General features: G+C 68.3%; 105 protein-coding genes, 1 tRNA gene and 2 pseudogenes (2 of these 108 running past the window's edge). 55 read left to right on the top strand and 53 right to left on the bottom strand.

Annotated features, from left to right (window positions below):
• Positions 1-95, top strand: the 3' end of a protein-coding gene (gene fbaA, locus H0B43_RS08880) for a class II fructose-bisphosphate aldolase (RefSeq protein ID WP_185728255.1). 940 nt of this gene lie to the left of the window's left edge; the window shows 95 of its 1,035 coding nt (coding positions 941-1,035); its start codon lies beyond the left edge, outside the window; it ends in the stop codon at positions 93-95.
• Positions 96-156: 61 nt separating this feature from the next.
• Here fbaA and H0B43_RS08875 read toward each other — a convergent pair whose 3' ends face one another.
• The gene (locus H0B43_RS08875) at positions 157-1,212 is read right to left on the bottom strand and encodes a transcriptional regulator (RefSeq protein ID WP_185728256.1); all 1,056 of its coding nucleotides are present in this window, start codon (positions 1,210-1,212) and stop codon (positions 157-159) included.
• Between the two features lie 138 nt (positions 1,213-1,350).
• Here H0B43_RS08875 and H0B43_RS08870 point away from each other — a divergent pair, with 138 nt between their 5' ends.
• From H0B43_RS08870 to H0B43_RS08860, 3 genes are all read left to right on the top strand, one after another.
• Positions 1,351-1,767: a DUF3151 domain-containing protein gene (locus H0B43_RS08870; RefSeq protein WP_185728257.1), complete on the top strand. Its 417-nt coding sequence runs from the start codon at positions 1,351-1,353 to the stop codon at positions 1,765-1,767.
• Positions 1,768-1,831: 64 nt separating this feature from the next.
• Positions 1,832-2,899, top strand: coding sequence for an aromatic acid exporter family protein (locus H0B43_RS08865; protein WP_185730054.1), 1,068 nt, complete (start codon positions 1,832-1,834; stop codon positions 2,897-2,899).
• Between the two features lie 82 nt (positions 2,900-2,981).
• Entirely contained in the window at positions 2,982-3,908 is a 927-nt protein-coding gene (locus H0B43_RS08860) for a cation diffusion facilitator family transporter (RefSeq protein ID WP_185728258.1), read from the top strand.
• Positions 3,909-3,982: 74 nt separating this feature from the next.
• On the opposite strand, the gene H0B43_RS08855 is transcribed toward H0B43_RS08860, so the two are convergent.
• The gene (locus H0B43_RS08855; protein ID WP_185728259.1) at positions 3,983-4,444 is read right to left on the bottom strand and encodes a pyridoxamine 5'-phosphate oxidase family protein; all 462 of its coding nucleotides are present in this window, start codon (positions 4,442-4,444) and stop codon (positions 3,983-3,985) included.
• A gap of 63 nt (positions 4,445-4,507) precedes the next feature.
• Here H0B43_RS08855 and H0B43_RS08850 point away from each other — a divergent pair, with 63 nt between their 5' ends.
• Complete coding sequence (locus H0B43_RS08850) at positions 4,508-5,464, top strand: YafY family protein (protein WP_185728260.1); 957 nt, start codon at positions 4,508-4,510, stop codon at positions 5,462-5,464.
• A gap of 20 nt (positions 5,465-5,484) precedes the next feature.
• On the opposite strand, the gene H0B43_RS08845 is transcribed toward H0B43_RS08850, so the two are convergent.
• Complete coding sequence (locus tag H0B43_RS08845) at positions 5,485-6,654, bottom strand: thiolase family protein (RefSeq protein ID WP_185728261.1); 1,170 nt, start codon at positions 6,652-6,654, stop codon at positions 5,485-5,487.
• Positions 6,655-6,789: 135 nt separating this feature from the next.
• On the opposite strand from H0B43_RS08845, the gene H0B43_RS08840 reads away from it, so the two are divergent.
• The gene (locus H0B43_RS08840; RefSeq protein ID WP_185728262.1) at positions 6,790-7,293 is read left to right on the top strand and encodes a helix-turn-helix domain-containing protein; all 504 of its coding nucleotides are present in this window, start codon (positions 6,790-6,792) and stop codon (positions 7,291-7,293) included.
• A gap of 39 nt (positions 7,294-7,332) precedes the next feature.
• On the opposite strand, the gene H0B43_RS08835 is transcribed toward H0B43_RS08840, so the two are convergent.
• A complete protein-coding gene (locus H0B43_RS08835) occupies positions 7,333-8,106 on the bottom strand; it encodes a site-2 protease family protein (RefSeq protein ID WP_185728263.1) in 774 nt (257 codons plus the stop codon).
• Positions 8,103-8,756 (bottom strand): hypothetical protein, encoded by a 654-nt coding sequence (locus tag H0B43_RS08830; RefSeq protein WP_312034030.1) that lies wholly within the window; start codon positions 8,754-8,756, stop codon positions 8,103-8,105. Before H0B43_RS08830 ends, H0B43_RS08835 begins: the two co-directional genes overlap by 4 nt.
• 218 nt (positions 8,757-8,974) lie before the next feature.
• On the opposite strand from H0B43_RS08830, the gene H0B43_RS08825 reads away from it, so the two are divergent.
• Positions 8,975-10,264, top strand: coding sequence for an adenylosuccinate synthase (locus tag H0B43_RS08825; RefSeq protein WP_185728265.1), 1,290 nt, complete (start codon positions 8,975-8,977; stop codon positions 10,262-10,264).
• A gap of 86 nt (positions 10,265-10,350) precedes the next feature.
• On the top strand, positions 10,351-10,767 hold the full coding sequence (locus H0B43_RS08820) for a racemase (RefSeq protein ID WP_252189843.1): 417 nt from the start codon (positions 10,351-10,353) through the stop codon (positions 10,765-10,767).
• A 108-nt stretch (positions 10,768-10,875) separates the two neighbouring features.
• Here H0B43_RS08820 and H0B43_RS08815 read toward each other — a convergent pair whose 3' ends face one another.
• A complete protein-coding gene (locus tag H0B43_RS08815; RefSeq protein ID WP_252189844.1) occupies positions 10,876-11,469 on the bottom strand; it encodes a methylated-DNA--[protein]-cysteine S-methyltransferase in 594 nt (197 codons plus the stop codon).
• 31 nt (positions 11,470-11,500) lie between these two features.
• Between H0B43_RS08815 and H0B43_RS08810 the strand changes: the two genes are divergently transcribed.
• Complete coding sequence (locus tag H0B43_RS08810) at positions 11,501-13,036, top strand: alkaline phosphatase (RefSeq protein ID WP_185728268.1); 1,536 nt, start codon at positions 11,501-11,503, stop codon at positions 13,034-13,036.
• 42 nt (positions 13,037-13,078) lie between these two features.
• On the opposite strand, the gene H0B43_RS08805 is transcribed toward H0B43_RS08810, so the two are convergent.
• Complete coding sequence (locus H0B43_RS08805; RefSeq protein WP_185728269.1) at positions 13,079-13,264, bottom strand: hypothetical protein; 186 nt, start codon at positions 13,262-13,264, stop codon at positions 13,079-13,081.
• Between the two features lie 62 nt (positions 13,265-13,326).
• On the opposite strand from H0B43_RS08805, the gene H0B43_RS08800 reads away from it, so the two are divergent.
• Complete coding sequence (locus tag H0B43_RS08800; protein ID WP_185728270.1) at positions 13,327-14,811, top strand: PLP-dependent aminotransferase family protein; 1,485 nt, start codon at positions 13,327-13,329, stop codon at positions 14,809-14,811.
• Between the two features lie 47 nt (positions 14,812-14,858).
• Here the strand turns inward: H0B43_RS08800 and H0B43_RS08795 are convergent, their stop codons facing one another.
• Positions 14,859-15,956: a CaiB/BaiF CoA-transferase family protein gene (locus H0B43_RS08795; protein WP_312033859.1), complete on the bottom strand. Its 1,098-nt coding sequence runs from the start codon at positions 15,954-15,956 to the stop codon at positions 14,859-14,861.
• 145 nt (positions 15,957-16,101) lie between these two features.
• Here H0B43_RS08795 and H0B43_RS08790 point away from each other — a divergent pair, with 145 nt between their 5' ends.
• Positions 16,102-16,479, top strand: coding sequence for a VOC family protein (locus H0B43_RS08790; RefSeq protein WP_185728271.1), 378 nt, complete (start codon positions 16,102-16,104; stop codon positions 16,477-16,479).
• 6 nt (positions 16,480-16,485) lie between these two features.
• Here H0B43_RS08790 and H0B43_RS08785 read toward each other — a convergent pair whose 3' ends face one another.
• From H0B43_RS08785 to H0B43_RS08770, 4 genes are all read right to left on the bottom strand, one after another.
• A complete protein-coding gene (locus tag H0B43_RS08785) occupies positions 16,486-17,379 on the bottom strand; it encodes an SDR family NAD(P)-dependent oxidoreductase (protein WP_185728272.1) in 894 nt (297 codons plus the stop codon).
• Positions 17,380-17,500: 121 nt separating this feature from the next.
• Entirely contained in the window at positions 17,501-18,970 is a 1,470-nt protein-coding gene (locus H0B43_RS08780) for a carboxylesterase/lipase family protein (RefSeq protein ID WP_185728273.1), read from the bottom strand.
• Positions 18,967-20,496: a carboxylesterase/lipase family protein gene (locus H0B43_RS08775; protein ID WP_185728274.1), complete on the bottom strand. Its 1,530-nt coding sequence runs from the start codon at positions 20,494-20,496 to the stop codon at positions 18,967-18,969. Before H0B43_RS08775 ends, H0B43_RS08780 begins: the two co-directional genes overlap by 4 nt.
• Before the next feature lie 48 nt (positions 20,497-20,544).
• Positions 20,545-21,978, bottom strand: a complete 1,434-nt coding sequence (locus H0B43_RS08770; protein WP_185728275.1) for an NAD(P)/FAD-dependent oxidoreductase — start codon at positions 21,976-21,978, stop codon at positions 20,545-20,547.
• Positions 21,979-22,067: 89 nt separating this feature from the next.
• Here H0B43_RS08770 and H0B43_RS08765 point away from each other — a divergent pair, with 89 nt between their 5' ends.
• Positions 22,068-22,820, top strand: a complete 753-nt coding sequence (locus tag H0B43_RS08765; protein ID WP_185728276.1) for an SDR family oxidoreductase — start codon at positions 22,068-22,070, stop codon at positions 22,818-22,820.
• 9 nt (positions 22,821-22,829) lie between these two features.
• A complete protein-coding gene (locus H0B43_RS08760; RefSeq protein WP_185728277.1) occupies positions 22,830-24,194 on the top strand; it encodes an NAD(P)/FAD-dependent oxidoreductase in 1,365 nt (454 codons plus the stop codon).
• Between the two features lie 3 nt (positions 24,195-24,197).
• Here H0B43_RS08760 and H0B43_RS08755 read toward each other — a convergent pair whose 3' ends face one another.
• Positions 24,198-25,457 (bottom strand): hypothetical protein, encoded by a 1,260-nt coding sequence (locus H0B43_RS08755; RefSeq protein ID WP_185728278.1) that lies wholly within the window; start codon positions 25,455-25,457, stop codon positions 24,198-24,200.
• Positions 25,458-25,561: 104 nt separating this feature from the next.
• Here H0B43_RS08755 and H0B43_RS08750 point away from each other — a divergent pair, with 104 nt between their 5' ends.
• Entirely contained in the window at positions 25,562-26,341 is a 780-nt protein-coding gene (locus tag H0B43_RS08750; protein ID WP_185728279.1) for an FAD:protein FMN transferase, read from the top strand.
• Position 26,342: 1 nt separating this feature from the next.
• Here H0B43_RS08750 and pgi read toward each other — a convergent pair whose 3' ends face one another.
• A complete protein-coding gene (gene pgi, locus H0B43_RS08745) occupies positions 26,343-27,995 on the bottom strand; it encodes a glucose-6-phosphate isomerase (RefSeq protein WP_185728280.1) in 1,653 nt (550 codons plus the stop codon).
• 69 nt (positions 27,996-28,064) lie between these two features.
• Here pgi and H0B43_RS08740 point away from each other — a divergent pair, with 69 nt between their 5' ends.
• A complete protein-coding gene (locus H0B43_RS08740; RefSeq protein WP_185728281.1) occupies positions 28,065-29,519 on the top strand; it encodes an NAD-dependent succinate-semialdehyde dehydrogenase in 1,455 nt (484 codons plus the stop codon).
• 58 nt (positions 29,520-29,577) lie between these two features.
• Here the strand turns inward: H0B43_RS08740 and H0B43_RS08735 are convergent, their stop codons facing one another.
• Entirely contained in the window at positions 29,578-29,874 is a 297-nt protein-coding gene (locus H0B43_RS08735) for a chorismate mutase (protein ID WP_185728282.1), read from the bottom strand.
• 273 nt (positions 29,875-30,147) lie between these two features.
• Between H0B43_RS08735 and pcrA the strand changes: the two genes are divergently transcribed.
• On the top strand, positions 30,148-32,634 hold the full coding sequence (gene pcrA / locus H0B43_RS08730; protein WP_185728283.1) for a DNA helicase PcrA: 2,487 nt from the start codon (positions 30,148-30,150) through the stop codon (positions 32,632-32,634).
• Positions 32,635-32,712: 78 nt separating this feature from the next.
• On the opposite strand, the gene H0B43_RS08725 is transcribed toward pcrA, so the two are convergent.
• Positions 32,713-33,774 carry a M23 family metallopeptidase gene (locus H0B43_RS08725; protein WP_185728284.1) on the bottom strand — a complete coding sequence of 354 codons (1,062 nt, stop codon included), beginning with the start codon at positions 33,772-33,774 and terminating at the stop codon, positions 32,713-32,715.
• A gap of 231 nt (positions 33,775-34,005) precedes the next feature.
• Between H0B43_RS08725 and H0B43_RS08720 the strand changes: the two genes are divergently transcribed.
• The 3 genes from H0B43_RS08720 (at position 34,006) to sucD (ending at position 38,263) form a co-directional block, all read left to right on the top strand.
• On the top strand, positions 34,006-35,958 hold the full coding sequence (locus H0B43_RS08720; RefSeq protein ID WP_185728285.1) for a hypothetical protein: 1,953 nt from the start codon (positions 34,006-34,008) through the stop codon (positions 35,956-35,958).
• 217 nt (positions 35,959-36,175) lie between these two features.
• Entirely contained in the window at positions 36,176-37,345 is a 1,170-nt protein-coding gene (gene sucC, locus H0B43_RS08715; RefSeq protein WP_005238541.1) for an ADP-forming succinate--CoA ligase subunit beta, read from the top strand.
• A gap of 15 nt (positions 37,346-37,360) precedes the next feature.
• On the top strand, positions 37,361-38,263 hold the full coding sequence (sucD, locus tag H0B43_RS08710; protein WP_185728286.1) for a succinate--CoA ligase subunit alpha: 903 nt from the start codon (positions 37,361-37,363) through the stop codon (positions 38,261-38,263).
• A 60-nt stretch (positions 38,264-38,323) separates the two neighbouring features.
• Here the strand turns inward: sucD and H0B43_RS08705 are convergent, their stop codons facing one another.
• Positions 38,324-38,950 carry a YigZ family protein gene (locus H0B43_RS08705; protein WP_185730056.1) on the bottom strand — a complete coding sequence of 209 codons (627 nt, stop codon included), beginning with the start codon at positions 38,948-38,950 and terminating at the stop codon, positions 38,324-38,326.
• Between the two features lie 525 nt (positions 38,951-39,475).
• Between H0B43_RS08705 and H0B43_RS08700 the strand changes: the two are divergent.
• From H0B43_RS08700 to purH, 5 genes and pseudogenes are all read left to right on the top strand, one after another.
• Positions 39,476-40,659 (top strand): annotated as a pseudogene (locus H0B43_RS08700) (hypothetical protein).
• A gap of 54 nt (positions 40,660-40,713) precedes the next feature.
• The gene (locus H0B43_RS08695; RefSeq protein WP_185728287.1) at positions 40,714-41,808 is read left to right on the top strand and encodes a DUF5336 domain-containing protein; all 1,095 of its coding nucleotides are present in this window, start codon (positions 40,714-40,716) and stop codon (positions 41,806-41,808) included.
• Between the two features lie 111 nt (positions 41,809-41,919).
• Positions 41,920-43,494 (top strand): DUF6350 family protein, encoded by a 1,575-nt coding sequence (locus H0B43_RS08690; RefSeq protein ID WP_185730057.1) that lies wholly within the window; start codon positions 41,920-41,922, stop codon positions 43,492-43,494.
• Between the two features lie 70 nt (positions 43,495-43,564).
• Positions 43,565-44,245: a phosphoribosylglycinamide formyltransferase gene (purN, locus tag H0B43_RS08685; protein ID WP_185728288.1), complete on the top strand. Its 681-nt coding sequence runs from the start codon at positions 43,565-43,567 to the stop codon at positions 44,243-44,245.
• Positions 44,238-45,794, top strand: coding sequence for a bifunctional phosphoribosylaminoimidazolecarboxamide formyltransferase/IMP cyclohydrolase (gene purH, locus H0B43_RS08680; RefSeq protein ID WP_185728289.1), 1,557 nt, complete (start codon positions 44,238-44,240; stop codon positions 45,792-45,794). The genes purN and purH overlap by 8 nt, the downstream gene beginning before the upstream one ends.
• Positions 45,795-45,849: 55 nt before the next feature.
• On the opposite strand, the gene H0B43_RS08675 is transcribed toward purH, so the two are convergent.
• Positions 45,850-46,083, bottom strand: a complete 234-nt coding sequence (locus tag H0B43_RS08675; protein WP_185728290.1) for a hypothetical protein — start codon at positions 46,081-46,083, stop codon at positions 45,850-45,852.
• A gap of 545 nt (positions 46,084-46,628) precedes the next feature.
• On the opposite strand from H0B43_RS08675, the gene H0B43_RS08670 reads away from it, so the two are divergent.
• Positions 46,629-47,735 carry an N-acetylmuramoyl-L-alanine amidase gene (locus H0B43_RS08670; protein WP_185728291.1) on the top strand — a complete coding sequence of 369 codons (1,107 nt, stop codon included), beginning with the start codon at positions 46,629-46,631 and terminating at the stop codon, positions 47,733-47,735.
• Here the strand turns inward: H0B43_RS08670 and H0B43_RS08665 are convergent, their stop codons facing one another.
• Positions 47,736-48,701 carry an alpha/beta hydrolase gene (locus H0B43_RS08665; RefSeq protein ID WP_185728292.1) on the bottom strand — a complete coding sequence of 322 codons (966 nt, stop codon included), beginning with the start codon at positions 48,699-48,701 and terminating at the stop codon, positions 47,736-47,738. It abuts the gene before it with no gap.
• Positions 48,702-48,880: 179 nt separating this feature from the next.
• Between H0B43_RS08665 and H0B43_RS08660 the strand changes: the two genes are divergently transcribed.
• Positions 48,881-49,192, top strand: a complete 312-nt coding sequence (locus H0B43_RS08660) for a hypothetical protein (protein WP_185728293.1) — start codon at positions 48,881-48,883, stop codon at positions 49,190-49,192.
• Positions 49,193-49,200: 8 nt separating this feature from the next.
• On the opposite strand, the gene H0B43_RS08655 is transcribed toward H0B43_RS08660, so the two are convergent.
• Entirely contained in the window at positions 49,201-49,845 is a 645-nt protein-coding gene (locus H0B43_RS08655) for a winged helix-turn-helix transcriptional regulator (RefSeq protein ID WP_185728294.1), read from the bottom strand.
• A 136-nt stretch (positions 49,846-49,981) separates the two neighbouring features.
• Here H0B43_RS08655 and H0B43_RS08650 point away from each other — a divergent pair, with 136 nt between their 5' ends.
• The 4 genes from H0B43_RS08650 (at position 49,982) to H0B43_RS08635 (ending at position 54,231) form a co-directional block, all read left to right on the top strand.
• A complete protein-coding gene (locus tag H0B43_RS08650; protein ID WP_185728295.1) occupies positions 49,982-50,395 on the top strand; it encodes a VOC family protein in 414 nt (137 codons plus the stop codon).
• Positions 50,392-50,808 carry a DoxX family protein gene (locus H0B43_RS08645; RefSeq protein WP_185728296.1) on the top strand — a complete coding sequence of 139 codons (417 nt, stop codon included), beginning with the start codon at positions 50,392-50,394 and terminating at the stop codon, positions 50,806-50,808. Before H0B43_RS08650 ends, H0B43_RS08645 begins: the two co-directional genes overlap by 4 nt.
• Before the next feature lie 64 nt (positions 50,809-50,872).
• Positions 50,873-52,258, top strand: coding sequence for an ATP-binding protein (locus H0B43_RS08640; protein WP_185728297.1), 1,386 nt, complete (start codon positions 50,873-50,875; stop codon positions 52,256-52,258).
• Positions 52,258-54,231, top strand: coding sequence for a VWA domain-containing protein (locus H0B43_RS08635; protein WP_185728298.1), 1,974 nt, complete (start codon positions 52,258-52,260; stop codon positions 54,229-54,231). The genes H0B43_RS08640 and H0B43_RS08635 overlap by 1 nt, the downstream gene beginning before the upstream one ends.
• A gap of 5 nt (positions 54,232-54,236) precedes the next feature.
• On the opposite strand, the gene H0B43_RS08630 is transcribed toward H0B43_RS08635, so the two are convergent.
• Together H0B43_RS08630 and H0B43_RS08625 are read right to left on the bottom strand one after the other, a co-directional pair.
• Positions 54,237-55,259, bottom strand: coding sequence for an agmatine/peptidylarginine deiminase (locus H0B43_RS08630; protein WP_185728299.1), 1,023 nt, complete (start codon positions 55,257-55,259; stop codon positions 54,237-54,239).
• Positions 55,259-56,239, bottom strand: coding sequence for a nitrilase-related carbon-nitrogen hydrolase (locus H0B43_RS08625; RefSeq protein ID WP_185728300.1), 981 nt, complete (start codon positions 56,237-56,239; stop codon positions 55,259-55,261). The genes H0B43_RS08630 and H0B43_RS08625 overlap by 1 nt, the downstream gene beginning before the upstream one ends.
• Before the next feature lie 161 nt (positions 56,240-56,400).
• Between H0B43_RS08625 and H0B43_RS08620 the strand changes: the two genes are divergently transcribed.
• Positions 56,401-57,012, top strand: a complete 612-nt coding sequence (locus H0B43_RS08620; RefSeq protein WP_185728301.1) for a TetR/AcrR family transcriptional regulator — start codon at positions 56,401-56,403, stop codon at positions 57,010-57,012.
• On the opposite strand, the gene H0B43_RS08615 is transcribed toward H0B43_RS08620, so the two are convergent.
• From H0B43_RS08615 to H0B43_RS08575, 9 genes are all read right to left on the bottom strand, one after another.
• Positions 56,972-58,552, bottom strand: coding sequence for an APC family permease (locus tag H0B43_RS08615; protein WP_185728302.1), 1,581 nt, complete (start codon positions 58,550-58,552; stop codon positions 56,972-56,974). The two genes, H0B43_RS08620 and H0B43_RS08615, sit on opposite strands and share 41 nt — an antisense overlap.
• A 55-nt stretch (positions 58,553-58,607) precedes the next feature.
• Entirely contained in the window at positions 58,608-59,498 is an 891-nt protein-coding gene (locus tag H0B43_RS08610) for a universal stress protein (protein ID WP_185728303.1), read from the bottom strand.
• Between the two features lie 34 nt (positions 59,499-59,532).
• Entirely contained in the window at positions 59,533-60,987 is a 1,455-nt protein-coding gene (locus H0B43_RS08605) for an NAD-dependent succinate-semialdehyde dehydrogenase (RefSeq protein WP_185728304.1), read from the bottom strand.
• Positions 60,980-62,941, bottom strand: a complete 1,962-nt coding sequence (locus H0B43_RS08600; protein ID WP_185728305.1) for a primary-amine oxidase — start codon at positions 62,939-62,941, stop codon at positions 60,980-60,982. Before H0B43_RS08600 ends, H0B43_RS08605 begins: the two co-directional genes overlap by 8 nt.
• Positions 62,942-63,028: 87 nt before the next feature.
• Positions 63,029-64,369: a 4-aminobutyrate--2-oxoglutarate transaminase gene (gene gabT / locus H0B43_RS08595; RefSeq protein WP_185728306.1), complete on the bottom strand. Its 1,341-nt coding sequence runs from the start codon at positions 64,367-64,369 to the stop codon at positions 63,029-63,031.
• Positions 64,370-64,421: 52 nt separating this feature from the next.
• Positions 64,422-65,852 (bottom strand): gamma-aminobutyraldehyde dehydrogenase, encoded by a 1,431-nt coding sequence (locus H0B43_RS08590; RefSeq protein WP_185728307.1) that lies wholly within the window; start codon positions 65,850-65,852, stop codon positions 64,422-64,424.
• A gap of 473 nt (positions 65,853-66,325) precedes the next feature.
• Complete coding sequence (locus H0B43_RS08585) at positions 66,326-66,508, bottom strand: hypothetical protein (protein ID WP_185728308.1); 183 nt, start codon at positions 66,506-66,508, stop codon at positions 66,326-66,328.
• Positions 66,509-66,610: 102 nt separating this feature from the next.
• Complete coding sequence (locus H0B43_RS08580; protein WP_185728309.1) at positions 66,611-68,257, bottom strand: amidohydrolase; 1,647 nt, start codon at positions 68,255-68,257, stop codon at positions 66,611-66,613.
• Positions 68,258-68,273: 16 nt separating this feature from the next.
• Positions 68,274-69,512, bottom strand: coding sequence for an MFS transporter (locus H0B43_RS08575; protein WP_185728310.1), 1,239 nt, complete (start codon positions 69,510-69,512; stop codon positions 68,274-68,276).
• A 287-nt stretch (positions 69,513-69,799) separates the two neighbouring features.
• Here H0B43_RS08575 and H0B43_RS08570 point away from each other — a divergent pair, with 287 nt between their 5' ends.
• A complete protein-coding gene (locus H0B43_RS08570) occupies positions 69,800-71,326 on the top strand; it encodes a PucR family transcriptional regulator (protein ID WP_185728311.1) in 1,527 nt (508 codons plus the stop codon).
• A gap of 24 nt (positions 71,327-71,350) precedes the next feature.
• On the opposite strand, the gene H0B43_RS08565 is transcribed toward H0B43_RS08570, so the two are convergent.
• The 5 genes and pseudogenes from H0B43_RS08565 to H0B43_RS08545 all read right to left on the bottom strand — a co-directional run bounded on the left by H0B43_RS08565 (position 71,351) and on the right by H0B43_RS08545 (position 77,833).
• Positions 71,351-72,712 (bottom strand): NAD(P)/FAD-dependent oxidoreductase, encoded by a 1,362-nt coding sequence (locus tag H0B43_RS08565; RefSeq protein WP_185728312.1) that lies wholly within the window; start codon positions 72,710-72,712, stop codon positions 71,351-71,353.
• A 52-nt stretch (positions 72,713-72,764) separates the two neighbouring features.
• Positions 72,765-75,947 (bottom strand): NAD-glutamate dehydrogenase domain-containing protein, encoded by a 3,183-nt coding sequence (locus H0B43_RS08560; RefSeq protein ID WP_185728313.1) that lies wholly within the window; start codon positions 75,945-75,947, stop codon positions 72,765-72,767.
• 147 nt (positions 75,948-76,094) lie between these two features.
• Positions 76,095-76,423, bottom strand: a pseudogene (locus H0B43_RS08555) (MFS transporter); the annotation flags it as partial.
• Between the two features lies 1 nt (position 76,424).
• On the bottom strand, positions 76,425-76,889 hold the full coding sequence (locus tag H0B43_RS08550; RefSeq protein ID WP_185728314.1) for a hypothetical protein: 465 nt from the start codon (positions 76,887-76,889) through the stop codon (positions 76,425-76,427).
• A 14-nt stretch (positions 76,890-76,903) separates the two neighbouring features.
• On the bottom strand, positions 76,904-77,833 hold the full coding sequence (locus H0B43_RS08545; RefSeq protein ID WP_185728315.1) for an AEC family transporter: 930 nt from the start codon (positions 77,831-77,833) through the stop codon (positions 76,904-76,906).
• A 141-nt stretch (positions 77,834-77,974) separates the two neighbouring features.
• Here H0B43_RS08545 and H0B43_RS08540 point away from each other — a divergent pair, with 141 nt between their 5' ends.
• The 3 genes from H0B43_RS08540 (at position 77,975) to H0B43_RS08530 (ending at position 80,159) form a co-directional block, all read left to right on the top strand.
• The gene (locus H0B43_RS08540; RefSeq protein ID WP_185728316.1) at positions 77,975-79,027 is read left to right on the top strand and encodes a serine hydrolase; all 1,053 of its coding nucleotides are present in this window, start codon (positions 77,975-77,977) and stop codon (positions 79,025-79,027) included.
• 81 nt (positions 79,028-79,108) lie between these two features.
• Positions 79,109-79,492: a DUF6153 family protein gene (locus H0B43_RS08535; RefSeq protein ID WP_312033862.1), complete on the top strand. Its 384-nt coding sequence runs from the start codon at positions 79,109-79,111 to the stop codon at positions 79,490-79,492.
• A 73-nt stretch (positions 79,493-79,565) separates the two neighbouring features.
• Positions 79,566-80,159: a DUF305 domain-containing protein gene (locus tag H0B43_RS08530; RefSeq protein ID WP_185728317.1), complete on the top strand. Its 594-nt coding sequence runs from the start codon at positions 79,566-79,568 to the stop codon at positions 80,157-80,159.
• A 61-nt stretch (positions 80,160-80,220) separates the two neighbouring features.
• Here H0B43_RS08530 and rpsR read toward each other — a convergent pair whose 3' ends face one another.
• Genes rpsR through rpmB form a run of 4 tightly spaced genes read right to left on the bottom strand, consistent with a single transcriptional unit; the run spans position 80,221 to position 81,206 of the window.
• A complete protein-coding gene (rpsR, locus tag H0B43_RS08525; RefSeq protein ID WP_005238639.1) occupies positions 80,221-80,475 on the bottom strand; it encodes a 30S ribosomal protein S18 in 255 nt (84 codons plus the stop codon).
• A 9-nt stretch (positions 80,476-80,484) separates the two neighbouring features.
• A complete protein-coding gene (gene rpsN, locus H0B43_RS08520) occupies positions 80,485-80,790 on the bottom strand; it encodes a 30S ribosomal protein S14 (RefSeq protein ID WP_185728318.1) in 306 nt (101 codons plus the stop codon).
• Positions 80,791-80,802: 12 nt separating this feature from the next.
• Positions 80,803-80,970: a 50S ribosomal protein L33 gene (gene rpmG / locus H0B43_RS08515; protein ID WP_185728319.1), complete on the bottom strand. Its 168-nt coding sequence runs from the start codon at positions 80,968-80,970 to the stop codon at positions 80,803-80,805.
• Positions 80,970-81,206, bottom strand: a complete 237-nt coding sequence (rpmB, locus tag H0B43_RS08510) for a 50S ribosomal protein L28 (RefSeq protein WP_185728320.1) — start codon at positions 81,204-81,206, stop codon at positions 80,970-80,972. Before rpmB ends, rpmG begins: the two co-directional genes overlap by 1 nt.
• Before the next feature lie 120 nt (positions 81,207-81,326).
• Between rpmB and mrf the strand changes: the two genes are divergently transcribed.
• The 10 genes from mrf (at position 81,327) to H0B43_RS08460 (ending at position 91,455) form a co-directional block, all read left to right on the top strand.
• Positions 81,327-82,571, top strand: coding sequence for a ribosome hibernation factor-recruiting GTPase MRF (gene mrf, locus H0B43_RS08505; RefSeq protein WP_397517481.1), 1,245 nt, complete (start codon positions 81,327-81,329; stop codon positions 82,569-82,571).
• Positions 82,572-82,630: 59 nt separating this feature from the next.
• Complete coding sequence (locus tag H0B43_RS08500; protein ID WP_185728322.1) at positions 82,631-83,239, top strand: trimeric intracellular cation channel family protein; 609 nt, start codon at positions 82,631-82,633, stop codon at positions 83,237-83,239.
• A 69-nt stretch (positions 83,240-83,308) separates the two neighbouring features.
• Positions 83,309-83,995, top strand: a complete 687-nt coding sequence (locus H0B43_RS08495) for a response regulator transcription factor (RefSeq protein WP_141466814.1) — start codon at positions 83,309-83,311, stop codon at positions 83,993-83,995.
• Positions 83,995-85,473 carry a HAMP domain-containing sensor histidine kinase gene (locus tag H0B43_RS08490; protein WP_185728323.1) on the top strand — a complete coding sequence of 493 codons (1,479 nt, stop codon included), beginning with the start codon at positions 83,995-83,997 and terminating at the stop codon, positions 85,471-85,473. Before H0B43_RS08495 ends, H0B43_RS08490 begins: the two co-directional genes overlap by 1 nt.
• Before the next feature lie 122 nt (positions 85,474-85,595).
• The gene (locus H0B43_RS08485) at positions 85,596-87,080 is read left to right on the top strand and encodes a S1C family serine protease (RefSeq protein WP_185728324.1); all 1,485 of its coding nucleotides are present in this window, start codon (positions 85,596-85,598) and stop codon (positions 87,078-87,080) included.
• The gene (locus tag H0B43_RS08480) at positions 87,080-87,640 is read left to right on the top strand and encodes a molybdenum cofactor biosynthesis protein B (protein ID WP_185728325.1); all 561 of its coding nucleotides are present in this window, start codon (positions 87,080-87,082) and stop codon (positions 87,638-87,640) included. The genes H0B43_RS08485 and H0B43_RS08480 overlap by 1 nt, the downstream gene beginning before the upstream one ends.
• 665 nt (positions 87,641-88,305) lie before the next feature.
• A complete protein-coding gene (locus H0B43_RS08475) occupies positions 88,306-88,989 on the top strand; it encodes an MspA family porin (protein WP_185728326.1) in 684 nt (227 codons plus the stop codon).
• A 71-nt stretch (positions 88,990-89,060) separates the two neighbouring features.
• The gene (locus H0B43_RS08470; protein ID WP_185728327.1) at positions 89,061-89,768 is read left to right on the top strand and encodes an MspA family porin; all 708 of its coding nucleotides are present in this window, start codon (positions 89,061-89,063) and stop codon (positions 89,766-89,768) included.
• Between the two features lie 242 nt (positions 89,769-90,010).
• A complete protein-coding gene (locus H0B43_RS08465) occupies positions 90,011-90,694 on the top strand; it encodes an MspA family porin (protein WP_185728328.1) in 684 nt (227 codons plus the stop codon).
• A gap of 71 nt (positions 90,695-90,765) precedes the next feature.
• Positions 90,766-91,455: an MspA family porin gene (locus H0B43_RS08460; RefSeq protein ID WP_185728329.1), complete on the top strand. Its 690-nt coding sequence runs from the start codon at positions 90,766-90,768 to the stop codon at positions 91,453-91,455.
• A gap of 69 nt (positions 91,456-91,524) precedes the next feature.
• On the opposite strand, the gene mscL is transcribed toward H0B43_RS08460, so the two are convergent.
• The 4 genes from mscL to H0B43_RS08440 all read right to left on the bottom strand — a co-directional run bounded on the left by mscL (position 91,525) and on the right by H0B43_RS08440 (position 93,880).
• On the bottom strand, positions 91,525-91,992 hold the full coding sequence (mscL, locus tag H0B43_RS08455) for a large conductance mechanosensitive channel protein MscL (protein WP_185728330.1): 468 nt from the start codon (positions 91,990-91,992) through the stop codon (positions 91,525-91,527).
• 83 nt (positions 91,993-92,075) lie between these two features.
• On the bottom strand, positions 92,076-92,789 hold the full coding sequence (locus H0B43_RS08450; protein ID WP_185728331.1) for an SAF domain-containing protein: 714 nt from the start codon (positions 92,787-92,789) through the stop codon (positions 92,076-92,078).
• A 97-nt stretch (positions 92,790-92,886) separates the two neighbouring features.
• Positions 92,887-93,198 (bottom strand): FmdB family zinc ribbon protein, encoded by a 312-nt coding sequence (locus H0B43_RS08445; RefSeq protein WP_185728332.1) that lies wholly within the window; start codon positions 93,196-93,198, stop codon positions 92,887-92,889.
• Between the two features lie 103 nt (positions 93,199-93,301).
• Positions 93,302-93,880, bottom strand: a complete 579-nt coding sequence (locus tag H0B43_RS08440) for a 5-formyltetrahydrofolate cyclo-ligase (RefSeq protein WP_185728333.1) — start codon at positions 93,878-93,880, stop codon at positions 93,302-93,304.
• A 105-nt stretch (positions 93,881-93,985) separates the two neighbouring features.
• Here H0B43_RS08440 and H0B43_RS08435 point away from each other — a divergent pair, with 105 nt between their 5' ends.
• The 8 genes from H0B43_RS08435 to H0B43_RS08400 all read left to right on the top strand — a co-directional run bounded on the left by H0B43_RS08435 (position 93,986) and on the right by H0B43_RS08400 (position 101,014).
• Positions 93,986-94,906: a UTP--glucose-1-phosphate uridylyltransferase gene (locus H0B43_RS08435; protein ID WP_185728334.1), complete on the top strand. Its 921-nt coding sequence runs from the start codon at positions 93,986-93,988 to the stop codon at positions 94,904-94,906.
• Positions 94,907-94,925: 19 nt separating this feature from the next.
• A complete protein-coding gene (gene glp, locus H0B43_RS08430; protein ID WP_073360046.1) occupies positions 94,926-96,185 on the top strand; it encodes a gephyrin-like molybdotransferase Glp in 1,260 nt (419 codons plus the stop codon).
• A 49-nt stretch (positions 96,186-96,234) separates the two neighbouring features.
• Positions 96,235-96,870, top strand: a complete 636-nt coding sequence (locus H0B43_RS08425) for a GNAT family N-acetyltransferase (RefSeq protein WP_185728335.1) — start codon at positions 96,235-96,237, stop codon at positions 96,868-96,870.
• Between the two features lie 285 nt (positions 96,871-97,155).
• Complete coding sequence (gene glpR, locus H0B43_RS08420) at positions 97,156-97,896, top strand: gephyrin-like molybdotransferase receptor GlpR (protein WP_185728336.1); 741 nt, start codon at positions 97,156-97,158, stop codon at positions 97,894-97,896.
• A gap of 99 nt (positions 97,897-97,995) precedes the next feature.
• A tRNA-Ala gene (locus H0B43_RS08415) sits at positions 97,996-98,071 on the top strand.
• Between the two features lie 509 nt (positions 98,072-98,580).
• Entirely contained in the window at positions 98,581-99,465 is an 885-nt protein-coding gene (locus tag H0B43_RS08410) for a cell surface protein (protein WP_312033864.1), read from the top strand.
• 2 nt (positions 99,466-99,467) lie between these two features.
• Positions 99,468-99,968, top strand: a complete 501-nt coding sequence (locus H0B43_RS08405; RefSeq protein ID WP_185728337.1) for an ImmA/IrrE family metallo-endopeptidase — start codon at positions 99,468-99,470, stop codon at positions 99,966-99,968.
• Positions 99,968-101,014: a hypothetical protein gene (locus H0B43_RS08400; protein WP_185728338.1), complete on the top strand. Its 1,047-nt coding sequence runs from the start codon at positions 99,968-99,970 to the stop codon at positions 101,012-101,014. The genes H0B43_RS08405 and H0B43_RS08400 overlap by 1 nt, the downstream gene beginning before the upstream one ends.
• Here the strand turns inward: H0B43_RS08400 and H0B43_RS08395 are convergent.
• Together H0B43_RS08395 and H0B43_RS08390 are read right to left on the bottom strand one after the other, a co-directional pair.
• A complete protein-coding gene (locus tag H0B43_RS08395) occupies positions 100,995-102,413 on the bottom strand; it encodes a glucose-6-phosphate dehydrogenase (NADP(+)) (RefSeq protein ID WP_185728339.1) in 1,419 nt (472 codons plus the stop codon). The two genes, H0B43_RS08400 and H0B43_RS08395, sit on opposite strands and share 20 nt — an antisense overlap.
• Before the next feature lie 134 nt (positions 102,414-102,547).
• Complete coding sequence (locus H0B43_RS08390; RefSeq protein WP_073360053.1) at positions 102,548-102,964, bottom strand: helix-turn-helix domain-containing protein; 417 nt, start codon at positions 102,962-102,964, stop codon at positions 102,548-102,550.
• A gap of 642 nt (positions 102,965-103,606) precedes the next feature.
• On the opposite strand from H0B43_RS08390, the gene H0B43_RS08385 reads away from it, so the two are divergent.
• Together H0B43_RS08385 and H0B43_RS08380 are read left to right on the top strand one after the other, a co-directional pair.
• The gene (locus H0B43_RS08385; RefSeq protein ID WP_162850290.1) at positions 103,607-103,750 is read left to right on the top strand and encodes a hypothetical protein; all 144 of its coding nucleotides are present in this window, start codon (positions 103,607-103,609) and stop codon (positions 103,748-103,750) included.
• Between the two features lie 144 nt (positions 103,751-103,894).
• Positions 103,895-104,734, top strand: a complete 840-nt coding sequence (locus tag H0B43_RS08380; protein ID WP_185728340.1) for an SDR family oxidoreductase — start codon at positions 103,895-103,897, stop codon at positions 104,732-104,734.
• Positions 104,735-104,737: 3 nt separating this feature from the next.
• Here H0B43_RS08380 and H0B43_RS08375 read toward each other — a convergent pair whose 3' ends face one another.
• The 7 genes from H0B43_RS08375 to H0B43_RS08345 all read right to left on the bottom strand — a co-directional run.
• Positions 104,738-106,783, bottom strand: a complete 2,046-nt coding sequence (locus H0B43_RS08375) for an ABC transporter ATP-binding protein (RefSeq protein WP_185728341.1) — start codon at positions 106,781-106,783, stop codon at positions 104,738-104,740.
• A 72-nt stretch (positions 106,784-106,855) separates the two neighbouring features.
• Positions 106,856-107,479 (bottom strand): hypothetical protein, encoded by a 624-nt coding sequence (locus H0B43_RS08370; protein ID WP_185728342.1) that lies wholly within the window; start codon positions 107,477-107,479, stop codon positions 106,856-106,858.
• Between the two features lie 307 nt (positions 107,480-107,786).
• Positions 107,787-109,004, bottom strand: coding sequence for an RNA polymerase sigma factor (locus H0B43_RS08365; RefSeq protein ID WP_185728343.1), 1,218 nt, complete (start codon positions 109,002-109,004; stop codon positions 107,787-107,789).
• Entirely contained in the window at positions 109,001-109,405 is a 405-nt protein-coding gene (locus tag H0B43_RS08360) for a YciI family protein (RefSeq protein WP_185728344.1), read from the bottom strand. Before H0B43_RS08360 ends, H0B43_RS08365 begins: the two co-directional genes overlap by 4 nt.
• Positions 109,406-109,511: 106 nt before the next feature.
• Complete coding sequence (locus tag H0B43_RS08355; RefSeq protein WP_185728345.1) at positions 109,512-110,951, bottom strand: HAD-IB family hydrolase; 1,440 nt, start codon at positions 110,949-110,951, stop codon at positions 109,512-109,514.
• Between the two features lie 4 nt (positions 110,952-110,955).
• Positions 110,956-113,214, bottom strand: a complete 2,259-nt coding sequence (locus H0B43_RS08350; protein WP_185728346.1) for a glycerol-3-phosphate 1-O-acyltransferase — start codon at positions 113,212-113,214, stop codon at positions 110,956-110,958.
• 16 nt (positions 113,215-113,230) lie between these two features.
• A protein-coding gene (locus tag H0B43_RS08345) for a wax ester/triacylglycerol synthase domain-containing protein (protein WP_185728347.1) crosses the window boundary here: on the bottom strand, positions 113,231-114,096 show its 3' portion. It continues 589 nt past the right edge of the window; 866 of the gene's 1,455 nt are visible here — the last part of the coding sequence; the start codon falls outside the window, past its right edge; it ends in the stop codon at positions 113,231-113,233.

Raw genomic sequence — 114,096 nt, 5'->3', positions numbered from 1 at the left:
GCAGTTACCTAAAGAAGGCCGAGGCCGGCATGACGGCCCGCGTCATCGAGGCCTGCAACGACCTCAAGTCCGCGGGACGCTCCGTCTCCGGATAGGCGCTTCGCGCTCGTGCGCCTTTCTGGTAGTTCCCGCTACCGGAAAGGCGCACAGTGCTTTCTACCGTGGATCGCAGATCTTCCAGGTGCCGTCGACCTTTTCGAGATTGAACGTGCGCCACGACTGCTCTCCGGGGTTGGCGGCTGTGTGGGCCTTCACCTGGGCGATGGCGGTGTCGCCGGTGATCTGCACGGCGTCGACGCCGCCGACCACCGGAATGTTCTGCTGCGTGACGGCGACCTGGTGGACCTCGGCGAAGTCCTGATCGGAAATTCCCTGGTAGTACTCGGCGAGGCTGCCGCACGTGCTGGTGCGCAGCGTCGCCAGATCGCCCTGGGTGAGTGCCGCGACGAACGTGTCGATCGTGCCCTGCACCTGGGCCTCGGGGGAGTTCTCGGCCCGGTTGTTGCTGTAGACGACCACACCGGCGACGGCGATGGCGGCGACGACGATCACGCCGGCGGCGATCGCGGCGAACAGCCACGCCTTCCCGTGCTTCTTCTGCGGCTTCCCGGCCGCGACGACACGCTGCGGTGCGCTCTGCTGAGGTGGCAGCACCCGCTGCGGTGCGGCCTTCGGGGGCGCGGGCGGCGGAGGTACGGGCCGCGCGCTCTGCGGCTGCTGGGGCTGAGGCCGGCTCGCTTGCGTGGCGGCGGGCCGGGGCGGCGGAGGCGTCGCCGGGACCGCCGGCTTCGTCACGGGGATCGCGACCGTCTCCCCGTCGGACGCCGGCTTCGACTGCCCCTGAGCCTGCGGGTTCTGCGGGTTCTGCGCGGTCGGTGTGCGGTGCATCTTCATGGTCGCCGCATCGGCCGACGCGGGCGCGCCCTTCTGCATCGGGATCGCCGTCGTGGCGGCCTCGGACGTCTTCTCGTCCGGTTTCGCCGCCTGCGGGCGCGGTGCCGGAGGCTTGGGCAGCGGCGCCGGCGGTTCCTCGGGTTTCGGTCCGGCCGCTTTCTCGGGAACCTTCTTCTGCGGGGGCTTGGGCTCCGGCGACTTCGTCGCGGCTGCGGCGGGTTCGGTGCCCCCCGCCGACTTCGCGGGTGTCTCCTCCGCGGCGGACGGTGTGTCCGACGCCGGCTTCTGAGTCGATTCGTCTTTCTTCGGGTCCTGCACGCGCTGCCCCTCGGTCTGCAGAGAAATGAACGTTGGGGGCAGCCTATCGACTGCGTGCGTCGTCGGAGACCACGAGAGGGCGCGTCGCGGACGCGGGCCGACGCAGTGACGGCGCCGCGTCGGGGGCACAATGGGCGCATGACGTCTTTCGGTGACCTTCTCGGACCACAGCCCACGCTGCTTCCCGGGGACGACGAGGCCGAGTCGGCCCTGTTGAACCACGAGGATCCTGCTTCTGTGGCAGCCGCCCACCCCACCGCATCGATCGCGTGGGCATACCTGGCCGAGGCGGCCTTCGATGCGGACGAGACCATCGCCGCCTACGCCTACGCACGCACCGGGTACCACCGTGGTCTCGACCAGCTGCGTCGCAACGGCTGGAAGGGTTTCGGCCCGGTGCCCTACGGCCACGAACCCAACCGGGGATTCCTCCGCTGCGTCGCCGTCCTGGCGAAGGCGGCGAAGGCGATCGGCGAGACGGACGAGTACGCGCGCTGCCTCGACCTCCTCGAGGACTGCGATCCCCGAGCTGCCGAAGCGCTTGGCGTCGGGTAACGCCCTCAGCTCGGCGAAACTCCGCAGCACCGACGGGCTGAGGACCTCGGTCCAGCGGCTGCGGGTGTCGGCATTGCCCATCCTGCAGTGTGCGGTGGCGGCCGGCGCCGCGTGGTGGGTGGCGACTGTGGTGATCGGCCACCCGACGCCGTTCTTCGCGCCGATCGCGGCGGTGGTGTCGCTGGGGTTGTCCCTCGGTGCCCGCCTGCGGCGTTCCGTCGAGCTGGTGGCCGGGGTCACGATCGGGATCGGGGTCGGTGACCTCATCGTCTCCGTCATCGGGAGCGGCGCCTGGCAGATCACGCTCGTCGTGGTGCTGGCGATGTCGGCGGCGGTGCTGCTGAACAGCGGCCCGATCTTCTCGATGCAGGCGGGTAACTCCGCGGTGCTCGTGGCGACGCTCCTGCCGCCCGGGGGCACCGCGGGCATCAACCGGATGGTGGACGCCCTGACCGGTGGTCTGGTGGGCATCGCCGTGGTCGCGCTGATTCCCACGCATCCCGTGGGTCGGGCCCGCAAGTATGCCGCCAACATCCTCGGAACCTCGTCCGAGGTGATGCAGTTGGTGGCCGACGGGCTGGTGGCCAACGACGACAAACCCATCGAGGAGGCGCTGAGGAAGGCGCGGGCCACCCAGGCGTCCATCGACACCCTGCGGACCCACCTCGCCGGCGGCCGGGAGATCAGCCGCATCTCGCCGTTGTACTGGAATACCCGCGGCCGACTCGAACGGTTGACCGCCGCTGCGGACCCACTCGACAACGCACTGCGCAACATCCGGGTGCTGGCGCGGCGTTCGCTCTCGCTGGTGCGCGACGACGAGATCCTGAACCCGCGGCTCGTCGACCAGGTGGAGAAACTCTCCCACGCCCTGGAGACGCTGCGGCTGATGGCGCTCGCCGATCCGGGGCAGCAACCCGATCAGGCCGAGGCGGCGCGGGTGCTGCGTTCGGTCGCGTCCGGGTTGAAACCGGAACTGGTCGAGAATGCGGGATTGTCGGCCACCGTCGTGTTCGCGCAGATCCGGTCGCTGACCGTCGACCTCCTGCAGGTGGCGGGCCTGAAGCGGATCTCGGCCATCGCCACCCTGCCGCCGACCGTGGAGAAGCCCGCCTACCGTCCCGAACTCTGACCGAATCCGACCGGCCGAGCACACTGTTGATCATATGCGCATGTACGCATATGATCGGCAAAACTCGGGAGGAGGCTCAGGCATGGGTGTCGGACACGGCCATTCACACGGCCACACGCAAGGCGGCAGTGAGGTGGGGCCGTCTCGCGCGCGGATCCGTCGCATGGCGGTGGCCCTCGTCATTCTGGTCGCGTTCCTGTTCCTCGAGGCCGGGGTGGGTCTGGCCGTCAACTCGCTGTCGCTGCTCGCCGACGCCGGGCACATGCTCACCGACGTCGTCGGCATGTCGATGGGGCTCGTCGCGCTCCTCCTGGCCCGCAAGGGCAGTGCCACCGCGGCCCGGACGTTCGGCTGGCACCGCGCCGAAGTGCTCACCGCCATGGCCAACGCCGCGATGCTGCTCGCCGTCGCTATCTGGGTGTTCTACGAGGCGATCTCCCGCATCGGCGACGCACCCGAACTTCCCGGACTGGCGCTCATCCTCACCGCCGCCGTCGGTCTCGCCGCGAATCTCGTGGTGATGCTGATGCTGCGCGCCGATTCCAAGGACAGCCTCGCCGTCCGCGGCGCATATCTCGAAGTGCTCGCGGACGCCGTCGGCAGTGTCGGCGTGCTCATCGCCGGCGCCCTCGTGCTGTTGTTCAACTGGACCTACGCCGACATCATCGTCGGTGTTCTGATCTCGCTGTGGGTGGTACCGCGAGCGATGAAACTGGCCGCCGCATCGCTGCGCATCCTCACCCAGGCCTCCCCGGCCGACGTCGATGTCGAGGGCGTGCAGGCCGACCTCGAAGCGCTGCCCGGCGTCACCGGCGTCCACGACCTCCACGTGTGGACGCTCACCACGGGAATGGACGTTGCCACCGTCCATCTCACGACCGACGCCGATTCGTCCGCGGTCCTCGAATCCGCGCGGACGGTCCTGGAGAGTCATCAACTGTCGCACGCTACGGTCCAGGTCGAATCCACCGCCAACGGACGGCACTGCGCCGAGAACGTCACCTGGTAGGAGTCGTGTCGGTTTCGTCCGGTATTGCGGCGGGCAATCGCTCCGGGTCACTGCGTCGTTCAACGCAGTGACCGTCATTTCGTGAACCGGGTGACTCCGGCGCCCGGCCGCCACAGGTCGACGTACAGGTGGTCGCCGTCGACCGTGGTGAGCACGACCTCGTCGAGACCGAGTTCGAAGACGTCCGCCTCGGGGATCTCGTCCGGGTAGTGGTCGACGATCTGCTGCTTGCGTTCCCCGAGGATCTCCTCCGCGCGGCCGCTGATCTTGGCGTCGCCGCCCTCCATCGTGTGGTGACCGGGGTTGCTGTGCAGGGAGAACCGCGGATCACGTTGCAGGTCCCGCACTTTGCGCGCGCCGACCATCGAACCGAGCAGCAACGCGCCTTCGTAGAACTCGACCTCGGTGCCGCTCACCCGCGGTGAGCCATCCCTGCGGAGTGTCGCCAGCACGTGGTGCTTGTGGGCTCCGAAGCGTGCGGCGACGGCCGTGGCGAGGTCGGGTGCTTCGGTCTCGAACTGCGTCCAGTTGGTCATGCCGACCAGTGTGCGCCCCCATCCCTGACATCTACTGTCAGGGATTGTCCCTAGACTCGATGAATGCGTTCGAGCAGGCTCGTCGAGGTGATGCTGCGTCTGGAGGGCAGTCGCGGTGCTACCGCACAGCAGTTGGCGGACGAACTCGGCGTCTCCGTCCGCACGGTGTATCGCGACGTCACGGCGTTGTCGGCGGCCGGGGTTCCGCTGTGGACGGAGAGCGGCCCCGGCGGCGGAATCCGGTTGCTCGACGGCTGGCAGTCGAAACTCGGCGGGATGACGGGGGAGGAGACGTCCGCGCTGATGTTGCTGGGTGTCCCGTCGATCGCCGACGACCTCGGCCTGCGCGACGTCAGCGCGGCGGCGCAGTCGAAGCTGTTGAGGGCGTTGCCGAGTCCGCTGCGCGCCGGAGCCCGGCTGTGGCGGGATCGGCTGTACGTCGACGCTCCCGGCTGGTTCGACGCGCCCCGCGACCACGGTCACCTGCCGGTGGTCGCGTCGGCGGTGCTCGCGGGGCGACGCCTCGCCATCCGTTACCGCAAGGGAAGTCGTTCGGCGGCACGAACACTCGATCCGCTGGGCCTGGTCGCGAAGGCGGGTGTCTGGTATCTCGTCGCGCAGCATCGCGGACGGACGCTGTCGTACCGGGTGTCGCGGATCGGTGCCGCGGCCGTGCTCGAGCAGCCGGCGACGCGGCCCGAACACTTCGACCTCGGCGCGTGGTGGACGGCCTCGACGGCCGAATTCGATCGTGCCCTCCTGAGGTTCGGATGCCGAGTGCGGCTCTCCCCCGCGTCGTGGCGCCGACTGCCCCGGGTCGTCGGAGTGGAGGCCGCGCGCGTCGAACCCGGTCCGCCGGACGACGAAGGCTGGGTGACCGTCGACCTGGTGCTCGAGGCCGAGGACGTGGCACTCGACCAGTTGACCGCTCTCGGCGGGGGAGTCGAAGTGCTCCAACCGCACTCGCTGCGGACATCGCTCCGTGCGGTGGGAGACGCGGTCGCCCGCCGGAACGGCTGATCTGAACTACTTCCGCCGGCTCACGCGAGTCGTTCCAGCACCGTGGCGTTGGCGAGTCCGCCGGCCTCGCACATGGTCTGCAGACCGAACCGGGCCCCGCGCTGTTCCATGGCGTTCACCAGCGTGGTCATGAGCCGTGCGCCGCTGGCCCCGAGGGGATGTCCGAGCGCGAGGGCGCCGCCGTGCACGTTGACCCGAGCCAGGTCTGCCCCGGTGTCTGCCGCCCAGGCCAGGACCACCGACGCGAAGGCCTCGTTGACCTCGAACAGGTCGATGTCGGAGATGTCGAGGCCGCTGCGCTGGAGCACCTTGCGCGTCGCGGGAACGACGGCGGTGAGCATCATCAGCGGGTCGTCACCGACGACGGCAAAGCTGTGGAGCCGGGCCAGGGGCCGCAGTCCCAGGCGTGCCGCGATCTCGCTCGTGGTGATCATGAGCGCCGCACTGCCGTCCGACAGGGGACTGCTGTTGCCCGCCGTGATCGACCAGTCGATCTGAGGGAACCTCGTGGAGTAGGCGTCGCTGCGGAAGGCGGGTCGCAGGCCGGCGAGCGCATCCAGGGTCGTGTCCGGGCGAATGGCCTCGTCCACGCTCAACTCGGGAAGGACGGCGAGTTCTTTCGCGAAGCTCCCGGCACTCGTTGCCGCCGCGGCCTTCTGGTGGCTGTACGCGGCGAACTCGTCCAGCCGGGTGCGTGAGAGGCCCCATCGGGCGGCGATGAGTTCGGCGCTGATTCCCTGCGGGACGAGCCCGTCGGGGTAGCGGCGTTCGAAACCCACACCCATCGACTCGCGGCCGACGGCGCTGGACCCCATCGGGACCCGGCCCATCGATTCGACGCCGGCGGCGACGACGACGTCGTAGGCGCCGGACATCACGCCCTGCGCGGCGAAGTGCACGGCCTGCTGGCTGCTGCCGCACTGACGGTCGACGGTCGTGCCGGGTACGGATTCGGGATACCCCGCGGCGAGAAGTGCACTGCGCGTGATGTTCTGGCTCTGGTCGCCGACCTGGGTGACGGTGCCGCCGATGACGTCGTCGATCAGTGCGGGATCGATTCCCGTGCGCTCGACGAGGGTCGACAGGCTGTGGGCGAGGAGGTCGACGGGATGCACTCCGTGCAGGGCACCCGAGGGCTTGCCCTTGCCGATCGGCGTACGGACGGCCTCGACGATGACGGCGTCTCTCATGACATTCCTTTCGGTGCTGTGAGTACATGTCGACCGGGGGGCGGTTGACAAGTACTCACGGATGCTGGCTTTAGTTCGCCATAGCCAGAACTGTACACCTGACTATGTAGTTGGCAAGTCAGCTATGATGGGGGCATGGACGCGGCACGATTGGACAGCTTTCTCGCAGATCGCGACACCTGGCGAACGACGCACTGCTCCATCGCCAAGGCGATGGACATCGTCGGCACGCGTTCGGCCGTCCTGATCCTGCGGGAGGCGTATTACGGCACCACGCGATTCGACGACTTCGCGCAACGGGTCGGCATCACGGAGGCGGTGGCGGCGGCCCGACTGCGGAAATTGACGACGGAGGGCCTGTTCGAGCGGAGTCCGTACAGGGAACCCGGGCAGCGCACCCGGTACGAGTACGTGCTCACCGAGAAGGGGCGCGACCTCCTGCCCGCCGTCCTCGCGCTGATGCAGTGGGGCGACAAGTACCTTCAGGCCGATTACGGACCGCCCCTCGCACTGAGTGACGACGCGACCGGTGACCCCGTGCGCGTCGAGGTCCGCAGTCCGGACCGGGAGGTGCCGTTGCGGGACCTGCGGCTGACGCCCAACTTCACCGAGGAGGAGGCGCACCGGCGCCACCTGTGATTACTTGTCAACCGCCCGCGGTTAGCAAGTAATCACAGGTCAAAGCCAGAAGCGCATCAGACGGTTGCCGTACTGCGCGTAGATCTCCGGCACCCCGGACAGTTCGAACAGCCGGTAGATGACGTCGAAGAACACCACGTTGACCGAAGGCACGAACAGCAGTGCCACGAGGATCAGCAGTCCGTACGGCTTGTACTGGTCGACGGACCGGCGGGTGCGGGGCGGCAGGAACGGCTCGAGTGCGGCGTAGCCGTCGAGTCCCGGGACCGGCAGGAGGTTGAGCACCGTGGCCATCACCTGCAGGAACGCGAGAAAGCTCAGTCCCGCCCAGAACACCGTGTGATCGCCGTCCAGGCCGAACGAGCGGATCACGACGAGCAGAACGATCGCCGACACCAGGTTCACGGCCGGCCCGGCCAGCGACACCCGTGCCTGGACCTTCGGTGGAAACAACCCGGTGCGCAGGTACACGGCACCGCCGGGCAGCCCGATCCCGCCGAGGGCGATGAACAGGACCGGCAGGCCGATCGACAGCAGGGGGTGGCTGTATTTCAACGGGTTGAGGGTGAGGTAGCCGCGGACCTCGACGTCGGTGTCGCCGTGCCGCCACGCCGTGTACGCGTGTGCGAACTCGTGCAGGCAGAGGGTCACCACCCATCCCGCGACCACCAGCAGGAACACCCCGACGTGTCCGAGAACCGACTGCAGTCCGGCCCGCCAGGCGAGAACACCGCCGGCGACCGCGACGGCGACGACCAGGAGGAAGACCGGGCTGGGACGGACCGCGGTGGTCCCCGCCCTGGGCAGGCTCATCGCACCAGCAACCACTCTTGGTCGTGGCGGTAGAACGTCGACCGTTTGACGTCGCGGGGGTTGGGGACGCCGTCGCGGGTGAGCGCCGCGGCGGGTGATCCGAGTTGCACGGCGCGACCCTCCACCCAGCGGCGCGGCAGCCAGCGCCGGCGTGGTTCGACCGAGGCACGCAGGCCGGGCATCCGGGGGGTCGGGGTGACGGTCATGCTCGTCGTCGTCCCGGAGAACAACCGGGTGTCGTCGACGTAGGCCTCGCCGACGAGAGGGTCTGCGCCGGGGCCCGTGACGGTGGCGCGTCCGACGAGTGCGATTCCCGCATCGTCGCGGACGAGGGGGACCGGCCTGGCCGTCCCCTTCAACGCGGTGCGGGCCCCACGGGCGCCGGCGGACAAATGGTAGGCGTCGGTGGCGTCCGAACGATGCTCGGCGACGTACGCCAGTTCGATGTGCAGGCGCTCGGTGCGCATCAACCGGGTCAGGGTGGCGGCGAGTGCGGCGTCGCTGCCCACCACGATCAGTCGCGGTTCCGTGATCACCTGCAGTTTGGAGAAGACCTCGTCGAAGTCGTCCTTGTCCGGGACAGTGGGTGCGCTCGAGGCCGAAATGGACCCCAGAGGCAGGGGAAGCGGCACGTCGCCGCAAATGAGCACTACGGGGGTCAACGCCACTCCTCGCCCGGATGTCCCGCCGCGATTTCCGCAGCTTCCCTTTCGGATCATCCTAGTGGCACGCCCGAGTTGGCCTCCGCCGCCGGACTGTGGGGTCTGTTCTCCGAGCCCTCGGCTAGACTGTTCCCCCGGCCACTGCCTACGAACGGCAGGACCACGCAGTCGGATACGACTGTACGTCGACCGTAGGAGACAACGTCATGCCGGCAATCGTCCTGATCGGCGCCCAGTGGGGCGACGAGGGCAAGGGCAAAGCTACCGATCTACTGGGCGGACGCCTGCAGTGGGTGGTGCGCTACCAGGGCGGTAACAACGCCGGACACACCGTGGTTCTTCCCAACGGCGACAAGTTCGCGCTGCATCTGATTCCGTCCGGAATCCTCACGCCGGGCGTCACGAACGTCATCGGCAACGGCGTCGTGGTGGACCCGGGAGTGCTGCTCACCGAACTCGCCGGACTCGACGAGCGGGGCGTGGACACCAGCCGCCTGCTGCTCTCGGCCGACGCGCACCTGATCATGCCGTACCACGTCGCCATCGACAAGGTCACCGAACGCTTCCTCGGGGCCAAGAAGATCGGTACCACCGGCCGCGGTATCGGGCCCTGCTACCAGGACAAGATCGCCCGTGTCGGTGTTCGCGTGCAGGACGTACTGGACGAGAAGATCCTCGCCCAGAAGGTCGAGGCGGCACTCGAGTTCAAGAACCAGGTGCTCGTCAAGATCTACAACCGCAAGGCCCTCGACCCGCAGCAGGTCGTCGACGAGGTGCTCGAGCAGGCCGACGGATTCAAGCACCGCATCGCCGACACGCGACTGCAGCTCAACCAGGCCCTCGAGCGCGGGGAGACGGTGTTGCTGGAGGGCTCGCAGGGCACGCTCCTCGACGTCGATCACGGCACCTACCCCTACGTGACCTCGTCCAACCCGACGTCCGGTGGCGCAGCGGTCGGTTCGGGCATCGGACCCACCAAGATCACCACGGTGCTGGGCATCCTCAAGGCGTACACCACGCGGGTGGGGTCGGGCCCGTTCCCGACCGAATTGTTCGACCAGAACGGTGAATACCTGGCCAAGACCGGCGGCGAGGTGGGTGTCACCACCGGCCGTGCCCGTCGCACCGGCTGGTTCGACGCCGTGATCGCCCGCTACGCAACGCGTGTCAACGGCATCACCGATTACTTCCTCACCAAGCTCGACGTGCTGAGCAGCCTCGACACCATCCCGATCTGCGTCGGCTACGACGTCGACGGTGTCCGGTACGACGAAATGCCCATGTCGCAGTCCGACGTTCACCACGCGAAGCCGATCTACGAAGAAATGCCCGGCTGGTGGGAAGACATCTCCCACGCCCGGACCTTCGAGGAACTGCCGAAGAACGCGCAGAACTACGTCCTGCGTCTCGAGGAGCTGTCGGGCGCGTACATCTCCTGCATCGGCGTCGGCCCCGGCCGCGACGAGACCATCGTCCGCCGCGACGTGGTGCGGTAGCCCCGTTCGCGCGTCGCCGTATGTCGCATCGGTCCAGTTGAATTGAACCGATGCGACATTCGGCGAGTCGAGATACATTCGGGCTGATGATCAGGACTGTCGAAGCGAGCACTCGGGCACCCGTCGGCGGGTGGTACGACAGCTTCCACGCCGCGGCCGCCGCCCTGGAGACGTTCGATTCTCGTCGCGACCAGTCGGACCCAGGCAGGTGCATGGCCGTGGTCTCGACGGATCTCGGTGTCTCGGTCTTCGAGGGCGACCGGAGGTCGACGGTCGACGCGTTCGTCCACGCCGTGGAACGGGCGCTCGTCGCCGGTGGGCAGGCGTTCGTGCTCGGCTGTGCCCGCGCCACCGGACTGGATCAGCGGGTGGTCCGGACGCTCCGGGTTCCCGACGGCGACAGGATGGCGGCGGCGGGCGCAATGGCGCGCGAACTCGCCGGCCTGTCGCCGGACGCTCACCGCCCGATGTCACCGCGGTTCAGTCGAACTGAACCACGGTGACATTCGGCGACCCACCGCGGCCGAGCAGCGCCGTACCGACGCCGAGCAGCGCCGTACCGACGCCGCGCAGGGCCGTACCGCGGCCGAGCAGTGCTCTGCCGCAGCCGGTCAGAACAGCACTGGGTCGTCGAAACCCGGGGTGTGCTCGAGCGCGAGTAGTTCACGTTTGGTGAGTGTGCCCGCTCCCGCGGAGAAGCCGCCCACCTGTCCACCGGCGGCGAGGACGCGATGGCAGGGGATCACGATCGGCAGCGGGTTGCGGCCGAGGGCCTGGCCGACGGCCTGCGCGGCATGAGGCTTGCCGAGTTCGGCCGCGATGTCGCCGTAGGTGAGCGTGGTGCCCGGGTCGATGCCGCGGGTGATGTCGTATACGGTGCAGTCGAATTCGGGGACACTCTCGAAGTCGAGGTCGATCCACCGCAGATCGTCGAGCGCGCCGCCGAGGTGGTCGCGTATCCCGTCGAGGGCCTGTTGGACCGGGGCCGGCGGCTGGTGCTCGACCCCATCCGGGAAGCAGCGTTCGAGACGCTGCCGGGTGGCCTCGGGCGAGCCTTCCGGCAGTTGCACGCCGACGATCCCGGCGGCCCGCCAGGCGATGGCGCAGGTGCCGAGAGCGGTGTCGAACAGGGCGATTCCTGTGGTCACCAATCCAGTATGCCCCGCACATCCGACGTTCACCTTCCGTTGCCCGCCGTTGGACATCCTCGAGGTTCGCCGACCGAGGAGATGTTCCGTGTATCTGTCCCGCCGCACCCTGCTCCGCTCCACCGCGCTCGGATTGCTCGCCGTTCCTGCGGCGGCGTGCTCCGGCTCCGGCGGTTCGGGCCCGGCGCTGGTCCGCGATCGGCCCAGCCTCACGCACGGTGTCGCGGCCGGGGACGTGCGAGCCGACGGCGCACTCGTCTGGGCGCGATCCGACCGTCCAGCGACGATGATCGTGGAGACCTCCGCCACCGAGTCGTTCATCGACCCGGTGCGCCACGAGGGCGGGCTGCTCACCCCGGACACGGACGGCACCGGCACGCTGCGGTTGACCGGACTCCCCACCGGGCAGAAGGTGCACTACCGGGTGACCCTCGAGGGCGACGACGGCGCGACGTCGGAGGCGGTGACGGGCGTCTTCCGGACCGCTCCGAGCGCACCCGGCGACATTCGGTTGCAGTGGTCCGGGGACACGGCGGGTCAGGGATACGGAATCAACCCGGACGTCGGGGGAATGCGGATCTTCGACACGATGGCGTCGCGGGACCCGCACCTGTTCCTGCACTCCGGCGACGTCGTCTACGCGGACGGCCCGCTGAAGGAGTCCGTCACGCTGCCGGACGGACGCGTGTGGCGGAACACGGTCAGTGAGGCGAAGGGCACGGTCGCGCAGACGCTGGACCAGTACCGCGGCCAGTACGCGTACAACCTCACCGACGACAACTACCGCAGGTTCAATTCGTCTGTGGCGCAGATCGTTCAGTGGGACGACCACGAGACCGTCAACAACTGGTACCCGGGTGAGGTGCTCGACCTCGATGCGTACACGGAGAAGAACGTGGACGTGCTGGCGCAGAGGGCATTCCAGGCGTACCACGAGTGGCTGCCGCTCGAACCGGCCGAGGCGGTCGACGGTCGGGTGTACCGCAAGATCGGCTACGGACCGCTGCTCGACGTCTTCGTCCTCGACATGCGCACCTACAAGGACGCGAACGGGACCAACACGGGTACGGCCGGTCAGATTCTCGGTGCGGCGCAGAAGGACTGGCTGATCCGCGAACTCGGTGCGTCGACGGCGACGTGGAAGATCATCGCCAACGACCTTCCACTCGGCGTGGTGGTCCCGGACGGCGACACGGCGTTCGAGGGTGTCGCGAACCGGGATCCGGGTCGGCCCTCCGGGCGCGAATCGGAGATCGCCCAGGTGCTGTCGGCGATCAAGGCGGGCCGGATCACCGGGACCGTCTGGCTGACGGCGGACGTGCACTACACCGCAGCGCACCGCTACTCGCCCGAGCGCGCCGCGTACCAGGATTTCGACGAGTTCTGGGAGTTCGTGTCCGGACCGCTCAACGCGGGCGGGTTCGGTCCCAACGACCTCGATGCCACGTTCGGCCCCGAGGCCGTGTTCGTGCACGCACCGCCCGCACCCAACTCGTCGCCGCTCGACGGATACCAGCACTTCGGTGAGGTGTTCATCGACGGGCAGACATCGGAGTTGCGGGTGGATCTCCTCGACGCGGCCGGAACGGTGCTGTTCACTCAGGTCCTGCCGCCACCGCGCTGACCCCACATGAGTGCCACGGCGTCCCCGGGCACATATTCGCATTCACATGCGGGAGGTCCAGTCCGCGGAATCTGGACTGTTCGGCCTGTCGGGGAAGATCCCGCCGAGCGGGGCGCCGACCCGGAACTGCTCCAGGCGAAACAGTCCCTTACCTCCCTCTTTGGGGCCGTAGTGTGCCACAGCTGCGGCCAGGAGGACCATGCACACGAGGGTGATCGCTGTCGTCATGAATCCGAGCTTCGTGGGAACTGGCTTGGAGATGAATAGCCAAGTGGTTGATACTGGACTGCATGATGACTCGTGTGCTCGGAGCCCGCTCCCTGGCCAGGGACCTCGGTAACTGGCAGGACGACAGCGGTCGCCGCTCGGCGGCGCGGCCGGCGTACCGGGCGCTCGCCGACGGGATCCGCCTGCTCGTGCACGACGGCCGCATCCCACTGGGTGTCGCGTTGCCGAGCGAGCGCGAACTGGCGTCGGTGCTGGAATTGAGCCGGACCACGATCACGTCGTCGTACTCGGTGCTCCGGGACGAGGGCTATCTCCTCAGCCGGCAGGGGTCACGCAGCACGGTGGCGCTGCCGCTGGGGGCGCGGCAGAACGGGTTGATGTTCCGGGCGCACCAGCCGGGCTCGGACAGTGCGGTGGTCGACCTCAGTTACGCGGCGATGGCGGCGCCGGCCGAGGCGGTCGAGCAGGCGTACGCGTATGCGTTGCAATCACTTCCACAGTTCCTCCCGACTCACGGCATGGAGCCGGTGGGGATCGGTGCGCTGCGGGACGTGATCGCGGCCCGGTACCGGGCGCGGGGACTCGAGACCTCGCCCGAGCAGATCATGGTCACTTCGGGTGCTCAGCACGCGCTGCGGCTGCTCCTCAACGTGCTGACGGCGCCGGGGGAACGGGTGCTGGTCGATCACCCCACCTACCCCAACGCGCTGGAGGCGATCCGCAGGGTCGGTGCGCGTCCGGTACCGGTTCCCGTCCGTCCGGAGGGGGGTGCGTCCGGGGCGTGGGATCTGGACGGCATCCGGAGCGCGGCCCGGCAGACGGCGGCCCGGATGGCGTACCTGATCCCGGACTTCCACAACCCGACTGGACTGTGCCTGGACGCGCCGGGGCGAGCCGAACTGGCGCGGATCGCGCGCGATACCCGGATGACGCTGGTGGTCGACGAGACGATGGTCGACCTGTGGCTGGACGAACCGTCCCCGGCCCCGGTCGCGGCGCACGGCAGGGGAGCGGCGAAGTCGGAGGTCGTGACGATCGGGTCGGCTGCCAAATCGTTCTGGGGTGGGCTGCGCGTCGGGTGGATCCGGGCCGATCCCGCGCTGATCACCCGGCTCGCCGGGGCGCGGGCCGCGGTGGATCTGGGTACGCCGGTGATGGACCAGCTCGCGGCGGCGCATCTGCTTTCCGACGACGAACTCGTCCTCGCGCGTCGCCGGGCGGAGTTGCGCGAACAGCGGAGCGCGATGCTCGACGCTCTCGCCGACCGTCTCCCGGACTGGATCCCGACCATCGGTTCGGGAGGGATGTCGCTGTGGCTGCGGATGCCCGCGCCGGTGTCGACGGCGCTCGCCGCGACGGCCCCCAACTTCGGGGTGCTGCTGGCGGCGGGACCGCGGTTCGGGGTGGAGGGCGCATTCGAGCGGTTCGTCCGGCTCCCGTACGCGCGCACGTCCGCCGAGCTGCGCCGCGGCGTCGACGGTATCGCGGCGGCGTACGAGACGCTGGCGGTCGACCGTGAGCTCGCGGAACCGTCCCTCGTCGTCTGATCACGCGAGTGGCGAAGCGTGCCGGAGCGCACTTCGCCACTCACCTGTCAGGTCCAGACGGTGTCGATGTCGACGCCCGCACGGGCCGGCGGGGTGGGTGCTCCGGCGGGGGTGCGGGAGAACCGCGGCGCCGGGGCGTGCTGGGTGACGCCGTCGAGGTCGATCAGCGAGCCGCGGGCGGCGATGTGCTCGTTGGACGGCGCCTCCGCGAACGTCAGCACCGGGGACACGCAGGCGTCGGTGCCGAGGAAGATGGCAGCCCACTCGTCGCGGGTCTTCGACAGGAACTTCTCGGCGAAGACCTTCTTCATCTGCGGCCACGACGAGATGTCCATCTGCTGCGGCAGTTCGGCGGGGTCGAGTTCGAGGCCCTGGAGCAGCAGAGCGTAGAACTGCGGCTCGATCGAGCCGACGGCCATGTACTTGCCGTCGGACGTCTCGTAGGTGTCGTAGAACGGCGCACCGGTGTCGAGCAGGTTGACGCCGCGCTCGTCGGACCAGACGCCGCGGCCGCGGAACGCCCACATCATGTGCGACAGGGCCAGCGCGCCGTCCACCATGGCCGCGTCCACGACCTGGCCTTTGCCGGACGACTGGCGCTCGACCAGGGCCGACAGGATGCCGAAGATCAGGAACATCGAACCGCCGCCGAAGTCGCCGACCATGTTGAGCGGCGGCACGGGGCGCTCACCCTTGCGCCCGATGGCGTGCAGGACGCCGGTCAGCGAGATGTAGTTGATGTCGTGCCCGGCGGCGCTGGCCAGCGGGCCCTCCTGGCCCCAGCCCGTCATCCGTCCGTACACCAGTCGCTCGTTGCGTTCCAGGCAGACGTCGGGGCCCAGGCCCATCCGCTCGGTGACGCCCGGGCGGAAGCCCTCGATCACGACGTCGGCCCGCTCGATCAGCCCGAGCACCTTCTCGACCTGTGCGGGGTCCTTCAGGTTGGCCTCGACGACGCGGCGGCCGCGCTGGATCTGGTCGTACGGGCCCTCCGGCGGGATTCCGCCCGGACGCTGGACGCAGACGACGTCGGCGCCGAGATCGGCCAGGAGGGCGGCGGCGTGTGGGCCCGGTCCGAGGCCTGCGAATTCGACGACGCGAATGCCCGCGAGGGGGCCCTTCTTCTCTGACATTGGAGCAGACACGCGAGTTCCTCATTCCGGTGCGAGACGACCTGTCGAATCGACGTTAACTTGCGCTCCTCCGTCCGTGTGCCCCGGGTCACGGGATGCCGCCGTGGGTGACCCCGCGCCCTTGCCTGCGTGCAGGTGTGCGGGGCACAGTTGATTCATGAGTCTTCAGGGTGAGCTCGTCAGTTTCGTGGCCAGCACCGACTTGGACGTCTCGCAGATGTTCTATGTGGAGACCCTCGGGCTGACGCTCGTCTCGCGGGACGAGTTCGCGTTGGCGCTCGATTGCAACGGCGCGCTGCTCCGGGTCACGCTCGTGCAGGCGAAGGCCGACACCGGGTACACGGTGCTGGGGTGGAAGGTCGCCGACCTGAACGGGGTCGTCGAGTCGCTGCGCAGCAAGGGCATCGAGTTCACCGAGTATCCCGGGATGGACCAGGACGAGCACGCGGCCTGGCGGGCGCCGGACGGCATCCGCGTCGCGTGGTTCCGGGATCCGCACGGCAACGTCCTGTCGCTCTTCCAGGATCCGAACTGACGAGCGTCAGCCGCGGTCGGCCAGCAGGGCCTCGGTCGCGTCCCACAGCCGTGCGGCGAGTTCCGGGTCGCGGGCGTCCTTGCTCGGCTGAACAACCTTGCAGCCCTTGACGTATCGGCCGGTGAACTTGCCGGACTCCGTAGCGGTGGCGGTCCAGACCGCCGTCTCGGCGCCCTTCGCGACCTCGGCCGTGAACGGGGCCAGGAGCGTCCCGACCACCTGGTGACCGAACGGCCGATCCCTCCCGAGAGTGGTGCCGCGCACCGATCCCGGGTCGGCGCAATTGACGACCAGTCGGGCGGGATCGGACCGGTGCGCCAACGAGCGGGTGAACAGCGTCAGGGCGAGTTTGGAATTGTTGTACGCCCGCTGGCCGTGGAACGTGTCCTTGGCGCCGTCCAGGTCGTCGAGGTCGAGGTGCCCGCTGCGGTGCCCGGACGAGCTGATGTCGATGATGCGCGCCGGATGCCGGTACCCGGCCGCGTCGGCGGTCGACGCCTGCGCCATCGCCGGAGCCAGCGTCGTCGCCAGCACGAACGGCGCGAGGTAGTTCACCGCGAACGTCGCTTCGATGCCGTCGACCGTCAGCTGACGGTGCCCCGCGTCGACACCGGCATTGTTGATCAGCACGTCGATCCGCGGAAACCGATGCAGCAGTTCCCCGGACAGCTTGCGGACCCGGTCGAGTGAGGACAGGTCCGTGAGCGCCGAGCACAGCCTGTCGCGATCGGTGCTCTCGGACAGACCGGCGATCGCGGCGTCGATCTTGTCCTGGTCCCGGCCGACGAGGACGACGGTGGCCCCGCGGCGTGCGAGTTGGCGGCAGGTCTCCAGGCCGAGCCCCGCAGTGGCACCGGTGACCACCATGGTGCGGCCTGCGAGGTCGTTCGGTTCGGTCATGCTCGCCTCCCGAAATGCAGGTCCTCCGAGAGTAGGGCAAACGGGAGGGCGGCACCGTGGAACGAACAGTGGGGGCGGGGACGAGGAACCGGGGCCGGCACGGCAGCAGACCCCGCCCGCCTCAGCGCCGGTGCTCGTACCCCTGCCAGGCCCGGCGGCGCTCACCCCGTGGGTCGTTCTCGACCCGGCTCGTGTCGTCGATGATGAGCGTCTCCCGGCGCTCGGGCGAATAGCGCGGCCAACCGGGCGCGGGCGTCCCGTATCGGGCGAAATGCAACCAGTGCGTCTGGACGGTGTCGATGACCGCCCGAAGCCCGCGCCGGCCACCGAGCGCGGTCAGTGCCCGCGCCCACGGTCCGGTCAACCCGAACACCGCGTACAGCTCCGTCGCGTGGGTGGCGCCGAGTCCGAGGACCCGGAGCAACCGGGGCGCGAAGTCGTACCGGTAGGTGTACGTCGGTGCGACGGTCGTGTGGCCCTGCGCGCAGAGAACGGACGGTTCCCAGAACGTCACGTCGCCGCCGAGATCCGCGGCCACCCGTCGACCGGGATAACCGGGGTATGCGGCGATGGCCCGTTCCTTCACGGACGGATCCACGTGCGAGAACATCTTGTCGATGCGCGGCGGATCCGTGGGCAGGATGTTCAGGAACCGGGGAAAGACCCGGCCCTCGTGGCTGTTCGTGCCGATGATCAGGGGAATCGGATGTCCGGAACCGGACTCGAAACAGTCCAGCGGATGGGTGGGCAGGAAGAAACCGTCGACGACGGGCGCGAACGCGCGGGTTCCCGGTTCCTCGTCGGCGCCCCGGCGCGCCAGGGTGGTGCCCGCCTCGACGAACTCCGCGGGATCCGCGGACCCGAGCCAGGCCGCGGCCTCGGACACCGGCACCCCGGCGATCTCGAGGAACTCGCGCGCCCAGCGCGCCGCCCGCTCCGGGTGATACGCGGACGCGACGGGTGGGCTCTCGGCGATGGCCCGGGCGAACAGACTTTTCGCGGCGGGGGTGGTCATCAGAGTGGTGACGGCATTGGCGCCCGCGGATTCGCCGAAGAGGGTGACGTTGTCGGGGTCGCCGCCGAATTCGGCGATGTTGCGTTGCACCCACTCGAGTGCCGCGACCTGATCGCGGAGGCCGAGATTGGAGTCGAAAGGCCGTTCGGGGGTGGAGAACTGGGTGAAGTCGAGGTAGCCCAGCGACCCGAGTCGGTAGTTGATCGACACGTACACGATGTCGCCGCGACGGACCAGGCTGTGGCCGCCGTACAGCGACGAGGACGCGCTGCCTCCGGAGTAGGCGCCGCCGTGGATGAACACCATCACCGGTCTCGGTGTTGCCGATGGCGACGCCGGAGCGAGCACGTTGAGGGTCAGACAGTCCTCGTCGGAATCCCCACTCGGCTGCGGCGCGGGCGGTCCGAAGTGGAATGTCCGCCGGACATCCGACCACTCCTCGACCGGTTGCGGGGCCCGCAACCGAAGAGGCCCGACCGGGGGAGCGGCGTAGGGGATGCCCCGCCACGCGATCAGGTCGTCGATCCGGCGCCCTCCGACGGCGCCGGCATCGGTGTCGATCTCGAGACGGCTCACAGGCCCTGCCCGTAGTAGCCTTCGTACCCCTCCCAGGCCAGCCTGCGCTCGCGGCGCGGGTCGTCCTGGACGGTGGTGACGGTGTCGAACACGAGAGTTGCCCTCCGATCTGTGTCGTACAGGGGCCACGACGCCAACGGTGCTCCCTGCGAAGCGAAGTGCAGCCAGTGGCGCTGCACGGTATCCGTCACGTCCTTCAGTCCGCGTCGCCCACCCGGGAGGGTGAGACCGCGGCCGATCAGGCTGTCGGCGATGTCGAACACGGCGAACAACTCCAACCCGTGCGTGGCGTCCAGGCCGAGCCACTTCATTGCGCGCGGCGCGAAGTCGAAACGGTAACTGTAGGTGGGTGCGTACGCGGAGTGCGCCTGAGCCAGTTCGATCGAGGGCTTCCAGAATGTCAGGTCGCCGCCCAGATCGACTGCGGCGTCCGGCGCCGGATAGCCCGGGTACGCCGCGGTGATGCGGGCCTCGGCGGCCGGGTCGGTGAGCGCGAACATCCGTCCGATCCGGTCGGGGTCGGTCGGCAGGGCGTCCAGCACCTTCGGGAACAGGGTGCCCTCCCGGGCGTTGGTGCCGATGATCAGCGGAACCCGGTGCGCCGAGCCGTCGGCGAACGCGTCGAGCGGCGGTTCGGGCAGGAAGTCGCCATCGATGACGGGTCCGAACGGGTGGAGCCCCGGCGTCTCCGACAGCACTTTGGCGGCGAGGCGATTACCGGCCCGGCCCAGTGCGCCGACCGGTGACGAGCTGAGTATGTCTGCGGCAGTGTCGGATTCGGCCCCGAGTAGCGTGATGTAGTCGGACGCCCAGCGGGCCGCCCGCTCCGCCGTGGTGACGAGTCCGGGGGCGGAACTCTCCGAGATGGCCCGGGCGAAAAGGCCTTTCGCGGCGGGGGTGGTCATCAGGGTGGTGACGGCGTTGGCGCCCGCGGATTCGCCGAAGAGGGTGACGTTGTCGGGGTCGCCGCCGAATTCGGCGATGTTGCGTTGCACCCACGCGAGGGCCGCGACCTGATCGCGGAGGCCGAGGTTGGAGTCGAAAGGCCGTTCGGGGGTGGAGAACTGGGTGAAGTCGAGGTAGCCCAACGACCCGAGTCGGTAGTTGATCGACACGTACACGACGTCGCCGCGGCGCACGAGCGACTCGCCCCCGTACAGGGCCGTCGCCGACATCCCGAGCGTGTACGCGCCGCCGTGGATGAACACCATCACCGGCCGCGCCCCCGACGTGCCGGGAGTGGCCAGCACGTTGAGCGTCAGGCAGTTCTCGCTGCTCGGCTGATATTTGCCCGGCCGCAGCGCGGTGAACTTCTTGTGCTGGACTGCGGCGTCGCCGAACTCGGTGGCGTCGAGCTCACCGGACCACGGCGCGACCGGCTGGGGTGCGCGCAACCGCAGCGGGCCGACCGGGGGAGCCGCGTACGGAATTCCCCGCCACGCGATCAGGTCGCCGACACGCCGGCCGCGGACCGCCCCGTCGGCCGTCCTCACCAGTGTGTCGGTCGTGAGAGTGTCAGACGCCATGTCGGCGACTATACGGAGACCGGACGAGCGGTCGCCCCTTCCGCCCGGTCAGCGCCTCGCCTCGAGCAGCCGCAGCCACACCTCGCTCACCGTCGGATAGGACGGGACCGCGTGCCACAGCGTGTCGAGCGGCACCTTCCCGACCAGCGCGACGGTGGCCGCGTGGATGAGTTCGCCCACATCGGTGCCCGCGAACGTCGCCCCGACCAGGGTGTCGGTGGCCCGGTCGATCACCAGCTTGGCGTGTCCGCTGAAATCGTCGCGGGCCAGCGACGAACCGGCGACGGCGATGTCGACCTCCAGGGTCTCGACGTCCACGCCCGCGTCGCGCGCCTCCTGCTCGGTGATCCCGACGGCCGAGACCTCCGGGGCGGCGAACACCACCTGCGGAACCTGTCCGTGGTCGGCGGTCGCGCGGAATCGGGTCCCGTCGAGCGGTCTACCCTCGGCGCGGGCGGCGATCACGTCGCCGCAGACGCGGCCCTGGTACTTGCCCATGTGGGTGAGCAGCGCGCGACCGTTGGCGTCTCCGACGGCGTACAACCACCCGTCCGCCGTCGTCAGATGGTCGTCGGTCGCGAGGTATCCGTGGGAGTTCAGCAGTCGCGCATCGAGGCCGAGTGCGGCGGTCGCGGGTGTGCGCCCGGTGGCCACGACGATCTCGTCCGCCACGAGGGGATCCCGGCCGGCCACGTCCAGGGTCACCGGGCCGCCGTGAATGCGGCCGATGCCGGTGTCCCGCGCATCGGGCCGCTCGACCCCGCGGAGGTCCGCCCCGAACAGGATCCGCGCGCCCTTCTTCTCCAGTGACCGGGCCACGAGTTCGCCGGCGAACGGTTCGTTCTTCGGGAGCAGTGCCCGGCCGCGCACCACCATCGTCAGTTCCTCCACGCCGAGGTCCAGCAGCCAGGTCGCGCTCTCGCAGGCCACCACGCCGCCGCCGATCACCACGGCCCGGCGCGGGATCTCCCTCAGATTGGTGGCGTCGCGCGAGATCCACGGCAACGCCGCGCGCAGGCCGGGGGTGCCGGGGACCGCCGCTGTCGTTCCGGTCGCGACGACGACGGCGTGCCGGGCACGCAGTTCCCGGGTTCCGCCGACCGTCACCGTGCGTTCGCCGGTGATGCGCGCGGAACCGCGGATGACGTCGATCCCCTGGGAGTCGGCCCACATCACCTGCGACGAGTCGTCGTGGTTGTTGGTGAACGAGTCGCGCCGTGCCAGCACGCCATCGACGTCGAGCGGGCCGGCGGACACCCCGGGCATGTTGCGCGCCGCACCGAGGACCTCACCGGGACGCAGCAGCGCCTTGCTGGGCATGCAGGCCCAGTAGGAGCATTCTCCGCCGACGAGTTCGTGTTCGATCAGCGCCACGGTGCGGTCGCTGCCGGCGATGGCGTAACTCGCCGCGTTCTCGCCCGCGGGGCCGCCCCCGATCACGATGACATCGAACTCTTCCGCGCTGCTCCCCGAGTCAGTCATGCCTGTAACGGTAAGCCGCTCGGGTGCCGGATGTCAGAGCTTCCGGCGTGCCCCTCGCGTTGTTACCGGCGGGTAGATACTGTGGCGGAATGACACGTCGGAAGATCCTGATCACCGGGGCCAGCTCGGGGCTCGGTGAGGAGATGGCGCGTCGGTTCGCGGCTCGGGGGCGGGACCTCGCGCTGTGTGCGCGGCGCCTCGAACGGCTCGAGTCCCTGAGAGACGAATTGCAGGCGGCGCATCCCGGAATCGTCGTCGCCGTCCGCGAACTCGACGTCACCGACCACGACGCCGTCGTCCGGGTCTTCGGGGCACTGCGCGACGAACTGAACGGACTCGACCGCGTCGTCGTCAACGCCGGACTCGGCAAGGGCGCGAAGATCGGTACGGGCCGGGCCGACGCCAACCTCGCCACCGCGCGCACCAACTTCGTCGGTGCGCTGTCCCAGTGCGAGGCCGCCCTCGCGATCTTCCGCGAACAGAACTCCGGCCACCTCGTGCTGGTGTCCTCGATCAGCGCCGATCGCGGACTGCCCGGACCGAAGGCGGCGTATTCCGCCAGCAAGGCGGGAGTGTCGGCCCTCGGCGAGGCGCTGACCGCGGAACTCGCGAAGAGTCCGATCGCGGTGACCACCCTGCTGCCCGGCTACATCGCCACCGACATGTCGGGTCGGGCCGGCGACAGCGCCACGATGACGGCAACCCTCGACGACGGCGTCGACGCGATGGTCGCGGCCATCGAGAAGGAGACGAGCCGCGCCGCGCTCCCGGGAATACGGTGGCGTGGAATCGACCTCGCATTGAGGTTCCTTCCTCATGCATGGACTTCCCGGTTCGTGTAGGACTGACCTATGACGACCGCCCAGGAATCCTCGTCCCTCGGCCTGCAGCGTTCACGACCACGCGTCGTCATCATCGGCGGAGGATTCGGCGGAATCTACGCGGCCCGGCGGTTTCGCGACACGGACGTCGACGTCACCCTCCTCGATCGGGGCACCAGCCACGTCTTCCAGCCGCTGCTCTACCAATGCGCGACGGGCCTGCTCTCCGAGGGGGAGATCAGCAGTCCGCTGCGCCACCTGCTGCGCGGCAACCACAATGTCCACGTCGCCCTCGGCGAGGCGCGCGCAATCGATGCCCACCGCCGGATCCTCACCGCCAGCCGATTCGACGGGTCCACGTTCGACCTCCCCTACGACTACCTGATCGTCGCGGCGGGCATGCGGCAGTCGTACCACGGACACGACGAGTACATCCAGTGGGCGCCGGGAATGAAGACCCTCGACGACGCCCTCGCCATCCGCCGAAAACTGATCTGCGCCTTCGAGATGGCCGAATCGCTGCCCACCCCGGAGGAACGCAGACCGTGGCTGACGTTCGCCGTCGCCGGCGGCGGGCCGACCGGAGTCGAATTGGCGGGCCAGATCCGGGAACTCGCGATGCACGCCCTCGCCAACGAATTCCAGTCCATCGACCCCTGCGAGGCGCGGGTGCTGCTGTTCCACGGCGGCGATCGCGTCCTTCCGTCGTTCAACCGGAAGCTGTCGGCGGCGGCGCAGCGGACCCTCGACAAGGTCGGCGTCGAAACGCACCTCGGTGTGCACGTCACCGACGTCTGCGAGACCAGCATCGAGACGACGGCGAAGAATGCGACCCACACCAAGAAGCGGTACGGGGCCCGCACGATCCTGTGGACCGCGGGTGTCGAGGCCGTGCCGTTCGCCGCGGCTCTCGCGGAGGCGTTGGGCGTGAAGCAGGTTCAGGGTGGCCGAATCGCCGTCGAACCCGATCTGACCGTGCCCGGTCACCCCAACGTGTGGGTGGTGGGAGACCTGATGTCGCTGAACGACCTCCCCGGCGTGGCCGAGGTCGCGATGCAGGGCGGCAGACACGCCGCGGGGTGCATCGCCCGCACCGTCACCGGTGGGGTGCCCGACCGCAAACCCTTCAAGTACCGCGACCTCGGGAGCGCGGCGTACATCGCCCGCAGGCACGCGCTGCTCCAGGCCGGTCCGATCCGGATGTCCGGGTTCGTCGGCTGGGTGTCGTGGGGGGTCATCCACATCGCGTTCCTCGCCGGGTACCGCAACCGGTTCGGCACCCTGCTCAACTGGGGCGTCACGCTGGCGTCGCGGACTCGCCGGGAGCGGGCCATCACCTACGGGGATCCGGAGTCGGCGCGGCAGCCCTACTCCGATCTCACGTCCAGGTCGTAGCCCTCACCAGCCCCGCGTGGTGAGCCCGTACCCGGCGAGGACGTTCTCCGCCCGCTCGCGGAGCGCCGCGCGCCCCGGACTGTCCAGGGACTCCAGCGCGAGCGTGTAGCGGCCTCCGAAGAGGCTGAGATAGGCGGACAGCCGGGTGCGGCTGGTGACGGCACCCGGGTGTACGGCGCGGGTGACGATTCCGGTGGCCCGGTGACCGCCCACCCACCCGAGCGTGTCAGGGAGCGGCCCGATGTTGGAACACAACACGTCGCGCTCGCCGGGGTTGCCGGTCAGAGCGTGCGCCACCCGGTCGGGGACCAGTTGCAGCATTTCCTCCGGGAAGCCGGCGGGACTGGTCATCGTGGGCGCGGCGAACGCCGCCCGGCTCGCCGCCCGCACGTCGGCGACCGTGGCCCACGGGGACACGTCCACCTCGACCATCGCGACGGAGTTGGCGGTGCCCGGCGCGTGGTCACGGCGGCGCAGATCCATCGGCACGCTGATCGTGAGCGGCCGGGATTCGCCGTCTTGCCGCGCCACCTCGGCCACCACGGACAGGAACAGGCTGTTGGGGGTGCCGCCTTCCCGATCGGCGACGGCGTCCCACCGGTCGGCGTCCACGTCCAGCACCGCCGACACAGGTGAGTGGCAGTGCGTGCCGGGGGACGCATTCCCACTCACGTGCAGGAAGCGGCGCAGTTCCGCGCGGCGGCTCCCGCTCACCGCGAGACCGGCGACCGCGCGCGCCGTCCCCTCCGTCACGCGGCGGGCGAGCCGGGTCGCGTCCCACACGTCCGCGACAGTTCCCGCGCCACCTCCGGGGCCGAGCGGTTGCCCGCCTTGCAGCGCGGCCGCGATGGCCGCCGCCAGACCCCGCGCGTCCGCGATCACATGCGAGCACACCAGCGACAGCACCGTGCCGCCGTCGGCCGGTCGTGCGCAGGCCAGACGCCAGCCGGGACCACGCTCGGGGTCCACCGGCAGCGCGCCCTGCTCGTCCGCCCACGCGAGGACCGTCCCGGCGTCGATCTCGGAATACTCGACGGGAAAAGAGTCGGCACGGGGCTCGAACCGGGGCCGCGCGCCGGGGATCCGCGGGCGCACCACCCGCCGGCCCAGCGGCCCCCGGGCGAGTTCCGCGGTCAGCACGTCGAGGGTCGCTGCCTCCACCCGGTCGTCGGTACGCCACAGTCCCTGCATCACGATCGGCGTTCCGAACCCCCGGTGGGTGCGCAGGAACATCTCGTCGACGACGCTCAATCGGGCGCTCACCAGCGAAGTGTACGACCGGGCGGGACCCTCGCGGCACGCCGGCCTCTGGACAACCAGCGCATACTGGAACTGCAGCGCTGTTCGGACCGCACACGGAGAACACCATGGTTAGCGTCGAGAAATGGAAGGTGTGGGGTTCCGTCGTGGAGGTCGACGTCACCGAGGGCGCCGCCCTTCCGGAGGCCGCGGCGTTGATCGCGGCCGTCATCGACGAGGCCGAATCGGTCTGCGACATCCACCGCGGCGACGCCGAGATCCACGCGGTCAACCTTTCGCAGGGCGCCCCGGTGAAGGTCAGCAGGCGAATGTCGGCACTGCTGCGTTCGGCACTGTGGGCTGCGCGGATGACAGACGGAGTGGTGAATCCGCTCGCCGCCGAATCCGCCGACGAGGACTTGATCCCCACGGTGCATCCGGCGCCCAGCTTCCTCGACGTCCAGATCGACGACGACGTCGTGTTCGCGCCGTGGGGTGCGTCTTTCGACATCACCGACACCGCGAAGGCCGACACGGTGGATCGGGCGGCGGAACTGGTCGCCCGCCAACTCGAGTGCGGGGCCGCCGTGCGTATCGGCGACGTCGTCGCGACGGCCGGCCACTGCCCGGCGGGGGGTTGGCAGATCCCGGTGCCCGGCGACGGCGAGGTGGAGTTGGTGAACGGGACCGCGATGGCGACGGCGTTCGGGCCCCCGCTCACCGAACCGCCCACCGCCACCGAATGGGAGACGGTAACGGTGATCGCCGACGACGCACTCTGGGCGTACGCGGCCGGCATGGCCGCCCTGGCCCGGGGGATCGGTGCGATCCGGTGGATCGAGCAGCACGAACTGCGTGCCCGGCTGGTGGATCGTTCGGGCCGCGTCTACACCACCGAGAGCTGGTGAATCAGGCCCGTCCGCGCTGACGGCGGTACCAGCGCACGAGACTGTCCGTCGACGAATCGCTCTGCGCGGCGGGTTCATCCGCTGCGGTCAGTACCGGCTGCAGCTCGACGGCCTGGGTCTTGCCGAGCTCCACACCCCACTGGTCGAACGAGTCGATGCCCCACACCACGCCCTCGACGAACACCTGGTGCTCGTACAGGGCGATCAGCTGTCCGATCACCGACGGCGTGAGCTTGGGCGCGAGGATCGTGGTGGACGGCCGGTTGCCGGGCATCACCTTGTGCGGTACCAGATGTTCGGGTGTGCCCTCGGCCGCGATCTCCTCGGCCGTCTTCCCGAACGCCAGGACCTTCGTCTGGGCGAAGAAGTTGCTCATCAGCAGATCGTGCATGCTGCCCGTGCCGTCGGCGGTGGGGAGGTCGTCGGTGGGCTCGCCGAAACCGATGAAGTCGGAGGGGACGAGCCGGGTGCCCTGGTGCAGGAGTTGGTAGAAGGCGTGCTGACCGTTGGTTCCCGGTTCGCCCCAGAAGATCTCACCCGTGGACGTGGGGACGGGGGAGCCGTCGGCGCGCACCGACTTTCCGTTCGACTCCATCGTCAGCTGCTGCAGGTACGCCGGGAACCGCACGAGGTCGTTGGAATACGGCAGTACCGCACGGGATTCGGCGCCGAAGAAGTTCGAGTACCACAGTCCGATCAGCCCGAGCAGCACCGGCGCGTTCTCCTCGAGCGGCGCCGTCCGGAAATGCTCGTCCACGGCGTGGAAACCGGCGAGGAACTCCGCGAACCGCTCCCGGCCGACGGCCGCCATCACCGACAGTCCGATGGCGGAATCGACCGAGTACCGGCCGCCCACCCAATCCCAGAACCCGAACATGTTGGCGGTGTCGATCCCGAACTCCGCCACCCGATCCGCGTGCGTCGAGACGGCAACGAAATGCTTTGCGACTGCATCGTTTCCGAGGCCCAGCCCGGCGAGCAGCCACCGCCGCGCGGCGGTCGCGTTGGTGAGCGTCTCGAGCGTCGAGAACGTCTTGGACGCCACGATGAACAGGGTGGTGGCCGGGTCGAGGCCCTGCAGGCTGCGCACCAGGTCGGAGGGATCGACGTTGGAGATGAACCGGACGCTGATCCCGGCGTCGGCGTAGTGCCGCAGTGCGCGGTACACCATGACCGGGCCCAGATCCGACCCGCCGATGCCGATGTTGACGACGGTCTTGATTCGCTCGCCGGTGGCGCCGCGCCATTCGCCGGAGCGCACGCGATCGGTGAAGTCACCCATGCGATCGAGGACGTCGTGGACGTCCGCCACCACGTCCTGCCCGTCGACCACCAGGGATGCGTCGGCGGGCAGCCTCAGCGCGGTGTGGAGGACGGCGCGGTCTTCCGAGGTGTTGATGTGCTCGCCCGCGAACATCGCGTCCCGGCGTGCCTCCACGTCCGCGGCCCGCGCCAGTTCGAGGAGCAACCCGAGGGTGTCGCGATCGACCCGGTGCTTGCTGTAGTCGATGTACAGATCGCCGGCGGAGACGGTGAGTTCCTGGCCGCGGGCAGGGTCCTTCTCGAAGAGTTCTCGAAGATGGACGGACTGTATTTGAGCGTGATGATCACGCAATTTCTGCCAGGCAGCGGTTCCGGTGATGTCTGAGCTCACGAGATTTGAGCTTAATGCCCGCGCGTCGAAACTTCCGTGTGAACTTCGGTGCGGCGCATGATGGACGTCATGGATGCTGTCGAACTCATACGAACCGTCCCCACCACCCTCTTCCTCGGCGGCGAGAAGCGCGACGCCGAGAACGGCGCCACTTTCACCGTTTTCGACCCGGCCACCGGTGACGCCCTCACCGAGGTCTCGGACGCCAGCCCTGCCGACGCGATGAAAGCGCTCGACGCCGCGGTCGCGGCAGCGGGCGAGTGGGCGGCGACTCCGGCGCGGGAGCGGGGGGAATTGCTGCGCGCGGTGTTCGAGAAGATCACCGCGCGGGCCGACGACTTCGCCCTGCTGATGACGCTGGAGATGGGCAAGGCGCTGCCGGAGAGCGCGGCGGAGGTGAAATACGGCGCCGAATTCTTCCGGTGGTTCAGCGAGGAAGCCGTGCGCATCGCCGGCCGCTACACACCGGCTCCCGCGGGCAATGGACGCATTCTCGTCACCAAGCAACCCGTCGGGCCCTGTCTGGCGATCACGCCCTGGAACTTCCCGCTCGCGATGGGCACCCGCAAGATCGGGCCCGCCCTGGCCGCGGGCTGCACGATGATCGTCAAACCCGCCTCCGAGACCCCGCTGACGATGCTGCTGCTCGCCGACGTCATGGCGGACGCGGGGCTGCCGAAGGGCGTGCTGTCGGTGCTGCCGACGTCGAAGTCGGGGGAGGTGACCGGTCCGCTGCTCGACGACCCGCGACTGCGGAAGCTCACGTTCACCGGCTCGACCGGCGTCGGACGGATGCTCGTCGAGAAGTCGGCGAAGGGGCTGCTGCGCACCTCCATGGAACTCGGCGGAAACGCGCCCTTCGTGGTGTTCGACGACGCGGATGTCGACAAGGCGGTGGCGGGCGCCGTCCTCGCCAAGATGCGCAACGGCGGCGAGGCCTGCACCGCGGCCAACCGTTTCCACGTCGCGAACAGCGTGCGCGAGGAATTCACCACCAAGCTCGTCGACAAGCTGTCGTCGTACACACTCGGCCCGGGCACGGACCCCGACACGACGCTCGGCCCGCTCATCAACGCGGATCAACTCGAGAAGGTCGGGGAACTGGTGCAGGACGCCGTCGGCGCGGGCGCCCGGGTGCGGCTCGGCGGCGTCGCGCCGGAAGGTCCGGGCTACTTCTACCCGGCGACTGTGCTGGACGAGATCCCCGCCCAGGCCCGGATCCTGAAAGAGGAAGTGTTCGGACCGGTGGTCGCGATCGCCGGATTCGACACCGAGGAGGAGGGGGTCGCCGCGGCAAACGACACCGAGTTCGGTCTGGCGTCGTACATCTTCACAAAAGATCTGGATCGTGCACTCCGCGTCGCCGACGCCATCGAATCGGGGATGGTCGGCGTCAACCGCGGGGTCATCTCGGACACCGCTGCCCCCTTCGGCGGCGTCAAAGCATCAGGCTTCGGGCGCGAAGGGGGCAGTGAAGGCATCGAGGAGTACCTGGACACCAAATACGTGGCACTCGAGCCGTGACGACCGCTGTCGGTGAACGGGCGGGCCGCTTCGGCGAACTCGGTGATCGAGGACGAACTCAGTGACCGAGGCGGCCGCGCCCGAGGCGCAGCAGCAGCATGGCGAGCGTGTGGCCTTCCTGGCCGAGCTCGTTGAACCGCTCGAGCACCTTCATCTCACGGCTGTGGACGAGGCGGGGACCGCCGGACGCCATCCGGGTGCGCCCGATGAGCTGTGAGACCTCCGCGCGGCGCTTGATGGCGGCGAGAATCTCGGCGTCGAGCTTGTCGATCTCCTGGCGGAGTACCTCGATCTCGGCCTCGCTGGTGGGAACAGCGGTGTCCTTGGCGGCTGATGCGACGGTCTGAGTGCTCATTGGTTCGTCTCCCTCTTGTCAGAACTTGGATCGTTGTTATGGCTCGAGTCGTTACCGATCCAGGCTCGTTTGACGAAAAAAGCCCCGGATCCGGTGCGGACCTCGGGGCTCGTGAGCTGTTCAGTTCACGGGCACCGGAGGCCGGTACCCGTAAAAAAATCGCCACAGGGGGCGCGACGACGGTCTGAACATGTGTACCAGTTTGCCATGGCGGTACCGCGCAGGCCAAGCGGCTGTGACGCTGTCGGTACACGCCGGTAAGTTTGATAGGCGATGAACACTATCTCCGGCACGGCTTCTCCCACGAGCGTCGAGACCACTCCGCGCGCCGCCACTCCCGCCCGCGCAGGTTCCGACGCCCTCTTGCAGGGCCTCAACCCACAGCAACGGGAAGCGGTCGTGCACGCCGGTTCTCCGCTGCTGATCGTCGCGGGTGCAGGCTCGGGCAAGACGGCGGTGCTCACCCGGCGCATCGCCTATCTGCTGGCAGAGCGGGGGGTGATGCCCGGTCAGATCCTGGCCATCACGTTCACCAACAAGGCCGCCGCGGAGATGCGGGAGCGGGTCGCCCACCTCGTCGGGCCCCGCGCCAACAGCATGTGGGTGTCCACGTTCCACTCGAGTTGCGTGCGGATCCTGCGGGCCCAGGCGGCGCTGCTGCCCGGTCTCAACTCGAACTTCTCCATCTACGACGCGGACGATTCGCGGCGCCTGCTGACGATGATCGCCAAGGATCTGAACATCGACACCAAGCGCTATTCGGCGCGACTGCTCGCCACCCACATCTCGAATCTCAAGAACGAACTCGTCGATCCGGAGCAGGCGAGCGCCGACGCCGACAAGGAGCCGGCGGAACTGCCGAGGTTGATCGCCAAGGTGTACGGGCACTACCAGCAGCGGTTGCGCTCGGCGAACGCGCTGGACTTCGACGACCTGATCGGCGAGACGGTCGCGATGTTGCAGGCGTTCCCGCAGGTGGCGGAGTACTACCGCCGCCGCTTCCGCCACGTGCTGGTCGACGAGTACCAGGACACGAACCACGCCCAGTACATGCTGGTGCGTGAGCTGGTCGGCGGAATCGCGGACGGCGAGGACGCGGACCAGCGGGTCGCCCCCGCCGAGCTGTGCGTGGTGGGTGACGCGGATCAGTCGATCTACGCGTTCCGCGGTGCCACGATCCGCAACATCGAGGAGTTCGAGCGCGACTACCCGGACGCCCGGACCATCCTCCTGGAGCAGAACTACCGCTCCACCCAGAACATCCTGTCGGCGGCCAACTCGGTGATCTCGAAGAACACCGGTCGCCGCGAGAAGCGGCTGTGGACCGACTCCGGCGAGGGCGAGCTCATCACCGGCTACGTCGCGGACAACGAGCACGACGAGGCGTCGTTCGTGGCGTCCGAGATCGACAAGCTCGTCGACTCCGGCGACGCCAAGTTCGGCGACGTCGCGGTGTTCTACCGCACCAACAACTCGTCCCGTGCCCTGGAGGAGATCTTCATTCGGCTCGGCGTGCCGTACAAGGTCGTCGGCGGCGTGCGGTTCTACGAGCGCAAGGAGGTGCGCGACGTCGTCGCGTATCTCCGGGTCCTTGCGAACGAGGACGACACCGTCAGCCTCCGCCGGATCCTCAACACCCCGCGCCGCGGCATCGGAGACCGCGCCGAGGCGTGCGTGGCCGTGCACTCCGAGCAGCGGGGCATCAGCTTCGCCGAGGCGCTGCGCGACGGTGGGGAGGGCCGGGTGCCGCTGCTGAACACCCGCTCCCAGAAGGCCATCGCGGCCTTCCTCGAGCTCATGGACGGACTGCGGGTCCTGCTGCCACCCGAGACGACCGCCGACGACGTCGTGCCCGATCAGCTCGGCGACATCGGTGACGTGGTCGAGGCCGTCCTGGAGCGGACGGGCTACCGCGCCGAGCTCGCGGCGAGCAGCGACCCCCAGGACGGGGCGCGACTCGACAACCTCAACGAACTCGTCAGCGTGGCCCGTGAGTTCAGCTCCGATGCGCGGAACGCGGCCGGACTCGTCGAACCGCCCGAGGACGGCGACGTCGACGCCCGCGACGGCGAGCCCGACCCCGGTTCCCTCGCCGCCTTCCTCGAACGGGTCTCCCTGGTCGCCGACTCCGATCAGCTGCCCGACAACGACGAGGGCGTCGTCACCCTGATGACCCTGCACACCGCGAAGGGGCTCGAGTTTCCCGTCGTCTTCGTCACCGGGTGGGAAGACGGCCAGTTCCCGCACATGCGGGCGCTCGGCGACCCCGCCGAGCTGTCGGAGGAGCGGCGGCTCGCGTACGTGGGCATCACCCGTGCCCGGCAGCGGCTGTATCTGACCCGCGCGGTCATGCGGTCGGCGTGGGGTCAGCCCATCCAGAACCCCGAGTCACGGTTCCTGCAGGAGATCCCGTCGGACCTCCTGCACTGGCGTCGCGAGGACCCGGGACCGCGTATCGGTTCGGGCGGCGCGATCGGCGGCGGCCGGGCGCGGGGATCGGGGTACGGCGGTCAGGGCTTCGGCGGCGGCTCCGGGTACGGCGGCGGTTCGGCCGGCACCCCGAGTTTCGGTGCCGCGCGCTCCCGCAACAACAACCTCGTGCTCGCGGTCGGCGACCGCGTCAGCCACGACAAGTACGGCCTCGGCACGGTTCTCGAGACCAAGGGCGCCGGCCCGACGGCGACGGTCACGATCGACTTCGGTAGCGCGGGCAAGGTCCGGCTGATGCTGATCGGTGGCGTCCCGATGGTCAAGCTGTAGAGACACGAAAACGACTGCGGCGCATGCATTGCATGCGCCGCAGTCGTATTGGTTCGGGTGGTGCGGGGAGAGGTCCGGTCAGTCCATCTCGGGGCCGAGGCTGATGCCGCGGGAGGCCAGCCAGGGCAGGGGATCGATCTTGTTCTCGCCGGCGAGGTGAACCTCGAAATGCAGGTGCGGGCCGGTGGAGAAGCCGCGGTTGCCGACAGTCGCGATCTGGTCGCCCGCCATGACCTTCTGGCCGACGGTGACGGTGGAGGTGTTGATGTGGCCGTAGACGGTGATGGTGCCGTCGGCGTGCTTGAGGCGGACCCACATGCCGAATCCGGACGCCGGACCCGAGTCGATGACCTCGCCGTCGGCGACGGCCACGATGGGGGTGCCGATGGGGGCGGCGATGTCGACGCCCGCGTGCAGGGTGCCCCAGCGGGTTCCGAAGTTGGAGGTGAACGTTCCGACCGCGGGAAGTACGAACAGCGGGCGGCGGGCAGCCGCTTCGCGGGCGGCGCGCTCTTCGCTGAAACGCTGTCCCTTGGCGAGGAGGTTGCTGAACTGCGACAGGTCGGTCGGGTTCGCGATGTTGAGGACCTGCGGCGCGCTGGAGTCGGACGCGGCGGTGTCGGCGACCGTGGAGAACTGCGCGGCCTGCGGCTCGGCGGTGGTTCCGATGGCGCTCGACTCGTCACTGGCGAGGGCGACCTCGGAGTGATCGGAGGAGCTGGAGGATCCGTTGGTGATGGCGGCCTGGCCGGCGGCGACTACGGCGCCGGCGGCGACAGCGAGGACTGCGGCGCGACCTTTGAGAGCGGAGGGGGGAGTCGGGATGCGGTGGGCTCCGCGGCGGGAGTGGGAGGGTGTGCCCTCGAAGGACTCGGAACCGCTGCGGGGGGTGAAGCCGGGAATCTCGGACTCGGTGTCGACGGTCTCGAAGCCGGTGGGGGCGTCGACGCTGTCGGTGGTGGAGCGGGGGGACTGCGAATTGCGGAAGAACATGCGCGAGATCTCAGAACTGTCGGTCTCGGGATAATGCTCGACCGACCTCGGGGGATGCGTGGGCGTGACTTCGTCCTTGTGACCCCGCAACTCGTCATCGTGGTGACTCACAAAACGGCTGGCCGTGAACTGGCTGCGATGGTGCATACGCCCGTCCGTCCTCCTGCTCGTGACCTGCCTGTGACTTAGACTTGGCGACGGTAACGAAACGGTTGCGATGCGCGCAACCTGTAACGCGGAGGAACGGCTACATGTGACGGGCATCACAAACTGAGCTGGGGAAACGTCGAACCCACTTTTCGTCTCGGTTCAATCTCGCACGCCGCGGGCGCGTGTCACATCCCGGGGTAGGTGGTGGGAAAGCGCTAGCGTCGGCCTGTGGCGTCATCTACTCGATCCCCGGACGGGCGTAGAGCCGAGCCCGAACGCATTCCCTCGTCCGGCGGCACCGGCTCGACGGTTCTGGAGGAACCCGATCCCGCACGGGCCCGGCGGGGATGCATCGTCGCGGTCGTCCTGGGTCTCGTCGGGGGTCTGGGAGTGGCGTCGGCGCCCGTTCTGCAGGCGGTCCGATCGGTGGACGGAACGGCCGCCCCGTCCGGGATCGGCTCGGCCGCACTGTGCGCCGCCGTATTCGCCGTCGCCGCGCCCGTAATCGCCGTCCTGGCCGTAGTGGCCCGGCGCACCGCGGTGGCGGGCGCGGTGTTGGCTGGCGCCGGCGCGGTCTCCATCGGCGCCGCCGTGCTCGACACGCAGCTGTGGACCGACGCCATCGACGCCAATCGGCTCGAACTCTTCCGGCCGGCGACGGCGGCCGAACTCGCCGCCGGGTCGGGTGCGTACGCGGCGCTCGCCGGGCACGTCCTCGTCGCCGCCGCCGGCCTGCTCGGCATGGTCACGGTGCACCGGATGTCCCTGACGGACGGGTACGGCGACGCCCGCAGTTCCGAACAGGTAGGGCGGGCCACGGGCGCCCGGGTGGGTTTCCTGCCGTCCGCCGTCGCGGTGGCCGCGGCCGTCGTGCTCGTCGGCGCCCTGTTCGCTCCCGCGTTCGTGTCCGAGGATCCGGTGGTCCTCGTCCAGACGGTCGTCGAATCGGATCTCGCCGCGTCTGCCGGTGCCGGCCTGGTGGCCGCGGCAATTCTGATCGTCGTCGCCTCCGCGCTGGCGTCCATCTCGCCACCCGTCGCGTCCGGCGCCCTCGTCGGGGCAGGACTGTGCGCGCTCGGTGTGGTCGGCACCCGCCTGGTCGCCGGGCTCGCCGCCGGTGAGCGGATCCAACCCGGGCCCGGCGCGGTGTGGGGGACCGTCGGCGCCGGCGTCCTCGTTGTGGTCGGATTCTTCCTCCCGATGATCGACCGGGCTCGCGACGCCAGGATCGCGAAGACGCTCGCCGCCACGTCACCCTCCGCTCCGGCGCCGGGCGTGCCGGGGAAGGCGGGCGCCGTCACGCCGTCCGCGAAGGGCGTCGCCAAGGCGGCGCTGCGGGCCGAAGCCGCCGCGGCGCGCGCCCGCATCGCCCGATGGCACGTCGCCGCAGGCATCGCCGGAATCGTCACCACCGTGCTCGCCGCCGCCGGGGCGCTGCTGCCCGTCCTCGACACTCCCGCGGGCATCGCCCGCCCCGACGTCTACGCCACCCGGGTCGTGCTCGTCGCCGCGCTCGTCCTCGTGGTCGGCTGCGTGTGGTTGCTGCTGTCGGAATTCGCGTCCGCCGTCCGACCTGCGGTCGGGGTGCTGTGGGTGACGATCCCGTTCTCCGTCGCCGCGGTGTCGCAGTCCGTGGTGCTCGCCACCGACGTGCCGGGAATCGGTGCCGGAGTGGGCGCCGTCCTGCTGTGGGGCGCGGCCGTCACGGCCGGAATCACCGGAGTGCTGACGTGGTTCGCCGGTTCGGCGGAACGGGAGGAGATCGACACCTCCGAGGAACCGTCCACGTCGATCGCGGTCCTCGCCGTCGGCGGTCTCGGCGCGGTCGCCGCGGTCGCCGGACTGGGACTGCCGCTCTTCCACGGGACCGACGCGCGCGGCGACGAGTACGCCCCCGCGTCGTTCGCGGAGGTCCCGTGGAACCTCGACGTGTGGGGCCGCGTCCTGCTGGGCGTCGCGGTGGTCCTGGCCGTGATCGTCGCCTCACGATCCCGGCCCGCCCGGGCGGTTGCGCTGCTGGTCGGTTCGGCCGTCGCCGTGGGGGTATACGTGCTGTCGTGGCCGCTCACCGCCGCGAGGGTGACCAATCCCGCAGTGGGGGCCGGTGTCGTCCCGGCAACAGTGGGCATAGTGTTGATTACGGCTGCCGCGGCCCTCACGACACGCAGCCGAAATCGGTGAGGTCCGCCCCGTGTTCAGCGGTGAGGCCCGCCTCAGTGCTTCTGGTGAGGCTCGCCTCAGTGCTTCTCGTGAGGCTCGCCTCAGTGCGTGATCTCGCGTGATGTGGACCACATAGCAGACACGCGGGCGCGGACCGGGCCCGGCAACTGGTTAAAGTCCAAAACAGACCCGCTCCTACCCCTCGAGCGGGCGTCAACGCAGACGAGACGGTGAGCAGATGGATCTCTTCGAATACCAGGCGAAGGAACTCTTCGCCAAGCACGAGGTGCCGACTTCGGCTGGACGTGTTACCGACACGGTCGCCGGTGCACGCGAGATTGCCGAAGAAATCGGCAAGCCCGTGATGGTCAAGGCGCAGGTCAAGGTCGGCGGCCGCGGCAAGGCGGGCGGCGTCAAGTACTCCGCCGACGCAGATGCAGCGCAGGCCAACGCCGAGGCGATCCTGGGCCTCGACATCAAGGGTCACGTCGTCAAGAAGCTGCTGGTCGCAGAGGCGAGCGACATCGCCGAGGAGTACTACATCTCCTTCCTGCTCGACCGCACCAACCGCACCTACCTGGCGATGTGCTCGGTCGAGGGTGGCGTCGAGATCGAGGTCACCGCCGAGGAGAACCCCGACGCCCTCGCGAAGATCCCCGTGGACGCCGTCAAGGGCGTCGACCTCGCGTTCGCGCGCAGCATCGCCGAGGCAGGAAAGCTGCCCGCCGAGGTGCTCGACGCAGCGGCCGTGACGATCCAGAAGCTGTGGGAGGTCTTCATCAACGAAGACGCTCTCCTCGTCGAGGTCAACCCGCTCGTCCGCACGCCGGACGACCAGATCCTCGCTCTCGACGGCAAGGTCACGCTGGACGAGAACGCCGCGTTCCGTCAGCCCGGCCACGAGGCGTTCGAGGACAAGGACGCCACCGACCCGCTCGAGCTCAAGGCCAAGGAAAACGACCTCAACTACGTCAAGCTCGACGGTGAGGTCGGCATCATCGGTAACGGCGCCGGTCTGGTCATGTCGACCCTGGACGTCGTTGCCTACGCAGGTGAGAAGCACGGTGGCGTGAAGCCGGCCAACTTCCTCGACATCGGTGGCGGCGCCTCCGCAGAGGTCATGGCGAACGGCCTGGACGTCATCCTGAACGACGCGCAGGTCAAGAGCGTGTTCGTGAACGTTTTCGGTGGCATCACCGCGTGTGACGCGGTCGCCAACGGCATCGTCGGCGCCCTGAAGACGCTGGGTGACGAGGCCAACAAGCCGCTGGTCGTCCGTCTGGACGGCAACAACGTCGAAGAGGGTCGTCGCATCCTCGCCGAGGCCGCTCACCCGCTGGTCACGGTCGTCGGAACCATGGACGAGGCTGCCGACAAGGCTGCCGAGCTGGCCTTCGCCGCAAAGTAAAGGGACTCAAAAAACATGGCTATCTTCCTGACCAAGGACTCCAAGGTCATCGTCCAGGGCATCACCGGCGGCGAGGGCACGAAGCACACCGCGCTGATGCTCAAGGCCGGCACCCAGGTCGTCGGCGGTGTCAACGCCCGTAAGGCCGGCACCACCGTGACCCACGACGGCGGCGTCGAACTGCCCGTCTTCGGCACCGTCGCCGAGGCCATCGAGAAGACCGGCGCGGACGTCTCGATCGCGTTCGTTCCCCCGGCCTTCGCCAAGGACGCCATCGTCGAGGCCATCGACGCGGAGATCCCGCTGCTCGTGGTCATCACCGAGGGCATCCCGGTCCAGGACTCGGCGTACGCCTGGGCGTACAACGTCTCCAAGGGCAACAAGACCCGCATCATCGGACCCAACTGCCCCGGCATCATCACCCCGGGCGAGTCGCTGGTCGGCATCACCCCGGCCAACATCGCCGGCACCGGCCCGATCGGTCTCGTCTCCAAGTCGGGCACGCTGACCTACCAGATGATGTTCGAGCTGCGTGACTTCGGCTTCTCCACCGCCATCGGCATCGGCGGCGACCCGGTCATCGGCACCACCCACATCGACGCCATCGAGGCGTTCGAGAAGGACCCCGAGACCAAGGTCATCGTGATGATCGGCGAGATCGGTGGCGACGCCGAGGAGCGTGCCGCCGACTACATCAAGGCCAACGTCACGAAGCCGGTCGTCGGCTACGTCGCGGGCTTCACCGCCCCCGAGGGCAAGACCATGGGCCACGCAGGCGCCATCGTCTCCGGCTCCTCGGGCACCGCGCAGGCCAAGAAGGACGCCCTCGAGGCTGCCGGCGTGAAGGTCGGCAAGACGCCGTCCGAGACCGCTGCGCTCGCTCGCGAGATCCTGCAGAGCCTGTCCGTCCAGGCCTAGGCCCTTCGGGCTCGTGCGCCTTTCTGGTAGCTCCTGCTACCGGAAGGGCGCACGGGTCGTTCAGGCGTCGACCCACATCTCTCCGGCCGGATCGAGTGTCCCCGTCCCCGACGTGACGGCAGCGACCAGATCGGCCAGTTCGGCAGAGTCCCGCGCCGCGAGCGTGAGGACCGCGGCTTCTGCGTACGCCGTGTCGACCACGACGACGCCCCGCCCACGCAGTTCCGCCTCGACGCGTCCCGCGTCCGCGTGCCCGACCGCGAGGGTGTACAGGTGGCGACGCTCTCTGCGGACGAGCGGAGCCGCATCCAGGGCGGCGGCCACCGCGCCCGAGTAGGCGCGCACCAGCCCGCCCGCCCCCAGTTTGATTCCCCCGAAGTACCGCGTCACGACCACCGCGACGTCGACGAGATCCCGGGCCTTGAGCACCTGCAGCATCGGAATGCCCGCGGTGCCACCGGGTTCGCCGTCGTCGCTTGCGCGCTCGACCCGGTCGCTGGGTCCGTTGCCGACGATGTATGCCGAACAGTGATGTCGCGCATCGGGATACGCGCGCCGCTGATCGTCGACGAACGCCTGCGCCGCGTCCGTGTTCTCGACCCGACGCAGGGCGGCGATGAACCGTGAGTGCTTCACCTCCGTCTCGAGGGTGAGATCGGCGGTGCGGGGAGCGAGGGTGAACGGCACCGGACCATTCTCTCCCGCGCTGTTCGCCGCGTCGCGGCCGCGGCGCAGGGCAGTGACCGACGGGTATCCGTAGGCTCTCACCTGTGCCTCGATATCTCGTAATCTCCGGTATGTTCTGGCACTATCCACGACGCGAATTGGTGAGCTGCGGAATGCTTTTGGCCCGTCGGTTAGGAGGACGCGCAGGGCGGGCTTTGGGGGTTGGTTGGTTTCTCGGCGAACCGGTTTCGGGAGATTGAACTGTGTTCGTGGACCTCGGCGCCCCTGGCTGGGCCGGTCGGGAGACTGAACTGTGTTCGTGGACCTCGGCGCCCCTGGCTGGGCCGGTCGGGAGAGCTGCTGGCATCATTGTCCGGCCGGTTGTATACAGCTGTGGTTGAGGCAGTTTCAACGCTGGCTTCTTCAGCGCCGGTTTCGGGGCGATACCGCCGCACGGTGGGGGAAGGGGTCATCGGTGAGGACCTCGGGAGGTCGCGGTTGTTCTTCTGCCGCGGGAGTGCTCGCTGGTCGTGAATCACGCCCGGCATGACCAGGCCGGGATCGACTGCGCCGCGGCAGTTCGCGTTCACCACCCGCCCGTGTACGGCGGTCGACGACGCGACCGGCGAGCCGATCGGCCTCGGCGACGTAGACATCCGGGTGGGGTGGCAGGGTCATGTCGCCGCGGCCCGTCTCGCGTGGCATCCGCGCTATCCGGATGGGGTCTACGTGCCGTCGTGGGTGACCCGGGTGGTGACGGCGCAGGTGGTGGCGACCCTGCAGACCCTGGCATACCGAGACACCGCGATCACGGCGCTCTCTCAGCGTTTCGACCCGGCCACCGGTCGTCTGACCACACCCACCTCCGCCGCCGACTTTGTTCCGGCGGGCTTCGCCCGGGGAGCACTGCGCCAGCTCGCCGCACACGCCCGCCGCATCGACGGTGTGCCGGCCGGCCGGTTGCGGATCACCGACGTCCAGGGTCCGCCGCAGACCAACGCGACGGCCCGACTGTCGGCCGCCGATCGGCAGCTCGCGCAGCTTGCCGTGGCAGGCGGTGAGCTGGTGTTGACGGTGAAGCTGCCCACCAGCCCAACACCGGCCGGGCGGGCGCAGTGGCCCATCCCCGCCGACGACCTGAAACCGAGGACCTGAAATCGGCCTCCGTCGCGGTCGGAGTCGACTGGTCCCCGTCGACTCTGGGTGCCGCCGCCATCACCGCCGAAAACCTTGACGGGTCGTCCTCGGATTACCAGGGTTGGACCTACGACGACCGCGGCCTCGGGATCAAACTGGCACGCCTGCAAGCCGGAGGCCAAATGCTGCACCGCAAGGCAGCCCGGTTGACGCAACTCGCCGCCACCGCTCTACTCGAGGTCCGCGCACAGCTCGAGGAGATGATCGCCGTCCTCGACGCCCACCGCACCGCGGTAGGCGCCGAGAGCGGCGAGATCAACCGGGAACTCGAATTCCACTTCGCCCACCAGGTCACCGACTACGCCGCCGCGGGCACGGACGGGCCAACAACAACCGGGCCGCGCAGTCCGCCCGCCGCCACGGTCGCCGCGCTCGCATACCGCCGCCGGCGTCGGAAGCATGTTCCTGCATCACAAGCGTCGGTGTGGGACACGGTCAAACCCACACCACCGCACGGTGATGCGGGTAGCCGTGGCGCACGTCCATCTCAGGCGCCCGCCACACCGGTGGCGGATAGTATGAGATGTACGTAGACGCTAGCGTCGGAAGAGCGCACGCCGACGACCACTTGTCGACTAGGAGAAGTCATGACGTTCACGCCCGGAGGGCCGAATTACGGGCCGCCCGCGCAACCGACTGCAGGGGGAGATTCGAAAGGCCTGGGCTTCTTCCTTCTGATCGGTGTCGCCGCCCTCGGTGTCCTCAACCTGCTGCTCGGGTTCGCGCCGTACGCCACCTTGGCTCGCGAGTCCGTGAACTCGTTCGAAGCCAACACGGACGGGCTCGGACTTCTGTTCCTCGGCGGTCTGCTCGCGGCGGTGTCCCTCCTCCCGAAGCAGTCCTACGCGGGCGCGGCAGCCGCGGCGTCCGTCGCCGGCTGGGTGCTCGCGCTGTTCGTCTACCTCAACGTCGACGCGGACTCCGGTTGGGGCGCAATCGCGATCCTCGTTCTCGGGTTCATCCAGTCGGCGGTCGCGGTCGCGGCCGTGCTGTTCGACCTCGGCGTGCTCAAGCAGCCTGCACCCCGGCCCGCCGCGACCGCGGGTTACGGTCAGCCGGGCCAGGCTCCGCAGGGGTACGGCCAGAGTGGCTCGCAGGGTTACGGTCAGGCTCCGCAGTCGTACGGGCAGCAGCCGCAGGGCGGCTACGGCCAGGGCGTTCCGCAGGGTTACGGACAGCAGCAGGGGCAGGGGCAGGCGCAGCCCGGCTACGGCCAGCCGAATCAGCCATACGGCCAGCAGGGTTACGGTCAGGCCCCGCAGGGGCAGCCGTCGCAGAGCCAGCCGGGATACGGTCAGGGTTACGGCCAGCCGTCGCAGCCCCAGCAGGGTTACGGATCCGGCGCGAGTGCCGGATCCACGTCGTACGACGCCCCGACCACCGCATACCAACAGCCCCAGTACCCGGGGTACTCGCAGCCGTCGACCCCGTCTCAGCCGTCGCAGACCACGGGAACCCCCGGCTCGCAGTACCCGGCCGGGACGAGTTACGGCTCCGCACAGCACGCGGCACCGGCATATGGCTCGCAGCCGGAGTCCTCGCCGGTGGAGCGCACGCTGGAATACGGCGAGCAGCCGTCCACCGAGGCGCAGCAGGCGGAATCGGCGGAGAAGCCCGAATCGGAGGGGCACAGCGCGCCGACCCAGGCATTCGACACGCGTGCCGACAGGGACGACAAGTAGCGGCCCAACCAGCAGGTGGCCTCTGACCGAGCGTGGTCGGAGGCCACTTCTGTGCGGCGCGCCTGACCGCTGTCGCGGCGTCGGAGTGCCACTCTCGAGGGGATGAGTTCTTTGGTTGATCGTGTGCAGCGCGCCGCACAGGGTGGTGCGCGCCGCCGGGCCGGCGGTGTCGACGAGCCGCGCGCCCGCACTGTCGACGGGCGCCGCGCGGGTCGTGGCGACGAGCGGCGCGCGCCGCGTCAGCGACCCGTGCCCGACACCGACGAGGCGCGTGCGCTGCTCGCGGTGGCGTTCCGGCCGGCGGGGGTCACCGTCGTCCTGCTGTCCGCTCTGATCGTCGTCACCCTCGTGGTGGCGAACAGCGACCTCACCGGAACGTTCGGCGCCATCGCCGCGTCGTGGCTGGCGATTCACCAGGTGCCGGTGACCATCGACGGCACGACCCTCGGTGTCCTTCCGCTGATCCCGACCGCGGGGATGGTGTGGGCGGTGGCCCGCGGATGCGCTGCGGTGGTGGATCCGGCGTCGTCGCGGCGGCACGCCCTGCGGGTGATCGGCGCCGCGGTGGCGGGTCCGCTGGTGGTGACGGCCATCGCCCTCGCCGTCATCGCGGATGCGTCGGCGGTGATCCCGTTGTCGTCGCCGAACACGCTCGCCGCGTTCGGGTGGGTGCTGTTCGTGCATGGGCTCGCGGCGTCGATCGGCGTGACGGTCGCGATGTGGCCGACGCTACGTGCGGCGGTTCCGTCGTGGGTCCGGGACGCGGTGCGGCCGGGACTGCGTGCGATGGCGGCGATTCTCGGGGCGGGCGCGCTCGTGGTCACGATCTCGCTGGTGATGGAGTGGTCGACGGTCGGTCTGCTGCTCGAACGTGGCGACGGTGTCGTCGGAACGCTCGGACTGACGATCCTGTCGGTGCTGTACCTGCCGAATGTCGTGTTGGGTGCCGCGGCCGCGGTGATGGGAGGGACCGCGCAGATCGGGGACGTCTCGGTCAGTGTTTTCGGGAACGTGGGTGGTTCGCTGCCACCGTTGCCGCTGCTCGGCGCCGTGCCGGATGGTGTGGCGGGTGGCGCGTGGCCTGCCCTGTTGGTGATTCCGCTGCTGATCGGGGTGATGCTCGGACGCGACTGCGGGCGCCGGGTCGCCGGGCAGGAAGCCCTGTTCACCGTGCTGACCGCCGCGGCGGGTGCAGGCGTCGTGACGGCGGTGCTCGGTTTCGGGTCCGGCGGCCGGCTCGGCGCCTTCGGGGCGGTCGAACTGAACTGGTGGGCGTTCGGGCTGCTCACGTTCGCGTGGCTCGGACTCGCCGGGGCAGTGACGGCCGTGATCGTGGCCTGGATCCGGAGCAGGGGCGCTGAGGACGAGGACGAGGACGACGCAGAAGACGAGGAGCCGCATCTCCCCGGCGCGGAGGAGGTCCCGGCGATCGCCGCCCCGGCCGTCGAGGAGCCGGAGGTGCCCGCCGGTGCCGCGGCGAGCCGGGTGATCGAGGCCGAACTCGTCGACGACACCGCAGCGCCGGCAGCGCCCATCGCACCGCAGGACACCGGCGTCGAAGCGGACGTCGTGGTGGACGCGGAGGTCGAGGAAGACGTGTCGGCGGAAGATCCCGACAGTCCCGCCGACTCCGGCGAGACGCCCGAATCAGACCTGCCCCGAAGGCCCGCAACCCCCAGCGACTAGGCTCTTGGTCGGTCCACGATGCGACCGCCCCCGTTTTCACCCGTCTTTCGATTCAACCCGGCCTTTCGATTTGTTCAGGAGTAGAGCGCTGACTTCCTCGCGTGACCACCTGAGGCCCACGACCGGTTCGCCGGTGACGTCCGAGCCCGTGCGGATCGTCGTACTCGCATCCGGCGCGGGAACTCTCCTGAGGTCGCTGATCGAGGCAAGCCACGCCGACGGGTATCCCGCCGAGATCGTCGCCGTCGGCGTCGACCGCGACTGCGACGCCATCCGGCACGCCGAATCCGCAGGCATCACCCACTTCCGGATCGGGCTCCGTGACTACGCCGACCGCTCCGCCTGGGATGTCGCCCTGACGGAGGCCGTCGCGGCGCACCAGCCGTCGCTCGTGGTGTCCGCGGGGTTCATGAAGATCCTCGGACCCGCCTTCCTGGACCGGTTCGGCGGTCGCATCATCAACACGCATCCGGCGTTGCTGCCCGCCTTTCCCGGCGCGCATGCGGTCCCCGACGCGTTGGCGTACGGGGTGAAGGTGTCGGGTTCGACCGTCCACCTCGTGGACGCGGGTGTGGACACCGGCCCGATCCTGGCGCAGGAACCCGTACCGGTGCTCGACGGCGACGACGAGTCGACCCTGCACGAGCGCATCAAGACTGTGGAGCGACGGTTGTTGGCGGATGTCATCGCCGCTGTCGCCACCCGTGGAGTTGTTTCCGATGGACGAAAGGCCGTGATCCCCAGTGAGTGAACGCAAGGCAGTACGCCGAGCGCTCGTCAGCGTCTACGACAAGACCGGTCTGGTCGAACTGGCTACGGGCCTGCACAAGGCAGGCGTCGAGCTCGTGTCGACAGGATCGACGGCAGCGAAGATCGCCGACGCCGGCATCCCGGTCACCCCCGTCGAGGCGCTGACCGGCTTCCCCGAATGCCTCGAGGGCCGGGTCAAGACCCTGCATCCGCGGGTGCACGCGGGCGTCCTCGCGGACACCCGGAAGCCGGAGCACCTCGCGCAGCTCGAGGAACTCGGCATCGAGGCGTTCCAGCTCGTGATCGTGAACCTGTACCCGTTCACGCAGACGGTCGCCTCGGGTGCGACCCCCGACGAGTGCGTCGAGCAGATCGATATCGGCGGTCCGTCCATGGTGCGCGCCGCCGCGAAGAACCACCCGTCGGTCGCCGTCGTGGTGGATCCCGCCCGCTACGACGACGTGCTCACGGCCGTCACCGGCGGCGGTTTCACGCTGCCCGAGCGCACCGCCCTCGCCGCGCAGGCGTTCCAGCACACCGCGTCGTACGACGTCGCGGTCGCCAGCTGGATGACGTCCGCTCTGGTCGAATCCGGTGATTCGCAGTTCCCCGAGTGGGTGGGCGCCACCTGGGATCGGTCGGCTGTCCTGCGGTACGGCGAGAACCCGCACCAGGCCGCCGCGCTGTACGTGAACCCCGCCGCTCCTGCGGGTCTCGCCCAGGCACAGCAGTTGCACGGCAAGGAAATGTCGTACAACAACTACACCGACGGCGATGCGGCCTGGCGTGCGGCGTTCGACTTCAGCGAGCCGGCCGTCGCGATCATCAAGCACGCGAACCCGTGCGGCATCGCGGTCGGATCCGACATCGCGGAGGCACACCGCAAGGCCCACGCCTGCGATCCGGTCAGCGCGTACGGCGGAGTGATCGCCGCGAACCGTGAGGTCACCGTGGAGATGGCGGAGCAGGTCGCCGAGATCTTCACCGAGGTGATCATCGCCCCGTCCTACGCAGACGGTGCGCTCGGTGTGCTGCAGCGCAAGAAGAACGTTCGCGTCCTCCTGGCCGAGGCTCCCACCGCGACGGGGATCGAACTGCGTCCCGTATCGGGTGGCGCGCTTCTCCAGGAGCGGGACGTGCTCGACGCGGAAGGCGACGACCCGGCCAACTGGACCCTGGCCGTCGGCGACGCCGCCGACGAGCAGACGCTGAAGGACCTCGAGTTTGCGTGGCGGGCGTGCCGTTCGGTGAAATCCAACGCCATCCTGCTCGCCTCCGATGGTGCGTCGGTGGGCGTCGGCATGGGCCAGGTCAACCGCGTCGACTCCGCGCACCTCGCGGTGCAGCGTGCCGGTGACCGGGTGGTCGGGTCGGTGGGCGCGTCGGACGCGTTCTTCCCGTTCCCCGACGGACTGCAGGTGCTCGCCAACGCCGGCGTCAAGGCCGTCGTGCAGCCGGGTGGTTCCGTCCGCGACAACGAGGTGATCGATGCGGCCAAGGAAGCCGGGATCACCATGTACCTGACCGGCGCGCGGCATTTCGCGCACTAGAGCGCGGTAGCGCACGAACGGGTCTCGGCAGCTAGCCGGGGCCCGTTCTGCGTCGTCAGGCTGCTGCGGCCCCGTGAGTGCGGCCGGTGCCTTCGAGCTCGCGTGGCGAACCCGTGATGACCACGCGGGCGGCGCCGCGGCTCCGGACCTCACTGATCAGCGCGCCGAGTGACGCCTCGTGGGCGGCATCGCAGTGCGAGAGGTCGAGGGTGACCGCGTACCCGGTGAGGTCGTCCGGCAGATCGATATACGGGGGAGACGTGGACAGTTGGTTGATGCGAAGTTTCATATGGTGCTCCTGAAAGTGAAAGGTAAAAGAAAAGGCACCCGAGGGGTTTGCCCTGGGTGCCCGAGAACGACTTGGTTGAGTCTCAACATTCTCGGGGTGGGCCGAACTTGGTGATGTGCTTGCCGGCGGAGCAGCAACGCCATGCGGGTACGGACGCGAAGAGCGCGTGAAGCTGCATCATGGCCGTACCTTTCTGCGTGTCGTTGCTGGTTGGTAGATGACCGTACAGCACCGGTTGAGGGTTTGCACTTCCATTATCCGGCCGCTGCGCAGGAATGCAGGGTTGAGCAGCGACTCTTGGCCCAGAGTTGCCGCCCCGTTCACATCCGCGTAGGGATTCGTCAGATACACGGGCGATTGCGCCGGAAGATCACCTCTCGGTCCGCGTCTGTCGAATCCCACACTTTGGTCACAGGTTGCTCTCGATCTGGCCTCGAGGAGCACGCACGTGCGGTGCAGCTGATTCACTCGGGGCTGATGTGACTCGAGTGGCACCTGTGGAAGGAGAGTGGCGCCCGGACTGCGCCGGTGCGCCCATCCCCGTTATGAACCGATTTGCGATCACGGCCGGCCTCGGCGCCTGCGTTCTCGGTGCGTCCGTCCTCCTCCCTGCCCAGGGTGCGGCGGAGCCCGCGGCGACGGCCACCGGCAACGAGCTGTCCGGGATGACGGTGTTCCTCGACCCCGGTCACCAGGGTTCGAGCGAGGGCCACGACCTCGCTCAGCAGGTGAACGACGGCCGCGGCAACACCAAGGACTGCCAGACGAGCGGCATGACGTCGCTGGGCGGTGTGCCCGAGCACACCATCAACTGGAACGTCTCCCAGCTGGTGAAGAGCAGCCTCGAGAGTCTGGGCGCGAAGGTCGTCCAGAGCCGTCAGGACGACACCGGCTGGGGTGGGTGCATCGACGAGAGGGCCCGTGCGGCAAGTGAATCGAACGCAGATCTGGCGGTGAGCATCCACGCGGACTCGACGGCGCAGGGTGAGGACGCGAGCAAGCACGGTTTCCACATGATCATCCCGTCGCTGCCGATCCCGGACGAGAAGGCGGACGCCGCTCAGTCCGGCGGCGGCCTCGAGGCGTCGAAGATGATGCGCGACGCCTACAAGTCCGACGGCTTCGTTCCCGCCAACTACGCCGGCGTCAACGACGGTCTGCAGACCCGCGCCGACGTGGCCGGGCCGGCGCTGACGCAGGTTCCGCTGGTGTTCGTGGAGATGGGGAACGGTTCGAACAAGGAGGACGCCGCCCAGCTGGAGAGCTCCGACGGGCAGCTCAAGCACGCGATCACCATCACCACGGGCATCGTCACGTACCTGCTCACAGGGTCGGGATCGACCCCGTCGGAGGACTTGGCCGCGGCTCCCGCCGACACCGCGACCACCGAGGTGAGCGAGGACAGCGCGTCGTCGGCGACGACCACGACGCCGAAGGCGACCACCCCGAAAGCGAGCCCGAAGTCGACCGACCCGAAATCCACGGCACCGGACTCGGCTCAGTTCACCGAGTTGATGAAGATGCTCGAGCCGCTGCTCGAGGTGAACGGCCTCGACGGACTGCAGGATCTCGTCAACGACAAGAACCTCGGGTTGGTGTCGGATCTGGCGAGCACGCTGATGGCCGTGCTCACCGGGGCCGGCGGGAACTGATCAGAGCCCGGCGACCCACCGGCTGAACGGTTCGGTGAACTCCGCCGAAAAGGGCAGCGGTTCCACATAATCCGGACCGGTGGAGGGGCGGTCGCCGACGTCCTTCAGGACATGATTGGCATTCGTCATCCGCACCGGCGTCAGCGCGGTGTGCGCGAGGGCGTCGTTCAGGCCGTCCACGTCCGCGAGTTGCACCTGGATGTCCTTGGCGGAGCCGCTGGTGAGGACGGGGAATCCCGCGGGCAGCCGGCCGGCCAGCGCGCGGGGGTCGAGGGCGTCCTCCTCGGCGAGCGCCTTGGCGTTGGCGTGGACGAGCCCGGCGTTCTGCAGGGGCTCCGGAAGGTTGTCGGGAATCGTGCCCGACGTGCGGAGCGATTCGACGGTGTCCGCGAGCGCGAGCCGGAGTTCGTCGGCCAGTTCCACCGGCAGTTGGCCGGCGCCGACGACGGCGTCGAGTTGGCCGTGGATCTGCGTGGTGAGCAGATCGAGGAGCCGGACACTGAGCGGTTCGAGCAGTCCCACCGCGCGAACCCGCGACTCGTTCTCCGCGGTCGCGAGGGCGAGGGCGACGAGCCCGCCGTCGCTGTGACCGATGACGATCAGCTTCGACGGGTCGACGCCGGGCCGGCCGGCCAGGAAGTCCAGACCGGCGGACGCGGCGTCGACGAAGGTGGTGAAGCCGAGGCCGCCGACCTCTTCGACCTCGTACGGGCCGAGGGCGGTCTCGCCGCTGCCGATCTTGTCGTAGCGCAGGCTCGCGATGCCGTGCCGCTCGAGCACGTCTGCGAGAAACCGGAGCGTGCCGATGTCACCGGGGAGCAGCGCACTGTCGCCGTTGCGATCGGTGGGACCGCTGCCGGCGAGCAGGAGCGCGGCGGGCGCCGCACCGTTCGCGTGGTCGGGAGTGCGGAGGCTGCCGTAGTAGGTGACGGCACCGCTGTCGAACGTGATCTCGGTGTCAGGCATGGAGCCTGTCTACCAGTTCACGACGCGCGAAGTCGCCGCACCTGTTGTCGGGTCGTCGCGGCCGAGATCTCAGAGAAGCATCACAGAACTCACACGATCGGCGATTAGCGTCGGCATCACCAGTTGTTCCAACGGATTACGTCCGAGACGAACCCCCGACTCCAGGAAGGTGCCGCATCATGAACGTCGTACAGTTGACCACCGGTGATTTCGTCGCCGCCATGTTCTCCCTCGACTTCGTCGACGGCGGGTTCCGCCGGGAGGCCGTCGAGCGGATTCACCGGGGCGCGATCGACGAGTGGGTGTCTGCGGTCACCGGGTCGGGTCTGTTCGCCAACCGTGCGGTCGCGGACGTGGTCCGGGCGTGGCGTGCCGAGCCGCGGCTCCTTCTCGATTCCCTTCTGGCGGAAGCCGATCCGGTGACCCTCGAGCGATACCACTCCGCCTGGTGCGAGCTGGACGCGCAGGTCTCCCGCGGTGTCGCCGCCTGAGTCGGACTTCAGGGAATGCTGAAGATGTCGGCGAACGTGGCGAGTAGTGCCGGGTCGCCGGTGACAGCCACACTGCCGGCGGCGATTGCGTCGTCCGGGGTGATCTCGCGCGCCATCAGTGCCTTGATCGCCGGCCCGGTCTCGATCACGAGATCGGGCCGCTCGGCGGCGCCCTCGACGACCTCGAGTTCGCCGCGCTCGATGCGGGCGGACAGCACGATCGGCCCGAGGCGCAGTTCGTAGGCGAGGGTGACGTCCCGCGCGGCGTCGGGGTGGAACGTCGACCGCAGGGCCATCACCATGGAGTCGACGGTCACGACGTCGTCGGGGCCGGGTTCGCCGAGAGTGCGCGCACCCCACCGCCCCAGCGACGTCACGGCGTCCTCCAGGGCGTTGCCGTAGTCGGTGAGTTCGTAGACGACGGCGTTCGACGGCCGGGGCAGGGCTCGGCGCGCGATCACGTCGGCTTCCTCGAGTTCCTTCAGGCGGGCCGACAGGATGTTGGACGGGATGCCGGGCAAACCGTGTTTGAGATCGGTGTATCGCCGTGGCCCGACCAGCAGATCTCGGACGATGAGCATCGCCCAGCGTTGTCCGACGATGTCCAGGGCGTGCGCGAGTCCGCAGTACTGCCCGTACGCCTGCCGTGCCATGGTTTCAACTATAGACCGAAGTTGCCTATTGACAGCAATAGGTTTCTTTTTACAACATTGGTACGTGATCTGATCCACAAGGTCGCACGGCTCCTCACCCGAAGCGGCTCCACGTCACCGACGGAAAGAGAATTCGATGCCCACCATGATCTTCGTGAACCTCCCCGTGAAGGACCTCGGCAAGTCGACGGCCTTCTACGAGGCGCTCGGTTACCAGCGGAACCCGCAGTTCTCGGACGAGAATGCGTCGTCGATCGTCATCAGTGAGCAGATTCACGTGATGCTGCTGACGGAGAAGTTCTTCTCCACCTTCACCAAGAAAGCCATCGCGGACGCCACCACGACCACCGAAGCCATCGTCGCCGTCTCCGCGGAAAGCCGTGAAGCCGTCGACGCGCTCGCCGACAAGGCCCTCGCGTCGGGCGGATCGTTCTCCAACGAACCGATGGACGAAGGATTCATGTACGGCCGCAGCTTCCAGGACCCGGACGGTCACCTGTGGGAGGTCGTGTGGATGGATCCCGCGGCGGCGCAGGGACACCAGTCGTGAGCGCCACGGCCACTCCCGTCGCGGCTGAGTCGGGAACCGCGCGCAAGGTGGGGTGGGTCCTCAGCGGCCTCGCCGGTGCCTTCCTCCTCTTCGACGCCGTCGGCAAGATCCTGAAGCTCGGACCGGTGGAGGATTCGGCCGTCGAACTGGGACTGCCCGCGCACATCATCGTGCCGATCGGGATCGTGTTGCTGATCTGCACGGCGCTCTACCTGGTGCCGCGAACGGCCCCGCTGGGTGCGGTGCTGCTCACCGGGTACCTCGGCGGCGCGGTGCTCACCAACTGGCGCGTCGAGAAGCCGTTGTTCAGCACCGTGTTGTTCGCGGTGTATGTCGGCATCGTGGTCTGGGCGGGCCTGTACCTGCGCGACCGGAGGGTCCGCGAACTGCTCCCGCTGCGCCGCGAGGACTGACCCTGGCGGGTCGGCACGCGATTAACGGCGTGCCGATTCGCTCGAACCCTCGTAGCGTGGAGTGGTGACGTCATCGGAACACAGACCTTCCACCGTCGGCGAGCTCCGCGAGTCGGGCCACGTTCAACGCACCGTCAAGGAAGAGATCCGCGAGAACCTGCTCGCGGCCCTACGCGACGGTCGTGATCCGTGGCCCGGCATCGTCGGTTTCGAGGAGACGGTGTCACCACAGCTCGAACGGGCACTCATCGCGGGGCACGACGTGGTGTTGCTCGGCGAACGTGGTCAAGGTAAAACGCGCCTGCTCCGCACCCTCAATCTGCTCCTCGACGAATGGACCCCGGTGATCGCCGGTTCCGAACTCGGGGAGCATCCCTATGAGCCCATCACGCCGGCGTCGATACGCCGATCTCAGGAACTGGGCGACAGCCTGCCCGTCGCGTGGCGGCACCGCAGCGAGCGGTACTCGGAGAAGCTCGCGACCCCCGACACGTCGGTGGCGGATCTCGTCGGCGACGTGGATCCCGTGAAGGTCGCCGAGGGTCGCAGTCTCGGTGACCCGGAAACCATCCACTTCGGGCTCGTTCCCCGCGCCCACCGCGGCATCGTCGCCATCAACGAATTGCCCGACCTCGCCGAACGCATCCAGGTGTCGCTGCTCAACGTGATGGAGGAGCGCGACATCCAGGTCCGCGGGTACACGCTCCGGCTCCCGCTGGACGTCCTGATGGTGGCGAGCGCGAACCCGGAGGACTACACCAACCGCGGCCACATCATCACCCCGCTCAAGGACCGGTTCGGCGCCGAGATCCGAACGCACTACCCGACCCGGCTCGACGACGAGGTCGCCGTCATCCTGCAGGAGGCGCACCTCACCGCCGAGGTGCCGGACTACCTCCTCGAGATCCTGGCCCGGTTCACCCGCCTGCTCCGCGAATCGACGTCGGTCGATCAGCGGTCGGGGGTGTCCGCCCGCTTCGCGGTGGCCGGCGCCGAAACCGTCAGCGCCGCGGCGGTGCATCGCGGCGCGGTCCTCGGCGAGGCCGACCCGGTCGCCCGGCCGGTGGACCTCGAGACCGTCATCGACGTCCTGCGGGGCAAGGTGGAATTCGAATCCGGTGAGGAGGGCCGCGAGATCGAGGTCCTCGAGCACCTGCTGCGTCGGGCCACAGCCGACACGGTCCGCACCCGGCTCGGCGGCATCGACCTGGCGGAACTCGTCGAGGCCGTCGAACAGGGCGACCCGGTGGTGACCGGTGAACGGATCACGGCGAAAGCACTGCTCAACGAACTGCCCGAACTCGAGGTCCTCGACGTGCTCGCCGAGCGGCTCGGTGCAGAATCCGACGGCGAGCGAGCCGCGGCCGCCGAGTTCGCCCTCGAAGGGCTGTACCTGGCGCGGCGGATCTCGAAGAACCCGGATATCAACGGGCAGACGGTGTATTCGTAATGTCCCGCAAGGCGGAGCGCGGATCGCACAACGCGCGGTACGGGCCGTACGAGGGCGGCGATCCGCTGACGCCGCCGGTGGACCTGCGCGAAGCCCTGGCAGCCATCGGCGACGACGTGTTCGCGGGAAGCTCGCCGCGGCAGGCACTGCGCGAGATGCTCCGGCGCGGCAACCGGGACATGCGCGGCCTCGACGAGCTTGCGGCCGAAGCCAATCGGCGTCGACGTGAGCTGCTGAAGCGGAACAACCTGAACGGCACGCTCGAAGAGGTCCGGGAACTCCTCGACCGCGCGGTCCTCGAGGAGCGGAAGACGCTGGCCCGCGCGCTCGACGACGACGCCCGCTTCTCCGAGATGCGCCTCGAGGAACTGTCCCCGTCCACGGCGCAGGCCGTCCAGGAGCTCGCCGACTACGACTGGCGCAGTTCCGAAGCGCGCGAGGACTACGAGAAGATCCGGGACCTGCTGGGCCGCGAAATGCTGGACCAGCGGTTCGCCGGGATGAAGCAGGCCCTCGAGGGTGCGACCGAGGAGGACCGGCAGGCGATCCGCGAGATGCTCGAGGACCTCAACGACCTGCTGGACAAATACTCCCGCGGCGAGGACACCCAGGAGCAGTTCGACGAGTTCATGGACAAACACGGGGAGTACTTTCCCGAGAACCCCCGCAACGTCGAGGAACTCCTCGACTCGCTGGCGCAGCGGGCGGCGGCGGCGCAGCGTCTGCGGAACTCGCTGTCGCAGGAGCAGCGCGACGAACTCGATGCGCTGGCCCAGCAGGCGTTCGGCGATCCGTCCCTGATCGGACAGCTCGACCGCCTGGACCAGCACCTGCAGGCTGCGCGTCCGGGCGAGGACTGGCAGGGCGCGCAGCGGTTCCGCGGCGACGACGGCATGGGTCTGGGGGAGGGCACCGGCGCGTTGCAGGACATCGCGGAACTCGAGTCGCTCGCGGAGCAGCTGTCGCAGCAGTATGCGGGTGCGCAACTCGACGACATCGACGCCGAGACCCTGGCCCGGCAGCTGGGCGACGAGGCCGCCGCGGATGCGCGAACGCTCGCCGAACTCGAAAAGGCCCTGCGGGACCAGGGCTTCTTCGACCGCGGGGCGGACGGCCAGTGGCGCCTGTCGCCCAAGGCGATGCGTCAACTCGGCCAGACGGCCCTGCGGGACGTGGCGCAGCAACTGTCTTCGCGTGGCGGGCAACGGGAGACGCGCCGCGCCGGGGCGATGGGGGAGCCGACCGGGGCGTCCCGCGAGTGGGCGTTCGGCGACACCGAACCGTGGGACGTCACGCGCACCATCACCAACGCCGTGCTGCGGGCGGCTTCCGACCCGGCCGAACGCGGTCGCGTCCCGGTCCGGTTGTCCGTGGCGGACGTCGAGGTGATGGAAACCGAGCAACGGTCGCAGGCGGCGGTCGCGCTGCTGGTCGACACGTCGTTCTCGATGGTGATGGAGGGGCGGTGGGTGCCGATGAAACGCACCGCCCTCGCGCTGAACCACTTGGTGAGCACCCGCTTCCGCAGTGACGAACTGCAGCTCATCTCGTTCGGCAGGCACGCTCAGGTGCTGACGCCGTCGGAGCTCGCCGGACTGGACGGCGCCTGGGATCAGGGCACCAACCTGCACCACGCGCTGCTGCTGGCGGCCCGGCACCTGCGCCGGCACCCCAACGCACAACCGGTGGTCCTGATCGTGACCGACGGCGAGCCGACCGCGCACCTGGAGCCGGACGGCTTCGCGTATTTCGACTACCCGCCGAGCGCCCGGACCCTGGGACTGACGGTCCGGGAACTCGACACCCTCGCCCGGCTCGGCGCCCACGTCACGTTCTTCCGGCTCGGTGAGGATCCCGGTCTCGCGCGGGTGGTGGACCGGATGGCCGAACGCGTCGGCGGACGCGTCGTCGCGCCCGGGCTGGACGGTCTCGGTGCCGCCGTCGTGAGCGACTACATGCGGCGCAGGCGCTGAGTGCGTCAGCGCACGGCGGGCTGGTGCTGGGTGATGCAGTGGATGCCGCCGCCGCGGGCGAAGAGCGGACGGGCGTCGACCGGCACGACCGTGCGTCCGGGGTAGGCTGCCGACAGGATCGCGACGGCCTCCTCGTCCGCGGGATCGTCGAAGCTGCACGCGATCACGCCGCCGTTGACGACGAAATGGTTGATATAGCTGTAGTCGACGAAGCCCTCGTCGTCGCGCAGGACCTGGGGTGCGGGGACGGTGATGATCTCCCACGAGTCTCCGCGGGCGTCCGTGGTCTGCTTCAGCAGGTCGATGACGGCCTTGCTGACCTCGAAGTCGGGGTGCTCCGGGTTGCGCTGGTCGTGGACCAGGACCACACCCGGCGAGGGGATGGCCGCCACGATGTCGACGTGCCCGCGGGTGCCGTACGTGTCCTGGTCCCGAGTCAGTCCGCGCGGCAGCCAGATGACCTTGGTGGCGCCGATCGTCCGGGCCAGTTCCGCTTCCACGTCGGCCTTCGACAGTCCCGGGTTGCGGCCGGGGTCGAGTTGCACGGTCTCGGTCACCAGGACGGTGCCGAGTCCGTCGACCTGGATTCCGCCGCCCTCGTTGACGATCGGCGAATCGACGAGTTCGGCCCCCGACCGCTCGACCACCAGTGCGCCGATCTTCGAGTCCTTGTCCCACTGGGCCCAGTCCTGGCCGCCCCAGCCGTTGAAGATCCAGTCGACGCCGCCGAGCCGTCCGTCCTCGGACAGCACGAACGTGGGTCCGATGTCGCGCATCCAGGCGTCGTTCAGCGGCGCCTCGACGATGTCGATGTCGGCGGAGAGGTACTCCCGGGCCGCCGGCACCTGGCCGGGGTCGACGACGACGGTGACGGGTTCGAACCGGGCGACCGCGTGCGCCACCTCGGCCCAGGTGGTGCGGGCCTCGTGGTGCTCCTCGGGGGTGTCTCCCAGGGAGTAGCCCTCACTGGGGTAGGCCATCCAGGTGCGTTCGTGCGGTTCGCCTTCCGCGGGCATGCGCCAGGTCATCAGTTCCTCCCGAACGGGGCGGCGTGATCGACGGGCTCGGTGAGGACGCCGTACGTGTCGGGGCGGCGGGTGGCCAGGAACGGGAACAGCGCCAGCCAATCCTCGCGCTGCTGGAGGTCGAGATCCGCGACGAGCACGGCGGACTCGTCGCGCGGCGCCTGGACGAGGATGCGGCCGTAGGGGTCGGAGATGAACGACGAGCCGTAGAACGTGATGAGGCCCTCGCCGCCGTGGCGGTTGGGCACCACCATGAACGTGCCGTTCGCGATGCCGTTGCCGACGATCACCTGCTGCCACAGCGGCTGGGTGTCGAACTGCGGGTGATCGGGCTCCGAGCCGATCGCGGTGGGGTACACCAGGATGTCGGCGCCGCCGAGCGAGTAGGCGCGGGCGACCTCGGGGAACCATTCGTCCCAGCACGTCGGCAGTCCGAGCTTGACGCCGCCGAGCGCTTCGGGGGCGTGGACGGGGTACGGGTCGGCCGCGGGACCGCCCCGGAAGTAGGTGTCCTCGTAGTAGCCGGCGGTGACCGGGATGTGCAGCTTGCGGGTGCGTGCCAGCAGTTCGCCGGACGGCGCGACGAGGATGGCGGTGTTGAACCCGAGTCCGTCTTCGTAGTGTTGGCCGTTCTCGGAGTCGTTCCGCTCGTACAGCGAGGCGTGGACGAGGACGCCGTGTTCCGCGGCGGCCTTGGCGGCGAACGTGAATGTGGGCCCCGTAAGCAGGTCTTCGGCCTGCCGACCCGGGTTGTCGCCGCCCTCGACGAAGGCGGGGTACCGGCTCAGCGTGAGCTCGGGAAGGAACACCACTCGCGCCCCGAGACCTGCGGCCTCTGCGATGCCCTCGTCGAGTTCGGCCCGCAGGTCCTGCTCGTTCTCGTGCCAGCGATGCTGGACGAGTCCGACGCGGAGCGGGGTGCGTCCCGTCTCGCGGGTCCGCGCCAGGGACTCGGGAGGGGTGAGTGCGGTAATCGTCAACATTGTGTTCCTCGGATGTTCGGTTCGGCGAGCGCCTAAAACGAATTGGATTCGTTAAGTATGGTGGGTGAAAGCTCGGCGATCAAGGGGTGCGAGGGGAAGATTTCGATTCCTTCGGTATCCGCCCAGGTCGGCGGAGACGGACACCGACCAGGAGGGCACCCATGCCACGGCCATCGCAGCGACTGCTGTCGCCGGAGATCATCACCGAAGCCGCCGTTCGCATGGTGGACCTCACCGGTGATTTCACGATGCCGGGTCTCGCCGAACGGCTGAAGGTACGGCCCTCCTCGCTGTACAACCATGTGTCCGGGAGGGCGGAGATCATCGAATTGATGCGTGCCCGCGTGATGGCGGGCATCGTGGTGGCGGACCCCGACGGCAAGTGGAGCGAGACGGTGGCCGGCCTGGCGCGCGAGTATCGGCGCAACTACGCCGAGCATCCTCGGCTGATTCCTCTGTTCACCGCGCACACAGTGCAGTCCGGTGTGGCCTTCGCGTTGTACAACGCTCTGGCGCAGGCATTCTCGGACGGTGGCTTCACGCCCGAGGAGATTCTCCACGCGATCACGACGGTCGACAGCTTCGTGCTGGGATCGGCGCTGGACCTCGCCGCCCCCGAGGTGGTCTGGGCGACCGCACCGGAGGCGAACGAGTCCATGCGGGCCGCCCTGGCCACGTCCGGGCCGAATCCCGGACGGGCGGATGCAGCATTCGAGTTCGGGCTGCGGACGCTTATCGCGGGCTTGGTGGCGCAGGCTCCGATCGAGCCGTGAGGTCGCTCTCGTCCCGCAGCGCGGACGTGTCGCGGTTGAGGGTCTTGCCTTCGAAGAAGGCGGGACTGCGGAACCGCATGATCATCATCAGCACCGCGCCGAGCAGGAGGATGCCGAAGCCGAGGAAGAAGACGAGTCCGATGCCGCCGATCGAGGCCCCGCTCGCGTTCTCCGGATCCATGCTCTCGTCGATCGAGATGACGAACACGGCGAGCAGCATGAGTCCGCCCAGCATCGGGAAGACGAACCGGAACACGGCGTTACGGACGCTGGTGAACAGCCTGCCCCGGAAGTACCACACGCACGCGAATGCGGTGATGCCGTAGTACCAGCAGATCATGATGCCCAGCGCGGCGATGGTGTCGAGCAGCGTGCGCTCGGACAGGAATGTGACGATGGTGTAGAACACCGCGGTCACGACGCCGGCGACGACCGTGGCGTAGGACGGCACCAGGAACCGCGGAGACACGTCGGCGAGCTTCTTCGGGAACGCGCCGTACGCACCCATCGCGAGCATGGTGCGCGCTGCCGGCAGGAACGTGGTCTGCAGACTCGCGACCGAGGAGACGAACACCGCGAGGAACAGCAGCATCCCGCCCCACTTGCCGAGGACCGGATCCGCGAGGGCACCGAAGACGTTCTCGGAGTTGTCCGGATTGCCGAGGCCGAGGCCGTCTTCGCCGACTCCGGCGTACATCATTGCCGCGACCGACACGAGCAGGTAGGTCAGCAGGATCGTCAGCACGCACAGCAGTCCGGCGCGACCGGGCGTCTTTTTCGGGTTCTTCGATTCCTCGCCCAGGGTCAGGCAGGTGTCCCAGCCCCAGAACGCGAAGATCGAGCCCGTCAGGCCGATCACGAACGCGCCGACGGCCAGTCCGGTGAACGGGTTGAACCAGCTCAGGTCGAAGGACAGCCCGGCGGGGGCGCTCCCGTTGCCGACGTGGACCAGCGCCACGACGGCGAAGGCGATGAGCAGGACCATCTGGAAGCCGACGAGCGCGACCTGCAGGCGCTCGCTGGTGGTGATGCCGCGACTGGCGATCCAGGTGGCCAGGGCGATGAACACGAGCGTCGTCCCGACGTTCACGAACTTGTTGCCGGGAAGGTCGGCGATGCTCGGGGCATCGAACAGTTTCGCGATGAACAGATAGAAGAACTGGACGGCGATCGCCGCGAGATTCGAGAGCACGATGATCGTCGCGATCACCATGCCCCAGCCGCACATCCAGCCGATGTACGGTCCGAATGCCTTCGTCGACCACGTGAACGACGCACCGCAGTCGGGTGATTCGGAGTTGAGCTCACGGTAGGCGTACGCCGTGAGGAACATGGGAATGAAGCCGGCGATGAAGATTGCGGGCATCTTCAACCCGACGGCCGCGACGATCAGCCCGATGCTGGCCGTCAGCGTGTAACCCGGCGCCACCGAGGAGATCCCGAGGATCGCACCGGCGAAGGTGCCGACCGCACCGGTGGCCAGTCCCTTGGAGCTCACGGCAACGTCGGCCGACGCCGGCACGCCTTCGCTGTTCGTCATGTCTGAACCTCCGGTCGGGGACAATCGTGGATCCGGGGTGGGTGTCGCGGACGGTTTACTCACTGTTCTGGAACTCCTGCTTGGGTACGACCACCATGGGCACCGGCAGGACGCGGAGCATCTTGGCCGCGGTGGATCCCAGGAACAGTCGATGGGGTTGGGCGAGTCGGCTGGAGCCGACCATGACGAGGTCGCCGTCCTGCCACTCGAGTTTGCGGACCGCCGATTCGACGGAGGAGTCGTCGGCGATCGTGACGGAGACGGGAAAGTCTTCGGGAAGGGCGGATTTCGACTCTTCGAGGGTGGTCTGTGCGTGGGCGACGGCGCGGTCGCGGACGTCGTCGGGGGTGTCGCGGTGATCGCGGAGGTCGTTCTGCGGGTCGAGAGCGACGAGGGACACGAGGCGGAGCGGGGTCTGCATCCGCTCGCACGTGCGCACCGCGGTCCGCAGCAGCACGTCGGCCCCGGTCCGGGTTCCGAGCGCGCAGGTCACCTCGCGGATCTTTTTCGCCGACGAGTGCCGCGCCCCGCGGGGGGCGAGGGCCAGCGGGACGTGCGCGGAGTGCAGCAGTTCCGTCGACACGGACCCGACGGAGTGCCGCCCCAGCAGGCCGTCGCCGGCGGCGCCGACGACGATCGCCTGCGCCCCCAGCCGGGACACCTCGTCGATGAGGCCCTGCGCGAACGATTCGTGGAAGCTCAGGTGCACCTCGACGTCGATGTCGCTCGGCACCGACGACTTGGCCTCGTCCAGCCAGCGCTGTGCGCGGGAGGCGAGGATGTCGTCGTAGCCGGTTTCTGCCGGAACTCGCGCCGGGACCGTCCGGTCCGGCGGGAGAACCATGCAGATGTCGAGCTGTGCGCCGAGACTGCGGGCGAGCTGCGCCCCGAGGGCCAGACCGTCCTCCCCGCTGGGGGTGGCGAGATATCCAACGACCAAACGCATGGTGACGGTTCCGTTCTGTCTCGGGGCGGGGGGTTTACGCGAAGCCGACGTACTTGGTCTCGAGGTACTCCTCGATGCCCTCGGTGCCGCCTTCGCTGCCGAGGCCGGACTGCTTGACTCCGCCGAACGGGGCGGCGACGTCGGAGATCACTCCGCGGTTGACGCCGACCATGCCGCTCTCGAGCTTGTCGGCGACGCGGAATGCGCGTTCGACGTTCTGCGTGTAGATGTACGCGGCGAGACCGTATTCGGTGTCGTTGGCGGCGGCGACACCCTCGGCCTCGGTGTCGAAACCGGTGATCGCGGCGACGGGTCCGAAGATCTCCTCACGGACGATGCGCGCGTTCGCGGGCACCTCGTCGAGGACGGTGGGCTGGAAGAAGTAGCCGGGACCGTCGACGGACTTGCCGCCGGTTCGGACCCGGGCGCCCGCGGCGACGGCGTCGTCGACGAGGGACGCCACGTTGCGGCGCTGCTTCTCGTTGACGAGGGGACCGACGTTGGTGCCGTCCTCGCTGCCGGGGCCGACCCGGAGCGCGGCGATCCGCTCGGTGAGCTTGGTGGTGAACTCCTCGCGCACCGAGTTGGCGACGATCAGGCGGTTGGCGGCGGTGCAGGCCTCGCCGCCGTTACGCATCTTGGCGGCCATCGCACCCTCGACCGCGGCGTCGATGTCGGCGTCGTCGAAGACGACGAACGGTGCGTTGCCACCGAGTTCCATCGACGTGCGCAGGACCTGCTGGGCGGACTGCTCGATGAGGATCTTGCCGACCCGGGTGGATCCGGTGAACGTCACCTTCCGCAGTCGTGGATCGGCGAGCAGCGGTTCGGTGACGGCGGCGGCGTTCGACGCGGGCAGCACCGACAGCACACCGGCGGGCAGGCCGGCCTCGGCGAAGATCTCGGCGAGCAGCAGCATCGTGAGCGGGGTGTCCTCGGCGGGCTTGACGATGATCGTGCAGCCGGCGGCGAGCGCGGGTCCGATCTTGCGGGTGCCCATCGCGAGCGGGAAGTTCCACGGTGTGACCGCCAGGGTGGGTCCGACGGGGACCTTGGTCACCACGATCCGGCCGTTGCCCGACGGTGACGTGGTGTAGCGGCCCTGGATGCGGACGGCTTCCTCGCTGAACCAGCGCAGGAACTCGGCGCCGTAGTTCACCTCGCCGCGGCTCTCCGGCAGTGCCTTGCCCATCTCCATCGTCATCAGCAGCGCGAGGTCGTCGGTGCGCTCGATGACCTTCTCCCAGGCGGACCGCAGAATGATCGACCGCTGCCGTGGCGCCGTGGCCGCCCATTCCTCCTGGACGGCGGCGGCGGAGTCGAGTGCGCGCATCGCGTCCTTGCCGCCGGCGTCCGCGACGTCGGCGAGAAGGGTTCCCGTGGCGGGGTCGTAGACCGGGAAGGTGCCGCCGTCGATCGGGTCGGTCTGGGCGCCGTCGATCCACAGACCGGTGGGCAGGGTGGCGCGGAGCCGTTCGAAATCAGTCATGGGAGTCCTCGTGGTGGGAATGGTGGTGATCGCACGCCTCCGGGGTGGGGGCGACGTCGAGGGCGGGGTTGCGGTCGAAGAATCCGGCCGGTTTCAGCCAGAACGACACGGTGTCGGCGGGCATGATCGGCCAGTCCTCCGGCCGGGGAATGTGATGGATTCCGAATGTGTACCAGAGCACCACGTCGGTGTTCTCGATCGGCCGGTCGGCCGCGGTCCACTCCGGCAGTCCGTGATCGACCTTGCTCTGGTTCACGAATTCCCCGGCGGGCCAGCGTTCGTCGGGGGAGTTCGGGGTCACCCAGACGGTGTGCCCGATCGCGCCGGTGCGCTGGAAGATCGGCGACCCCGGGTCGAACATCGACGGGATCGCGCCGCCGGGAACGAGTTTGTAGGCGGGGGCGATGCCGAGTCCGGTGGTCGTGTTGTCGTTGACCACCTTCCATGCGCGCTGGCTCTGCCAGTCGAAGTCCTGGCGGCCCTCCAGTTCGGTGCGCAGCGGAGTGTTCTTCTGGCGCAGTGCAAGACCGAGGGGATTGTCCGGGCCCATCGGCACGATCTCGGTTTCCGTCGCGTACACCGTGTTCTCGGTGCCGTCGACGTCGAGATCGAGCCGCGCGACCAGGAAATGCTGGTGGAACGGCGCGTACGTCCGATTGTCGACGAGAGTCCCACTCGGGTGCTCACCGCCTTCAGGAACGTGGCTGACCACCATGATCCCGGTGGCGCGGACCTCGCACTCGATGTTGCCGTCCTGGTAGAACCGCCAGTAGACGAGATACTCGTAATTCGCGACCGTCACGTGCGTCGACACCGTCAGCCGCCGCATGCGCCGCACCTCGGCGCCCGCGTCATGATCGACGTGCTTCCAGAGGACGGCGTTGTCCTCCTCGTGGATGCAGATCGCGTTCTCGATCGTGAACGGCTCGCCCTTGCTGTCGTGGAGGACGGCGTCGAGATACCGGATCTCGCCGAGGCAATCGCACCCCAGGGTGAGCGACGTGGTCATGAACCCGATGCCCCACTCGCCGATGTCGAAGGCGGTGCGGCGGTAGTGGTCCGGACTGGTGTCGCGGTACGGCACCGCCATCTCCGCGAATGACATCCGGTGCGCGATCGACCGAACCCGGCCGTGATCGTTGTACGTCACCGCGTGCAGGGTCATCCCCTCGCGGTAGTTGAACCCCACCCTCAGCGACCAGTTCTGCCATTCGAGTTTGTTGCCGTCGAGCGTGAACGACGGCCCCTCCGGCTGGACGATGTCCAGGGGCTTCAGTGGGGGCCGGGTGCTGGAAGCCCGGATCCGCTCCGGGATGTGCCGGGGCACGTACTCGCCCATGACCTCGGGACGTTCGACGCTGAACGTGTCCTCGATCTCGAGCAGTTCCATGCTGTTCACGTCGATGACGCAGTGGAAACCGTTGACCGGTCCCGCATACGGGTTCGCGCCCGCGGTCGCGCGGACCCAGGTGTCCGACCAGCCGAGCCGGCGTCCCTTGTACTTCTCCGGGGTCACGGCGTCGCCGTACGTCCACACGTCCATGAACACGAGGCTCATATCGGTGATCCCGCGCTTCGCGAGCGCCGCGATGACGTCCGGGTGCCCGCGGAGGAAGGCGTCCGCCTCCTCCCATTCGTCCACTGTGAAGTTCGCCTGGACGTCCGGGATGTGCTGCCAGGAGACCACGTTGTCTCCGGTGAGCGAGACGAGCGCCTTGTAGGTTTCGTTCTTGCGGCGGTCGAAGCACACGACGATCGCCCGGCGGTCCGGGACGGTGCCCGACGTGTCGAAGGCGGCCACATCGGCCTTGGTCGGCTCGGCGAGTTCGATCGACGCGAACCGCCAGCCGTCGCCGACACCGTGGTCCCGGGCGAGGACGGCCGCGGCCTGCGTGAATTCGTCCGCCCCCAACGGGTCCAGAGGATGGAACGTGCCGGTGGTGGTCCGGGTCATGGTTTCTCTCCTCTGGTCGATGGGTGGGCAGGCATTTCGTGCTCGTGCGCCTTTCCGGTAGCGGCTACTACCGAAAAGGCGCACAGGTCAGACGAGCGAGCGCACGATCTGCTCGATGACGGTCAGGGCGTCGTCCAGCAGGTCGTCGCCGATGACCAGCGGCGGAAGCAGCCGGATGACGTTTCCGTACGTACCGCACGTCAGCAGAATGACACCTTGTTCGAGCGCGCGGGCCGCAATGGCCTTCGTCAGTTCGGCGTCCGGCTCGTTCGTGCCGGGCTTGACGAACTCCATCGCGAGCATCGCGCCGCGTCCGCGGACGTCACCGATGACGCCGACGTCGGCGGCCAGGGCCTCGAGCCGCGGCAGGACGAGCTCGCCGATGCGCTGTGCGCGAGCGGGCAGGTCGAACTTGCGCATGCTGTCGATCGCGGCGAGTGCAGCGGCGCACGCGACGGGGTTTCCGCCGTACGTGCCGCCCAATCCGCCGGGGTGGACCTTGTCGAGGAGTTCGGCGCGGCCCGTGATCGCGGACAGCGGCATGCCGCCCGCCATGCCCTTGGCCATCGTGATGATGTCCGGAACGATCTCCTCGTGCTCGCATGCGAACCAGGCGCCGGTGCGGGAGAACCCGGTCTGCACCTCGTCGGCGATGAAGACGACCCCGTTGGCGCGGGCCCACTTCACCAGCGTGGGCAGGAATCCTTCGGCGGGAACGATGAATCCACCCTCGCCCTGGATCGGCTCGATGATGATCGCCGCGAGTGAGTCGGCGCCGATCTGCTTCTCCATCTGGCTGATGGCGCGCTGCGCGGCCTGCTCGCCGGTCAGTCCGTCCTGGTCCCGGTACGGGTAGGACATCGGGAGCCGGTACACCTCGGGCGCGAACGGGCCGAAGTGGGCCTTGTATGGCATCGACTTGGCGGTGAGGGCCATCGTCAGGTTGGTGCGACCGTGGTAGGCGTGGTCGAACGCGACGACGGCGTCGCGGCCGGTGGCGAGGCGGGCCACCTTGATCGCGTTCTCGACGGCCTCGGCGCCCGAGTTGAACAGCACGGTGCGCTTCTCGTGGTCGCCGGGGGTGAGGGCGGCCAGTTCTTCGGCGACGCGGACGTAGCCCTCGTACGGGGTGACCATGAAACAGGTGTGGGTGAAGTGCCCGACCTGCTCCCGGACCGCCTCGGCGACAGCCGGATCGGACGCGCCGACGCTGGTGACGGCGATGCCCGCGCCGAGGTCGATCAGCGAATTGCCGTCGACGTCGACGACCACACCACCGTCGGCATCCGCCGCGTACACGGGGACGCTGGAGCCGACGCCCGCGGCCACGGTGGCGCGGCGGCGAGCGGTGAGGGCCGCCGACTTCGGGCCGGGGAGCTCGGTGACCAGGGCGCGCTTCTGCGGCAGCCGGTACTGGATGTCGTTCATGTTGGTGCAGTCCTCAGGATCGTGACGTGGATGGGTATCGGGTGGTGCGACGTCAGTCGTTCGAGCTCATGACGTGCTTGATGCGGGTGTAGTCCTCGACGCCGTAGCCGGAGAGGTCCTTGCCGTAGCCGGAGTACTTGAATCCGCCGTGGGGCATTTCCGCGACGAGCGGGATGTGGCAGTTGATCCAGACGGCACCGAAATCGAGTGCGGCGGAAAGTCGTTGCGTGACTCCGTGGTCGTTGGTCCACACACTAGACGCGAGACCGTACCGGACATCGTTGGCCAGCGTGACGGCCTCCTTCTCGTCGGAGAAGCTCTGCACGGTGAGGATGGGACCGAACGTCTCCTCCTGCACGATGTCGTCGCGCTGGTCGACCCCGGTGATCACGGTGGGTTCGAAGAAGAATCCCTGCTCGCCGGAACGCTTTCCGCCGGTGACGATCTTCGCGGAGGCGGGGAGTGCGGCGATCTTGGAGCTGACCGCGTTGAAGTGGTTGATGTTGTTGAGCGGACCGTAGAACGTGTCCGGGTCGTCCGGCAGGCCGGGCTTGAGGGTCTCCGCCTTGCGGACGAGCGCGTCGACGAGCTGGTCGTGGACGGACTCGTGGACGAGGACGCGGGTGGCAGCCGTGCAGTCCTGGCCGCCGTTGAAGAAGGCGGCCTCGGCGATGCCGCTCGCGGTCTTCTCGATGTCGACGTCGTCGAACACGATCGCCGGAGCCTTGCCGCCCAGTTCGAGGTGGGCGCGCTTGAGCTGGCGGGCGGCGGACACGGCCACGGCGATGCCGGCCCGCACCGAGCCGGTGATCGACACGAGTCCGAGCGCCGGGTTCTCGACGAGGGTGGCACCGGTCTCGCCGTTGCCGAGGACGACGTTGAAGACGCCGTCCGGCAGGATCCCCTTGGTCAGCCGGGCCAGCACGAGGGTGCTGTTCGGGGTGGTGTCGCTGGGCTTGAGGACGATCGTGTTCCCGGCCGCGAGCGCGGGGCCGATCTTCCACAGGGCCATCATGAACGGGTAGTTCCACGGGGTGACCTGGCCGACCACGCCGATCGGCTCGCGGCGGACGTAGGACGTGAAGCCGTCCATGTACTCACCGGCGGCCTTGCCTTCGAGCATGCGCGCCGCGCCGGCGAAGAACCGGAGCTGATCGGCGCCCACCTTGATTTCTTCGTCCGCGATGACCTGCTTGGGCTGCCCGGTGTTGCGGCACTCGGCCTCGACCAGTTCGTCGCTGTGCGCCTCGATCGCGTCGGCGAGCTTGAGCAACGCGGTCTGACGCACGCTCGGAGTGGTCTTGCCCCACGAGACGAATGCCCGCTCGGCCGCCTCGACGGCGGCGTCCACGTCGGCCTTGGTGGAGACGGGCGCACGCCCGACGACGCTCTCGTCCACCGGGTTGATCAAATCCAGCGTCTCCGTCGCGGATGAGGCGACGAACTCACCGTTGATGTAGTTCTCGAGTACGTCGATCGACATCGGTACCGGTTCCTCTCGTGGGGGCGAAACATCTGAAAACAAGTGTGCGCTGTCTCACAAGCTGGAGGCAGCTGACAAAATGGTGAAAGAGCCAGCCCCTGCCACGCCGAGTTGTCCACTCCGGAGTCGCCCGTGGGAGCAGGTGTGCCCGGCCGCGGCGGAGCCGGCGAACGGCACGTCCACGCCGACGCTTCCGTCCCCGGAGTCGGCGTTCGTGCACGACGACCCCGCCGACAAGGGTGATGTCGGCGCGTTCGCCGAGGAGCTGGGCGGGTTCGAGCGGGTGAGAGCCGAGTACAGGCCTACGAGGGGTCCATCTCCCCGACCTGCCAGTCGCTGGAGAGCGCCAGCGCCGCACCCGACTCGGCGAGCGAACGGAAACGCCACGCCCGGGTCCGCGACGCCGACCGCCTCGGCCCGGCCGGGGACGTCGAATGTGCGCACGACGCCGTTGGTCAGCAGCAGGTCGAGCATCAGCAGGTCTCCTCTTCCGCGGCGTTCGGCAGCAGCAGGTGGGTATCCTTGCGTGGGCGCAGGTACAGGGCGTAAGTGCGGTTCGGGGGGTCCGCCGTGCGCGGCGACATCGACCAGGCGGCGATGAACCTGGTGCCCTCGAGGACGCGTACGGTCTGCACATCGTCGGGGGCAACAGCCACATCACCGTCGATGCCGCTCGCACGGCCAAGCTGGGGTTCTGTGAGCAGATCGGCCGCGGCGTCGCGAAAGACGCCGCAGCGGAACGGAACTGACCGAGGCGGTTATGCCCGGTAGCTGCCCGCCACCTCCGTCCGGTGCCGCACCGAGCCGGCCACCACGGTCAGCTGCACCCGCGCGGTGAGCAGCGAATCGGTGCCCGCCGTGAACGGATCGCCGTCGAGGACGACGAAGTCGGCGGCCTTGCCCGCGACGAGTTGCCCGGTGAGATCGTCCCAGCGGCACGAATAGGCGGCGTCGCGGGTGGCGTGCGCGAGCGCGTCGGCCATCGGCAAGGCGTACTCGGGCAGGTTGGGTGCGAGCGCCGGATCGATCGCGGACTTGCGCGTCGTCGCGACGTACATGTTGGGCAGTGGGGGATGCGGCGCCGTCGGGGCGTCGGACCCCAGTGCGAGGACGGCGCCCGCCGCCGTCATCTCGGGCCACGGGAAGGCCCGCTCGATCCGGTGGTCGCCCAGCATGGCACGCCAGTTGTCCTGGATCGCGGGATCGGCGTGGACCGGCTGCATCGACGCGACGACGCCGAGGCGCGCAAGGCGCTGCACGTTGTCCGTCGTGATCGTCTCCAGGTGCTCCATCCGGTGCCGGCGCGGGCGAATCCCGTTGGCGTCGATGGCCTGTTCGAGCGCCGTGAGCGCGATCTCCGACGCCTCGTCACCGATGGCGTGCATGGCCACCTGCAGGCCGGCGGCGTCCGCCGCGGCGACCACCGGTGCGAGCGACGCGAGATCCCAGATCGGTTCGGCGTTGGTGCCGTCCGAGTACGGCTCCTTCATCGCGGCGGTGCAGCTGTCGATGACCCCGTCGATGATGATCTTGATCCCGGCCATCCGCAGCCACGGACCCTGCAGGCGCCGCTGGTGCTCCACCGCCTCGTGCACCTGGCGGACGTTCTCCTCCTCGGAGTCGGTTCGTTCGATCAGCCAGTGCCCGGCCACCCGGAGCGGCAGCGTGCCTTCGCCGGCGGCCAGTGCGCGTTCGAGCGCCTCGATCTCGTCCGCGCCGAGTGCCATGTCGACCGCGCCGGTGACGCCGTCGGCGAGATACTGCTCGAATGCCGCCGCGAGGGCGACGTCCCGCTCGGTGTCGCTGATCAGCTTCGCGAGCGTGGGCCACACGATCTGGGTCACCGCCGTCTCGAACAGCATCCCGGTGGCCGCGCCGGTGACGGGATCACGCTCGATCCGGCCGCCGATCGGATCGGGGGTGTTCGCGTCGATGCCGAGTTCGCGCAGCGCGGCGGTATTCACCCACGCCGAGTGCACGTCGTTGGAATCGAGGTATACCGGGCGCTCCGCTTCCGCCGCGTCGATCATCTGCCGCGTCGGCGGGTGGCCGCCCAGTGCGGGAAACAGCCAGCTGCGTCCCAGGATTCGCGGCGCGTCCGGATTGCCGGCGGCGAACCGCCGGATGCGGTCCTGGATGTCGCCGAGGTCGGCGGCACTCTGCAGGTCCACCTTCTGGAGGGCCTGCCCCATCATCAGCAGGTGCGTGTGCGCGTCGATGAAACCGGGCAGGACGAAGGCCCCGTCGAGGTCGACGACGCGGGCGTCGCCCGCGAGCGAATCGGCCGTCGCGGTGTCGCCGACGAAGGTCAGGCGCTCGTCCCGGACGATCATCGACTCGGCCCAGGCGGGTTCGGCCGCGGTGAAGATCCGGCCGCCCCGGTAGTGGGTCGTCTCGGTGCTCATGCTGTTCCCTCTTTCCTCAGGCGACGGTCGAGGTGGTGTACCGGGCAGCGGGATCCTGCCCGGGCGATGCGGAGGCCTGCTCGGTGCGCGTCGACAGCCGGGCGATCGCGACGATCGGCACGAGTAGGACGAGACTGATGCCCGCCAGGACGAAGCCGAACGCGACGTAGCCGACCGCGCCGGTGACGAGGGTTCCGAACAGCGGGGCGAACGCCGATCCGACCAGATACGTGCCGAGCAGTGGGGCCGACCAGCGGCCGGACGAATCGAGCGCGGCCGCGATGGCCACGATGTAGATGAAGGCCGCGGCGTACACCGTGTTCCACGCGATGACGAGCACCAGGTACGCCGTCGGGTCGGTGGCCAGGCACGAGCCCAGTTTGAGGGTGGCGCCGAGGGCGAGGAGGACGGCGGTGGGTGCGGTGCGTCCGAGCCGCGAACCGAGTGCGGTGAGGACGAGGGCGGCGCCGATGCCGCCCGCCGTCGACAGGCTGAGGGCGAGCCCCATCTGCTGTTCGGTCAGCGAGGCGTGCTCGGCGCCCATGATTCCCGACACGGCCCACAGCGAGTCCTCGCCGATCGCCCAGATCGCGAAGAGCACGAGCAGCGAGACGCCGGCGACGGCCACCTTCTTCTCGGTGACGCCCTCGGGCAACGGGTTTCGGGTGTGCTCCGTGCTCGGCCGGCCGTCGTCGACGGCCGGAGCGGCCGGCAACCAGGGAATCGTGAACGCCGTGGCCAGCGCGAGCACCGCGACGATTCCGAAGGCGTTGGTCATGTGCGTGCCGAGGATCGGAATCAGGGCGAGGACGCCGGTGACGGCGGTGCGGTTGACGAGGCCGTTGATCCCGGACACCCGGTTCGGGTTGGTCAGCGCGGCCAGTGCCGCGCCGCCGACCGCCACCGCGCCGCCGGCGCCGATCCCGCCGACGATGATGGCGACGCACGCGACCGGCGCCGAGTGGATGGTGGCGGCGACGGCGAATCCGGCCGCCATCACGACGAGGCTGATGCGGCCGAGCAGGTGGCGGGAGCGCCCTGCCGCCCACCGGGTGGTTGCCAGGCAGACGAGTGCGGTGGCCAGGAGGGAACCGGTGAGGACGGCGCCTGCGACGGTCTGGGTGACGCCGAGATCGTCGACCATCGCGATGATCATGAGCGGGATGAGATTGGCCGTGATGTAGCCGACGACGAAGATGCTGAACGTGGCGATTCCGCGGCGGAGCGTCAGGGGGACGCGGACGGCGGCGGTCACGTGGGGTTCCTGCGGTGGCACAAGGACAACTCCGTGTCTCGGGTGGCGGCCCGCGTGAGACGTGGGTCACTTAGCGAATAGGATTCGTTAAGTATGCGGAGAGGTCCGCCCGTACGCAAGGGTCAAACGAACTTAATTCGTTAATGTTGAATTTCGGCGTTGTCCGAGGTCGCCTTCTGACACAATGGAGTAGTCGTTCGTGTTCAGCTGGCCAACTTGTCCAGCGCCATCCCGATTCCGACCGGTCAGGGTGACACGGACCCGACCGCAACTGCGCAGGAGCCGACATGACCGTCCCCGTTCGCTGGATGTTGTCCCAGCCGGACCTGGCTCTCGAACTGAAGGGCGGCGCCGCCGGTCTCGGCAACGAGATCACGTTCGCCCACACCACCGAACTCCCCGACCCGTTCCGCTGGCTCACCGGGGGAGAACTGCTCCTCACCACCGGTATCCGGCTGCCCCTGACTGCCGCCGACCGCGGGCGGTACCTGCGCGGACTCGGCGAGGTCGGTGTTGCCGCGGTCGGGTTCGGCACCGGGCTCTCTCATCCCGAGGTGCCCGCCGACCTGGTGGCCGTCGCCGACGAGATCGGACTGCCGCTCCTCGAGGTGCCGTTGCCGACCCCGTTCGCCGCCGTCGTCAAGAGAGTCATGAACCGCCTCGCGGAGCAGGAATACGAGGCGGTGTTGCGGGCATCCCGGGCGCAACCGCGAATGACGCGCGCCGTCGTCCAGGGCGGCACCGGCGCCACCGTGCGCGAACTGGCCGTCGCCACGTCGGCCACCGTACTGTTGCTCGACTTGTCGGGGCGGGTGCTGGAGTCGCATCCGGCGCAGCCCGCCGAGGACGTGCTCGGGGAACTGCGCGAGGTACTCGAGGCAGGCACCGGCGGCGCGTCGAGCAGCGTGTCGCTGGCACGGTCGGGCGCATCGATCACGGTGCAGCAGATCAGCGTCGGAAGCACGCCGCACGGTCATCTCGCCGTGATCAGTCCCAGCGCGCTCAGTCACGTCGACCAGATCCTGCTCGGTCACGCGAACTCGTTGCTCGCGTTGGATTTCGAGAAGCCGGTTCGTCTCAGGACCGCGCAGAACCGGCTCAATTCGCATGCCCTCGGGCTGTTGCTCACGGAGGATCGCGACCTCGCGCCCGCCTGGTCGCAGATCCGGCACGCCGCGGACACGGACGGGATGGTGCGCGGACTCACGGTGGTGGCCGAGACGCCGGCGCTCGCGGAGCGGGTGGAGACCGCGGTCGCGGTGGCCATGAACAAGGCCGGGCGGCAATTGTTCGCCCGGCGTCAGGATGCGCGGGTCACCGTTCTGCTGAGGGGCACCGACGACGTCGACTTCGCGCGGGCGATGTTGCGCGGACTGTCCGCGCCGGCGCGGAAGGGGATTCGTGCCGGGCTGAGCGGGCGGCGGGAGGTCGCCGGACTCGTCGCGGCCATCGAGCAGTCCCAGCTCGCCGCATCGGCCGCCGAGTCGGGAGCCGATCCGCTCGAGTTCGCGGCGCTCACCGGAAGCGCGTTGCTCGCGTTCAGCTCGACGCGGGAGGTGCTGAACTCGTTGGCGGACACGATGATCGCGCCGATCGACGATTACGACCGGGCCAATGGAACGGAACTGCTGGGGTCGCTGCGGGCATTCCTGGAGGCGAACGGACACTGGGAGTCGGCGGCTGCGGCGATGGGCGTGCACCGGCACACCCTGCGCAGCCGCATGGCGCGGATCGAATCGCTGATCGACTGCCGCTTGGACGTGGCGCGGGTGCGCGCGGAGTTGCTGCTCGCCATCATCGCCCGGCAGTCGTGACTGCCGGGCGATGATGGGACGGAACTACTTTCCGAGGCGGGTGGCGATGTCGGCGGCGGTCCGCTGACCCATCCGCACGGCACCGTCCACGTGCTGGTATCCCTCGGCCGCGATGTCCGAGCAGGAGAAGTGGAACGGTCCGACCGGCGTGCGGGTGTCCGCGCCGTAGCGGTGCAGACCGCCGAGGTCGAAGCTGGCGGCGTACGCGCCCCGGGTCCATTCCTCGGAGCCCCAGTCGGACTCGTAGTACACCACCGGTTCGGCGGCCTTCGGTCCGAGGTAGCGGGCGAGCGAGCCGAGGATGGTGGCCCGACGCTCCTCCTCGCTCAGCGCGAACATCGCGTCGGCCTTCTCGTCCGACACGAACGCGACGAGGGTGCCGCGGGTGTCCTCGTGGTTGGTGTTGTCGTACACCTCCTGGACGACCTCGGAGGCACCGAATCCGGTGCCGGACAGTCCTTCTTCACGCCAGAACGGGGTCTCGTACACGGCGTGCACCTTGATGACGAGTCCCAGCGACTGGTGCTGGTGCATCTGGTGCTGGCGGCGCGGCAGCGGCGGGTCGTAGGAGATGCGGGAGTACAGGTTCGGCGGGACGGCCAGCACCACGCGGGACGCCTCCACGCGGATGTCGCCGTCCGCGAGCACGACCGCGCCCTCCTCGCTCCACCGGACGGTGCGGACGGGGGCGTTCAGGAACACGTCGTCGCCGAGGGCTGCCGCCATCCGGATCGACACCTGCTGCATGCCGCCGATGACGCGCTTGTCGAGGATGAAGTCCTCGTCCACCAGGTGCGAGAACGATCCGGCGGACGCGGCCATGAGGACGGCCTGCAGTGCCGAGAACGAGTGCGCCGGCTTGGTCAGCATGCCGCCGGCGATGAACAGGCCGATGTTGTCGCGGGCCTCGGCGTCGTCGGACTGCTCGATCAGCCAGTGCTTGAACGAGATGGTGTCCAGTTCGCGAGCCAGCGGATGCGCCCACGGCTCCTCCGCCCCGACCTGCGCGGCCAGGTCGTCGAGGATCTGGACCAGCCGGTCCATCTCCTTGCGGGTCGTCTCGTCGACCGGGAACGACTCGCCCGTGTAGCGGGTGCGCTCACCGGCGGCGGAGATGTAGACGGATTCGCCGTCACGGTACCGGTCGAACGTCTCGAGTCCGAGTTCGTCGAGCAGCGAGATCAGCGCCGTCTGGTCGGGGGAGACCCACTGGCCGCCGATCTCCAGGACCGCACCGTCGACGGTGTCGGTCCAGGTGCGCCCTCCGACACGGTCGCGCGCCTCCAGGACCGCGACGGACAGCCCCGCCTTGCGCAGCGCGGTGGCCGCGGCCAGACCGGACGGTCCGGCACCGACGATGGCGACATCACGTTGGAGAGTAGGCACTTTCGAGCTCCTTTGGTTGAAGTGCTTGAGGTGGATGAACGGTGGATCCGGTTCAGTGGCGGGTGAGTGCGAGAGACAGTTCGGCGTCGATCACGCAGATACTCGAATTGTCCACGCGATCGTGGCTGCGCAGTTCGCCCAGCATCCGGGCCAGACGGTCGGCGGCGGTGTCGTGATCGGTCAGCCAGTCGGCGACGGCGTCGGCCGCGGAGGTCGTGGGCGACGCGTCGCGCAGCACCAGTCCGATCAGGCCGTGCCAGTGCTCCTGCAGGTTGTCGACGAGAACGGCGCCGGCCATCGCCTCCCAATACGCGGTCCCGGTCTCGCCGACGGAGAACCGTTCCGACAGCCAGTCGAGTCCGACGACGCGGCCGAATTCGCGGTACGTCTCGGCCACCTGCGTGATCGGCAGGCCGAGCGACTGCGCGGTGGTCTCCAGGGCGAAGGCCTGCGCGAGGATCCGCAGTGTCCCGAGGTCCTGGGCCGGCGCACCGGTGAGGTGGGGCAGGGCGGCGGCCAGGTCCTGCACCGGCCTCGCGAAACGCTCGATGAGCGCCCGCGCATCCGTGCCCGCGGCGCGGTGCCGCAACAGCCACGACGTGGTGCGCTCGATCAGGTCCTGGATGCCGAAATGCAGGTTCAGCCGGGTCCGGTGGGACGCGCCGGGCAGGGTAAGGACCTCGTTCCACAGGCGGTCGATGTCGAACACCTGCCGCACCACCGCGTATGCGACGGTGATCTCGGGGGTGCCGACGCCGAGGCGCTCCTCCAGCCGGTGGATCAGCCCCGGTCCGACCCGGTCGATCATGTCGCCCGCCACCAGCACGGCCACGATTTCCCGGGCGAGCCGGTGACCGCTGATCTGCTGGGGGATGCGGTCGCGGATGGACGCCGGGAAGTAGTCGGCGAGCACACCGTCGAACACGGCGTCGTCGAGCACCGGGGAGGCGAGCAGTTCGGTGACGACGAGGTTCTTCGACTGCGCCAGCAGAACCGCGATCTCCGGCCGGACGAGTCCCTGGCCCGCGCGGTGCCGCGCCGACAGTTCCGCGGCCGAGGGCAGGACCTCCGCGGCCCGGCTGATGCCCGCGTCGCGCTCGAGGTTCTCGATCAGACGCTCGTGGCGTCCGAGGAGGAACGGTGCATGGACCTCGGCGAGGCTGATGGCGAGAGTCTGGGAGGCGGCGTCGGCGAGCACCGATTCGCCGATCTCGTCCTGGACCCGGGCGAGCAGCGTGTTCCGTTCCGCGGCCGGAAGTTCACCCGACGCGACAGCCGCGTCCAGCGCAACCTTCAGGTTCACCTCGCGATCCGATGTGGCGACGCCGGTGGCGTTGTCGATGAAGTCGGCGTTGATCCGGCCGCCGTGCAGCGCGTACTCGATGCGGGCGCGTTGCGTGAGACCGAGGTTGCCGCCCTCGCCGATCACGGCGGCGCGCACGTCGGCCGCCTCGACCCGGACGGCGTCGTTGGCGGGGTCGGCGGCGTCGGCGTGCACCTCCGTCGACGCCTTGACGTACGTGCCGATTCCCCCGTTCCACAGCAGGTCGACGTCCGCGGTCAGCAGCGCCTTCACCACCTCGTGCGGGGGCAGTTCGGCGGCGGTGACGCCGAGGCGTTCGCGCACCTGCGGGGACAGCGGAATCTTCTTCGCCGTCCGCGGCCACACGCCGCCGCCGGCCGAGACGAGATCCCGGTCGTAATCGTCCCAACTGCTGCCCGGGACGGTCGCGAGGCGCTCGCGCTCGCGGTAGGAGGCCTCGGAATCCGGTTCGGGATCGAGGAAGATGTGCCGGTGGTCGAACGCGCCGACCAACCGGATCGCGCGGCTGAGCAGCATGCCGTTGCCGAACACGTCCCCGGACATGTCGCCGATGCCGACCACGGTGAACGTGTCCGTGTCGACGTTCTTGCCCATCTCGGCAAAATGCCTGCGGACGGAGACCCATCCGCCGCGCGCCGTGATGCCCATCGCCTTGTGGTCGTAGCCGGCGGAACCACCGGACGCGAACGCGTCGCCGAGCCAGAACCCGCGTCGCGTCGCAATGCTGTTGGCCAGATCCGAGAAGCGGGCCGTGCCTTTGTCGGCCGCCACCACCAGGTACGGGTCGGCGTCGTCGTGGATCACCGTGTCGCGGGGGTGGACCACCTCGCCGTCGACGATGTCGTCGGTGACGTCGAGCAGTCCGTCGATGAAACTCGTGTACGCCGCCCGGACCGCATCCGGCGTCGTCTCGGTCCGCACCACGAACGCGCCCTTCGCGCCCATCGGGACGATCAGCGAATTCTTCACGTGCTGCGTCTTCATCAGACCCAGAACCTCGGTGCGGAAATCGTCTTTGCGGTCCGACCAGCGCAGGCCGCCGCGCGACACCGGGCCGCTGCGGACGTGGCTGCCCTCGACGATCGGCGAGTGCACGAAGATCTCCCGGTAGGGGGTCACGGCCGCGGACAGCGACAACAGCGACGGATCGATCTTGAACGCCGCCGGGGCAGCGCTGATCGTGCGGTCGTGGCGAAACCAGTTGGTGCGCAGCACAGCCGACGTGAACGACAGCAGGCCGCGGAGCAGACGGTCCTCGTCCATGGTCGCGGTGCGGTCGATCGCCGCGAGCAGCACACGTTCGGCGTCGGCGACGGCGACCTCGCGGTCGGATCCGGAGACGGCAGGATCGAAGCGGGCGGTGAACAGGTCGCGGAACCCGCGCACGAAGTCGCTGTGCTGCAGCAGGATCGCCACGATGTTGGGTTCCGACAGTCCCAGCCCCACCTGCCGGAGATAGCGGCACGCGGCCCGCACCAGGACTGCATCGGTCCACGGCAGGTTCGCCGCGGCCACGAGGCGGGTGAACCCGTCGACCTCCAGATGTCCGGCGGCCGCGGCCTCGAAGGCGTCGGACAGCAGGCCCGGAGTCTCGGCGTCCCAGGCGAAGTCGCCGGTGCTGAAGTCGAACCGGTGGATGGTCGGGGTGCCGGGCTCGTCGGCGGGCAACTGCTCGTGGGACGCCACCCGCAGCCCCAGATCTGCGAACAGCGCGACCAATTCGGCGAGCAGTGGGGTGTCCTCCGGCCACACCATGACCGCGGCCGGCTCGGGCAGTGCATTCGCGGAGTCGACGAAGCGCAACCGCGGGGTGGTACCTCCGGACGCCAGGACCGCGCTCGACACGGCGTCCTCATCCGGGCGTGGACGGGGCGTGTCGGTCGTGCTCGGAATGACACCGGTAAAGCTCATCGTGTGGCTCCTGACCCCTGATCTGACGAACTGTGACTGGAGACCAGTGTGTCGAGGAGAGACGCAGGCCACATCCGACGAAGTGGAGCGTCGTCCGGCGACGGACGCGACGTTTCGGAGCCGTGAGTACTTGTCAACCGCGGGCGGTTACGAAGTACTCAGGGCTCGCCACGTCGACTCCGCTGCGGTACCCAGCAGTCCGCCGGTGATCACGAAGATCGACGACGTGCCCGCGACCCCGCCACCCAGGTCATGGTCAGTGGTTGGCCGATGCCCCGGAAGAATCCGGTCACGACGAGGAGCAGCGCCCTCCCGATCGGGTTCGGGACGAACGGGAGCAGGGCGGTGGGCAGCGCCGAGCACAGTGTGGCGGAGATCAGCAGTCGGTTCCGCGGCACCAGGGTGAGCAGCCACGGCAGGAACGCGCGCTACACGATCGACGCCGCGGTACGCGCGGTCAGCAGCAACGTCACCAGGTCATCCGTTGAGCACCTGGCGATTGCCGAGCGGCGCCTGCAGCGGGACGTCGAGGGTGCCGAACACAGCGACGAGGATGCACATCTTGTCGGCCGCCTCCGGCAGGCTGCCGGTGCGCAGCGAGATCGTCACGGTGGTGTCCGTCTCGGCGACCGTGGCGTCGGCGCCGTAACACTCCGGGGTTCCGGTGACGAAGTGGATCGCCACCGTGTTGCCGTCCGCGCGCGACCACGATTCGAACGGCGTCGGATCGGCCCGGACGATGTCGGGCCGCGACTCGAAGACGGTGCCGAAATCGTCGCCGGGCACCTCGGACGGAATGGGCATCCCCGACGACGGATTGGTGGGGCTGGGATCCACTGCGGACGCGATCTCCGGGGGAATCGTCGGTTCGTCGGTGCTCGAACCGGACCCGCATCCGGCGAGGGCGAGGCAGGCCAGCACAGCGAGAGCGAGTACGCGCATAAGCCACGGTAACCTCATCCGGCGAGCAGGCCGGAGACCAGCGCAATCCCCGGAATCGCCGCCAACGTCGTGACGAAAGCCGTGTCGCGGGCCAGCACCGCCCCCACCCCGTATCGGCTGGCGTAGACGAAGACGTTCTGTGCCGTCGGCAGCGTGGCCACCACCACGATGGCGAACAGTTCGTGCCCGTCCAGGCCGAGCAGGTACCGCGCCATCAGGTAGGCCAGCATCGGCTGCACGACGATCTTGAGCACCGACGCCAGCGCGACGTCCCGCCTCGGACTGGTCCCCTTCTCCAGCACCCGAACCCCGTACAGGGAGATGCCGAACGCCAGCAGCGCACCCGGCACCGACGCGCCGCCGATGAGCCGGAACGGCTGCATCAGCGCCTCCGGCGGAGTCCAGCCGACGAGCGCGATCAGCAGTCCCGCGGCGCCCGCCACGACGATCGGGTTCTTGAACGGCGCAGTGACCGTCTCGAGTCGCGAGGCGCCGCGCCGGAGCGTGGTGACGTCGAGGATGGTGAGGGCGATGGGGGAGTAGGCGATGATCTGGAACAGCAGCAGCGGCGCGACGAACGACGCGTCGCCGAGCACGAAGACCGCAATGGGAATACCGAGATTCGCGGAGTTCACGTACGACGACGACAGCGCACCGATCGTGAGCTCCGGAAGGGACCTGCGTAGCCACACCTTCGCGATGACCATATACAGTGCGCCGACCGTCAAAGCGGTGACCGACGCGACGGCCAGAGTGGGCGAGAAGATCACGGAGAGGTCGGACGATGCGAGCGAATCGAACAGCAGCGCCGGTGTGGCGACGAAGAACACCAGCCTGCCCAGAACGGATTCGCCCTCCGCGCCCAGCGTCCCACGCCTGCCGAGAATGTAGCCGATCGCGATGATCACGAAAATGACGGTGAAACCCGCAACCACTCCCGACACGCTGCGGGGCACCTCCTCGACAGGGATGCCTCGTGTCGGCAAACCTTGCGAAGTCTAGTGCTCGGCGTTTCGGTGGGTCACAATTGCCTCCGGTCGGGGAGATCGTCTGCACGCGCGTTCCGTCGCGCTCGAGGAGTCGTAATGCCGCGTGGAACGACCGTTCTCTGCGCGCTGATCTGCGCCTGGACCCTCGCCTGGGGTGCCGCGCCCGTCGCGTCGGCACTGGCGCCGCCGTCGAGTGGAGACCCGGCGCTGATCGCCCTCGCGGGGCAGGTCCTGGGCCGTAGCTACCGCGAGCACGCGAGCGTCGCGTACATCGACGCGTCCGGCACCCGGTTCGCGAACTTCGGGGCCACCGAGGACACCGACTTCGAGATCGGTTCCGTCACCAAGACGTTCACCGCGGAACTCTTCGCCGACGCCGTCGCGCGGGGCGAGGTGCGGCAAGACACGAAGGTCGGGGACCTGCTGCCGCTGCAGGGTGCACCGGTCGGCGACGTGACGCTGCTCGAACTGGCGTCCCACACGTCCGGGCTGGCGCAGTTCCCGATGAGCACCGACACCATGGTGGCCGTGGGGCACTGGGTGGTCGCGTCCAACCCGTTCACCTACAGCAAGGACACCCTGCTGCAGCAACTGCAGTCGGCGCCGCTCACTACCCGCGGCACGTACTCGTACTCGACCGTCGGCTTCGCGTTGCTCGGCCAGGCGCTCGCCGCGGCTGCGCACACCGACTATCCGACGCTGCTCCGCGAGCGCATGCTCGTCCCACTCGGACTGTCGCATTCGTGGATGCCGCTCACCGCTGCCGACCTGCCCGCGAACGTGACCCGCGGATTCGATGTCCTGCACCGATCGCAGGACCCGTGGCCGCTGGACGCCTACGCCCCGGCCGGTGGGTTGCGGTCCACGGCGAACGACATGTCGACGTACGTACGGGCTCTCCTCGACGGCACGGTCCCCGGCAGCACGGCCATGGACCCGCGGTGGATCGGCGCCAACTACCGGGCGCTGACCTGGTCGATCGTCCCGTTCGAGGGTCGGGACTACACCCTGCACGGCGGCGCGACGGGCGGTTTCCAATGCACCGTCGTCCTCGACCGTGCGAACGGCCGCGGGCTGGTCATCCTCACCGACACCATCGGCGGACTCGAGCAGCAGGGTCTGGAGATCCTCGCCCACACCCCCATGTGAGTGCTTTCGCGTCCCGGGGTACACAATGCCACCCACGTACCCGGGGTACCCCCACTGGGTATGTCCGGTTACAATGGTCGGGTGGAGACGGCAGAGCGACGAACCCCGGTGGCGCGCGCAGCGCTGCTGATCGCCGTCGCCGCCGGCGTGCTGCTCATGCACAGCCTGGTCGCCCCGACCGCGAGCGCCGCGATGCCCGGGCAGTCGTCGAGTACCGCATCCCACGCCGAAGACCGACACGGTTGCGGCGGGGACGGCTGCGAACAACCACACCTCACCGGACACCAGTGCGCCGGCGTGATCGTGGTGATCGCCGCCCTGACCGCGGTGATGGTGCTGTGGTGGCATTCCATGGACCCCCCGGCTCGACGGTCGCGTGTGAGCGCCCACCGCGTGCAGTCCGGTCGCGGACCACCGTCGTGGACGGTGCTGTCGCTGGCGGAACTCTCGATTCTGCGGGTGTGACAGGGAGCCCGGGGCCACGTACCCCGGCGGATCCGACTGTCACTTTCCGAATTTCGATATCGAGGAGTTCCTCATGCGCATCACCACGACCGCCCTGATCGCCGCCGCGACAGGTGCGGCGCTCGTTCTGACCGGTTGCGGCACCGACTCGGCAGGCACCTCGTCGACGTCCGGCGTCTCGACGTCCGTGGCCGCAGCATCTCAGGTGCAGTTCAACGACGCCGACATCGCGTTCCTGAACGGGATGTACCCCCATCACGCTCAGGCCGTCGAGATGGCAGGCATGGTCGCCGACCGCACCGGCAACGCCGACGTCGTCGCTCTCGCCGCCGCGATCGAGGCGGCGCAGCAACCGGAGATGGACCGGATGACCACCTGGCTCCAGCAGTGGGGGCAACCGGTTCCCACGTCCGACATGTCCGGCATGCATCACGGCGGCGACGACGGGATGATGTCGGCCGACCAGATGGATACCCTGACGGCGCTGTCGGGCGCGGAGTTCGACCGGCAATGGCTGACCATGATGATCGAGCACCACGCCGGCGCGATCGACATGGCGAACACCGAACTGGCGAACGGTGAGAACCCGGAGGCCAGGCAGATGGCTTCCGACATCGTGACCGCCCAGCAGAAGGAGATCGCCGACATGCAGGCCCTGCTCGGCTGACCGATACGGCAAAAGGCCGCGTAATCCGAGGATTACGCGGCCTTTTCGGTGCCTACGTGAGTTACCGACTCGTGAAGGGCAGCAGAGCCATCTCGCGAGCGTTCTTGACGGCGACGGCAACCTGACGCTGCTGCTGCGGGGTCAGGCCCGTGACGCGGCGGCTACGGATCTTGCCGCGGTCCGAGATGAACGTGCGGAGAAGGTTGATGTCCTTGTAATCGACGTACTCGATCTTGGCCGCGAACAACGGGTTCTTCTTGGGCTTGCGGCCCTCGACGGGACGCGGCTTCTTCGACGGTGCTCTCTTGACTGCCATCTTCTTCCTTTACCAGCTCGACTTGTGGACGCCTGGCAGCTCCCCGCGGTGCGCCATCTCGCGAACACGCACGCGAGAGAGCCCGAACTTCCTCAGGTGGCCGCGCGGACGTCCATCCGCAGCGTCTCGATTGCGCAATCGTACCGGACTCGCGTCGCGGGGCAGACGCTGCAGTGCCGCCCGGGCCTCCGCGCGCGCCTCTTCGCTGCTCGACGGACGGCGGAGGGTCTCCTTCAGCTCCGCGCGACGCTCGGCCCAGCGGGCCACGACGATCTTGCGCTCCTCGTTCTTCGCGATCTTCGACTTCTTTGCCATGTGCGGTGTCTTCTACTTCTCTTCTCGGAAATCGACGTGCTTCCGCACGACCGGGTCGTACTTCCTCATCACCAGACGGCCGGGGTCGTTGCGGCGGTTCTTGCGGGTCACGTACGTGAATCCGGTGCCTGCGGTCGACTTCAGCTTCACGATCGGGCGGATCTCGTTGCGCGCGGCCATCAGATCCGCTCTCCGCGGGCGCGGATCCGGGCGACGACGACCTCGATGCCGTCCCGGTCGACGGTCTTGATGCCCTTGGCGGAGAGCGTCAACGTGATCCGCCTGCCCTCGCTCGGCAGGAGGTAGGTCTTCTTCTGGATGTTCGGGTCCCAGCGCCGGGTGGTGCGGGTGTGGGAATGTGACACGGACTTGCCGAATCCTGGCTGACGTCCGGTCACCTGGCAGTGCGCCGACATGGGCGTTCCTCTCCGTCCTCCCGTGGAACCGCCACGAGGAGGAGATGATAATCATTTTCGACAACGAACAGATTTCACTGTAGCGTTCCCGACGCTTAATGACAATCATTATCGAAAGGGGTGCTCGTGAGTGAGGTAGTCGACGGCCGGACGCCGCTGATCCTGGTCTCCGGGTGGAACGGCCGCACCGAGGACGCGGCGCGGTCACTGCTTCGCGACGGCACCGTCGTCGTGCATCACGACCTCGAGTTCGTCCGTGAAGGCGTCGTGCGCCGCACCGTCACCACACTGGAGTCCGGGACGCCGCACGAGAGCCTCGGAATCCGCGAACTGGCGCACGGCTGCATCTCGTGCACACTGCGCGAGGACCTCCTACCGTTGCTGCGTCGCCTGCACGCCCGCAGTTCGGTGCAGCGCATCGTGCTGCACCTCGACCGCAGGCTCGAACCCGAGGCCGTCTGCTGGGCCGTCGAACACGTGTCGGTGTCCGGCATCGCTGGGCAGATCGACGGTCCGGCATCGCGGGACGTCCGCATCGACGGCGTCGTCACCTGCCTCGACGCGCAGTCGTGGCTGGCCGATGCCACCGGCGACGACGCGCTCGACGACGACCGCACCGTCGCTCAGGTCGCGGTCGGGCAGGTCGGGTTCGCCGACGCCCTGGTGGTGTCGGGTAGCGCCGGCGACGGCTGGCAGCAGGCCCGCCTCCACGCCGTCCTGGCCCGGCTCGCGCCCGGCGCGCCGATCGTCTGGGGCGCCGACCAGCTCGATGTCGAGCGGCTGCTCCTCCGCATTCCCGCCGACGCGCGGCGCGGCGAACCGGCACACACGCACTCACCACTGCTGCGCGGGCAGCCGCCCCTGTCCCACGACTGCGGGGTGATGCTCGTCGAGTTCACCGCCACCCGGCCGTTCCACCCCGAGCGACTCCACGAGGCGATCGACGTGCTGCTCGAGGGTGTCGTCACGGCACGCGGACGGATATGGGTGGCGACGCAGCCGGACGAGGCGCTGTGGCTCGAATCCGCCGGTGGGGGACTGCGGGTGGCGAGCGCCGACCGCTGGCTGGCCGCGATGACCACGGACGAACAGGAACAGGTCGCGGTCGGGCGGCGGGCGATGGCCGCGCTGTGCTGGGACGAACACTTCGGCGACCGGCACACGTCGATGGTGGTGCTGGTGCATGCCGCCGACCCCACCGAGATCGACCGCACGCTGCAGTGGGCGCTCGTCACCGATGACGAATTCGCGGACGAAGGCAGCTGGCAGTCGTGGCCCGACCCGTTCGGGCAGTTCCACCACGACCCCTGCGAGAGCAGTGAATCGCCCTATGCGGAAACCGAATCGAGAGAGGCGAACGAATGAAGCCCAACCCGTGAGTTAAGTACTCACGGGCGGGACGCATCGCGTGCGAACCTTGGCGGGTGTTGCTGTACATCCTGGAACTGGTGGGCATCGCGGTGTTCGCGGCGTCGGGCGCCCTGGTGGGCGTGACGAAGCGCCTCGACATCTTCGGTGTGTGCGTGGTCGGTGTGTTCACCGCGCTCGGCGGCGGCATCGTCCGCGACGTCCTGCTGGGCATCCACCCACCGACGTCGCTGGGTAGTTGGCCGAACCTCGGCACGTCGTTCGGGATGTCGCTGCTGGTGTTCTTCCTGCATTCGACTGTCGGGCGACTCCGCCGGGAGATCCTGGTGCTGGACGCGCTGGGCATGGGCCTGTTCGCGAGCACGGGCGCGGTGATCGCGCTCGACCACGGGGCGAGTCCGCTCGCATCGTGCCTCATCGGCGGCACGACGGCCATCGGGGGCGGAATCTTGCGCGACGTGCTGGTGAACGAGGTCCCGCTGCTGCTGCAGCGGGACTTTTACGCGGTGCCGGCGCTGCTCGGTTCGGCTCTGGTGGTCGCGGCGAGCGAGTGGGGTGCGGGGGCGGATGTGGCGATGGTGGTGGGCACGGTGTTCGCGTCGGTGCTCCGGTTGCTCGCGCTGTGGCGGAACTGGGGTCTGCCGGGTCCGCGGGTGCTCGAGTGACCGGTGTCGGCGCTCACCGAATGAACCCTTCTCAGACATATCTCAGTTGATCGGGCCAAACTGTCGGGTATGCGCATTTTGGTGGTCGACGACGATCGGGCCGTGAGGGAGTCCTTACGGCGCTCCCTGAGCTTCAACGGGTACTCGGTGGAACTGGCCGTCGACGGTATCGATGCTCTGGAGAAGGTGGCGACCGCACGTCCCGACGCGCTGGTGCTCGACGTGATGATGCCGCGCCTGGACGGTCTCGAGGTGTGCCGCCGGTTGCGGAGCACCGGCGATGACCTGCCGATTCTCGTGCTCACGGCGCGCGACTCCGTGTCGGAGCGGGTGTCGGGGCTGGACGCCGGCGCCGACGACTACCTTCCGAAGCCGTTCGCCCTCGAGGAGTTGCTGGCCCGGTTGCGCGCACTGTTGCGCCGCGCCGCGCCCGAGCCGGGCATCGACTCGGAGAAGATGACGTTCGAGGACCTCACGCTCGACCCGGTCACCCGCGAGGTGACGCGGGGTGAGCGGTCCATCAGCCTGACTCGTACCGAGTTCTCGCTCCTCGAGATGCTGATGGCCAACCCTCGCCGGGTGCTCACCCGCGGCCGCATCCTCGAGGAGGTGTGGGGTTACGACTTCCCGACATCCGGGAACGCGCTGGAGGTCTACGTCGGGTACTTGCGTCGCAAGACGGAGGCAGACGGGGAGCCGCGTCTGTTGCACACGGTCCGCGGAGTCGGCTACGTCCTGCGGGAGACCCCTCCGTGATGGCAGTTCCGTTCCACAAGACCGCCGGCAAGCCGGGGTCGGCGAAGTACGACGCGCACCACATTTCTCGGCACCCCACAGGCCCGATTCCGTTACCGCCCGAGATGCGCCCTCCGATGCCGTTGACGCGGTCGGTGTCGTTGCGGTGGCGGGTCACGCTGCTCGCGGCGTCGGTGGTGGCGATCGCGGTGGCCGTGATGGCGATCGCGGCGTACGCCGTGGTGTCGCGCGCCCTGTATGCCGACGTCGACAATCAGTTGCGCACGCGCGCGTCGGCGCTGATCGACAGCAATCTCGTGACGTTCGATCCCCGCTACATCGCGGGCGCGACGCTGTACACGACGGACATCAGTGTGGCGCTGATCTTCCCGGACCTCGACACGTACACCCCGCCGGGGTCGAGCGTGCCCATCGGCGACCCCGAACTGTCGGTGGCACGCGGCGAGCGCGAGACGTCGTTGCGGACGGCGGAGAACCAGCGGGTGCTGGCGCAGCGCACCCAGGACGGCAGCACGCTGGTGATCGCGCAGCGGCTGGCACCGACGGGCGCCGTGCTCGACCGCCTGGCCTGGGTGCTGTTCATCGTCGGCGGGTGCGGAGTGGTCCTCGCCGCCGCGGCGGGAACGACGGTGGGACGCACCGGTCTGCGGCCGATCGCCCGGCTCACCGCCGCCACCGAACGCGTGGCCCGGACCGACGACCTGACGCCGATTCCGGTGACGGGCAACGACGAACTCGCCCGGCTCACCGAGAGTTTCAACACGATGTTGCGGGCGCTCGCGGAATCACGGGAGCGGCAGAGCCGCCTCGTCGCCGACGCGGGACACGAACTGCGGACTCCGCTCACGTCGTTGCGCACCAACATGGAGTTGCTGATCGCATCGAGTCGCCCTGGGGCGCCGCATATTCCGGACGAGGACATGGCGGAGCTGCGCACCGATGTGGTGGCGCAGATCGAGGAGTTGTCGCAGTTGGTGGGCGACCTCGTGGACCTCGCCCGCGAGGATGCACCGGAAACCATCTTCGAGAGAGTCGATCTCAGCGAAGTGGTGGAACGGAGCCTGGAGCGGGCCCGCCGCCGACGCAACGAGATCGATTTCACCGCCGTCACGGTGCCGTGGTTCGTCTACGGCGACCACGCCGGGTTGTCGCGTGCGGTGCTCAACGTGCTCGACAACGCCGCGAAGTGGAGTCCGACCGGTGAGCAGGTACGGGTGGCGATGACACCGGCAGGCGACGGCCTCCTCGAACTGACCGTCGACGACGCGGGCCCGGGCATTCCCGAAGAGGACCGGGAGCTGGTGTTCGACCGCTTCTACCGGTCGACGGCGTCACGGTCGATGCCGGGCTCGGGGCTGGGTCTGGCGATCGTCCGGCAGGTGGTGGTCAAACACGGCGGCACGATCGCCGTCGACGTCTCCGAACGAGGGGGTGCCCTCATCCGCATCGTCCTACCGGGTGAGCCCGAAGCGGATTAGTCTCGAGGTCTCGGCCAACTCAAAGGCCGGTCTCAGGACCTTCTCAGTCCCACCGGGCACTCTCGTGGACAGAGACGGTGCGACTGCCCCTGCGGGTGGTCGCGGGAGATGGAAGTGATGCGATGACCGAAGATCGAAACAGTCACGACGGCGGCAGCCGTGACAACGCCGGCGGCGACCAGGGCGCACGCCCGGACCAGCCGGGCCACCCGCAGTCGACTCCGGGCCACCAGCCCACCGAGGCGTTTCCGACCACTCCGCACAACCCGGCCGGCCCGATGGGGCAGCAACAGGCGTACGGCGTGGGCGGCTACCCCCAGGGCAACCCGTACGGCCCGCCGCAACAGCCCACACAGCAGTACGGACAGCCTCAGCACGGCGGACCGGGACATCCGGGTCCCCAGCACGTGGCCGGGCAGCACGCGGCGCCTCAGGGCCCGTTCCCCGGTCATCAGGGCCCCGGGCAGTTCGGTGAGGGATCGACGGCGACTGCGACCAAGCGTCCGGCCCGTACCGCCATCGTCGTCGGCGCTGTGGCGCTCGCTCTGGTGAGTGGCGGCATCGGCGGTGTGGTGGGTTCGCTCGCCACGGACCGGAACGGCAGCGGCGCCGCGGTGACCAATTCCCTCGACGCCCCGAAGAACACCGCGACCCCGGCCGCGAACGCACCGGCAGGTTCGGTGCAGGCGGTCGCGAACAAGGTCGTCCCCAGCGTCGTCCAAATCGAGGTGGCCACGGCAGGCGGATCCGGCGGAGAGGGATCCGGCATCGTCATCTCGTCCGACGGCATGATCCTCACCAACAATCACGTGGCAGGCGCGGCAGCCAAGGGCGGAAAGTTGACGGTCGCGTTCTCCGACGGCAGCACGGCGGACGCCAAGCTCGTCGGTGCCGACCCGGTGTCCGATCTCGCGGTCATCAAGGTGGACGGTAAGACCAACCTCACTCCGATCGAGCTGGGAACGTCCGGCAACGTCCAGGTGGGGCAGCAGGTCGTCGCCATCGGTTCGCCCCTCGGCCTGGCGGGCACCGTCACCGAAGGCATCATCTCGGCCCTCAACCGTCCGGTCTCCACCAGCGGTGAGTCGGGCAATCAGAACACCGTCATCGACGCCCTCCAGACCGACGCGGCGATCAACCCCGGCAACTCGGGCGGCGCCCTGGTCAACATGGACGGCCAGCTGATCGGCATCAACACGGCCATCGCGAGCATCGGCGGGTCCGGTGCGGGCGAGCAGAGCGGCTCCATCGGACTCGGATTCGCGATCCCGGTCGATCAGGCCCGGCGCATCGCGGACGAACTGGTCAAGACCGGCAAGGCCACCCAGGCTGTCATCGGGATCCAGGTCCCCTCGCAGGACGCCGCCAACGGTGCCACCGTCGTCGAGGTCACGTCGGGCAGCCCGGCGGAGAAGGCGGGAATCCCGAAGGGGTCGGTGATCACCAGGGTCGACGACCGGGTCATCACCAGCGGTGACGCGCTCATCGCCGCCATCCGTTCACATGCGCCTGGAGACAATGTGTCCATCACCTACACCGATGGGAACGGCTCCAACTCCAAGACCGTCGACGTCACGCTCGGCACCGCCGAACAGGGTGGCCGCTGATGAACGCCGGGATTCTCGGGCAGGTCGAGTCCGTTCTGAACGGGGCCACTACGGTAGGGACCATGGACATCGAAGCCTCGCTGGCCGGCCGCGCGCTGGTGGTAATCGTCGACGACCGCACCGCACACGGTGACGGCAAGGACTCCATCGGGCCCCTGGTGACAGAGTTGCTGAACGAGGCGGGTTTCATCGTCGACGCCATCGTTGCGGTGGCGGCCGACGAGGTGGAGATCCGGAATGCGCTCAACACCGCTGTCATCGGCGGCGTCGACCTCGTCGTCTCGGTCGGCGGCACCGGCGTGTCGCCCCGCGATGTCACCCCCGATGTCACCGCCGAGGTCCTCGACCGCGAGATTCCCGGAATCTCGGAGGCCCTCCGGTCTTCCGGGCTCGCCGCGGGATCGCTGGACGCGGGGCTGTCCCGTGGCCTCGCCGGAGTGTCCGGCAGCACACTCGTGGTCAATCTCGCCTCGTCCCGTGCGGCGGTGCGCGACGGCATGGCCACCCTGACGCCCCTCGCGTCTCACGTGATCTCCGAACTGTCCGGTCTGGAAGGCTGAGACGATTTCTCGTTCCGACGAACCGGGCTCGCACAGCGAGCCCGACGAGCAGCAAGTTCCGAGCCGGGCCCCGATCGACAGGGCCCGGCTCGAGCGCGTCTTCGGGGACGTCTTTCCCGACACCACCGCGGACGAACGCGGACAGGATGAGCCATCTCAGTATGTGGACAAGGGTCGCGAGTCCGAGGAGTGGATTCGGCGTCAGGTTCCCCCTCACCACGGGTAGCCGCTTGGTTGAAATCTGGATGAATCTAAGTGTTGTCGGCAGTAACCGAAAAATTTGCGCCAGGAAAACCACTGGTAAAGCCGGATTTCATTCGCGTCGCCCCAAAGCGGGGCTACCCGTAGGTAACAGTCCGTTCCAACCTTTGTGAGACACATCACAATTGCGTCACGAGCTGATCACGTTGCCCAGGTTCTTAGCGCAGGTTAATGTCCCTGACGAGTCAGTACGAAGATGGAGGGCGGGGCGTGGTGCCACGTCGTTGCCCGGACGAGCCTCCTTGTGAGGTTTGTCTCTGGTGTTGAAATTCTGGCAATTGGTCGTCCGCAGTTAACGCTGTGGACACCTTTGCTGCGAATACTGCGCTGGGCCCGAAATGGACCACTCCTCAGTTTCGATCGTCGAGGCTGGGAACCTGCTTGAATCCTGATGAGGGGAACGAATGAGCGAGAACCGCAAGTCCGGCCTGCGCCGTGGCGCCCGTATTGCAGGCCTGGGTGCTGCTGCGGCTGTTGCACTCGGTTTGATGTCCACTGGTGCGGCGAGCGCGGATACTTTCATCCCGCTGCCTGATGGTTCGAAGACCGGCCCGAATGTGACGTTGACGCGGACGGCGGAGAGTGCTCTGTCGTCGCCGTCGTTGGCTGCCAATGGCGCCGGTCGTGTGGCGTGGGTGTCGGGCACCGTCGTTGCCGATGTCAAGGGCATCAAGGACGTCACCGACGTTCCGGACGCGAACAACACGACGAACAATGCGGGTACCTACAACGGTACGAATGCGTCGACCACGCATGGTGTTTCGCGGGTGTCGACCGGGTACATCGTGGGTTGCCAGGTGGACATCACGGGTCTGTCGGCGAACCCGTCGTTCAGTCTGGGTTTGGATTCGTTGTCGCCGAGCGTTGGTCTGACGGTTCCGCTGAACTCAGGTGAAGTGAAGTACGTGCCGCTGGGCGGCAAGGACATCAAGAAGGACGGCGTCTACGCGCTGCAGTACCAGGATTCTGAGCTGCAGGTGCAGAAGTGCGGTGGATTCGCGCAGGCTCGGTCGTACTCGGTCGTGGAGATCGTGGGCAACGACTACTCGAAGACCGTTCTGTACGGTGCGCCGTTCAGCATCGGCTGATTTCGGTCTCTTTCGCTGTTCTTCCACCCACTTTCTCGCGTGTGCGAGGTTTCTATCCCTGAGAGGGAACAATGATCATCAACCGTAAGAACGGTGTGCGTCTGGCCGCGGTCGGGGCCGCTGCTGCCGCGACCATGGGCTTCTTTTCCGTCGGTGCGGCGAACGCCGATACGTTCATTCCGCTGCCTGGTGGTTCGATCACGCAGACGCTGGCGGACGGCACCGTGGTGACGGTGAACCTGACGGACGAGAGTGCGAACATTTCGCCGTCGATGGGTTCGACGCCGTTGCACCGCAACGTCTGGGTCAACGGCAAGGCCGCCGTCACCCTGGACGGTGCCGGAGCTAAGGGTGCCACCATCACCCCGGGGTACATCCTGGCTTGCCAGGTCGATTTCGGCGCCAAGTCCGGCGGAAGTGCCAACGCATTCGACGGAACCGACCCCAAGTCCGGAATTCCGCTCAGTACTCTCGGCCAGGCGGATGCTCCGATCGGCTTCGGCGGTAGCGGCAACGGCGGGATTACTCTCGGCCCGGGCCAGGCGAAGAACGTCACCATTCTCGACCTCGAGAAGAAGGACGCCTACGGCGGCGAGTCTCACACCGGTGGTAACAAGTTCACGGGCAAGACCGGTTCGGTCACCTGGGCCGACTCGACCCTCGGCGTGAGCGGCTGCGCCGGCTACGCCCAGGCCCGCAGCTACGTCAAGGTTGCCGTCAGCACCGACAACGTGAGCAGCACCGTCACTCTCTGGGGACAGCCCTTCAGCATCGGCTGATTGCTTCTCCGTACATAAGTAGGAAATACCCGGAATCGGGGCGCGAGAATACTCGCGCCCCGATTTCTGGCGTTCAAAATGGGCTATTACACGCAAATAACACGCCTTTATGTACGGTAACGCTTACGTAAATGTGCGCTTTTGGATATTACGTTTCGGACTCGAATGCTCTAACTTTGGACCTCGCTAGGTAGTAGGTCGTCTCCGAAGGTCGGAGCACCCACGCCTGATGAGGGGAACGAATGAGCGAGAACCGCAAGTCCGGCCTGCGCCGTGGCGCCCGTATTGCAGGCCTGGGTGCTGCTGCGGCTGTTGCACTCGGTTTGATGTCCACTGGTGCGGCGAGCGCGGACACTTTCATCCCGCTGCCTGATGGTTCGAAGACCGGCCCGAATGTGACGTTGACGCGGACCGCGGAGAGTGCTCTGTCGTCGCCGTCGTTGGCTGCCAATGGCGCCGGGCGTGTGGCGTGGGTGTCGGGCACCGTTGTTGCCGATGTGAAGGGCATCAAGGAGGTCACCGACGTTCCGGACGCGAACTCCACGACGAACAATGCGGGTACCTACAACGGTACGAATGCGACGACCACGCATGGTGTTTCGCGGGTCTCGACCGGGTACATCGTGGGTTGCCAGGTGGATATCACGGGTCTGTCGGCGAACCCGTCGTTCAGTCTGGGTTTGGATTCGTTGTCGCCGAGCGTTGGTCTGACGGTTCCGCTGAACTCAGGTGAAGTGAAGTACGTGCCGCTGGGCGGCAAGGACATCAAGAAGGACGGCGTCTACGCGCTGCAGTACCAGGATTCTGAGCTGCAGGTGCAGAAGTGCGGTGGATTCGCGCAGGCTCGGTCGTACTCGGTCGTGGAGATCGTGGGCAACGACTACTCGAAGACCGTTCTGTACGGTGCGCCGTTCAGCATCGGCTGATTTCGGTCTCTTTCGCTGTTCTTCCACCCACTTTCTCGCGTGTGCGAGGTTTCTATCCCTGAGAGGGAACAATGATCATCAACCGTAAGAACGGTGTGCGTCTGGCCGCGGTCGGGGCCGCTGCTGCCGCGACCATGGGCTTCTTTTCCGTCGGTGCGGCGAACGCCGATACGTTCATTCCGCTGCCTGGTGGTTCGATCACGCAGACGCTGGCGGACGGCACCGTGGTGACGGTGAACCTGACGGACGAGAGTGCGAACATTTCGCCGTCGATGGGTTCGACGCCGTTGCACCGCAACGTCTGGGTCAACGGCAAGGCCTCCGTCCACCTGGACGGCGCCGGAGCGACCGGCGCGGACATCCAGCCCGGTTACGTCCTCGCGTGCCAGGTCGACTTCGGCGCTGAGGCTGGCGCGGACGCAGCGGCGGGAGGCGACGACGGCATCGCTCTTGGTGCTCTCGGTGGTACTCCGATTCCGCTGTCCGGCGGTGGTAGCGGCGGCGTCACCCTCGGACCCGGTGAGGCGGTCAGCGTCGACATCCTGGACCTCGAGGCGGCCGACGCCTACGGCGGAGAGTCTCACTCGGCATACAACAGCTTCGAGGGCACGGACGGCTCGGTCACCTGGGCCGACTCGACCCTCGGCGTGAGCGGCTGCGCCGGCTACGCCCAGGCGCGGTCGTACGTGAACGTCACTGTCGAGACGGACAACGTGAGCAGCACCGTCACCCTGTGGGGACAGCCCTTCAGCCTCGGCTGATAATTCGTTCCACCAACGACTCCGGGCCCGCGCAGCAGCTGCATGCGCGGGCCCGGAGTCGTTCGAGCATTATTCGCGGGTCTGTTCGAGCTTCGCTGCCTTCTCTGCCGGCATCGCGTGTGCTCCGTCGGAACTCGATGCTGCTCCGTCGGTTTGGAGGCTCGCCTCGAGGATGTCGCGGATCTGGATCAGCAGGTCGGCCTCGCTGGCCTTCTTGTCTGCGGGCTCGGTGATGAACCGTTTCTTCGCGGCGTTGGCCGGGACGATGAGAATGAAGTACACGACCGCGGCGATGATCACGAAGTTGATCACGGCCGTGATGACGGCGCCGATGTTGATGAAGGTCGCCGGGTTGTCGGCGATGATCTGGTAGCCCCAGCCCAGATCGTTGGCGCCACCCGCAACGGCGATCAGCGGATTGATCACGTTGTTGGTGAACGATGTGACGATGGCGGTGAACGCGGCTCCGACTACGACCGCGACGGCGAGGTCGAGGACGTTCCCCCGGAGCAGGAAGTCCTTGAATCCCTTGAGCATGTCGACGTCTCCTCGAGTGGGTGGCAAGTCATCCAGCACTGTTTCGCAGAAAAGCCTAGATCAGCGCGGTTCCGCGTGACGGGTCACTGAAAGGTCACGGTGATCGCGCTCGTGAGGGATGCCGCGGCCACCGTCGTGGCGTCGGCCGCCGGAAGAGCCAGCATGACCACTCGTTCTCGCTGGTCACGTCCATTCTCGGACGGCGTGACCAGCACCACGACGGCGCGGGACGCCAGCACCGTGGCCTCCGGCCGCCGGTCCGAATTCGCAGGTGTGTCCGAATCGACGGTGAGCACGTCGACGCGATCGCCCTCACGCAGAAGTTCCGTGACGGCAGGATCGGCGAGTCGGACGGGAACGATGCGGGCGTCCTCGATGCCCGCCGCTGAGGCGGCGAGACGTGGTCCCAGTACCCGGACGTCCGTGAGGGCTTCGCCGGCGCGGGTGGGTCCGGCGAGGGTGCGCCCGTCGAGGTCCGACACGGCGGTGACGGCCCCGTCGGGCAGGCTCCCCGATTCGCGGTCCACCACTTCGACGTCGGCGTCCGTGAGGACGACCCCCGGTTTCAGATCCCGGGCGGCCACCACGACCGCGGAACGTGCGGAGTCGGGGTTTCCGCGGGCGAGAAGACCCAGGGCGAGGCAGACGAGTGCGACGGCCAGCACGCGTCTCGCGACGAGGGTGCGGGCCCGACCCGGGTGGGTGAAATCCGACAGCCGGTCGGCCCAGGACGGGCTCAGGCTTCGGTGTGCTCGGTTCCGGGGGCGGCGACCGGTGTGGGCAGGCTCGAACGACATGGTCCGACGTTAGGAGACTGCCAGGCCGTCGGGGACCGGGACGAGGCCCGCCTGTGGATGGACGAGAAGTTGTGGATAACCCGCGGGCGGCGGTGAACTAGCTGGCAGCAGCCTTGGCCGGTGCGGCGGTCGCGGTGCTCGTCGAGCTGGACGAGGCCTTGGGCGAACTTTCCGACTTGGCGGCGGGCGTGGAATCGGTCTTGGCTGCCGGCTCGCTGGCCGCGCCGGACGTGCCGCGACTGTCGGTGCGGTAGAAGCCGCTGCCCTTGAAGACGATGCCGACGGAGTTGAACAGCTTGCGAAGCTTGCCCGAGCACGCGGGGCAGACGGTCAGGGAGTCATCACTGAACGACTGGACGATGTCGAAACGGTTGTCGCATTCCGTACACGCGTATGAATAGGTGGGCACTGGGGTTCCTCCGCACTGTGTAGTCAAACCGCAGGTTTTAGCACTCTACAGCCGACAGTGCCAACAACGCTAATCAGGGAAGTCTTCCAGGGGTGCCGCCCCTTTACTCGTCGCCGAGTCGAACCAGGCCCGAGCCGGGCGTGAGTGCCCACCCCATACGGATGTCGTGGGGGTCCTCGGGCAGTTCGAACACCAGCTCCTCGTCGCGAACCACGGTGATCAACCGCGCGCCGGGCGCGGCGAGGCCGAGCGACCGGTCGTAGAAGCCCGCGCCGCGGCCGAGGCGCACCCCCTGTCGATCGACGGCTAGGGCGGGGACGAAAATTGTTTCGGCCGAATTGATCTCGTCGGGTTCCCAGGTTGTTCCCGTCGGTTCGCGCAGACCGTAGCTCGCGTCGGCGAGATCGTTCGCCCCGGTGAATTCGGCCCAGTGGAGAGGTCCCGGACCGCGCGTGACCGGGACGAGGAGGCGCCCGGCGACCCGGCGGAGAGCGTCGAGGAAGTCCAGCGAACCGGGCTCGAGGGCGGTGGGAACGTACGCGCAGACGGTCGATCCGTCGGCGACGCCGACTGTGACGCGTCCGGCAAGTGCCTGGTCCTCGGAGGCGCGGAGTTCGGGGGTCAGTGCGCGCCGTCCGGACAACACCAGTTCGCGCCACTCGGCCTTCGTTCGTGCCTGCATGCCCCAACCCTAGAGCCGCCCGCGGAGCGTTCCCAACGGGTTCCCGGAGGTTACTGACGGGATCTTGGTAACTGAGTAGTAGGCCGACACCGTTATGGTGTGGGCATGACAGACGCCGCACCGCACACCGCCAGCGCCTTTCGCACGGCTGTCGTGCCCGCAGCGGGAATGGGTACGCGATTCCTCCCCGCGACCAAGACCGTGCCGAAAGAGTTGCTGCCGGTTGTGGATACCCCGGGTATCGAACTCGTGGCCGGAGAGGCCGCTGATTCGGGTGCCGGCCGGCTGGTGATCGTGACGTCGCCGGGCAAGGACGGCGTGGTCGCCCACTTCGTCGAGGACCTCGTCCTCGAGAGCAAACTCGAGGCCAGCGGCAAGTATCACCTGCTCGAAAAGGTGCGCAAGGCTCCCGGGCTGCTCGAAGTGGAGTCCGTCGTGCAGGACGAGCCCCTCGGCCTCGGCCATGCCGTCGGATGCGCGGAGTCGGTCCTCGACGACGACGAGGACGCCATCGCCGTACTCCTTCCCGACGATCTGGTGATGCCCCGGGGGGTGCTCGAGACGATGTCCCGGGTCCGCGCCAAGCGCGGCGGGACCGTGCTCTGCGCCATCGACGTCCCCAAGGATCAGGTGAGCTCGTACGGCGTCTTCGAGGTCGAGACCGTGCCGGACGCCACGAACCCTGACGTCCTCAAGGTCGTCGGCATGGTCGAGAAGCCGGCCATCGAGGATGCACCGTCCACGTTCGCCGCCGCCGGTCGCTATCTCCTCGACCGTGCGATCTTCGATGCGCTGCGGCGGATCGAACCCGGCGCCGGCGGCGAGCTCCAGCTCACCGACGCTATCGCCCTCCTGATCAAGGACGGCCATCCCGTCCACGTCGTGGTGCACCGCGGCACGAGACACGACCTCGGAAATCCCGGCGGCTACCTCCGCGCTGCGGTTGACTTTGCGTTGGACATGGACGAGTACGGCCCGTCGTTGCGCGAATGGCTGATCGACCGATTGAAGCGGACGGATTCCTAGAAGCTCGGGAGGCAACAACTTGCGGTCGGTCGAGGAGCAACAGACGATCGTGACCGCGGCCGCGGTGGCGCCGCGGCCGGTCCGTGTGGCGATCTCCGAAGCCCAGGGGCTGCTGTGTGCCGAAGAGGTGGTCACCGAGCGGCCTCTTCCCGGTTTCGACCAGGCCGCAATCGACGGCTACGCCGTCCGCAGCGTCGACGTCCAAGCGGCCGGAACCGACATCCGGGACGACGACGGCGCGTCCGTGGAGCTGTCGTTGCCCGTGGTCGGCGAGGTCACCGCGGGTTCGCGGCAGCCGATCCGGCTGCAGCCGCGCCAGGCCGTCAAGGTCGACACGGGTGCACCACTCCCGACGCTCGCCGACGCCGTCCTGCCGCTCGACCGCACGGACGGTGGCCGGGCCCGCGTCAAGATCTACAAGCCGGTCCGCTCCGGCGACTACGTCCGCAGGGCCGGAGACGACGTGCAGCCGGGAGATGTCGCCGTCCGCGCAGGCACCATCATCGGAGCAGCCCAGGTGGGGTTGCTGGCCGCCGTGGGGCGCGACAAGGTCCTCGTGCATCCGCGGCCGCGCCTGTCCGTCATCTCCGTCGGCGGCGAACTCGTCGACGTCGACCGCACCCCCGGTCCCGGCCAGGTCTACGACGTCAACTCCTACGCGCTGGCCGCCGCCGCCCGTGACGCCGGCGCCGACGTCAACCGGGTCGGAATCGCGAACGCCGACGCCCGCCGCCTGCGCGAGGTGGTGGAGGGTCAGCTGATCCGCTCCGAGATCGTCGTCATCGCGGGGGCGGTCGGCGGAGGCGCGTCCGAGGACGTCCGCGACGCGCTCGCCGATCTCGGCGACCTCGAGGTCGACCGGGTCGCGATGCACCCGGGATCCGTCCAGGGTTTCGGGCAGCTGGGCCGCGACGAGGTGCCCACATTCCTGCTCCCGTCCAACCCGGTGAGCGCGCTGGTGGTGTTCGAGGTGATGGTGCGCCCGCTGATCCGCATCGCTCTCGGGCGCAGGCAGCCGATGCGGCGCGTCGTCACTGCCCGCACCGTCGCACCCATCACATCCATCGAGGACCGCAAGGGCTTCCTTCGCGGTCAGCTCATGCGGGACGAGGCGACGGGGGAGTACCTCGTCCAGGCTCTCGGCGGAGCGCCGGGCGCGTCTTCGCACCTGCTCGCCACGTTGGCCGAGGCCAACTGTCTCGTCCTCATCGATCCCGAGGTCACCGAGGTCCGGACCGGTGACCAGGTGGACGTGGCCTTCCTGGCGCAACGGGGCTGATGGCGCTGCCGGCGTGGGACGCGATGACACAGCATCCGGGTGAGACGAGATGACACAGCATCCGGGTTGGCCGCCGCACCTCGGGCCCCTGCGGGTGAAGGGCGGCGTGGTCACCGTGCGCGCCATCAGGTTGCGTGACGCGGCCGCGTGGAGTCGTCTGCGGACCCGCGACCGGGCGCACCTCGAACCGTGGGAGCCGACGGGGGAGGCGCCCTGGGATGCGCGGCACCACATCTCCGGATGGCCCGGGCTGTGCAGCAGTCTGCGTTCGGAGGCCCGCAAGGGTCACATGCTGCCGATGGCCATCGAACTCGACGGCAACTTCTGCGGTCAGATCACGATCGGCAACGTGGTGCGGGGTGCGCTGCGTTCCGCCTGGATCGGATACTGGGTGGCCAGCGACGTCAACGGCCTCGGCGTGGCGACGGGTGCCCTCGCGCTGGGGTTGGACCACGCCTTCGGTCCGGTGGGATTGCACCGCGTGGAGGCCACCGTCCGCCCCGAGAACCTGGCGAGCCAGGCGGTGCTGCGCAATGTCGGCTTCCGCGAGGAGGGTCTGCTCAAGCGCTACCTCGACGTCGACGGGCAGTGGCGTGACCACATCCTGGTCGGCATGACAGTCGAGGACGTGCCCGGCACGGTGTCGGATTCACTGGTACGCAGTGGCAAAGCCACCTGGGCATAAGCACCGCGAGACCCCGAAAGTGGACATGGACAAACGTCCAGCTACGCGGCAGTTATCTGACGGTATCAAAAGTTCCTGACCAGTCACTCTCTTTCGGCAAGTCTTTGCCGGATCGTTTCGCACGCTCTCCCATGTCATGTCGAGGGCCACATTTTCGCGTTACGCATGTGACACCTGAGTATGGTGAGATCGGCGCGTCTGCGAAGATGTGCGTGTTCATGCGGTTAGCCTGGATGGGTCAACAGCGGTATCCATGCTGGTAGACGATTGGGAGGAGGTCGCCGTATGCCGAACTCGTTTCTCTGGATCGGGCTCGTCGTCGTATGGCTCTTCGTCCTGGTCCCGATGCTGGTGAACAACCGCCCCCGGATTCGGCAAACCAGTGACGCAGCCCTCGCCACGCGCGTGCTGCACCGCGGTGACAAGCGTCCCGTGCAGCGCGGACCCGCCGCAGGACACCGCAGCGATCCGTACTGGCAACCGGAACCGGACCACTTCGGCTACGACGCGGAGGACCTTGTGGACACTCACGCAGAGGAAGACGATTTCGACAGTGAGCGGGCACCGGTCGGCGAGTACGTGCCGGTTCGCCGCGGGCGCGGCGGCTTCGATCCCGAGGCCGACGCGATCGCCCGCGAGGCCCGCTACGCGTTCCGTCAGAGATCGGTGCTCGGGCTCGTGTTCGCGACGATCATGTCCGCGGCACTCGGGCTGATCATCTCCCCGCTCATGTGGTGGGCGTTTGCTGCCGGTGGAGTCGGCCTTTTCGGGTACATGGCGTATCTGCGCCGGCAGGTTCAGATCGAGCAAGAGATTCGTCGTCGACGGACAGCGCGACTCAACCGCTCGCGGTTGGGTGTCGAGTCCCGCAGCGACGAGGAATTGCGCCTCATACCCGCGCGGTTGCGCCGTCCGGGGGCCGTCGTCCTCGAAGTGGACGACGGGGATCCCGAATTCGAACATCTGGGGCACTTCGACGACGAGCCGATGCAACAGGCGACGATGCGCCGAGCAGCCGGTGAGTAACCAGGCGATACGGACCGAAAGCCACGTCCGGGCAGGCGATTCGCTCCCCGCGCGGGTGGCCTGCTAGAGTTTGCCGAGCGGATCGCAGGATTCGCAAAAGGGGCTGTGGCGCAGTTGGTAGCGCGCTTCGTTCGCATCGAAGAGGTCAGGGGTTCGATTCCCCTCAGCTCCACCACCGAAAAGGCACTCTCTCCACCCGGAGCGGGTGCCTTTTCTGCATCCCGGCGCCGGTGGGCACAGTCTCTCGACATCCCAATTTGCCAAAAGATAACTGCATGCTGTCTACTGTTCGTAGGCCGTCGCGGGGTCGGTCGCACGGGGTGGGAGAACATGCAGGCAATGGACAAGATCTCGAAGTTCCTCGAACCGGTGACGGTGGTCGCGACCATCACCGCGACAATGTTGCTGGTGAACGTATTGTGACCTCCTTCCGGCAATCCGGTTCTCTGATCGCCGTGTCCGGGATGTCGCACGTCAGCTGATCGATCAGCACCACCTCTCGACGAGACCGAACCCTCAGGGGTTCACAGACTGCTCGAGTCCCACCTGGCTCGGGCATCGCTGGTGGTGCCGGTCCCCCGACACCGGCACCACCAGCACCTCCGATCGGTTCGCTCGATACCATGGCAGCGGCGACGTCGCCGGAGATGTGGTGTCGCGTCGTGAATACGAGGGGGGTGCACCGTGAGCGCGCGTCGTGTTGTCCGAAGACTGACCATGGTCGGGCTGGCGCTGGCCTTCCTGGCCGGGCTCGGGTGGGTCACCGTCTCGGTGTTCCCGTCGGATGCCGCCGCCGATACCCAGTACCACGAATGCACCGGCGGTCGCTGCGACGACGGCTCCACGGAGTCCTCCGGCGGCGGCAAGCCCCAGCAACCCCACCCGCCGTGCGAGAGCCGCGACGGATGCGGCGGAGAGCCCAGCGAGACTGCGGAGCCCAGCGAGACGTGGGAACCCAGCGAGACTGCGGAGCCCAGCGCGACCACCGAACCGTCCGGTACCGCCGAGCCCACGAAGACGTCGACTCCCTCGACGTCACGTGTTGTCGTAGTGCCTCCACCCATCCAGCTACCGCCCGTTCGTGAACCGGAGATCGCGCGCCCAGACTCGTCCGGCGACGACGACTTCGGCTCCGACGAAGCCACCGTTCTCCCGGGATCCGACGCCGTCGCAGTTCCGGGCTCCGCGGCCCATGTCGCACCGCCGGCGTCCGGCGGAGCGCCTGCCGGAGGTCCGGGTTCCGGCGTCGCGCCCGGACCGGGAACGAGCGGACCGGCGGAGTCCGCGCCCGAGGGTCCCACTGCCGGACATTCCCCGGACAGCGACGGGTCGTCGGAAGGTGCGCAGTCACCCGACCAGGGCGATCCGGATGCTGCGCCGCCGGGAATGGTTCCCGTGGTTCACAGCGAGCCGTTGCCTGCCGTCACCGTTTTCGGTGGGGTCGGCATCCTGCTCTGTTTCGCAGGCGGAGCGGGTGCGTTGACGTTCAAGGGTGCTCGCGCACAACAGGCGCGCATCGCAGCCGCGCGGGCGGAATTCTTCCCGCCCGCGTCGAGTGGAGGGGTGTAGTCGTGGGGGCGAAGAGATCTCATCGGCGAGTCGCGGCAGCGGTGGACGCGGTGTGCGATGCCGCCGCCCGCGCCGAAGCAGTGTCACTCCGCCACGTCGTGGCCGCGGTGGCCCGCGAACGGCAGCGTGCCATCGAACTCGACTTCACGACGGCCATGGCGCCCGGCGTGTGCGGTCAACGGCGCGCCTACCCCGACCGTGACGTGATCGTCCTGGCGCCGGGGCTGCCCGACGTCGACCGCACGCTCGCGCACGAGCTGGGGCACATCGTGTTTCGGCACGAAGGCGCGGAGATCGTCGCCGCGACACTCGAAGCCGGAGACGATCTGATCGCGTACATGCTCAGCCAGCGGTCGCGGCGGCGGGAGGACGAACGGCCGCCCGACGAGGTGGCCGAGTGGGAGGCCGAGACGTTCGCGTCGATGCTGCTCCTTCGGTTGAAGACGATGCAGGGTCGCGGAACTCCCGTGTCGGTGCTGCGCTACGACGAGGCGATCGGCTGATGGGCTGGCTGGTGGCGCTCGTCGTCTGGACTGCTGCCGGTGCCCGGATCGGCCGGGTCGCCGCGCGTCAGCCGACGCCGCTGCGGGTGGCGATGGTGGTGGCGGTGTCGAGTGCGGCATGCGCGTCGACACTGGCGATCGCGGACGTCGCCGCGCGTCTCGACACCCTGGCACCGACGGCCGGTCTGTCGGAGACTCTCGTCGAGCTGGCCTGGACGTTGTTCGCCGCCGCGAGCGCGGTCGGGGCGGTGTCGGTGTGGCCGATCCTCCCGAGGACTGCTCTGCGTGCCGTGGCCGTCGTCGTGTACACCGTGGCCATCGTGCTCGGAATCGGGCTTGCCGGTGGCTATCCCGTCCCCGCGTTGGTATTCGTCGTGATCGCGCTGACCGCGGTGGTCGTCACCGGCATTCGGCACGTCGCGTGGACTCCGCTCGGCCGTGGAATCTCGCTGATCGTCGTCGGGTCCGCGATCGTTCTCGTCGCGGCCACGGTGGGGCTCGTGCGTGAGGCCTCGGGGGAGACGTGGACGGTGGGATCCGCGGCGGCGTACCTGGTCGCCGCGGTGGTGGTGTCGGTCGGAACCGTGTGGGTGCTCCTCGAAACCTGGCTGCGCGCACGGCAGGATCTGCGCCGAATGAGCGCAGTGCATTCGGTGCTCGTCTCGCGGTTCCCCGAGGTCGTCGAGGGCGACGGTAAGGGGAGCACCACCGTCCTCCGCGCCTCCGATGCGGTCGCCCACGTCATGGACGCGCTGTATCTGCAGTCGGGTGCGGGCATGCTCGACACGGACGAACAGGAACTTCCCGAATCGGCCGCGGACCGTGCCCGGATCCTCGCTCGCTGGATCGACGACCCGGTCGGCTCGGACGTTCTCGACACCGAGTGGATCGCGCCGCCACCGGGCGTGTCGCCGCGCCGCTGGGTGCTGGATCTCGCCGACGCATACGACGCCCACCTCGGGACCGGTGCTGCCCCGGCGAAGGTCGACACCCTCGAATCGGCTGCGGACCAGCCGGAACCGCCGATCAGTCCGGCGAACCGGTAACGAGCCACCCGCAGGGAGTCGCGAGGTCCTCGGCCTCCGGGGGACCCATGGATCCGGCGGGGTACGGCTTGGCCGGGGGCGGATCCCTCAGCAATGCGTCGGCGACGGTCCACACGTGCGCCAGACCGTCGGGGCGCGTGAACAGCGACCGGTCGCCGTGCAGGACGTCGAGGATGAGCCGCGAATACGGGGCGAGGGCATGGGCGAGTGGCACGGTGTCGAGGGGAAGGCTCAGGTGGCCTACCGAGAGGGTGTCGTCGGGTCCGGGTTCCTTGACGACCATGGCGATGTCGATCTCGCCGTCACCGGACAGGTCGAAGGACAGGACGGCGCCGTCCGGGGGGATATCGCTGAGCGGGCCGTCGGGGCTTCGAAAGACGAGGCTCACCAGTTGCCGGCTGACGCCCAGCATCTTTCCGGTCCGGAGGAGGAACGGCACGCCACGCCAGCGGTCCGTGTCGACCCACAGGCGCGCCGCGACGAACGTCTCGGTGGTCGAATCGTCCGCGACACCGTCGACGTCGCGATAGCCCTCGTACTGCCCGAGCACCACCTCGGCCGGGTCGAGGGGACGGAAGGTCCCGATCACCGATTCGCGGGCGGACTGGAGGTCGTCGGCGCCCAGCGTCGCCGGCGGCTCCATCGCGATCTCGGCCGCAACCTGGAACAGGTGGGTCACCAGCATGTCCAGGACGGCGCCGGTGGCGTCGTAGAAGCGGGCGCGGTCGTCGATGTCGAGCGTCTCGGGCACGTCGATCTGCACTTGCTCGACGTGCTCGCGGTTCCAGACACCCTCGACCAGTCCGTTGGCGAAGCGCAGAATGTGCAGATTCTGAGTGCTCTCCTTGCCGAGGAAATGATCGATCCGGTATATCTGCTTCTCGTCGAGGACGGCGTGAACGGCCTCGTCGAGTTCGGCGAACGCCTCCTGGGACGTCCCGAACGGCTTCTCGTACACGACGCGTGCGCCCCGGGCGAGATCGTGCGCGCCGAGTGCGCGGGTGGTCTCGGCGAACGTGACGGGTGGGAGAGCCAGATAATGGACCAACTGGGCGTCCGCGGCGCCGAGATCGTCGCGGGCCCGCTGCACCGCAGTGGGGAGCGTTCCCGGGTTGTCGGTGGTGAAGCCGCCACCCGCGAATCGAAGCCGCCGGGCGAATGCGTCCCAGTCGGAGTCGTCGTGGGGCACACCGAACTGGTTCACGGCGTCGCGCACGTGGTCCCGGAACTGATCGTCGGAGACGTTGCCGCGTCCGGTGCCGATCAGCATCCAGTCGGAGTTCAGCAGACCCGACTGGGCGAGCTGGAAGAAGGCGGGGAGGACCATCCGTTTGGACAGGTCCCCGGTGGCGCCGAAGAGGACGAAGATCGTGGGACCGAGCTGCGGTCTGTCAACCATTGCTCCATCATGCGCCACACCGGCCCGTCGAGCGGGACATTCCGGAGCGGTTGCCTGAGGAGTCGGGCGTACGACATTCGGACGTCAACTGCCACTTTGCACCGAACTAGTTGTCGCCCAGGAGTTTCGAGAGATCAGCGCGATGCGTCCGGTGGGACCTCCGGCAGGCCCTCGCTGGCCCGTAGCTTCTCGGCCATCGTGGTGAGCAGACTCTGGGACTCTTCGGAGAGGTCGAACGCGCGGCTGGAGAGCTTGCGGAGTCCGTATCCCTGGAGTTGTGAGAGAAGCTCGAGATCGTGGTCGATCTTCGCTGCGTAGATGTCGTTGAAGAAATAGTCGGGCTTCACCTTGAAGAAGCGGGCGAACGCCGCGACCGTCTCGTCCGAGGGGTTGGTGCGTTGCCCCGACCGAAGTTGGGAGATGTAGGGCTTCGAGATCTGATGCCCGTCCGCGATGAGTGCTGCCGCGACCTCAGCGTTGGTATGCGGTTTGCGTCCCGGAGGGTGGACCGTATCGAAGAGCTTGTTCAGCCGAGCAGCAAAATCTGCCATTGTGAGCCGCCGGGTCCTCTCTCGTGCGGGCGTCAGTCGTGTGAACGACACCGTACCACGATGATAACCGATTGATAACTCACGCGGATAGGGGCAAAAGGCCGCCGGACTGCGTCAATCGTATTTCTTATATGTTTCGACGACTGCGGGACGCGCGCGTGCGTCGCGACGGCGCTGAGAGAGCCCTCTGTGCTCGTCACGCTCGCGTTAGTGTTGAAAGTTCAACAGAGCTGCTGATGTGCATTGTGGTGCGCCTGTGACATCCGATGCGTGCGAGGGCGGCAACCGCATGGTTGCTCCTTCAATCACTGAGAGTTAGCTGGCGGGGTTGCCGGCCGTGTGCCCGAGGGTCGTCCCGCTTGTTCGCCCTGCTCAGGCGCATTGTGTTGCGTTGCGCATTGCAACGTCCGAATGTCGCTCGTGGACCGCGGAGCCTCGTGAACACTACTGCGAAGTGGTGGCATCCGCACGGACGGCGGCGTCTGTGTCGCCGTCTGTAATGGGTCGGGCGGCCGTGCGGGTAACGAGTCTGTTCGCCACCGTTGAACGATTGTCCAGCTCGGGCGGGTTGCGCACCTCCTCACGCCCCCGAGTCTGGTCAAATCTGAAGCCGTCGGGAATGATTGTGATATGGAACACAGAATGAGTGACGCCGAGCTTCGGAAGGCGATTCGAGTTCTGCGCGAGCGCGCCGACGACGCCCGGCATCGAGGACACGACGACGATGCCAACGGAATCGAGAAGACGATTCGCACCTATCAGGAAGAAATGACGCAGCGGTTGTGAACCGTCACGAGTCGGCCCCGGAAGCGGGGTCGACTCGTGTGCGTTCGTGCGACGAGCGCCCTCGTGGACGCATGCGCGCAAACAGAATGCGTGCGTAGACTTCCAGCCGACACGGATCGGTGACGACGGGGGGCTCGCACGACTATGGCGATCAAGACGCTCGACGGCAAGAAGTGCCTGATCACGGGTGCAGGTAGCGGGATCGGGCATGCGACGGCCCTGTCGGCGGCGGGGGAGGGCGCCGAACTGTTCCTCACCGACATCAACGAGGTCGGCTTGGCGCAGACGGTGGAACAGGTCGGCAGCCGCGGCGGCACCGTCAGCTTCTCCCGTGCGCTCGACGTGTCCGATTACGACGCCGTTGCCGCATTCGCCGCGGATGTCCACGAACAGTTCGGAAGTCTCGACGTCGTCATGAACGTCGCCGGCATCTCGGCGTGGGGAACGGTCGAGAACCTCGAGCACCGGCACTGGAAGTCCATGGTGGACGTCAACCTGATGGGTCCGATCCACGTCATCGAGACGTTCGTGCCTCCGATGGTGCGTGCGGGGCGCGGCGGTCACCTCGTCAACGTCTCTTCGGCGGCCGGGCTGCTGGCCCTGCCGTGGCACGCGGCGTACAGCGCAAGCAAATTCGGGCTCCGCGGGGTGTCCGAGGTTCTCCGGTTCGACCTCAAACGGCACGGCATCGGGGTCAGTCTCGTCGTTCCCGGCGCAGTGCAGACGCCGCTGGTGGGCACCGTCGAGATCGCTGGAGTCGATCGCGACGACCCGCGCATCCAGAAGGCGATCCACCGCTTCGAGAAGCGGGCCGTCACCCCCGAGAAGGTCGCGTCCTGCATCATCGCCGGCATCAAGAAGGACCGGTACATGGTGTACACCTCGCCGGACATCCGGTTCGGCTATTGGTGGGCCCGCAAGTTCTCGCCGCCCTACGACTACGTAATGCAGAAGGCCAACGATCAGTTCAGCAAGTTCCTGTAGGAGCTAGAACTCTCCCGTTCCCGTGCGGGAGCTCGGGGCCAGCACGGTCCCGTCGGTGAATCGCACGCCGTCGGTGCATCGGCACTCCACCTGGCCGGCGCCGAACTGTTCCGCGTGTAGTCGTGCGTACAGCCCTTGTTGCGCAAGGAGTTCGGTGTGCGTGCCGCGTTCGATCAGGGTTCCTTCGTCGATCACGAAGATCACGTCGGCGTGCTGGATGGTGGACAGGCGGTGGGCGATCGCGAGGGTGGTCCGTCCGCGCATCACCTCGCCGAGGGCCTTCTGGACGAGCCGCTCGGAGACCGTGTCGAGCGCGGACGTCGCTTCGTCCAGGATCAGCACGCGGGGGTTCTTCAACAGCACCCGGGCGATGGCCAAGCGCTGCTTCTCGCCGCCGGAGAGGCGGAACCCTCTCTCACCCACCAGGGTGTCGTATCCGTCGTCGAATCCGAGGATGCGGTCGTGAATATTGGCGGCCTCGGCGGCGGCTCGCAACTCGGCATCGGTCGCGTCCGGCTTGGCATATCGAAGATTGTCGGCGATCGACGCGTGGAACAGATACGGGTCCTGGGTTACCATCCCGACGGCCTCGGCGAGTGAGCTCATCGTGAGGTCGCGCACGTCGTAGCCGTCGACCCGGACCGAGCCTCTGTTCACCTCGTACAGTCGCGGCACGAGGTAGCAGAGTGTGGTCTTCCCTGCACCGGACGGTCCGACGAAGGCGGCGAGCTGCCCCGGTTCGATCGCGAGGGAGGTGCCCGCCACCGCCCACCGCCGGCTGCGATGGTCCGGCGGTGGCGTTACGGGCGCCGCCGCGGAGGGCAGGCGAGTCGCCGCGGTCGAGACTCCGCGCAGGCCGCCGCCTCCGCCGCGACCCAGGCTGCGCAGTGCCACCGGGTCGGGATCCGCGGTGGCCAACCGGACGGGCGCGGGGTACGCGAAGTACACGTCGTCCAATTCCACCCGCCCGGGTGAGCCCGAGGGCAGTTCGACGGCATCCGGCCGATTCACGATCGCGGGTTGCAGGTCGAGGTACTCGAAGATGCGGCGGAACAACGCCATCGACGTCTGGACGTCGAGAGTGACCCGCATCAGCGAGACCAACGGCTGCAGCAACCGGGCCTGCAGGGTCGAGAATGCGACGAGTGTGCCGGCCGAGAGTGCCGCGGAACCGCCGCTGACGAGATATCCCGCCAGCAGGTAGACGAGGGCAGGAGTGATCGCCATGAACGAACTGACGACGGCGAAGAAACCCTGACCGGTCATGGCCTGCCGCACCTGCAATTCGGTCTGCCGGGCGTTCTCTGTCCGGTACCGGTCGAGTTCGGTGTCGGCCTGGTTGAATACCTTCGTCAGGAGCACCCCCGAGACGCTCAGCGCTTCCTCGGTGATCGCGGTCATGTCCGACAACGACTCCTGCGTCTTGCGCGCCAGAACCCGTCGCCGGGCGCCGACTCGCCGTTGCAGATAGACGAATCCGGGAAGCAGTGCGACAGCGAGGAGGGTCAGCTGCCACGACAGCAGCAGCATCGCGATGAGGGAGGCTGTGACGGTGACGACGTTCGAGAGGATGCTCGATGCCGTGGTCGTGAGGACGGAGCGCACCCCGCCGACGTCGTTGGCCAGGCGCGATTGGATGGAACCGGTCTTGGTGGACGTGAAGAAGGCCAGTTCCATCTTCTCGAGGTGGGCGAAGAGCCGCTCCCGCAGATCCGCCATCGACAGGTTCCCGACCTTGGTGGTGAGGTAACTCTGGCCGACGCCGATCACGGAACCCGCCAGCGTCACCGCGATCATGGCCACCACCAGCCACAGCAGCAACGTCAGATGGACACCGCTGCCGTCGGTGGGAAACAGTGCGCGGTCGAACACCGCCTTCGTGAGGAAGGGATTGACGATGCCGAGCAGTGACGACACGACGATCGCGGCGGCGACGAGCATCAGCCACCCGCGGTAGGGACGCAGCAGCGCCCAGATGCGGGGAAACAGCGAAGGCTCCGCGGTAACGGCGGAGGCCTGCTGGATGGATGGGGGTTCTGTCGCGGGCATCTCCCCATCGTGCCCTCGCCGCAGTTCCGGCGAGCGGATTCGATGCGGCCCTCGCCTCCTGCTCGTGGGTGATTACGGCTGGTCGCCGAGATCGTGGATGCCGAGTTCCGCCCGGACGGCGGTGAGGAAGTCTTCCTGGGCGCCGCTCCCGGACTGGAAATGCTCGACGAACTGTTGCTGGCGCGTGGACAGGGTGTCCGCGGGAACGGTGTCGTCGTCTGCGAGATCGACGGTGAGCCAGCCGACGGCCTCGGTTCCGGCTGAATACTCCGTCAGCATTCGGCGGGCGGGTTCCATCACCGGTGCGGATCCGATCAACTCCACTGCCGCGAACTTGGAGACGAACCGGACCTGCTGGTCGTGAAGGGGTCCGATCATGTCCTGCACGGTGGCCAGGAGCAGCGGGCCCTCGAAGTTGTCGAACGCCATGGAGATGGCACCCGAGCTGAGGCGCACCTCGTTGGCCGCGGTCAGGAGTTCCGAGTAGATCTGCTGCCGCTGCGTTCGCAGGAACTCGTTCTCGGATTGGTTCACCGTCGCGGTGACCTGATTCGACGTGTTGAGCAGGGTGAACACCCCTCCGCAGACGGAACCGATCAGCGTGCCGACGATGGCCATCGACGCCACGAGCATGCTGAGCCGAAACTCGCGTCGCGGCTGGTCCGTTCCATCGACAGATTTGACGCGGTCGCTCATCGTCCTGCTCCCCTTCGTGTGCAGCGGTTTTCACCGACACTTCCGTACGGCGGGAACCCCGTCGCGCGTAGCCGGCTACTCGAATCGTGAAACCTTTTCGGGGTGCCGGAGCGGTATGCCTAGTAGGCGGTGAGCGATGATTCGACCTCGAGCCGACAGGTGTCGAGAGTCGCCGTTCACCGATGGAGTCGGGGACTCTCGGAAATCGTAGGTGAGCACAATGGACTAGCTTCGGCACCACGGCCCCGTTCTTCTTCACCGGGAGTGTTCGGGCGGGAACGTAGCGCGTGGTCGGGGTCGTGCGCGTTCAGTCGCGAGCGCTGAGCCGGGCCACCTGCGCCGCGAGGTACTGCTGTTCCGGCACATTCGTGGTGCGGTTCGCGGCCGCGCGATAGTGTGCGAGCGCCGAATCCGGGTCGCCCGCCAGGTCGAACAGGTGGGCTCGGACGGCGTCGAGTCGGTAGTGCCCGGCCAGGGCGTCGTCGAGGGGTTCGAGCATCGTCAGCCCCGTGGCCGGTCCGTGCACCATCGCCGCGGCCACCGCGCGGTTGAGCGTCACCATCGGATTGTCGGACATCCGCTCGAGCAGTCCGTACAGCGCGAGGATCTGCGCCCAGTCGGTGTCCTCGACCTGTTCCGCGTCGTCGTGCACTGCCGCGATTCCGGCCTGCAGTTGGTAGGCCCCGACCGACCCGTGGGCGACGGCGTCCATCACCAGGCGTTGTCCCTCGGCGATCAACTCCCGGTTCCACCGCGTGCGATCCTGCTCGGCCAGCGGGATCAGTTCGCCGTGCGGGCCGGTGCGGGCGGGACGGCGGGCGTCGGTCAGCAACATCAACGCCAGCAGCCCACCGACTTCACCGTCGTCGGGCAGCATCGCGTGCACGGCCCGCGTGAGCCGGATCGCCTCGGCGGACAGTTCGGTGCGGTGCAGACGGTCGCCGATGCTGCTGGCGTACCCCTCGTTGAAGATCAGGTAGAGCACGTGCAGGACGGAGCGCAGGCGTTCGGTCCACTCGTCGCCCGTCGGCCGGCGGAACGGTATCCCCGACGTCGTGATGCGCTGCTTTCCGCGGCTGATCCGTTGAGCCATGGTCGATTCCGGCACCAGGAATGCATTGGCGATCTCGGCGGTGGTGAGACCCCCGACCGCGCGCAGCGTCAACGCGATGGCCGAGGCCGGTGTCAGAGCGGGATGGCAGCACAGGAACAGCAGGAGCAGGGTGTCGTCCCGATCCGGTACGTCCGCCGACGGCGGCGCCTGCCGGGCGACCACGTCCTCCCGTGTGCGGCGGGCGATCTCGCTGCGGATCTGATCGGTCATCTTGCGGGTGGCGGTCTGGATCAGCCACCCCCGCGGATTGTCCGGCAGCCCCTCCCGCGGCCAGTGCTCGGCGGCCGCGAGCAGCGCCTCCTGCACCGCGTCCTCGGAACCCTCGAAATCACCTGACCGCCGCACGAGCACACCGAGGACCTGCGGCGCCAGTTCGCGCAGCAGGTCCAGGGTGGCAGGGTCGGTCTTCACAGATCGGTGTCGGGCGCGCCCATCACCTGCCGCACCTCGATCGCCTGCTGGATCGGGGCCCCGCCCGGGCCCGGTGCGGCCGACGTCTGTGCGGCGATCTCCAGCGCCCGGGCCTCCGACTCCACGTCGATCATGCGGTACCCGGCGAGTAGTTCCTTCGATTCGGGGAACGGCCCGTCGGTCACCACCGGAGCGCCCTTACCGTCGAACGTGACGCGCTTCGCGGCGTCCGGTCCGGCGAGGCCCTGGGCGTCGACGAGTTCGCCCTTCGCGACGAGTTCCGCGTTGAGGTCCTGCTGGAACCGGATGTGCGCCTGCACCTCCTCCGGCTTCCACTCGGTCATGGGCACGTCGCAGCCCGCGCCGCCCTCGTAGTGCTGCAGCAACATGAACTTCGGCATCGTTGTCTCCTCACCCGGTGTGGCGCCCATTCTGGCGCTTTCAGGGACAGGACGGAGCACATCCGAGGTTCTCGACATCTCTCGGAAAGTTTCTTCGAAGAATTTTTCAGCGATGCCCGGCGTGCAGACAGTCCTCGAACAGTGAGCGCACCTCGTCGACGTGCCGGTCGAGGTCCGCGAGGTCCCATCCGTCGGTCGGCACGGGAGCGAGCACGTCGACGTCGACCGTGCCGGGGTGGGCGACCAGCGAGTTCCGCCACATCCGTTCACCGGCGTTGTGGATGACGATCGGCACGATCGGGACACCCGCCTGCATCGCCAGGTGGAAGCCGCCCTTCTTGAACTTGCCGAGGCGAGGGGTCGCCGAGCGAGTGCCCTCGGGGGCGATCGCGATGGAGATGCCGGACTGCAGTTTGTCGACGGCCGGACGCAGCGCCGCTCGGGCCTTCGTGCTGTCGGAGCGGTCGATGTACGCCACATCGAGCAGCGCACCCACGGGGATGAACCGGGGATCGCGCGCGGCCTCCTTCTTCGCGACACCGGTGACGTCGCGTCGGATGACGCTGCCGATCACCAGCATGTCGAGGGAACTCTGATGATTGAACATGAACACCGCGGGCCTGGCCGACCACGCATTCTCCCTGCCCTTGACGCGCACGTTGATACCGCAGATCGCGAGCGCGAGATCCGGGCCGAAACTGCCGACCAGATTGGCTCCCGTCTGCCGGTTCTGGGTGAGCAGGCCGGCGGAGACACCGAACGCCGCTGCACCCATCAAAGCGCCGATGGCCGTGGTCGTGCGGGCGATGGACATCGGGTCGGCACCGCTCTCCGGTGGCCGCAGGTGCACCGACGGCCATCCGTTCTGCCGGGCGGTGGCCGCCAGCTTGCGGTCGGGATTCAAGGCCACCGGATGTCCCACCGATTTCAACATCGGGACGTCCTCGGCGCCGTTGGAGTACGCGAAACTGTTGCCCAGATCCACGCCGTGCGCATCCGCGTACTCACGTAGTGCCTCGGCCTTGGCCGGACCCCACAGCGCGGGCGATTCGAGTTTCCCGGTGAGCATCCCGTCCAGCACCTCGGGACGCGTGCACAGGACGTCGTCGACGTCGATGTCGAGATCCGCGGCCACCGACAGTGCCTGGTACGGCGTGGCGGACGTGGCCATCACCACCCGGTGACCGGCATGCCGGTGCGCGGCGAGCAATCCGCGAACCTCCGAGAAGATCATCCGCGCGATCTCCTGGCGGAACAGCCGCTGTCCCCACTCCTGCAGTTCGTCCTCCATGCGCCCGGAAAGGCTCTCCACACCAATGCGCATCAGATTGCCGACGTCCGCACCCCGGAATCGGGTGTCGACCGCGGCGCCCGTGGTCCGCAGCAGTTCGGCCACGCTGATGTCGAAGCGGCGCAGGCGGTCCCGGTACACGACGCTCGCGGAGTACCCGCTGATCAGCGTGCCGTCCAGATCGAACGCCGCGAGGGTGGCCGGGCCGGGAACGGCGGCCGCGATGTCGTCATGGAGACTGCGGAGATCGCTCATCGACTCACCTGCCGCCCATCTGGTCGAGATTCTCGTGCGCGATGGCCCGGATGCGGAGCACCTGGGCGATCAGGCCCTGGAGTTCGGCCTCGAACTCGACCCGCCGAGCCGCCATGTTCTCGGCATTCGGTTCGACCAGACCCCGGTTCCGTGCCAGCTTGAGCGCAGTCGTGAAGAGTTCCGCCGAGATCGATTCGCTGCTCCCGATCTGCTGCCGCAGCCGTCGCTGCTCGGCGAGCGCGAGACACGCCGTCATGAACGCCTTCTCGTCGAACTTCCGGTCCACCGGAGTGCGCAGCAACTGACCCGCGACCACGGCGTACGCCTCGAGGAACGGCTGCAGAACCCGATGTGCCAGATGAATGCGCATCCCGGACAACAGGTTCGCCGCGTGCTGCGGGTCGCCGAGATTCGACTCCCACGCCGGGTCGATCAGGTCCAGTTCGGCCCGCAGTTCCTTCCGGAAGGTGTCCTTCTCGCTGAAGAAGAACTCGAACTTGAGGAGATCGCGGATGCGCAGCGCCGCGTCCCACCCGTCGTTCAGCGGATCGGTGAACTGCTGATCGACAGCCGCCCGCAGCACCATCTCCGCGATCGCCCGCATCACCAGGAAGTGAATCGTGTTGTTGCGGTAGAACGCCGCCACGAGGTGCTGATCCCGCCCGAGGTAGAACACCCGTTCGCTGCCCTGATCGAAACTCCGGAGCACCCCGGAGTCGAGGTGCGTGCGCACCGCCTTGCGGATCACCTGCGGATCGGTGAGGTCGACGTCGCCGGCGGTCGGCAACGAGCGCGCCGTGATGTAGTCGACGAGGGGTCCGAGAATGGCACCGACCTCCGCGACGGTGAGCGCCCGGTCCTCGATGCCGAGAAACGCGAGCATGACGAGCGACGACGCCGTGACGGGGGTGACCTCGTTGATGCGGTGGCACACCTCGAATGCCGTCTTCTGCACCGCCAGCCGCAGGTCGTCCGCCTGGGCGAGGTAGTCCGCCAGCGACATCGGCCTGCCGACGTTGACGTGCGCGACACCGTGCCGCTGACCCTGGGCCCGAACGTATCCGAAGAGCCAGCGCAGACTCTCCTTGCTCTTCGCCTGGCCGTGCGCCTCGGCCGCCATCGCCCCGACCTCGTAGAGCTGGTCGTAGGTCAGCGACACCGGGACGAGGTACACGTCGGACATCCCGCTGTCCTGGAAGGCTTTCGCGAGGTAGTTGAGCAGACCGAAACGCGGCGGCCGCAGCTTGCCGGTGCGGCTGCGCCCGCCCTCGATATACCACTCGAGGTTGAACCGCTTCGTGAGCAGGTAGCGCATGTACTCGCGGAGCGTCCATTTGTAGATCTCGTCGCCCTCGATCTTCCGGCGGATGAACACGGTGCCGCTGCGCTTGCCGATCGGTCCGATCGGCCAGAAGTTGATGTTCAAACCGCCCATCACGTGGTTGAGCGGAAGGTCGTTGGCGAGCAGCGCCGGCCGCAACACGAGCGGGTCGAGGTACGAGCGGTGGCTGGGCAAGAACACAAGGGAATGTTCCTTGTTCAGCTCCCGCAGGTCGTCGAGCCGGGTGGTGTCGACGTCGAGGCGGTAGGCGCGGGAGAAGTAGCGGCCCAACTGGTCCCACAGTGCGATGGCCCGCCTGCTCTGCGCGGCGACCATCTCGTCCAGCGCGCCGCGGGCGCGGCGGTCCACCTCGGCGACGGGGAGGTTCAACTCAGCCGCCAGTTCGCGGGTGCCGTCGTGGTACCGGCTGGCGTCGGTGATCTCGTCGACGACGAACCTCGACACCTTGTACTGCGTGCCGAGCAGCGTGCGTTCGGCCCGCTCGAGGGTGAGCGCGGCCTGGCGGCGGATGAAGTCGGGCAGCGACCCGCCGCCGTTCTCGGCGAGCCGGCGTTCGAGGTCGCTGAGCGGCGCCGGGTCGCCCTCCAGGACCTGGCAGCGAGCCGGGTCGTCGCGCATCACGCGGCGCTGCGTGTTCTGGCCGGGGTGCAACGGGTCGCGGAGCGACAGCGTCTCCCGCAGCCGCTGCGCGCCGTCCGGATGGGTCTCCTTCGGCAGCCAGACCACCCGGAGCGGGGTCAGCAGCGGATCATCCTTCCGCCGTGCGAGATCGGCGAGAGCCTGATCGGTGACGCGGACGGTCGGCGGCGGTTGCCCGTGGTCGTTCGCCTGCCGCTCCAGCCACGTCCGGAGAACGTCGTCCTCCATGTCGCTCATCGTCTCGATGAGATAGACCCGCGGCCGTGTCGTCTGCTCGTCCATCGCGACAGCCTTCCTTTCACTCACGGCCCAGTTCGACGATCTCGTCGAGACTCTCCTGCAGGCACACCATGAACCGCGCCGGCGCGGTGACCGCGGCGGTGTCGAGATTGACACCGATGCAGCACGTGCCGACGTGGGAGACCAGGGTCGCCATCACAGCGCAGCCGGGGGCGGGCCCGAACGGGAACATCCGCTCGATCCGGGCACCGGCCAGATACACGGGCACCGGGACCCCCGCGACGTTGCTGGCCTGCAGATCGAGGCCCGTCGACTGCGAGAGGTACCAGTTGGCCAGCACCACCGTCGGAATCCGGACCAGGATCGGGGCCGCCGAGTCCAGCAGCCCGAGCGCGGGTTCCTGACGCAGGCCGAGAATGATCGCGCGGACCTTCTTGATCCGCGCGACCGGGTCGCGTTCACCGACAGGTCCCGCGAACCGGGCCGCCGCGAATCGGTTGCCCCCGGTCGGATCCGACGCCGACCGCATGCTCACCGGCATCCCCACCGGGATCGTCTCGAGGTCGTGCCCGAACGATTCGTGGTAGCGGCGGAAACCGCCCAGCAGGGCCGCCACGTATGCGTCGTTCAGCGATCCGCCGGCGACGTGAGCGGCGGAACGCAGTTCGTCGACACTCACCTCGAGCACCCCGAACCAGCGTCCCAGCCCGCGGTCGCGGAGCAGATCCGAACCCGTCGTCGGGGGAGGGGTCACGACTCGCCGGATCGAATTCGCGTACCCGGCGACCTCCGCGACACTGCCCACCGGGTCGGTGACGACGGTCCGCGCGGTGCGCACGGCGCCGCGGATCAGGCCCCCGATCCGGCCCGGGGCGCTGCGCACGTTGTCGAGGGCCTGCTCGAACAAGGCGCCCCCGCCCGACA

The sequence above is a fragment of the Rhodococcus sp. 4CII genome, from assembly GCF_014256275.1.
Lineage (GTDB): Bacteria > Actinomycetota > Actinomycetes > Mycobacteriales > Mycobacteriaceae > Rhodococcus_F > Rhodococcus_F wratislaviensis_A.
The sequence above is the reverse complement of the archived record's forward strand: the minus strand, read 5'-3'. Positions and strand labels throughout refer to the sequence as shown.

Excerpts from the sequence above, each read along its gene's own strand:
- H0B43_RS08870 (WP_185728257.1), top strand. The coding sequence starts at position 1,351 with ATGACGTCTTTCGGTGACCTTCTCGGACCACAGCCCACGCTGCTTCCC.
- H0B43_RS08860 (WP_185728258.1), top strand. The coding sequence starts at position 2,982 with ATGGGTGTCGGACACGGCCATTCACACGGCCACACGCAAGGCGGCAGT.
- H0B43_RS08855 (WP_185728259.1), bottom strand. The coding sequence starts at position 4,444 with ATGACCAACTGGACGCAGTTCGAGACCGAAGCACCCGACCTCGCCACG.
- H0B43_RS08850 (WP_185728260.1), top strand. The coding sequence starts at position 4,508 with ATGCGTTCGAGCAGGCTCGTCGAGGTGATGCTGCGTCTGGAGGGCAGT.
- H0B43_RS08845 (WP_185728261.1), bottom strand. The coding sequence starts at position 6,654 with ATGAGAGACGCCGTCATCGTCGAGGCCGTCCGTACGCCGATCGGCAAG.
- H0B43_RS08840 (WP_185728262.1), top strand. The coding sequence starts at position 6,790 with ATGGACGCGGCACGATTGGACAGCTTTCTCGCAGATCGCGACACCTGG.
- H0B43_RS08835 (WP_185728263.1), bottom strand. The coding sequence starts at position 8,106 with ATGAGCCTGCCCAGGGCGGGGACCACCGCGGTCCGTCCCAGCCCGGTC.
- H0B43_RS08825 (WP_185728265.1), top strand. The coding sequence starts at position 8,975 with ATGCCGGCAATCGTCCTGATCGGCGCCCAGTGGGGCGACGAGGGCAAG.
- H0B43_RS08820 (WP_252189843.1), top strand. The coding sequence starts at position 10,351 with ATGATCAGGACTGTCGAAGCGAGCACTCGGGCACCCGTCGGCGGGTGG.
- H0B43_RS08815 (WP_252189844.1), bottom strand. The coding sequence starts at position 11,469 with ATGTCCAACGGCGGGCAACGGAAGGTGAACGTCGGATGTGCGGGGCAT.
- H0B43_RS08805 (WP_185728269.1), bottom strand. The coding sequence starts at position 13,264 with ATGACGACAGCGATCACCCTCGTGTGCATGGTCCTCCTGGCCGCAGCT.
- H0B43_RS08800 (WP_185728270.1), top strand. The coding sequence starts at position 13,327 with ATGATGACTCGTGTGCTCGGAGCCCGCTCCCTGGCCAGGGACCTCGGT.
- H0B43_RS08790 (WP_185728271.1), top strand. The coding sequence starts at position 16,102 with ATGAGTCTTCAGGGTGAGCTCGTCAGTTTCGTGGCCAGCACCGACTTG.
- H0B43_RS08785 (WP_185728272.1), bottom strand. The coding sequence starts at position 17,379 with ATGACCGAACCGAACGACCTCGCAGGCCGCACCATGGTGGTCACCGGT.
- H0B43_RS08775 (WP_185728274.1), bottom strand. The coding sequence starts at position 20,496 with ATGGCGTCTGACACTCTCACGACCGACACACTGGTGAGGACGGCCGAC.
- H0B43_RS08770 (WP_185728275.1), bottom strand. The coding sequence starts at position 21,978 with ATGACTGACTCGGGGAGCAGCGCGGAAGAGTTCGATGTCATCGTGATC.
- H0B43_RS08765 (WP_185728276.1), top strand. The coding sequence starts at position 22,068 with ATGACACGTCGGAAGATCCTGATCACCGGGGCCAGCTCGGGGCTCGGT.
- H0B43_RS08760 (WP_185728277.1), top strand. The coding sequence starts at position 22,830 with ATGACGACCGCCCAGGAATCCTCGTCCCTCGGCCTGCAGCGTTCACGA.
- H0B43_RS08750 (WP_185728279.1), top strand. The coding sequence starts at position 25,562 with ATGGTTAGCGTCGAGAAATGGAAGGTGTGGGGTTCCGTCGTGGAGGTC.
- H0B43_RS08740 (WP_185728281.1), top strand. The coding sequence starts at position 28,065 with ATGGATGCTGTCGAACTCATACGAACCGTCCCCACCACCCTCTTCCTC.
- H0B43_RS08735 (WP_185728282.1), bottom strand. The coding sequence starts at position 29,874 with ATGAGCACTCAGACCGTCGCATCAGCCGCCAAGGACACCGCTGTTCCC.
- pcrA (WP_185728283.1), top strand. The coding sequence starts at position 30,148 with ATGAACACTATCTCCGGCACGGCTTCTCCCACGAGCGTCGAGACCACT.
- H0B43_RS08725 (WP_185728284.1), bottom strand. The coding sequence starts at position 33,774 with ATGCACCATCGCAGCCAGTTCACGGCCAGCCGTTTTGTGAGTCACCAC.
- sucC (WP_005238541.1), top strand. The coding sequence starts at position 36,176 with ATGGATCTCTTCGAATACCAGGCGAAGGAACTCTTCGCCAAGCACGAG.
- sucD (WP_185728286.1), top strand. The coding sequence starts at position 37,361 with ATGGCTATCTTCCTGACCAAGGACTCCAAGGTCATCGTCCAGGGCATC.
- H0B43_RS08695 (WP_185728287.1), top strand. The coding sequence starts at position 40,714 with ATGACGTTCACGCCCGGAGGGCCGAATTACGGGCCGCCCGCGCAACCG.
- H0B43_RS08675 (WP_185728290.1), bottom strand. The coding sequence starts at position 46,083 with ATGAAACTTCGCATCAACCAACTGTCCACGTCTCCCCCGTATATCGAT.
- H0B43_RS08670 (WP_185728291.1), top strand. The coding sequence starts at position 46,629 with ATGAACCGATTTGCGATCACGGCCGGCCTCGGCGCCTGCGTTCTCGGT.
- H0B43_RS08665 (WP_185728292.1), bottom strand. The coding sequence starts at position 48,701 with ATGCCTGACACCGAGATCACGTTCGACAGCGGTGCCGTCACCTACTAC.
- H0B43_RS08660 (WP_185728293.1), top strand. The coding sequence starts at position 48,881 with ATGAACGTCGTACAGTTGACCACCGGTGATTTCGTCGCCGCCATGTTC.
- H0B43_RS08655 (WP_185728294.1), bottom strand. The coding sequence starts at position 49,845 with ATGGCACGGCAGGCGTACGGGCAGTACTGCGGACTCGCGCACGCCCTG.
- H0B43_RS08650 (WP_185728295.1), top strand. The coding sequence starts at position 49,982 with ATGCCCACCATGATCTTCGTGAACCTCCCCGTGAAGGACCTCGGCAAG.
- H0B43_RS08635 (WP_185728298.1), top strand. The coding sequence starts at position 52,258 with ATGTCCCGCAAGGCGGAGCGCGGATCGCACAACGCGCGGTACGGGCCG.
- H0B43_RS08630 (WP_185728299.1), bottom strand. The coding sequence starts at position 55,259 with ATGACCTGGCGCATGCCCGCGGAAGGCGAACCGCACGAACGCACCTGG.
- H0B43_RS08625 (WP_185728300.1), bottom strand. The coding sequence starts at position 56,239 with ATGTTGACGATTACCGCACTCACCCCTCCCGAGTCCCTGGCGCGGACC.
- H0B43_RS08620 (WP_185728301.1), top strand. The coding sequence starts at position 56,401 with ATGCCACGGCCATCGCAGCGACTGCTGTCGCCGGAGATCATCACCGAA.
- H0B43_RS08615 (WP_185728302.1), bottom strand. The coding sequence starts at position 58,552 with ATGACGAACAGCGAAGGCGTGCCGGCGTCGGCCGACGTTGCCGTGAGC.
- H0B43_RS08610 (WP_185728303.1), bottom strand. The coding sequence starts at position 59,498 with ATGCGTTTGGTCGTTGGATATCTCGCCACCCCCAGCGGGGAGGACGGT.
- H0B43_RS08605 (WP_185728304.1), bottom strand. The coding sequence starts at position 60,987 with ATGACTGATTTCGAACGGCTCCGCGCCACCCTGCCCACCGGTCTGTGG.
- H0B43_RS08600 (WP_185728305.1), bottom strand. The coding sequence starts at position 62,941 with ATGACCCGGACCACCACCGGCACGTTCCATCCTCTGGACCCGTTGGGG.
- gabT (WP_185728306.1), bottom strand. The coding sequence starts at position 64,369 with ATGAACGACATCCAGTACCGGCTGCCGCAGAAGCGCGCCCTGGTCACC.
- H0B43_RS08590 (WP_185728307.1), bottom strand. The coding sequence starts at position 65,852 with ATGTCGATCGACGTACTCGAGAACTACATCAACGGTGAGTTCGTCGCC.
- H0B43_RS08580 (WP_185728309.1), bottom strand. The coding sequence starts at position 68,257 with ATGAGCACCGAGACGACCCACTACCGGGGCGGCCGGATCTTCACCGCG.
- H0B43_RS08570 (WP_185728311.1), top strand. The coding sequence starts at position 69,800 with ATGACCGTCCCCGTTCGCTGGATGTTGTCCCAGCCGGACCTGGCTCTC.
- H0B43_RS08560 (WP_185728313.1), bottom strand. The coding sequence starts at position 75,947 with ATGAGCTTTACCGGTGTCATTCCGAGCACGACCGACACGCCCCGTCCA.
- H0B43_RS08550 (WP_185728314.1), bottom strand. The coding sequence starts at position 76,889 with ATGCGCGTACTCGCTCTCGCTGTGCTGGCCTGCCTCGCCCTCGCCGGA.
- H0B43_RS08540 (WP_185728316.1), top strand. The coding sequence starts at position 77,975 with ATGCCGCGTGGAACGACCGTTCTCTGCGCGCTGATCTGCGCCTGGACC.
- H0B43_RS08530 (WP_185728317.1), top strand. The coding sequence starts at position 79,566 with ATGCGCATCACCACGACCGCCCTGATCGCCGCCGCGACAGGTGCGGCG.
- rpsR (WP_005238639.1), bottom strand. The coding sequence starts at position 80,475 with ATGGCAGTCAAGAGAGCACCGTCGAAGAAGCCGCGTCCCGTCGAGGGC.
- rpsN (WP_185728318.1), bottom strand. The coding sequence starts at position 80,790 with ATGGCAAAGAAGTCGAAGATCGCGAAGAACGAGGAGCGCAAGATCGTC.
- rpmG (WP_185728319.1), bottom strand. The coding sequence starts at position 80,970 with ATGGCCGCGCGCAACGAGATCCGCCCGATCGTGAAGCTGAAGTCGACC.
- rpmB (WP_185728320.1), bottom strand. The coding sequence starts at position 81,206 with ATGTCGGCGCACTGCCAGGTGACCGGACGTCAGCCAGGATTCGGCAAG.
- H0B43_RS08495 (WP_141466814.1), top strand. The coding sequence starts at position 83,309 with ATGCGCATTTTGGTGGTCGACGACGATCGGGCCGTGAGGGAGTCCTTA.
- H0B43_RS08490 (WP_185728323.1), top strand. The coding sequence starts at position 83,995 with ATGGCAGTTCCGTTCCACAAGACCGCCGGCAAGCCGGGGTCGGCGAAG.
- H0B43_RS08485 (WP_185728324.1), top strand. The coding sequence starts at position 85,596 with ATGACCGAAGATCGAAACAGTCACGACGGCGGCAGCCGTGACAACGCC.
- H0B43_RS08480 (WP_185728325.1), top strand. The coding sequence starts at position 87,080 with ATGAACGCCGGGATTCTCGGGCAGGTCGAGTCCGTTCTGAACGGGGCC.
- H0B43_RS08475 (WP_185728326.1), top strand. The coding sequence starts at position 88,306 with ATGAGCGAGAACCGCAAGTCCGGCCTGCGCCGTGGCGCCCGTATTGCA.
- H0B43_RS08470 (WP_185728327.1), top strand. The coding sequence starts at position 89,061 with ATGATCATCAACCGTAAGAACGGTGTGCGTCTGGCCGCGGTCGGGGCC.
- H0B43_RS08465 (WP_185728328.1), top strand. The coding sequence starts at position 90,011 with ATGAGCGAGAACCGCAAGTCCGGCCTGCGCCGTGGCGCCCGTATTGCA.
- H0B43_RS08460 (WP_185728329.1), top strand. The coding sequence starts at position 90,766 with ATGATCATCAACCGTAAGAACGGTGTGCGTCTGGCCGCGGTCGGGGCC.
- mscL (WP_185728330.1), bottom strand. The coding sequence starts at position 91,992 with ATGCTCAAGGGATTCAAGGACTTCCTGCTCCGGGGGAACGTCCTCGAC.
- H0B43_RS08450 (WP_185728331.1), bottom strand. The coding sequence starts at position 92,789 with ATGTCGTTCGAGCCTGCCCACACCGGTCGCCGCCCCCGGAACCGAGCA.
- H0B43_RS08440 (WP_185728333.1), bottom strand. The coding sequence starts at position 93,880 with ATGCAGGCACGAACGAAGGCCGAGTGGCGCGAACTGGTGTTGTCCGGA.
- H0B43_RS08435 (WP_185728334.1), top strand. The coding sequence starts at position 93,986 with ATGACAGACGCCGCACCGCACACCGCCAGCGCCTTTCGCACGGCTGTC.
- H0B43_RS08425 (WP_185728335.1), top strand. The coding sequence starts at position 96,235 with ATGACACAGCATCCGGGTTGGCCGCCGCACCTCGGGCCCCTGCGGGTG.
- glpR (WP_185728336.1), top strand. The coding sequence starts at position 97,156 with ATGCCGAACTCGTTTCTCTGGATCGGGCTCGTCGTCGTATGGCTCTTC.
- H0B43_RS08400 (WP_185728338.1), top strand. The coding sequence starts at position 99,968 with ATGGGCTGGCTGGTGGCGCTCGTCGTCTGGACTGCTGCCGGTGCCCGG.
- H0B43_RS08395 (WP_185728339.1), bottom strand. The coding sequence starts at position 102,413 with ATGGTTGACAGACCGCAGCTCGGTCCCACGATCTTCGTCCTCTTCGGC.
- H0B43_RS08390 (WP_073360053.1), bottom strand. The coding sequence starts at position 102,964 with ATGGCAGATTTTGCTGCTCGGCTGAACAAGCTCTTCGATACGGTCCAC.
- H0B43_RS08385 (WP_162850290.1), top strand. The coding sequence starts at position 103,607 with ATGAGTGACGCCGAGCTTCGGAAGGCGATTCGAGTTCTGCGCGAGCGC.
- H0B43_RS08380 (WP_185728340.1), top strand. The coding sequence starts at position 103,895 with ATGGCGATCAAGACGCTCGACGGCAAGAAGTGCCTGATCACGGGTGCA.
- H0B43_RS08375 (WP_185728341.1), bottom strand. The coding sequence starts at position 106,783 with ATGCCCGCGACAGAACCCCCATCCATCCAGCAGGCCTCCGCCGTTACC.
- H0B43_RS08370 (WP_185728342.1), bottom strand. The coding sequence starts at position 107,479 with ATGAGCGACCGCGTCAAATCTGTCGATGGAACGGACCAGCCGCGACGC.
- H0B43_RS08360 (WP_185728344.1), bottom strand. The coding sequence starts at position 109,405 with ATGCCGAAGTTCATGTTGCTGCAGCACTACGAGGGCGGCGCGGGCTGC.
- H0B43_RS08355 (WP_185728345.1), bottom strand. The coding sequence starts at position 110,951 with ATGAGCGATCTCCGCAGTCTCCATGACGACATCGCGGCCGCCGTTCCC.
- H0B43_RS08350 (WP_185728346.1), bottom strand. The coding sequence starts at position 113,214 with ATGGACGAGCAGACGACACGGCCGCGGGTCTATCTCATCGAGACGATG.